Annotated in this window: 103 protein-coding genes, 2 pseudogenes and 1 other annotated feature (1 of these 106 running past the window's edge); of the genes and pseudogenes, 78 read left to right on the top strand and 27 right to left on the bottom strand. The window is 36.2% G+C overall.

Annotation, left to right across the window (positions count from 1 at the left end; all coding sequences use genetic code 11):
* From LG296_RS19420 to LG296_RS19365, 12 genes are all read left to right on the top strand, one after another.
* Positions 1–811: the end of a ThiF family adenylyltransferase gene (locus LG296_RS19420; protein WP_107932080.1), read on the top strand. The gene continues 884 nt to the left of window position 1, outside the view; the window shows 811 of its 1,695 coding nt (coding positions 885–1,695); its start codon lies beyond the left edge, outside the window; the stop codon is at positions 809–811.
* A gap of 1 nt (position 812) precedes the next feature.
* Complete coding sequence (locus LG296_RS19415; protein ID WP_107932082.1) at positions 813–1,310, top strand: Mov34/MPN/PAD-1 family protein; 498 nt, start codon at positions 813–815, stop codon at positions 1,308–1,310.
* Positions 1,288–2,235, top strand: a complete 948-nt coding sequence (locus LG296_RS19410; RefSeq protein ID WP_181417952.1) for an SAVED domain-containing protein — start codon at positions 1,288–1,290, stop codon at positions 2,233–2,235. The genes LG296_RS19415 and LG296_RS19410 overlap by 23 nt, the downstream gene beginning before the upstream one ends.
* Before the next feature lie 340 nt (positions 2,236–2,575).
* Positions 2,576–3,775, top strand: coding sequence for a phospholipase D family protein (locus LG296_RS19405; protein ID WP_107932086.1), 1,200 nt, complete (start codon positions 2,576–2,578; stop codon positions 3,773–3,775).
* 170 nt (positions 3,776–3,945) lie between these two features.
* A complete protein-coding gene (locus LG296_RS19400) occupies positions 3,946–5,496 on the top strand; it encodes a class I SAM-dependent DNA methyltransferase (RefSeq protein ID WP_107932088.1) in 1,551 nt (516 codons plus the stop codon).
* Positions 5,493–6,755, top strand: a complete 1,263-nt coding sequence (locus tag LG296_RS19395) for a restriction endonuclease subunit S (RefSeq protein ID WP_107932090.1) — start codon at positions 5,493–5,495, stop codon at positions 6,753–6,755. The genes LG296_RS19400 and LG296_RS19395 overlap by 4 nt, the downstream gene beginning before the upstream one ends.
* Before the next feature lie 34 nt (positions 6,756–6,789).
* A complete protein-coding gene (locus tag LG296_RS19390) occupies positions 6,790–9,849 on the top strand; it encodes a type I restriction endonuclease subunit R (RefSeq protein ID WP_107932091.1) in 3,060 nt (1,019 codons plus the stop codon).
* A 103-nt stretch (positions 9,850–9,952) separates the two neighbouring features.
* Positions 9,953–10,558 (top strand): hypothetical protein, encoded by a 606-nt coding sequence (locus LG296_RS19385; protein WP_202973769.1) that lies wholly within the window; start codon positions 9,953–9,955, stop codon positions 10,556–10,558.
* Positions 10,559–10,702: 144 nt separating this feature from the next.
* A complete protein-coding gene (locus LG296_RS19380) occupies positions 10,703–11,644 on the top strand; it encodes a DUF1835 domain-containing protein (RefSeq protein ID WP_404427260.1) in 942 nt (313 codons plus the stop codon).
* A 112-nt stretch (positions 11,645–11,756) separates the two neighbouring features.
* Positions 11,757–12,131 carry a DUF2750 domain-containing protein gene (locus LG296_RS19375; protein WP_107932093.1) on the top strand — a complete coding sequence of 125 codons (375 nt, stop codon included), beginning with the start codon at positions 11,757–11,759 and terminating at the stop codon, positions 12,129–12,131.
* Positions 12,132–12,257: 126 nt separating this feature from the next.
* Complete coding sequence (locus LG296_RS19370; protein WP_107932095.1) at positions 12,258–12,959, top strand: hypothetical protein; 702 nt, start codon at positions 12,258–12,260, stop codon at positions 12,957–12,959.
* 167 nt (positions 12,960–13,126) lie between these two features.
* Complete coding sequence (locus tag LG296_RS19365) at positions 13,127–13,582, top strand: hypothetical protein (protein ID WP_107932097.1); 456 nt, start codon at positions 13,127–13,129, stop codon at positions 13,580–13,582.
* Between the two features lie 102 nt (positions 13,583–13,684).
* On the opposite strand, the gene LG296_RS19360 is transcribed toward LG296_RS19365, so the two are convergent.
* Complete coding sequence (locus LG296_RS19360) at positions 13,685–14,119, bottom strand: hypothetical protein (RefSeq protein WP_107932099.1); 435 nt, start codon at positions 14,117–14,119, stop codon at positions 13,685–13,687.
* Positions 14,120–14,997: 878 nt separating this feature from the next.
* On the opposite strand from LG296_RS19360, the gene LG296_RS19355 reads away from it, so the two are divergent.
* Both LG296_RS19355 and LG296_RS19350 read left to right on the top strand, forming a co-directional pair.
* Entirely contained in the window at positions 14,998–15,135 is a 138-nt protein-coding gene (locus LG296_RS19355) for a hypothetical protein (RefSeq protein WP_404427259.1), read from the top strand.
* A 434-nt stretch (positions 15,136–15,569) separates the two neighbouring features.
* Positions 15,570–16,373, top strand: a complete 804-nt coding sequence (locus tag LG296_RS19350) for a hypothetical protein (protein WP_107932101.1) — start codon at positions 15,570–15,572, stop codon at positions 16,371–16,373.
* 529 nt (positions 16,374–16,902) lie between these two features.
* On the opposite strand, the gene LG296_RS19345 is transcribed toward LG296_RS19350, so the two are convergent.
* Positions 16,903–18,645 (bottom strand): phage/plasmid primase, P4 family, encoded by a 1,743-nt coding sequence (locus LG296_RS19345; RefSeq protein WP_107932103.1) that lies wholly within the window; start codon positions 18,643–18,645, stop codon positions 16,903–16,905.
* 879 nt (positions 18,646–19,524) lie between these two features.
* Between LG296_RS19345 and LG296_RS19340 the strand changes: the two genes are divergently transcribed.
* From LG296_RS19340 to LG296_RS19320, 5 genes are all read left to right on the top strand, one after another.
* Positions 19,525–19,728, top strand: a complete 204-nt coding sequence (locus LG296_RS19340) for a hypothetical protein (RefSeq protein WP_107932105.1) — start codon at positions 19,525–19,527, stop codon at positions 19,726–19,728.
* 288 nt (positions 19,729–20,016) lie between these two features.
* Positions 20,017–20,307, top strand: coding sequence for a hypothetical protein (locus LG296_RS19335; RefSeq protein ID WP_107932106.1), 291 nt, complete (start codon positions 20,017–20,019; stop codon positions 20,305–20,307).
* Positions 20,308–21,490: 1,183 nt separating this feature from the next.
* Positions 21,491–21,844, top strand: a complete 354-nt coding sequence (locus LG296_RS19330) for a hypothetical protein (RefSeq protein ID WP_107932108.1) — start codon at positions 21,491–21,493, stop codon at positions 21,842–21,844.
* Between the two features lie 88 nt (positions 21,845–21,932).
* On the top strand, positions 21,933–22,271 hold the full coding sequence (locus tag LG296_RS19325; protein WP_107932110.1) for a hypothetical protein: 339 nt from the start codon (positions 21,933–21,935) through the stop codon (positions 22,269–22,271).
* A gap of 47 nt (positions 22,272–22,318) precedes the next feature.
* Positions 22,319–23,143 (top strand): tyrosine-type recombinase/integrase, encoded by an 825-nt coding sequence (locus LG296_RS19320; RefSeq protein WP_107932112.1) that lies wholly within the window; start codon positions 22,319–22,321, stop codon positions 23,141–23,143.
* 48 nt (positions 23,144–23,191) lie between these two features.
* Here LG296_RS19320 and LG296_RS19315 read toward each other — a convergent pair whose 3' ends face one another.
* Positions 23,192–23,899: a helix-turn-helix domain-containing protein gene (locus LG296_RS19315; RefSeq protein ID WP_107932113.1), complete on the bottom strand. Its 708-nt coding sequence runs from the start codon at positions 23,897–23,899 to the stop codon at positions 23,192–23,194.
* 198 nt (positions 23,900–24,097) lie between these two features.
* Here LG296_RS19315 and LG296_RS19310 point away from each other — a divergent pair, with 198 nt between their 5' ends.
* The 4 genes from LG296_RS19310 to LG296_RS19295 all read left to right on the top strand — a co-directional run bounded on the left by LG296_RS19310 (position 24,098) and on the right by LG296_RS19295 (position 26,908).
* Positions 24,098–24,421, top strand: a complete 324-nt coding sequence (locus tag LG296_RS19310) for a hypothetical protein (RefSeq protein ID WP_107932115.1) — start codon at positions 24,098–24,100, stop codon at positions 24,419–24,421.
* A 302-nt stretch (positions 24,422–24,723) separates the two neighbouring features.
* The gene (locus LG296_RS19305; protein WP_181417954.1) at positions 24,724–24,873 is read left to right on the top strand and encodes a hypothetical protein; all 150 of its coding nucleotides are present in this window, start codon (positions 24,724–24,726) and stop codon (positions 24,871–24,873) included.
* Positions 24,873–25,340, top strand: a complete 468-nt coding sequence (locus LG296_RS19300; protein WP_107932117.1) for a recombinase family protein — start codon at positions 24,873–24,875, stop codon at positions 25,338–25,340. The genes LG296_RS19305 and LG296_RS19300 overlap by 1 nt, the downstream gene beginning before the upstream one ends.
* The gene (locus LG296_RS19295) at positions 25,340–26,908 is read left to right on the top strand and encodes a recombinase family protein (RefSeq protein WP_107932119.1); all 1,569 of its coding nucleotides are present in this window, start codon (positions 25,340–25,342) and stop codon (positions 26,906–26,908) included. Before LG296_RS19300 ends, LG296_RS19295 begins: the two co-directional genes overlap by 1 nt.
* Positions 26,909–27,247: 339 nt before the next feature.
* Here LG296_RS19295 and LG296_RS19290 read toward each other — a convergent pair whose 3' ends face one another.
* Positions 27,248–27,721, bottom strand: a complete 474-nt coding sequence (locus LG296_RS19290; protein ID WP_107932121.1) for a helix-turn-helix domain-containing protein — start codon at positions 27,719–27,721, stop codon at positions 27,248–27,250.
* Between the two features lie 148 nt (positions 27,722–27,869).
* On the opposite strand from LG296_RS19290, the gene LG296_RS19285 reads away from it, so the two are divergent.
* From LG296_RS19285 to LG296_RS19245, 9 genes and pseudogenes are all read left to right on the top strand, one after another.
* Positions 27,870–28,388 carry a DJ-1/PfpI family protein gene (locus LG296_RS19285; RefSeq protein WP_025731574.1) on the top strand — a complete coding sequence of 173 codons (519 nt, stop codon included), beginning with the start codon at positions 27,870–27,872 and terminating at the stop codon, positions 28,386–28,388.
* 394 nt (positions 28,389–28,782) lie between these two features.
* Entirely contained in the window at positions 28,783–28,935 is a 153-nt protein-coding gene (locus LG296_RS19280) for a putative quinol monooxygenase (RefSeq protein WP_235867562.1), read from the top strand.
* Between the two features lie 447 nt (positions 28,936–29,382).
* Positions 29,383–29,634: an ArsR/SmtB family transcription factor gene (locus tag LG296_RS19275; RefSeq protein WP_404427999.1), complete on the top strand. Its 252-nt coding sequence runs from the start codon at positions 29,383–29,385 to the stop codon at positions 29,632–29,634.
* Between the two features lie 11 nt (positions 29,635–29,645).
* A complete protein-coding gene (locus LG296_RS19270) occupies positions 29,646–30,605 on the top strand; it encodes a TIGR03571 family LLM class oxidoreductase (protein ID WP_107932123.1) in 960 nt (319 codons plus the stop codon).
* 43 nt (positions 30,606–30,648) lie between these two features.
* Complete coding sequence (locus LG296_RS19265) at positions 30,649–31,671, top strand: LLM class flavin-dependent oxidoreductase (protein WP_025727350.1); 1,023 nt, start codon at positions 30,649–30,651, stop codon at positions 31,669–31,671.
* 337 nt (positions 31,672–32,008) lie between these two features.
* Positions 32,009–32,521: a type 1 glutamine amidotransferase domain-containing protein gene (locus LG296_RS19260; RefSeq protein WP_025727351.1), complete on the top strand. Its 513-nt coding sequence runs from the start codon at positions 32,009–32,011 to the stop codon at positions 32,519–32,521.
* 85 nt (positions 32,522–32,606) lie between these two features.
* Positions 32,607–33,323, top strand: coding sequence for an SDR family oxidoreductase (locus tag LG296_RS19255; protein WP_025727352.1), 717 nt, complete (start codon positions 32,607–32,609; stop codon positions 33,321–33,323).
* Positions 33,324–33,498: 175 nt separating this feature from the next.
* Positions 33,499–34,398, top strand: a complete 900-nt coding sequence (locus LG296_RS19250) for an aldo/keto reductase (RefSeq protein WP_107932124.1) — start codon at positions 33,499–33,501, stop codon at positions 34,396–34,398.
* A 51-nt stretch (positions 34,399–34,449) separates the two neighbouring features.
* Positions 34,450–34,617, top strand: a pseudogene (locus LG296_RS19245) (spore coat protein); the annotation flags it as partial.
* 398 nt (positions 34,618–35,015) lie between these two features.
* On the opposite strand, the gene LG296_RS19240 reads toward LG296_RS19245, so the two are convergent.
* Genes LG296_RS19240 through LG296_RS19230 form a run of 3 tightly spaced genes read right to left on the bottom strand, consistent with a single transcriptional unit; the run spans position 35,016 to position 38,716 of the window.
* Entirely contained in the window at positions 35,016–36,074 is a 1,059-nt protein-coding gene (locus LG296_RS19240; protein ID WP_235867563.1) for a Ger(x)C family spore germination protein, read from the bottom strand.
* Positions 36,075–36,105: 31 nt separating this feature from the next.
* A complete protein-coding gene (locus LG296_RS19235) occupies positions 36,106–37,236 on the bottom strand; it encodes a GerAB/ArcD/ProY family transporter (RefSeq protein ID WP_404427258.1) in 1,131 nt (376 codons plus the stop codon).
* Between the two features lie 4 nt (positions 37,237–37,240).
* Entirely contained in the window at positions 37,241–38,716 is a 1,476-nt protein-coding gene (locus LG296_RS19230; protein WP_107932394.1) for a spore germination protein, read from the bottom strand.
* A 270-nt stretch (positions 38,717–38,986) separates the two neighbouring features.
* On the opposite strand from LG296_RS19230, the pseudogene LG296_RS19225 reads away from it, so the two are divergent.
* Positions 38,987–39,301, top strand: a pseudogene (locus LG296_RS19225) (DUF4317 family protein).
* Between the two features lie 202 nt (positions 39,302–39,503).
* On the opposite strand, the gene LG296_RS19220 reads toward LG296_RS19225, so the two are convergent.
* Both LG296_RS19220 and LG296_RS19215 read right to left on the bottom strand, forming a co-directional pair.
* Positions 39,504–40,331 carry a hypothetical protein gene (locus LG296_RS19220; protein WP_107932130.1) on the bottom strand — a complete coding sequence of 276 codons (828 nt, stop codon included), beginning with the start codon at positions 40,329–40,331 and terminating at the stop codon, positions 39,504–39,506.
* On the bottom strand, positions 40,321–40,845 hold the full coding sequence (locus LG296_RS19215; protein ID WP_107932132.1) for an RNA polymerase sigma factor: 525 nt from the start codon (positions 40,843–40,845) through the stop codon (positions 40,321–40,323). Before LG296_RS19215 ends, LG296_RS19220 begins: the two co-directional genes overlap by 11 nt.
* An 867-nt stretch (positions 40,846–41,712) precedes the next feature.
* Between LG296_RS19215 and LG296_RS19210 the strand changes: the two genes are divergently transcribed.
* The 8 genes from LG296_RS19210 to LG296_RS19175 all read left to right on the top strand — a co-directional run bounded on the left by LG296_RS19210 (position 41,713) and on the right by LG296_RS19175 (position 51,982).
* On the top strand, positions 41,713–42,495 hold the full coding sequence (locus LG296_RS19210; RefSeq protein ID WP_107932135.1) for a transporter substrate-binding domain-containing protein: 783 nt from the start codon (positions 41,713–41,715) through the stop codon (positions 42,493–42,495).
* A gap of 32 nt (positions 42,496–42,527) precedes the next feature.
* A complete protein-coding gene (locus LG296_RS19205; RefSeq protein WP_107932137.1) occupies positions 42,528–43,193 on the top strand; it encodes an amino acid ABC transporter permease in 666 nt (221 codons plus the stop codon).
* An 18-nt stretch (positions 43,194–43,211) separates the two neighbouring features.
* Entirely contained in the window at positions 43,212–43,949 is a 738-nt protein-coding gene (locus LG296_RS19200) for an amino acid ABC transporter ATP-binding protein (RefSeq protein ID WP_404427998.1), read from the top strand.
* Positions 43,950–44,316: 367 nt separating this feature from the next.
* Positions 44,317–45,114 carry an endonuclease I family protein gene (locus LG296_RS19195; RefSeq protein WP_235867572.1) on the top strand — a complete coding sequence of 266 codons (798 nt, stop codon included), beginning with the start codon at positions 44,317–44,319 and terminating at the stop codon, positions 45,112–45,114.
* Positions 45,115–45,457: 343 nt separating this feature from the next.
* The gene (locus tag LG296_RS19190) at positions 45,458–46,033 is read left to right on the top strand and encodes a sterol desaturase family protein (protein ID WP_107932398.1); all 576 of its coding nucleotides are present in this window, start codon (positions 45,458–45,460) and stop codon (positions 46,031–46,033) included.
* A gap of 316 nt (positions 46,034–46,349) precedes the next feature.
* On the top strand, positions 46,350–47,357 hold the full coding sequence (locus LG296_RS19185; RefSeq protein ID WP_235867565.1) for a GGDEF domain-containing protein: 1,008 nt from the start codon (positions 46,350–46,352) through the stop codon (positions 47,355–47,357).
* A 173-nt stretch (positions 47,358–47,530) separates the two neighbouring features.
* Positions 47,531–50,308, top strand: coding sequence for an EAL domain-containing protein (locus tag LG296_RS19180; protein WP_107932141.1), 2,778 nt, complete (start codon positions 47,531–47,533; stop codon positions 50,306–50,308).
* A 30-nt stretch (positions 50,309–50,338) separates the two neighbouring features.
* The gene (locus LG296_RS19175; RefSeq protein ID WP_181417955.1) at positions 50,339–51,982 is read left to right on the top strand and encodes a thiamine pyrophosphate-binding protein; all 1,644 of its coding nucleotides are present in this window, start codon (positions 50,339–50,341) and stop codon (positions 51,980–51,982) included.
* A gap of 43 nt (positions 51,983–52,025) precedes the next feature.
* Here LG296_RS19175 and LG296_RS19170 read toward each other — a convergent pair whose 3' ends face one another.
* Entirely contained in the window at positions 52,026–52,652 is a 627-nt protein-coding gene (locus LG296_RS19170) for a hypothetical protein (RefSeq protein WP_107932145.1), read from the bottom strand.
* A 382-nt stretch (positions 52,653–53,034) separates the two neighbouring features.
* Here LG296_RS19170 and LG296_RS19165 point away from each other — a divergent pair, with 382 nt between their 5' ends.
* Both LG296_RS19165 and LG296_RS19160 read left to right on the top strand, forming a co-directional pair.
* Complete coding sequence (locus LG296_RS19165; protein WP_107932401.1) at positions 53,035–54,207, top strand: ParM/StbA family protein; 1,173 nt, start codon at positions 53,035–53,037, stop codon at positions 54,205–54,207.
* Between the two features lie 9 nt (positions 54,208–54,216).
* Positions 54,217–54,834 (top strand): hypothetical protein, encoded by a 618-nt coding sequence (locus LG296_RS19160; protein ID WP_107932147.1) that lies wholly within the window; start codon positions 54,217–54,219, stop codon positions 54,832–54,834.
* A 59-nt stretch (positions 54,835–54,893) separates the two neighbouring features.
* Here the strand turns inward: LG296_RS19160 and tcuA are convergent, their stop codons facing one another.
* Complete coding sequence (gene tcuA, locus LG296_RS19155) at positions 54,894–56,402, bottom strand: FAD-dependent tricarballylate dehydrogenase TcuA (protein ID WP_181417956.1); 1,509 nt, start codon at positions 56,400–56,402, stop codon at positions 54,894–54,896.
* A gap of 136 nt (positions 56,403–56,538) precedes the next feature.
* On the opposite strand from tcuA, the gene LG296_RS19150 reads away from it, so the two are divergent.
* The 8 genes from LG296_RS19150 to LG296_RS19115 all read left to right on the top strand — a co-directional run bounded on the left by LG296_RS19150 (position 56,539) and on the right by LG296_RS19115 (position 64,991).
* Positions 56,539–57,396, top strand: coding sequence for a LysR family transcriptional regulator (locus LG296_RS19150; RefSeq protein WP_107932149.1), 858 nt, complete (start codon positions 56,539–56,541; stop codon positions 57,394–57,396).
* 78 nt (positions 57,397–57,474) lie between these two features.
* Positions 57,475–59,067, top strand: a complete 1,593-nt coding sequence (locus LG296_RS19145; RefSeq protein WP_107932151.1) for a sensor histidine kinase — start codon at positions 57,475–57,477, stop codon at positions 59,065–59,067.
* 15 nt (positions 59,068–59,082) lie between these two features.
* Complete coding sequence (locus tag LG296_RS19140; protein ID WP_107932153.1) at positions 59,083–59,790, top strand: response regulator; 708 nt, start codon at positions 59,083–59,085, stop codon at positions 59,788–59,790.
* A gap of 157 nt (positions 59,791–59,947) precedes the next feature.
* Positions 59,948–60,928: a tripartite tricarboxylate transporter substrate binding protein gene (locus tag LG296_RS19135; protein WP_107932406.1), complete on the top strand. Its 981-nt coding sequence runs from the start codon at positions 59,948–59,950 to the stop codon at positions 60,926–60,928.
* Positions 60,929–60,941: 13 nt separating this feature from the next.
* The gene (locus tag LG296_RS19130) at positions 60,942–61,391 is read left to right on the top strand and encodes a tripartite tricarboxylate transporter TctB family protein (protein WP_107932155.1); all 450 of its coding nucleotides are present in this window, start codon (positions 60,942–60,944) and stop codon (positions 61,389–61,391) included.
* A gap of 16 nt (positions 61,392–61,407) precedes the next feature.
* The gene (locus tag LG296_RS19125) at positions 61,408–62,916 is read left to right on the top strand and encodes a tripartite tricarboxylate transporter permease (RefSeq protein ID WP_107932157.1); all 1,509 of its coding nucleotides are present in this window, start codon (positions 61,408–61,410) and stop codon (positions 62,914–62,916) included.
* A gap of 69 nt (positions 62,917–62,985) precedes the next feature.
* Entirely contained in the window at positions 62,986–64,347 is a 1,362-nt protein-coding gene (locus tag LG296_RS19120; RefSeq protein WP_107932159.1) for an SLC13 family permease, read from the top strand.
* 146 nt (positions 64,348–64,493) lie between these two features.
* The gene (locus LG296_RS19115; protein ID WP_107932161.1) at positions 64,494–64,991 is read left to right on the top strand and encodes an LURP-one-related/scramblase family protein; all 498 of its coding nucleotides are present in this window, start codon (positions 64,494–64,496) and stop codon (positions 64,989–64,991) included.
* Positions 64,992–65,043: 52 nt separating this feature from the next.
* Here the strand turns inward: LG296_RS19115 and argS are convergent, their stop codons facing one another.
* Together argS and LG296_RS19105 are read right to left on the bottom strand one after the other, a co-directional pair.
* On the bottom strand, positions 65,044–66,723 hold the full coding sequence (gene argS / locus LG296_RS19110; protein ID WP_404427257.1) for an arginine--tRNA ligase: 1,680 nt from the start codon (positions 66,721–66,723) through the stop codon (positions 65,044–65,046).
* Between the two features lie 36 nt (positions 66,724–66,759).
* Positions 66,760–66,982: a binding site (T-box leader), on the bottom strand.
* 55 nt (positions 66,983–67,037) lie between these two features.
* Positions 67,038–67,715, bottom strand: coding sequence for an NAD(P)H-dependent oxidoreductase (locus LG296_RS19105; protein ID WP_107932165.1), 678 nt, complete (start codon positions 67,713–67,715; stop codon positions 67,038–67,040).
* A gap of 181 nt (positions 67,716–67,896) precedes the next feature.
* Between LG296_RS19105 and LG296_RS19100 the strand changes: the two genes are divergently transcribed.
* The 3 genes from LG296_RS19100 (at position 67,897) to LG296_RS19090 (ending at position 71,713) form a co-directional block, all read left to right on the top strand.
* The gene (locus LG296_RS19100) at positions 67,897–68,883 is read left to right on the top strand and encodes a LacI family DNA-binding transcriptional regulator (protein WP_107932167.1); all 987 of its coding nucleotides are present in this window, start codon (positions 67,897–67,899) and stop codon (positions 68,881–68,883) included.
* Between the two features lie 202 nt (positions 68,884–69,085).
* Entirely contained in the window at positions 69,086–70,366 is a 1,281-nt protein-coding gene (gene hisD / locus LG296_RS19095) for a histidinol dehydrogenase (protein ID WP_107932169.1), read from the top strand.
* A 30-nt stretch (positions 70,367–70,396) separates the two neighbouring features.
* Entirely contained in the window at positions 70,397–71,713 is a 1,317-nt protein-coding gene (locus LG296_RS19090) for a GntP family permease (protein ID WP_107932170.1), read from the top strand.
* 111 nt (positions 71,714–71,824) lie between these two features.
* Here the strand turns inward: LG296_RS19090 and LG296_RS19085 are convergent, their stop codons facing one another.
* Both LG296_RS19085 and LG296_RS19080 read right to left on the bottom strand, forming a co-directional pair.
* Positions 71,825–72,868 (bottom strand): DUF2804 domain-containing protein, encoded by a 1,044-nt coding sequence (locus LG296_RS19085; RefSeq protein WP_107932172.1) that lies wholly within the window; start codon positions 72,866–72,868, stop codon positions 71,825–71,827.
* A gap of 204 nt (positions 72,869–73,072) precedes the next feature.
* The gene (locus LG296_RS19080) at positions 73,073–74,509 is read right to left on the bottom strand and encodes an anion permease (RefSeq protein ID WP_107932408.1); all 1,437 of its coding nucleotides are present in this window, start codon (positions 74,507–74,509) and stop codon (positions 73,073–73,075) included.
* A gap of 516 nt (positions 74,510–75,025) precedes the next feature.
* Here LG296_RS19080 and LG296_RS19075 point away from each other — a divergent pair.
* The 4 genes from LG296_RS19075 (at position 75,026) to LG296_RS19060 (ending at position 78,602) form a co-directional block, all read left to right on the top strand.
* Positions 75,026–75,640: a CoA pyrophosphatase gene (locus tag LG296_RS19075; RefSeq protein ID WP_107932174.1), complete on the top strand. Its 615-nt coding sequence runs from the start codon at positions 75,026–75,028 to the stop codon at positions 75,638–75,640.
* 229 nt (positions 75,641–75,869) lie between these two features.
* Complete coding sequence (locus LG296_RS19070) at positions 75,870–76,139, top strand: hypothetical protein (protein WP_107932176.1); 270 nt, start codon at positions 75,870–75,872, stop codon at positions 76,137–76,139.
* Positions 76,140–76,255: 116 nt separating this feature from the next.
* Positions 76,256–76,945: a DNA/RNA nuclease SfsA gene (gene sfsA / locus LG296_RS19065; protein ID WP_107932178.1), complete on the top strand. Its 690-nt coding sequence runs from the start codon at positions 76,256–76,258 to the stop codon at positions 76,943–76,945.
* A gap of 55 nt (positions 76,946–77,000) precedes the next feature.
* Positions 77,001–78,602 (top strand): gamma-glutamyltransferase family protein, encoded by a 1,602-nt coding sequence (locus LG296_RS19060; protein ID WP_404427256.1) that lies wholly within the window; start codon positions 77,001–77,003, stop codon positions 78,600–78,602.
* A gap of 68 nt (positions 78,603–78,670) precedes the next feature.
* On the opposite strand, the gene LG296_RS19055 is transcribed toward LG296_RS19060, so the two are convergent.
* Positions 78,671–79,210, bottom strand: coding sequence for an ECF transporter S component (locus LG296_RS19055; protein WP_107932182.1), 540 nt, complete (start codon positions 79,208–79,210; stop codon positions 78,671–78,673).
* A gap of 615 nt (positions 79,211–79,825) precedes the next feature.
* On the opposite strand from LG296_RS19055, the gene LG296_RS19050 reads away from it, so the two are divergent.
* The 3 genes from LG296_RS19050 to LG296_RS19040 all read left to right on the top strand — a co-directional run bounded on the left by LG296_RS19050 (position 79,826) and on the right by LG296_RS19040 (position 86,910).
* Positions 79,826–84,223, top strand: coding sequence for a S8 family serine peptidase (locus LG296_RS19050; protein WP_107932410.1), 4,398 nt, complete (start codon positions 79,826–79,828; stop codon positions 84,221–84,223).
* A gap of 183 nt (positions 84,224–84,406) precedes the next feature.
* Positions 84,407–84,631: a DUF1540 domain-containing protein gene (locus tag LG296_RS19045; protein ID WP_107932183.1), complete on the top strand. Its 225-nt coding sequence runs from the start codon at positions 84,407–84,409 to the stop codon at positions 84,629–84,631.
* 242 nt (positions 84,632–84,873) lie between these two features.
* Positions 84,874–86,910 (top strand): EAL domain-containing protein, encoded by a 2,037-nt coding sequence (locus LG296_RS19040; protein ID WP_107932185.1) that lies wholly within the window; start codon positions 84,874–84,876, stop codon positions 86,908–86,910.
* A gap of 92 nt (positions 86,911–87,002) precedes the next feature.
* On the opposite strand, the gene LG296_RS19035 is transcribed toward LG296_RS19040, so the two are convergent.
* The 4 genes from LG296_RS19035 to LG296_RS19020 all read right to left on the bottom strand — a co-directional run bounded on the left by LG296_RS19035 (position 87,003) and on the right by LG296_RS19020 (position 88,605).
* Positions 87,003–87,362 carry a DUF5658 family protein gene (locus LG296_RS19035; protein WP_107932187.1) on the bottom strand — a complete coding sequence of 120 codons (360 nt, stop codon included), beginning with the start codon at positions 87,360–87,362 and terminating at the stop codon, positions 87,003–87,005.
* Positions 87,363–87,506: 144 nt separating this feature from the next.
* Entirely contained in the window at positions 87,507–87,698 is a 192-nt protein-coding gene (locus LG296_RS19030; RefSeq protein WP_107932189.1) for an H-type small acid-soluble spore protein, read from the bottom strand.
* 14 nt (positions 87,699–87,712) lie between these two features.
* Positions 87,713–87,874, bottom strand: coding sequence for a hypothetical protein (locus LG296_RS19025; protein WP_181417957.1), 162 nt, complete (start codon positions 87,872–87,874; stop codon positions 87,713–87,715).
* Positions 87,875–88,017: 143 nt separating this feature from the next.
* Positions 88,018–88,605, bottom strand: a complete 588-nt coding sequence (locus tag LG296_RS19020; protein WP_107932191.1) for a hypothetical protein — start codon at positions 88,603–88,605, stop codon at positions 88,018–88,020.
* 270 nt (positions 88,606–88,875) lie between these two features.
* Between LG296_RS19020 and LG296_RS19015 the strand changes: the two genes are divergently transcribed.
* Positions 88,876–89,829, top strand: a complete 954-nt coding sequence (locus LG296_RS19015; protein ID WP_107932193.1) for a sensor domain-containing diguanylate cyclase — start codon at positions 88,876–88,878, stop codon at positions 89,827–89,829.
* Between the two features lie 57 nt (positions 89,830–89,886).
* On the opposite strand, the gene pgeF is transcribed toward LG296_RS19015, so the two are convergent.
* Both pgeF and LG296_RS19005 read right to left on the bottom strand, forming a co-directional pair.
* Positions 89,887–90,651 (bottom strand): peptidoglycan editing factor PgeF, encoded by a 765-nt coding sequence (pgeF, locus tag LG296_RS19010; protein ID WP_107932195.1) that lies wholly within the window; start codon positions 90,649–90,651, stop codon positions 89,887–89,889.
* Positions 90,652–90,777: 126 nt separating this feature from the next.
* Entirely contained in the window at positions 90,778–93,870 is a 3,093-nt protein-coding gene (locus tag LG296_RS19005; protein WP_107932197.1) for an efflux RND transporter permease subunit, read from the bottom strand.
* Positions 93,871–93,969: 99 nt separating this feature from the next.
* Here LG296_RS19005 and LG296_RS19000 point away from each other — a divergent pair, with 99 nt between their 5' ends.
* Positions 93,970–94,806: a TetR/AcrR family transcriptional regulator gene (locus LG296_RS19000; RefSeq protein ID WP_107932198.1), complete on the top strand. Its 837-nt coding sequence runs from the start codon at positions 93,970–93,972 to the stop codon at positions 94,804–94,806.
* Positions 94,807–94,847: 41 nt separating this feature from the next.
* Here LG296_RS19000 and LG296_RS18995 read toward each other — a convergent pair whose 3' ends face one another.
* Entirely contained in the window at positions 94,848–96,233 is a 1,386-nt protein-coding gene (locus tag LG296_RS18995; protein WP_404427255.1) for an amino acid permease, read from the bottom strand.
* A 198-nt stretch (positions 96,234–96,431) separates the two neighbouring features.
* Between LG296_RS18995 and tatC the strand changes: the two genes are divergently transcribed.
* The 3 genes from tatC to LG296_RS18980 all read left to right on the top strand — a co-directional run bounded on the left by tatC (position 96,432) and on the right by LG296_RS18980 (position 98,803).
* Complete coding sequence (gene tatC, locus LG296_RS18990; protein WP_107932202.1) at positions 96,432–97,190, top strand: twin-arginine translocase subunit TatC; 759 nt, start codon at positions 96,432–96,434, stop codon at positions 97,188–97,190.
* A 30-nt stretch (positions 97,191–97,220) separates the two neighbouring features.
* Complete coding sequence (gene tatA, locus LG296_RS18985) at positions 97,221–97,427, top strand: twin-arginine translocase TatA/TatE family subunit (RefSeq protein WP_107932204.1); 207 nt, start codon at positions 97,221–97,223, stop codon at positions 97,425–97,427.
* Between the two features lie 182 nt (positions 97,428–97,609).
* Positions 97,610–98,803 (top strand): chromate transporter, encoded by a 1,194-nt coding sequence (locus LG296_RS18980; protein WP_404427254.1) that lies wholly within the window; start codon positions 97,610–97,612, stop codon positions 98,801–98,803.
* Positions 98,804–98,942: 139 nt separating this feature from the next.
* Here the strand turns inward: LG296_RS18980 and LG296_RS18975 are convergent, their stop codons facing one another.
* Entirely contained in the window at positions 98,943–100,235 is a 1,293-nt protein-coding gene (locus tag LG296_RS18975) for a sialidase (RefSeq protein ID WP_404427253.1), read from the bottom strand.
* Between the two features lie 122 nt (positions 100,236–100,357).
* On the bottom strand, positions 100,358–100,807 hold the full coding sequence (gene psiE / locus LG296_RS18970; protein ID WP_107932208.1) for a phosphate-starvation-inducible protein PsiE: 450 nt from the start codon (positions 100,805–100,807) through the stop codon (positions 100,358–100,360).
* A gap of 172 nt (positions 100,808–100,979) precedes the next feature.
* On the opposite strand from psiE, the gene LG296_RS18965 reads away from it, so the two are divergent.
* The 6 genes from LG296_RS18965 (at position 100,980) to LG296_RS18940 (ending at position 107,311) form a co-directional block, all read left to right on the top strand.
* Positions 100,980–102,209 (top strand): ATP-binding protein, encoded by a 1,230-nt coding sequence (locus LG296_RS18965; protein WP_404427252.1) that lies wholly within the window; start codon positions 100,980–100,982, stop codon positions 102,207–102,209.
* A 471-nt stretch (positions 102,210–102,680) separates the two neighbouring features.
* Positions 102,681–103,889: an ABC transporter substrate-binding protein gene (locus LG296_RS18960; protein WP_404427251.1), complete on the top strand. Its 1,209-nt coding sequence runs from the start codon at positions 102,681–102,683 to the stop codon at positions 103,887–103,889.
* Positions 103,890–104,001: 112 nt separating this feature from the next.
* Complete coding sequence (locus LG296_RS18955) at positions 104,002–104,877, top strand: branched-chain amino acid ABC transporter permease (RefSeq protein ID WP_107932214.1); 876 nt, start codon at positions 104,002–104,004, stop codon at positions 104,875–104,877.
* A 12-nt stretch (positions 104,878–104,889) separates the two neighbouring features.
* Positions 104,890–105,828 carry a branched-chain amino acid ABC transporter permease gene (locus tag LG296_RS18950; RefSeq protein WP_107932216.1) on the top strand — a complete coding sequence of 313 codons (939 nt, stop codon included), beginning with the start codon at positions 104,890–104,892 and terminating at the stop codon, positions 105,826–105,828.
* Positions 105,825–106,604, top strand: a complete 780-nt coding sequence (locus LG296_RS18945; protein WP_107932218.1) for an ABC transporter ATP-binding protein — start codon at positions 105,825–105,827, stop codon at positions 106,602–106,604. The genes LG296_RS18950 and LG296_RS18945 overlap by 4 nt, the downstream gene beginning before the upstream one ends.
* Positions 106,604–107,311 carry an ABC transporter ATP-binding protein gene (locus LG296_RS18940; protein WP_107932220.1) on the top strand — a complete coding sequence of 236 codons (708 nt, stop codon included), beginning with the start codon at positions 106,604–106,606 and terminating at the stop codon, positions 107,309–107,311. The genes LG296_RS18945 and LG296_RS18940 overlap by 1 nt, the downstream gene beginning before the upstream one ends.
* Positions 107,312–107,343: 32 nt before the next feature.
* On the opposite strand, the gene rluF is transcribed toward LG296_RS18940, so the two are convergent.
* Entirely contained in the window at positions 107,344–108,048 is a 705-nt protein-coding gene (gene rluF, locus LG296_RS18935) for a 23S rRNA pseudouridine(2604) synthase RluF (RefSeq protein ID WP_251398819.1), read from the bottom strand.
* A 303-nt stretch (positions 108,049–108,351) separates the two neighbouring features.
* On the opposite strand from rluF, the gene adh reads away from it, so the two are divergent.
* The 5 genes from adh to LG296_RS18910 all read left to right on the top strand — a co-directional run bounded on the left by adh (position 108,352) and on the right by LG296_RS18910 (position 113,473).
* On the top strand, positions 108,352–109,872 hold the full coding sequence (gene adh, locus LG296_RS18930; protein ID WP_107932414.1) for an aldehyde dehydrogenase: 1,521 nt from the start codon (positions 108,352–108,354) through the stop codon (positions 109,870–109,872).
* Positions 109,873–109,895: 23 nt separating this feature from the next.
* A complete protein-coding gene (locus LG296_RS18925; protein ID WP_251398822.1) occupies positions 109,896–110,249 on the top strand; it encodes a DUF779 domain-containing protein in 354 nt (117 codons plus the stop codon).
* Positions 110,250–110,368: 119 nt separating this feature from the next.
* The gene (locus tag LG296_RS18920) at positions 110,369–111,343 is read left to right on the top strand and encodes a DUF4003 family protein (protein WP_404427250.1); all 975 of its coding nucleotides are present in this window, start codon (positions 110,369–110,371) and stop codon (positions 111,341–111,343) included.
* Positions 111,344–111,420: 77 nt separating this feature from the next.
* Complete coding sequence (locus LG296_RS18915; RefSeq protein WP_251398828.1) at positions 111,421–112,848, top strand: aldehyde dehydrogenase family protein; 1,428 nt, start codon at positions 111,421–111,423, stop codon at positions 112,846–112,848.
* Positions 112,849–112,966: 118 nt separating this feature from the next.
* A complete protein-coding gene (locus tag LG296_RS18910; protein ID WP_107932229.1) occupies positions 112,967–113,473 on the top strand; it encodes an acyl-CoA thioesterase in 507 nt (168 codons plus the stop codon).
* Between the two features lie 53 nt (positions 113,474–113,526).
* Here LG296_RS18910 and LG296_RS18905 read toward each other — a convergent pair whose 3' ends face one another.
* The gene (locus LG296_RS18905; RefSeq protein ID WP_107932231.1) at positions 113,527–114,837 is read right to left on the bottom strand and encodes a globin-coupled sensor protein; all 1,311 of its coding nucleotides are present in this window, start codon (positions 114,835–114,837) and stop codon (positions 113,527–113,529) included.
* Between the two features lie 194 nt (positions 114,838–115,031).
* Here LG296_RS18905 and LG296_RS18900 point away from each other — a divergent pair, with 194 nt between their 5' ends.
* The gene (locus tag LG296_RS18900; protein ID WP_146223195.1) at positions 115,032–115,301 is read left to right on the top strand and encodes a hypothetical protein; all 270 of its coding nucleotides are present in this window, start codon (positions 115,032–115,034) and stop codon (positions 115,299–115,301) included.
* Positions 115,302–115,343 lie beyond the last annotated feature (42 nt).

Genomic DNA, 115,343 nt, shown 5'->3' with positions numbered 1-115,343 from the left:
AGGCGGTGGGATAAAGAAGCCTCTTAACGTCTTATTAGTAGGCTGTGGATCTGTGGGTAGTGATTTATTATTTATGTTAGCACGCTCTGGAATAAAGCATTTTACCTTGATAGACGATGATAAGATGGAAATCGAAAACTCATATCGACATTTTCTCGGTATGAATAAATCCATTGAGCGTAAACCAAAAGTTAAACTGTTAAAAGAAGAATTTGAAAATAGATACCCTAATGTACAAATTCAAGCAATTGAAAATGAAGTACTAGATACAATTGAAAATGGAGAAATAGAACTAAATGATTTTGATTTGATATTAGTAGCAATAGGCGATCCAAATATAGAAAGAAGTCTAAATAAACTTATTTTAGAGTCATCAACTCCAGCAATTTTCACTTGGGTCGAAGCGTATGGAATAGGTGGACATGCACTTGTAGTTAATAACGGAGAAAAAGGCTGTTATGAATGCTTAATAGATAGTGAATTAAGGTTGTATTCATCTTTTGCTGGTAAGAGTGACGTACCATTTATCAAAAATATGAATGGGTGTGCTGGTTCTTTTACACCATATGGAAGTATTGATTCTATGGAAACAGCATTGCTTGCTTCGAGGTTAGTTTTAAGATTATTAGATAATGATATTAAAGGAAATCCTCTCGTTTCATGGAAGGGATCGTCAAAAGTATTTGAAGAGAGTGGGTTTCTAACTTCTGACCGGTATAATCAGCCAAAGGATATTTTAAATCAGGATGACTATGAATATATTAATAGAAGTTGTAAGGTCTGTTCTAACTTAAAGGACGTGGCTTATTAACATGATCAGTATTGAATGGGGAAATATTGTAATCGAGATTGAAGAGCAAGTCATTAAAGTAATTCAAAATATGCGTCAAGATAGTCCTACTGATAAAGAATCAGGAGGGATGTTAATAGGCTCAATACTAACTGACAGTAATGATTTTGTCATTAGGGACTACACTTTTCCTCAAAAGGAGGACTACCAATCAAGGTATAGGTTTATTCGAAGGGAAAAGAGTCATAACGCTTTATTACAAAAGAAGTGGAAGGAAAGCAACAATACTGTAATGTATCTGGGTGAATGGCATACTCATCCTGAAATGGACCCTCACTATTCACTGCAGGATATTAGAAATTGGAGAAGATTATTAAGAAAATCGAAAACATTTTCTGATTATTTGGTGTTTATTATTGGTGGTATAAGCATTTATAGGGTTTGGATCGGTAGCCGTGAAAATGGAGATATAGAATTAGTATATGAAGGAGCATACAATGAAAGTAATAAATTCAATTAAAGAGTTATTTACACTTATACAAAATGACCCTATCACTTCGATAATAATGCTACTTATATTAATTTTTTCTAGTATTATTCTGTACAAAAAATGGGGCTGGCTACAAATCGCATATAACTGGGTTATTAATCATGTTTTGTGCTTTATGAAAAGAGAATTCATTATGTTAGCCACGTTTACAAAGAAAGAGGCAAATTTTACTAGTGTAAAGAGAGAGTATCAGGAAAAGGGATGTTTATATATAACACATAATTTTCTAAAAAAATTTAAAGTAGATGGAAGCATTAATGATACAGAACTTCAGAAAATACTAAAAAAGAAAAAGTCCAAAATGAAAACAGCAATAAAGCGTAGTAAAAACTCTAACTCGCTAATATATCTAGGGTTTCCCCATGTACCACTTGCTTTTTTAGACGGATATCACTTTAAGAGCACGGACGACGCAATTCTCTACGAATATCAAGGAGAGGACTCTGAGTGCCTTGGAAAAGGATTTTATGAACTGAAAAGAAAGTATAACACTGACATGAAATTAGTTAGTAATTATAATTCACAAATTAGGTATGACAATGAGGTTGCATTAAAAATAGAACAATCGTTTTCAATAATGGATGAGGGGATAAAAAATGTATCTGGAACCTCGCAAGTGATTTCATTGGGTTTAGAAAATCCTAACCGCTGGACTATTACTAATTATGCTCAAATTGAATTATATCAAAATAGGTTTTTAGAATTACTATCAAAATTAAAAGAGAACGGTGTTAATAAGGTTCATTTATTTGCTACTACACCTGTTTCATTAAGTTTTAGTTTAGGTAGAATAGTGGAGCATTATCACCCTGAAATAATAGTATATAACTACAATAACAATGCGTATGACTGGGCAATTAATTTAAGAACAGAAGAGATTATAACATTTGATTAGCAAATATTGACTAAAGGGAGAATAGATAGTAGTGCTATCATTCTTCTTTTTTGTTTAATTAATATAAATGGTAAATAGGGTATAAAATTACAGATTTAAAATGGATACAGTTATAATAGTTTTTTCGAAGGTTTATCGTCCTATAAGGGGGAAATAACCCTTAAATTCACCTAGAATGTGTTTGGATCATATCTCAGTGTTTTTATATATCCAATGTATCTATGACGGTTTAAACCCTTTCCAAATGGTATACCAACCTTTTATCTAATTAGGAAAATTACACCAAATTGAATATAATAGAAGTAGCAAGTTCTAGTGAAACCATTCGGGGGTGACTACCGTGTCAATCAATCTTATTAGCAAAGACTTTGGGGAAAAGTTTTATAGTTTACTCGATTCAACTGAGAAACAAATCAATATTATTTCACCATTCATAGGGCTTAAAACCGCCTTTGGCTTGGCTGAGTGGATAGAAAGTCAAGACAATATTAAGTGCTGCATAATTACCCGCTTCAACAGGGAGGAATTTATAAGAGGTGCAAGTAGTATTGAAGGATTAGAACATCTTGTAAGAGCAGGTGCTGAACTTTATGCATTACAGAATTTACATACAAAATTATATATTTTTGATGATCAGTCAGTGATTATGGGGTCAGCAAATTTTACTTTTAGTGGGTTCTATAAAAATCATGAGTTTGGTCTATATATGGAAAACGAAAGCGACTTCACCAAGCAATGCCAAGATTATTTTGACGGCCTACTTGGTAAACTGAAATCAGATGGAGATTGGAAAATTTCACTTGAAAGAATTTTAAGAGAAAGACACTATGTTAATGAAAGTATTAAAAATCTTAAAGGTAAGAAGGGTTTGAATGAATTCAATATTGCTAAGTGGGGAGCGGTATTAAATGATGTTCCGCAGCCAACACCGCCAAATGGGGATGAAACTGATATCTTAGAAGATGCTATCAGTGATATTACAGTTAATAGTGGAAAAACAGGGATATGGCTTAAGTTTGAGGGAACAAGTCAAGCGAGAATCCGTAATGATGAAGTTTATCTTAAAAGAAAAAGAAGAATTAATGAATATGTTAACCGAACATTTTTCCCAAGGAAACCTACTGGCATCAAGGCTGGTGACACTATTTTCTTAACCGTTGTAAGTAAAGATAAGGATGGAATTGAAGTCCCTATTATTATTGGCTATGCAGAAGCCAAAGGTTTTATCGAAAGCAACAAAATTAATGATACTGATAGTAAGTATCTTAAATGGAATAATAGATTTCCGTATTATATAGAATATACTAACGGAAAGTTTTTAAATGACAGTATTATGTACGGAATTTCTTTGAATGAGTTATATAGGGAATTAAACCATAAGGTCTACCCCGCTACAGTTAATCAACCAAATATAAAAATTGAAAATATAAAGAAAAGACATCATCAAAAATCACATATCCAAATAACTGAATTTGCAAAAGAGTATTTAATTAAAAAACTTAATCTTTTATTTGATAAACACGGGTATGAAGAACTATAAAATATATTTTTTAGCCTCTGAAAGGACAGAAAAGTTATTCTGTTCTTTTTGTTTGTCATTAAAATACTACGAAATATTGGAATTTCTATTTTGCAGAGAGTTGGATTAAAGGTATGATAAAATAGTAGGTATATGGAAATATAAAGAAGTTTAGGTCGGAGGTTTCAAAATTGACTGTAAAAGCAGATATAGAGTTCCAGAAAGACTTATTTGAAGCAGCAAATAAAATGCGGGGTAGTGTTGCACCTGCTGATTATAAACATTATGTATTACCTTTGATATTTCTCAGGTATTTATCGAATAAATATGAACAACGCCGTATGCAATTAGAAATAATGGTAAAAGATCCAAAGAGCGATTGGTTTACAGAGGATACAGAAACACAAATGGTAATAATTGATGACCATGACCAGTATAAGGCTGAGAATGTGTTTGTAGTGCCAGAAGAGGCACAATGGTCTTTTATAATGTCAAATGCTAAACAACCAAATATAAAAGAAATACTAGATAATGCAATGAAACGAATTGAAGAAGAGAACCCTGAACTAGAAGGAATGTTACCAAGAATTTTTCAAGGTTCAAATCTTCCTGCTGAAAATATCGCAGGACTAATTGAAGTTTTCTCCCGTGATGTATTTAGTGCTAGAGCCAATGAGAGTGTGGATGTATTAGGGAGAACTTATGAATATTTTATCGGCTCATTTGCCTCTTCAGAGGGAAATAGAGGAGGAGAATTCTTCACGCCATCAAGTATAGTAAATCTGTTAGTTGCAATGCTTGAACCTATTAGTGGTAAAGTATTTGACCCTGCATGTGGTAGTGGTGGTATGTTCATTCAAAGTGAGGAATATTCACCACGTAAGAAAGCACTTTCCTTTTATGGGCAAGAAAATGTAACAACAACAGTACGTCTTGGAAAAATGAATGTTTTACTTCATGGGATAAATGCTGATATCCAATTGGGGGATTCTTTATTAAACGACCAGTTTCCAGAATTAAAGGCGGATTATGTAATTGCAAATCCCCCATTTAACCAGAAAGATTGGGGTGCAGATAGAATTGCAAAGAATGACCCTAGATTAATTGGTCCAGTAACTAATAGTAATGCCAACTATATGTGGATGCAGCACTTTCTATTTCATTTAAACGATAATGGTACGGCAGGATTTGTTATGGCAAATGGGGCAATGACCACTAATCAGAAAGAAGAAAAGGATGTAAAACAAAAGTTAATTGATGAAGGTATTGTCGATTGTATAGTTCAACTTCCTGATAAGTTATTCTTTACAACAGGAATACCCTGCTGCCTTTTTTTCTTAAGCAAAAATAGGATAGGTGGAAAAGGTTTTAGATCTCGCAAAGATGAAATACTCTTTATCGATGCTCGAAAAATGGGTGCTCTAGTTAGCCGTAAGCAAAAAGCGCTATCTCAAGTAGAAATTAATAGTATTTCCAAAATTTATCATAACTTTAAAAATGAAGGGGAAAGTCCTTATGAAGATATACCGGGATTATGTAAAGTAGTAAAAATTGATGACGTAAAACAAGCAGATTATAAACTAAATCCGGGAATATATGTTGGTACGGAAATTATTGAACAAGAAGAAGTACCATTTGAAGAAAAAATGTTTGAATTAACACAAAAATTGTTAGAGCAATTTCATGAATCTAATAAACTGCAAGAGAAAATCAAGAAGGACTTAGAGGAGATAATCCAATGAGTAAATGGTCAATGGAAAGGTTAGAAGATATTTGTTTAAAGATAACCGATGGGGCACACAATAGCCCTCCAACTGTACAGGATTCAGGATACTTAATGGCATCTGTAAAGGACATGACACAATTTGGATTCAATCTATCAACTTGTAGAAATATTGGAGCAACCGATTATGAAAACTTAATTAAACAAGGGTGTCAGCCAGAAATAAACGATGTTCTAATCGCAAAAGATGGTAATAGTTGTTTGGAAACAGTATTAGTTCAGCGTGAATTTCAACCAATTGTGTTACTATCCTCGGTTGCAATACTTAGACCAGATAAATCAAAAGTTCTTCCTGACTACCTTGCATTATTCTTATCTGAAAAAGAAAATATTAGAAATATGAAGGAGTCATTAGTCTCAGGTTCAGCAATTCCAAGGGTTATTTTAAAAGCGTTTAGAGAGTACAAAATACCCCTTCCTCCAATTGATATACAGGAAAAGATTGTATCTATCATTGGAGCCGTCAATAGAAAAATTGAATTGGCTCTATTAATGAATCAAACTTTAGAAGAAATGGGATATGAACTATATAAACATTATTTTATTAAGTTTGAACCTTTTACTAATCAAAAATTTATTAATACAGAGTTAGGATTGATTCCTGAAAGTTGGAAAGAAGTAGAGATTGGTAAGGCTGTTAAAGTTTTAGGAGGTGGAACACCCAAAACAAGCGTTGAGGAATATTGGGAAAATGGGACAATTAATTGGTTCTCACCCACAGACTTAACATCTCAAAAATCACTCTTTATTACTAAATCTGCGAAAAAGATTACGCAACTTGGTCTTGAGAAAAGTTCAACTAAATTATTTCCCCCCTATAGTGTGATGATGACAAGCCGTGCAACTATTGGTGAAATTTCTATTAATAGGGAAGAATCTTGTACAAACCAAGGATTTATTACTTTAATTCCAAATGATAAGTATTCTATATATCAATTATATTATTGGTTAAAGACAAACATGGACTTAATCTTGTCTATTTCTAATGGGAGTACATTTAAAGAGGTAAGCAAAACAAATTTTAAAAAGTTATTAATATTAGAGGCAGTTGGAATTGAGGAATTTACTGAGAAATGCAAAAATATTTTCGATCAAATTGAGGGTAATCTAATTGAAATTCAATATTTAACTGAGATAAAGGAATATCTCCTTCCTCGTTTACTATCAGGAGAATTAGATTTATTAGAGGTTGAAAAACAATTAGAAGAACTTAAATAATAAATGCCATTATATATGTTGGAGGTGCTTAATAATGTCCAGACCTCTAGGTGAATCAGCATTCGAAGAAACTACGATAGAGAGATTAAAAAGAATTGGTTATGAATATCTTCATGCACAAGAATTGTTTCAGCGTGGCGAACGAGAACAATTGCAAGAGGTAGTATTATTTAATAGGCTTGAAGCCTTCTTAAAGAAGACTTACCCTACTATACCAGAGCAAGAAATAAGGCGACTGATAAGTATATTTACATCGCCTGATGGAGTTAATTTAATACAGAGAAATCAAGCATTTCATCAAATGTTAGTTAAGGGAGTAGAATTCAATTTTGAATTGAACGGTGAGACTTTTACTCCTCACGTTTTTCCAATCGATTGGAATACTCCAGAAAACAATGATTTTCTTGTTGTTAATCAACTTTCAATTGAAGGAAGAATGTCTAGAAGACCGGATATAGTTTTATATGTTAATGGGCTTCCACTCATTGTATTTGAATTAAAGAATCCAAATAGTGAACAAGCAACTGTGAAAGATGCTTATACACAAATTCAAAATTACACCTATGATATTTCACAACTTTTTAATTATAATGCTTTCACAGTAGTATCTGACAATGTTGAGACAAAACATGGGATGCCATTTGCTGATTATGACTTCTTTGCTTCTTGGAAATCCATTGATGGAAGAAATGTAGATAACAATCGGGCCAATACAATGCGAACATTAGTTGAGGGATTGTTTCCTAAAGACCGCCTCCTCAATTATATTCAGAACTTTATAGTCTTCCTTAAAGCAGGAGATAAAACGAAGAAAATAGGGGCAAAATACCACCAATTTTTCGGGGTTAATTTTGCAGTTAGGGAAACTGTTCGTGCAACAAAGCCAGATGGAGATCGTAAAATTGGCGTTATGTATCATACGACTGGTTCGGGGAAATCATTGAGTATGCTTTTCTTTGCAGGTATTTTAAGTAGGCATTCTGAATTGAATAATCCTTCTATAGTGATTCAAGTGGACAGAAATGATTTAGACGAACAATTATATGATACTTTCGTTGAGGGTGAGTCATTAATTGGAAAGGTTGAACGAGCAAGTAGCACAGAAAAATTAAGAACGATTCTTAGAGGTGAAGCAACCCCGGTAGTATTTTCTACAATTGAAAAATTTCGCTTAAAAGGCGAAGAAACAAAACACCCCGTACTTTCAGAACGGAGGAACATTGTAGTAATTGCTGATGAGGCACATCGTACGCAGTCAGGATTTGAAGGTGGTTATGCTGCTCAATTGCGTTTTGCACTTCCAAACGCCTCTCATATCGGTTTTACAGGAACACCAGTAGATTTTGTAGGAAACAATACAGAAGAGATATTTGGACACACCATACATCGTTATGACATGGCACAGGCTGTTGCTGATAAAGCAACATTACCAATCTATTATGAAAGCCGACTTATACCGCTTGATCTAACAGCAGAAGATATTGATGAACAATTTGAGGATATCTTTGTAGATAATGGTGAAGGTGACGAAACAGAAGGTTATAAAAGAAAATGGGCCGCTTTAGAAAAAGTTGTGGGAACTCCAAAACGGCTCAAACGCCTTGCAAACGACATCGTATCACATTTTAACTCAATGGCCAATCCTTTTCAAAAAGCAATGATCGTTTGTATGAGCCGCCAAATTGCTGCCGATTTATATGATTGTCTGAAAGAGGTAGAAGGCTGTCCCAAAATGGAAGTTATTATGACCGGGGATGTTTCAAAAGATCCGCGCGAGTGGAGAGAAATTCAAGAAGGAAGCCAGTATTCACATATTAAGTCTAAGAAAGAACAAGAAGATGTTAAGGCTAAATTAAAGGACCCTGAAGACCCACTTAAATTTGTAATAGTTGTGGATATGTGGCTAACAGGTATGGACGCACAGCCGCTCTCATACCTGTATGTTGATAAGCCTATGAAAGGGCATAATCTAATGCAAGCGATTGCTAGGGTTAACAGAGTTTTCCCCGGTAAAGAAGGTGGAATGGTTGTCGATTATATAGGGATTGCTACTTCTCTAAAAGAGGCAACTCACAAATATACAAAGGGCGGGGGAACGGGTAATCCTGCATATGATGTTGCTGAGGCCATTAGAATTTTTAATGAAAACTTAGAGTCTGTTAGAAACTATATCCCTTCAAATTTAGAGATAGACGGTTGGAGACATAAACCTCAAATAGATAGAGAAGATTTTATCGCTGATTTAGTAAATGTGCTATTAAGCAGCGATACAGAGGATTATATACAATATGCAACGAAATTAGAGAAATCCTATCAACTTGTTAAAAATCAGCCAGAAGTAATGGTTATTGCTGACGAGGTAACTCTATATTTGATGTTAAAGGCTCAATTACGCAAGCATTTACGACCTCCCGGCGGTACTGCAGGTGGGAATAAGACATTAGAAGAGCAATTGTCAGCGTTATTAGATCAAAATTTATTAGCAAAAGAAACAGTAGATATTTTTAAAGTGGCAGGAATAGAACGGCAGGATATTAGTATTCTTGATGAGCAATTTTTAGCCGATTTAACAAAGACAGAACATGAAGATCTACGGTTAAAATTACTTAAAAAACTTCTTGAGGACAAAATCAAAGTAACCTTTAAACAAGGAAGTCCACAAACAAAAACAATGCAAGAGTTACTAGAAAAAACATTAACTGAATACCACAATCGTGTTATTCAAGCAGCAGATGTCGTTCGCATGATGATAAAGATGCGTAAAGAAATGGAAGAAGAAATGCGCAAAAGACAGGACTTAGGCTTGTCTGAAGAAGAGATTGAATTTTACAAGGCAATTACCTCTTTGGAAGAAGGTGCATTTTCAAATGAGTTCCTAGCGAACTTAATACACAAAGTTGTTAATGAGTTAAAAAAGAGACTAGATGTTGATTGGACTAGCCCACACCGACAAGACGTATATGCCAAAGTGAAACTTGCTGTTAAAATGGTATTAATGAAAGAGAAAGTAACTGGGCAACAACTTCAATTTTTGACTAATAAGTTTATGGAACAGGCTGAAGAACAGTTTAAGGGTTGGCCAATGGATGCATAAAGAAAGACAACAAGAAAACAGATACCCACTATTTTACATGGTATCTGTTTTCTTTTTTAAAAGAAGTATACTTACTGACAATACGAAACTATAGGTGATCACAATGAATAAATCAGAAGCCATGAAGATAACTGCTTTAGAACTGGATTATAGAGAAGTTTATGATACTGAAAACTACCTGTTTAATACTGTACATAATAGGTTTAAAGAACAAGGATACTTAAGTGCCCCTGATTTCTTCTTGATTGTCATATGGAAATCAAATCGTTCTAAATCGAAAGTTGCGAAACGGCTATTAGAAATGGGATATCCTAGTTTACAGGAGGCTGTTAAATCGATTACGGCTGAAGTTAATTTATTGACCGATTCTAAGCAAAGATTAAAATATTTAATGGCAAATTGCGGATTTAGGTTACCGATGGCCAGTGCTATTTTAACTGTATTATTTCCTGATTCTTTTACTGTTTATGATGTTAGAGTGTGTAATGTCCTTCAAGAACAAGGATTTCGTTATCATAGTTTAACGGATAGAAAGTTTTCTGATGGATTATGGGAAGAATACACGGAATATATAAAGGCTGTTTCAACTGCCGCGCCTGAAGAGTTTTCATTAAGGGACAAGGATAGATACCTATGGGGTCAATCTTTTTATGAACAGTTAATAATGGATATTAGCGACAATTTTAATGTGTACAATGAGGATGAGTAAGATAAGGAAGTTCTAATTTCCAAGCGAGAAATTTAAAGAAACTAAATGGAATAAATAACGAGGTGAATTTTGGTGATAGAAGAGATACATAAATCAATAAAAGATTTAAGCGAGAGCGACGCAAAGAACCTTTTATTAAGCATGATGTTTCGAATAAAAATGATGCAGGAATCAAAGAATTCACCAGAGGAAATTTTAGAACAATTAAATTCTATATACGATAGAATTATCGACGTTGCACAAAACGAAAATCATGTTGAAAGAGATTATTCAACAGTTCATATTGTGTGTGGAGAATCTCCTGCGGGTTCATTAAGAGTGGGATTAGGGCATGAAAATAAAATAATCGGATTTCCTGATTTCTTTGCTGTTGGTCCCATTTGGGAACTTCATCAAGAGGTTGGTCGTAAAAACAGACATGAATGGTTGAAGGACCATCTCAATTATTCCGATGACTATTTTGAAGAAGTGTACGAAAATAGATTTTCAAAAACACTTGCAGAAATAGAGCGTTTAAACGGAGAGGTCCCCATTGTTATATGGACTGCTGAAAATTCAAATGAACAAACTGGATTACGCTATCTTGTATACTTGCTAAAAGAAAAAAAGAATGACGTTTTCGTGATCAATACTACACTTGCTTTTCAGGAATTATTTAACACACCTGAATTTGGGTGTTTAGATATCCATACGGGCGAAGTAAATGGTGAACAATTAAAAAAAATATATCAAGCAAATCTATCAGCACCATTAACTGATGAGGATAGAACACGATTTGAAAGAGAATGGATCGAATTATCAGAATCAAAAGGTTTGGTGAGGATTTGGGAAAATCACAAAATCAACAATGTCACTGAAGGTCACTTTGATGATTATATTGTGAATACTGCGCGAAAATTACATGCTATGCAAGGTGAAAAAGATTTTATGAAATCAGCAAGGTTAATTGGGGAAATATATGGACAGTACAATCAATTAGGTGATGCTTTTATAGAATATAGGGTAAGAAGCCTAATCTATAAAGGTGTTTTTGAAATAAAGGGAATTCCAAAAGCAATAAGGTATTATAGTGTGAAATTAAGGTGACTCTTTCCTTCTGTGAAGATATTTATATTCATATTCTCTTGAACAGGAGCGAATGCAAAAGAAGGCAGTTTAGATTAAACAGCAATGAAAAATATTCGAGGATGTAGAATAAATGAATCCAAAAGAATTTGAATCAGTTATTAAACAATCACCTAAAATTAGATATGAATATTTCATTAAGAAGGTTGTGGACTTTGAAGAAGTTTGGGGTTTATATAACGAGGGATGGGCAACTTCAAAAGATGATGATGGAAACATGTTGATTCCCTTTTTCCCTAAAAAAGAATTTGCAGATTACTGTGCGATTAATGAGTGGGATGTTTATAAAGCGACTTCAATTGATTTGGATGAATTTATTGAGGAGTGGCTTGAAGATATGAATAATGATGGAATTAAACCTTCTATTTTTCCTACTCATCAAGATTCGGCATTAGTTGAGATATCAATTCTCTCAAAAGACTTAAAGAATGAATTGGAAAATTATTGAACTAATGAGGCGCGTTGATGATCCAAGAAGAGTTACTGTCCTTTTTGTTGAAGATATTAAACTATGGGGGCAGTTTAATTGAATAAACAGTTAACTATTGAGAACACTTAAATGAGGTGTTTTCTTATGAAAAAAGTTCTTATTTTAATTATTACTATTTCTCTTTTTGCTGTTTTAACCAAAGTAAACGCAACGATAAATGAATATGAAGAAATTGCTAAGTCTGATAAAGTGGGCGTTACCATTTATGCAAAAATGATGAATGGATTATATATAGATTTTAAAATTGATTTTCAAGGTAATATCCTTTCAAAACCTTATTGGATGAACACTACAAACCCTACTTGGTTTCCTGAGATTATCTATGAGGATATCAATAGAGATGGAAAAAAAGAACTAATCATAATTTTGACTAAAAGTACAGGTACTGGAGTTTTAGAAAGGGAAGTTCATGTTTTTCAAATACAACAGCAAAGATTCGATAAGATGCAGATTGACGTACCTGTTGAGGTGCTTGTTGAAAATCCAATAGCGATATTATTAAAAAGTGTAAAGACCGAGTTAACACCAAACCAAGCAAGTGTTAGTATTGGTGACAAGAAATATACAATTGATATTAAGCCTTTGGGTATTAAACCAAAACATCTATTTGGTGATATATACTTTGGAAATATTATCAACTTTGAAATAAAAGACAATAAACTTATTGCAATAATCGGAGGACAAATCTCTCCAGCAGGAGGCTATATAGGTGATATTCAAATTATCTATAAATACAAAGATAGAATGTATCAAGCAGAATCAATTGAATTTAAACCCTCTGAATAAAATGTTGTTAAACTTACGGAGGCATTAATCCAAGAAGGATTAATGTCCTTTTTTGTTGAACCTATTATACTAACAGGACAGGATAGTATAACAAGGAACGATTGAAATACAATAAATATGGAGTTTTGGGGGATAATGACACTTAACAAATTTAAGGAGAATCAAAAATGAAAAAAATGCTTTTTAGCCTTATCTTCGTTTTAGTAATTCTTCCTTCACAAACATACTCTGAAAATAAAATTGAAGAGTTGCCGCCTTGTTCAGCAATACTTGAACCAACAAAAAACGCACCTAAAAATGCCAGAGGAGTAGCACTGATTTATAATATTGAAAGAAAGTTTAATGATGAGCGGACGAGTCTTAGTGTTCATGCACTTCATTTACCAAAACCATCTAGTTTTGGGGATTATGATGGTTATGAAGTATTAGCATATATTCCGAAGGAAATAAGTTGGATTTTCTCGTTGTCCCCTTTAACTAAATACGGAGAAACTACTTGGGCTGGGAATTTGGATGAAGTTTCTCCTATAATGCGACCTACTCGTATCGAAGTTCGCACAATCAATACAACGACAAAGAAAACTGGTCCTATTGTACTTGAAAAAATACTAAAACCTTGTTGAACTAACGAGGGCATTTCTGAAATAAGCAGGAACGCTTTTTCACTATAGGTGTAGGGTAATTCATTAGTAAAACCACCAATATATTATTGATGGTTTTAAGAATTATTTATAAGGATTATCATAAAGGTGATATGAGTTTCCGCCTTCAAGTTGTCGTTTGGTTTCTGCATCAATAATTGTATGTTTCCAATACTCTTCATTTTTGGTCTGAACAAAAGAAGCGAGGAAATATACTTGTCGTTCTGGATGTATAGCAAGAGAAAGTTCTTGTTTTGGTTGACACATATCCCTTCCTGTCTTCTTTTCAAAGGTCATAACTGCATCAGGTACTTCTTTATAAGATATTTTTCGCCTTATACTATAAGAAGCATTATCAAATTCTTTATATTCATCTTTTTTCAATTGTTGATAAAACTCGTCTTCGTTTATAAATGTTTTTTCTTTGTTACTTGGATAATCAAATTTTTGTGCTGAAACCGGAATTGCTAGGATAACTAATAAACCAAATGAAATAATTATTGTTAGAAACCGTTTCATTTATCTTACCTCCGTTCTTTTTCGTATTTTACCCTTTATTTAATTAACAATTCATAGGGTGGTTTTTTAAAATCAAATAGGAAGGGATTCTTAGGATAAAGTGCTTAATTCAAAAAGGTAAAATTGTGAAGAAATGTACTTAAAGTAACTGAGGCGATTGTTCAATAAGAGCAGTTGCTTTTTAACTAAAGATGCAGTTTTGTTGAATATGTAACTTTTAGTAGATAATTAGTGTCTACATAAATTGAACTAACGAAGGCTTTAGTTGAATATTGGAATACAGAAATACAAAAAAGGACTTAGTTCACTTAATGATCTAAGTCCTTTTTTGTGTCAATTTGAGTGATAACTTTACTTGTAAATACTTTGCAGATTTGAATGCTAATTTGTCTGTTTGTACCGCTGAACTGATAGGGTTAGACCATTTTCGTACTTTTTCTCCTTTTTTGCAGGAACAAACAATTTAATGTTTAAATGATAAATTGTGTTCAGTTCTTTCTGAACTACCTTTCTATAGTGTATATTTGTACAATCCTATAAAAGCAGTGAATTACGCTGCTTTTATAGGGATGGAAATATTAAGAAGTTTGTAAGGTACAGATAAATATTAGGCAAGGATATTCACTAAAAAATCCTTGCTTATTATTAAAAATATAAGAATGGAAGTACAGTATACTTAGAATATTATGGGGATGAGTGTACGGTATCACAAAAGATGGTAAAACAAAAAACTGAATTGGCGATAGAAAGAGATTTTTTGAAGCGAATACTATAAGTTAACCGTTAATGGTGTTCCTGAAGATATTTATATATACGCAGTGGCTTTTGCAACTGAAAGATTATTATCTTGAGGTAGAAAAATAACTGATAGTTTTAGGGTGCATGTAACGTCTTGGGTTGAAAGAAGTTTAGATTTTGAAGAACTAGATGAAGATACTCAAAAGTTCATTAAAGGCTGTTTAGATAAAGCATGGGAAGGTCCAACTATATATGAACACTCAATAAAAAGACAATAAAGATTAAAAATGTCTGGTTTACCTAGATTAGGTCGAAATAATTCAAGTGATCAAATATTATCAAGGATGATGGAGTGATTACCAAGGTCATTTAATAAGCCATTCGAGGACTAAAATTATTTTAATTAAACCAAACCAAACCATGTAATTGCATTTGGTTAGTTGTAACTATTTGATAGTTGCCCATCTATTCTAATAATGGTATTTTTCCTACCCTTTTTTAAAACTAAGAAAAAATTTCTTCTTCAACTAATGGTGCAGTTTAGTATAACAGGAATAATGGTAAATGAAATTTCCAAAACTAAAATTAGAGTTTACTAAAAGAGGGAGGTTACCCATTTGGTTGTTTTGGGAATAAGCAATTTATACGATTATACAATTTGTTATGTAAGAGATGAATTTTCAGAATTCTTAGTTGTAGGAAAGGCACTATTATGAGGAAATATAACTTTGTAATTCTACTCCTCATTGGATTTTTAATTATGTCTTCCAGCCAAATGACCGAAGCAAAGACTAATACGAATCAACAGATTCCCTTTTTGGAACAATTATTGGCGCACTCATTAAAGCATGAAGAGATTGGAAGCATTAAAATAGAAAATGATTCAGGACAACAACAGATATTCAGTATCAACGATGGATTTCAAGAACGTGTACTCAGAAAAGTAACATATTGGTTGAATAACTCTAGCCTAGTAGATGAAACAATGGAGGTATCTTTAAAAAAACCATCCAATAAAATGACATTGAAGATGGCAAGTGATGATGTGATTACCATTGAACCAGCCTATACATGTAATATTGATAATATGCACAGAACCTGCACGGCTAAAGATGGGGAATTGATCGTTTCGGATAAAAGCAAAAAAATACAAATAAAGTCACAATCTCTTTATGATTGGCTCTTAGTAGGGTGGAGAAAAGAAGTGGACGGACTTACGAAAGAAGAGTTACTTGAAGAAGCATTATATACACGTTATTTAAATGAATTAGATCCATCTTATGCTGAATATTTTATGTGTCCAAAGATCAAAATTGAACCCATTGATGGGGACCCTCGAAGACATATCGTTTTTGCTAGTGCATTAAACTATTCAGGACACCACGGTGGCGATTTTAATAGACTTACTTTTTCTGTAAGTGATTCCAACCTAACAGGGTTACATGTGACGAATGTAAAAATTGAGGAACATATTTCGGAAGAAGAAAGTGAAAAACAATGCCGAACGTTCGATTAAATATAGTATAAAAGCAAGGGGCGTTTCTAGAAAAAGCAGGAACATTTTTATTTCTGTTTGGTATTTAAATAAACTTCTCGATTGATAAAAGCGAATAACAAGATAAGGCTTAATACAATTATCAAATAACTTATAAAAAATATCCATTTTAGGAGAAAATAGCGTACATTAATTATTTCACGTGATAATATATAAATATCTTCAGTATATGAAGATAGGCAGCCTACACAGACTGAAAGGTTCGCCTTATAGTTGGCTCAACTAAATCGCTCTATTGACGAATAGGGGATTTAAGGGGCTTAATAGTTGGAATACAGTGCAATACTGGCTCTATATAGTTTAGGACTGTTTGGTTAGTAGTTTTGGTTTCTATTGTCAGCGAACTCTTCTTTCTGAGTGATGTAATAATACATGAAGGCTTTAGGTGGCGGAAAACATCTAAGGCTTTTTCTATTTTATTAAAGAAGAACGGGAGGAAACAAAAAAAGAGCAGGAGGTAGGACCTCGAACTCTTCTTTTGTTAGTTATTTTACAAGTTATTTCTTTGGTTTTGTGTAAGTTGGAATTTGTTTAATTCTTCTATATTGATTTTAATTCCCTTCATATAGCCTCTGATTGATTTATAACGGTAATTAACGTTTACACCAAATTGCATTTGAAGGATTTTCTTAACTTGTTTTTGGATTTTTGGATCTTGTTCAAGTTCAACTTCGCAATATTGTTTATATATTTTCATAAAGTCGCTAACCAGCATAAATGCTGTAGGATCGACTTCACATACAGTGTTTACGAAGTTCAATACAGAGTTATTTTCTTCCTCATATGTATGAATAATGTCTTGTATTTCAGAAGGAATATCAAACTCAAAATTATTATTAATTAAGTAATTTAATGCAAGAATGGCTTGGGTAGCAATGTAGTCTAAATCGTGTTTAATTATATTACTACCGAGAGAACGGTCTTTATAAATAACCTTTTGAGTGAAAGGAATGATAATTACACGTTCATAAAATGCCGAGGTAGTATCTTGATCGCTAATGGTTGGTAAAGTGTTTGCTGCAAATAAGTATTTGGCAGTCGGTACAAATTCAAAAGGCTGTCCATTTTTTCTCTGAGCATTTATGCCATCTTCACCTGTTAAGATTTTTAACACATCAGTATTTTTAATAGTATCAGCGCTTAACTCGCCATTTATGTTAACCGTCTTACCATATAAGTCAGCCGTAGCAAAGCGATCCGTTGTAAAACTATGTAGATCACGATGAGTTCTTGCACTTTTTGGTAACAGGGCATTTAAAGTAACGTTTAAGAATAAAGATTTTCCTCTATCCTTATCACCGTGGAAAATGATAAAACGTTTTTTATTGTTATGGTAAGAACTAAGACTGTAACCTAAAATCTGCCAAACTAATCTTTGAAGACTTTCTTTTGGGAATGTAAAATCAAAGAAATCTTTGAAATAAACAGGTTCAGCATTAGGGTTATAATTTGCATTAATCTGTACTGTTGTTTTTATCTCAGGACTATGTGGCATTAATTCTAAAGTGGCCACATTTAAAATACCGTTTTTAAAGTTTATTAGAACAGGTTGAGCGTTCAAATCATCTGGTGATGTTGCAACTTTACGGTTTAACAACCAAAGTGTCTGCAAATCGTTTATTACCTTTGTATTAACAAAGGTATCTCCTAAAGTTTCAAGTTCCTCACGGATAATTATTCTAATTTCATTATAAAGTTTTTCTTTGTAGACACCATTATCGTAGAAATAATGAATTTTCGAAACGTCTAACAATGGGTATTTTTCTGCTAAGTATTTAGAGAATAGGTTGTTATTAAGAGTTTTATTTACTTCACTAACTTTGCCTTTTCTATTGTAAATATATTCAGTTTCAACAAACTTAGGCGTTCCGTCTTTTTTGAAAAACTTCGCAATATTTAGGGCAATTTGTTCATCTATATTATGTTGCTTTTTTAAAGTTTCAAGCATGAACTGCTCTTTTACCTTTAGATTTTGCTTAATCTTTTCATCAAGATTAGCCTGATTTACCTCCAACGTAGCGGGCTTTTTACGCTCTGGGAAATATAAGTAACTAATGTATTCTAAATCAGTTTCTTCAATTTCCTTACCTACGCTATTAATGAAAACCTCGTCAGTAATTGCTCCAGTAGCATAAGAAAGTAATATTTCAAATGTGTTCTTTCCTACGTCGTAATAACCTCTTTCTTCTAAAACTAATCTTAAATTTTTTTCAATAATATCTTTCTTGTCCATCTAATTCAGCCTCCTTATGTGATACAGGAGAGACTAATATTATGTAGTAATGCTATGATACTCCTCTGTGTACGAACTAGTCTGACAGACGTTGGTCAACCTTGCCGAACTATACATACCTACTTTAACCAAACTATCTATCAGGTTATATTAGTTGTTCAGTCAGACATACCATTTCTCTTCTGTAAGGAAATATATGATTACTGAACTAATTGTTAGTGTAGTTCACTTTTTCTATCTATGGAAGAGACAATTAAGATATTTGTTGAGATTTGTTTAGATATTTAAAAAAAATGTGGGGGTACTAATAAAAGATGTGGTTTGTTTTTTGTAAACATAGGCTAACAGGCAATGGAAAATGGCACTTACAACTCAAAATTGGTTCTCCTTTTTGCTAAAAACGTTGATATATCAAGGTTTATAGAGTTTTAATGCCAATTTTTTTGGTTGAAATGGAATTTAAAGAATAAGAAAACATTTTGAAGTAAAGAAGATGTTTGAAGAAAAAAGTGGCCTCTTTTTTAAAGGAAGAGTTAGAAACCCCATTGTATCAAGGTTCTGAGTCGCTTGTGGGTTTTAAAAGTGTCATTTTTAACTTAGAAGGTACTGAAAACTTCCGATTTCTATGAGAAAGTACCACCTTGCCTTTAAAATTAACCACCTTATTCTAATCCATGTTCATAAAATAGAAATTCCTTCTTTCATAAAGTGGAAGAGTAGAATGTTTGGATAATTTATGCGAAGTGTTCGCAGCATAAAAAATTTTCAGTAAAAGTACTTTATGGTTCAATGAAAAATAGAATTATTTTAAATGATCTTATTTATTTTTAAAGGAAAGTTACTTTAGTTACTTAATTGTATCTCTAGGAGGTGATTCTGGTGTGCAAAGAACAGTTTGAAGAAATTCTTACAGAAATCCGAGCAGAACTTCTCCTTCCTTTAGTAGACCAACTATTCGATGGTAGAGAGAATCGATTCGTACTCTCTGATTTAGACGAAATGTTATATGAGTTTCAAATTCGTATAGAGCAGCGATTTGGTGCAGAGGGAAATGAGACAAACGCATTGATTAAATGTAAGTAACCTTCTTTATATTAGGCTTTTAGACAACCTTCCCACTTTTTTTCTCCTTTTTTGCAGGAACAAACAATTTAATGTTTAAATGATAAATTGTGTTCAGTTCGTTCTGAACTACCTTTCTATAGTGTATATGTACAATCCTATAAAAGCAGTGAATTCCGCTGCTTTTATAGGGACAAAAAAATTAAGAAGTTTGTAAGAGACAGAACAATATAAATGTTTCACAAGGATATTTACTAAAAATAATCCTTGCTTATTAAGCAAAAATATAGGAATGGAGGTGCAGAGGACTTGAAATATTATGGAAACGAGGTGAACGGAAAATTAGTTCATGTGAAACAACTCTATGGTTCTAAATACAACATAATACATCATGGTTATGTAGATTTCTTAGGGGCAGAGCAATACAATATTCAGCAATATTACGTACTCAGGAAATTTGAACATGGAAAGTTTCTATTCAAAAAGACCGTCTCAGAAGGTAAAGCAAATGCCTTAGAGTTAATGGGGTGGGAATTAATAAAAACTAAAGGTACTAATCATGTAGACGAATCTTATAAGGAAGTAATTGAACACAGATAAACCGGATCAAACCAATACATAACAACAAAACATTGTTCCAAATATTTGATTAAATGGAGTAAGAGCAATGAAAGGCATTCGGTTAAAAAGAAGAAAAGGAGAAGGTTACAAACCAATTGCAATTTAATCTTCTCTTCTTCTTTTTTAAATACAGTTTTGCTGATAAAAAAAGAAACTTTATAAGAAAGTTATAGTGTTAGAAGTTCATAATTAAACGGTAAAGTAGTAAGTTCAACTATGGATGATGGAGATTCTTCGCAATAAGAAACACATTTTTGGTGATGTCATCAAAACAAGTCTTATTTGGGGTTGAAAGGATTAAGTAAGATTCGTTAATAACGGTTATGACCAGATATGGTTAAATATGAATGATTATGAACGGTTAATACTTATTCATAATGTGCGTGATTGGTTATTAAATACGATGAAATGTTATGAATCGGTTTACCATTAACAAGTGAGGAAATCTTTTTTTTCAGGAATTCTTTTAAAGTCCTGAAAAAAGTCCTGAAAAAAATCCCTATAGAGAGCAGAAGAAAATGAAAGTATATGAAAAAAATGAATAAAAGAGAAAGGATAAGAATAACTTCTTCTTTTTTTAATTTTGCAATTAAAATCGACTCAAACGACTGAAAATCGGTTAAAATAGCGAATCGAAGAAAAAGACCATTTAAAGGTTTTCTAACTGATTTCCATAATTATAAAAAGGGGGACAAAAGAAAAAAAGCCGGCTCAAAAGTTAATAATGCTCCCTTGGTGCTGCTTGTGCCATTAAGCATGCTAGTGGCATTAGTCGTAGCCACGTTACATCAATCAATAATTACTTTTTACTTTTAAATTTATAAAGTAACAACAAACGGGTGATCTAATGTTCGTGCAAACATTAAATTGCCCGTTTGTTTTTTATTCTCATATAAACTTCTTAATTTTATAAGTTGCGTAGAAAGACTTCGTAGAATTTGTATACTATGCCATTTCAAAATCCATATTGGCGGAAAAAACACCGATATTTTGTAAATAACGATAGAAAAAAATTGCGTAGAATTATTTAAGTTCAAATTCTTAAGAATTGTGTAAGTGTATTACTGACTTTTCATAATGACAGTAGATTGCAATATTTGTTAAATCGATTCGGTCCGCGTTAAACTTTTATTAAAAGACTGAGAAATATGGAGGAATGCTTATGGAGAAATCTGAAATGCAAAACTCAAAGATCTATCTGGGGCTTGTGTGGGGCGATAATAACACATTGAAAAAGTATCAGTTAACTAAATATGCTGCGAAGAAGGATTACGATATGGAAATTGCTCATATTGTTCATATGGATTTATTGGATTTAGTGCTGACTGATTTTGGAATTGAGCAAATTGAACGAGTGATAGTTCATTGTATTAGTGATTTTAGGGATATGACAGAGTTCTATATGTTATACCAGTCTTGTAAAGACTTAGGGATTTCGTGGGTTGTAGCAAATCAGTGTATACGGAGCGAGGATTTTAAAAGGGATTCTGAGTTTAGGTCTTTTATAAGTTTCTAATATACAAAAAATTAGTCAAGTTAACTTGAAGATGATTCAGATGCGCGTTAAGTTTTCAGTAGAAATAAACTTACTAGGAGTTGATTGTATGCTGAAACTTGATGAAGAAGGTTTATATCGTGGTGAAGTGAAACAACTTGAAGACGGAAGTTTAGAACTGGATATTACATTAGAAAGCGAAGGAAGCGGTATCTATGATATTGATAGCACAATTATTGTTTTTCTAACACAAGAGTGTAATCCAATAAATATACGTGTTTTTAGATTAAATAGATTGTCGTTAATGAGAATGGATAATACCAATGATTATCTTGGAAATGACGGCATATATCGTATATCTATCATTGATTACTTTACGATTGAAAAAACAAAACAAACCGTAATGTTTATTAATATTAAGCCCGTAGTGAAGAAGTCAAGTGTTTAGTAGTTTTGCTTAATATTTTAAGTAATGAATGAGGAGGTAATTTTATTATGCTGAATCAATTTTTAGAAGAAGGGCTTTTAGGCAAATCCAAAACAACAATCCAAACTTACGCCAATTCACTAAAATTATTTTCGGAATGGTTAGACGGTGCTGGGGCAAGTTTAGAAAACTATTCAAGAAGTGATGTGCAGCAGTATATCGATTATCTTGTAAGTCGAAGAAAAAACCCATCCACTATTAATAAGCATTGGAGTGCCATAAAAAAATTCAGTTGTTGGTCAGATAATGAGCGTGCAATTGAAGAAATTGCGGTTATTAAACCAATAGAATATACTAAATTGTCTCCAAAATCTCTTAGCAGGGTAGAAGTTAATCGCCTTATCCGGGAAATTGATAGGGAAAATAATTCACGAGATATGGCAATTACTCAATTATTGCTAAATACAGGCATACGTCTTTCTGAATTGGTTTCTTTAGATAAAAGGGACATTGAGATTAGTGAACGTAAAGGTGAGTTATTTGTTCGAAATGGGAAGGGAAATAAAACAAGACATATTCCGTTAAATAAAGAAGCACGTAGAGCCGTTAACAAATACTTATGTGAACGTAATGATAACATAGAGGCTTTGTTTATTTCTAACAGAGGAAAAAGAATAAGTGTCCGCAGCGTTCAGCATATCTTTGAGAAAAAAGGGGTTAATGTTCATGCGTTACGTCATACGTTTATTACCCATTTAATTCGCAACGGTACTGATTCGAGTATCGTACAGTCTTTAAGTGGGCATTCAAGCGCAGAGATGCTGTTTAGATATTCAGTGCCAACCGAGGAAGATCAACTACAAGCGTTAGAGTCAATTTGGTTAAATCAATAAATAAAGGCAACATAGTGCTGCTTCAAACAGTGCTATATTGCCTTTTTATTATTCATTTTCTAGTTCGTTTAGCAAATTGATTGCTCTTTGTGTTGTAGCAATATTTTGTTGTAGGTAAGACTTTAATAATGCAATTTTTTCCGAATGCTCTAATTCCGTATTCTCCTCTAAGTTGCTTATGATTTGTTCATCTGTGAAGCGGTAATCCCCATCATTATAAAGTTGAATGTTCTCATGCAATAATTCCGCTTCTGCTATGCTAAAATGTGGGCTATTCGGCATGTCTATAATATTCATGCAGGTTTTAACTAATGTATCAACAGTAAAAATAAACTTCTCCTTTTCTTCACCTATAAAATCCTCTAATGTTCGTCCGTTACTTAATGAATTGAACACTATATAAAAAAGCAGTGTATAATGTGTATCGGATGAAGGTAAGGTGTAATTACCGCGTTTGATAAAATAATCATTAATCTTCTCTTTTGAAAATTCGCCAAATTCTTTTAAAAAATCATAATCCCATGTATCTAGAACATAGTCAGTATATCCAACAATGTAATCAACGGAGGTATTGAAAATTCTTGCCAAGTTAACAAGATGCTCGAGTGAAGGTCGTCTTACATTAGTTAAATATTTTTGCATACTAGATTTTGCAAAACCAAATTCTGTTAGTAGGGTATCCTTATCAATATCCATACCATTTTCATTTATTAAATGTTTTAAGCGATCTCCAATCATTATTCTATCTTCATTCACACATAAGCCCCCTTTATTATTATATATTTTATCCCGTTTAGTCCGTTTTGTAAAACAAAAAATACACTTAGTCTTTACAAAAGTATTATATTTGGTTATTATAAAGTTATGAATTAGATTATTCTAATTTATTAAAAATATATGGGTGCCATCAAAATACCACATCAAAACACATCCCAAAATAACGGGAGTGATTTTATGTACAAAAAATTAGTATTTAAATCAAAGCAAGAGGTTAATGAATTCATTGCTGAGATGTTTGAAAATTACGGGTATGAGACAAGTTTTAGTTCACCAATGTCTAACGGGATAAGTGTTTATGGGGAGTGGGTAACAATAAAACTTTATAATGGGTTTTACCACTTTCTTGAATATGATGGTGAGGAATATATTCACTATTGGACAAATGGCAACACCCGTGATAGAGAGATTAGTTATATTTCCAAAGACACAATTATTGATTGGTTATGGGAAGACAGAAAATATGCCTTTGTGCGATTAAATGAAGCATATTACAAGTAAAATCAAAAAGTGAAAAAAGGTTTTCTTTGAACAGGTATTGTTTAAAGAAAACCTTTTTTCATTATATAGGGAGAATAGATTAAGAAATATTAGTTATTACTCAAAAAGGTATATATTACTTAAGTATTTCCTGTTTAGTCTCTTTTATTAAAAATAAAATGCGTTTGGTCTTTACAAATTTTCCAAATCACCTTATTATGTAGACAAGGAATTAAGGAATTCCAATTTAATTTAAATACATAAGGGTGCCATCAAAACACTACATCAAAACATATCCCTTCCAAATTAGGGAGGATATAGTTATGACATCATTAAAAAAACCATTAAAGAAAAGCAACATTTTTGAAGTAAAAACAAAGGAAGATCTAAAAAGGGAAGAATTTTTAGATGTGTTAGCAGAAATGATTTATTTCCATATCCAAAAGAATAATGACAAGGAGGCTGTAATGTAATGACAAAAGAAAATCCTAAAGTAGCAATTTACACTCGTGTAAGTACAGAAGAACAAAAAAAGGTTGAATCCTTGTTAGAAGCACAAAAGGAGGCGCTAACAGCCTTCGCTGCACAAAAAGGATATGAAGTATACGATTATTATTCAGATATAGATTCTGGTAAAGATTTTAGTGGACCGGGCATTCAACGCCTCTTTATTGACATGCGAAATGAAAGGTTTGATGCCATTATTGTTTGGAAAGTAGACCGTATTTCGCATAATAATAGTGATGTAATTCGTTTGGTTGACGAGGAATTAAGACCTAGAGGTGTGAAATTATTAGTTTCAACATGTGATATTGATAGTAGTACGGCAAATGGCTACATGTTCATTTCCCTTTTAGGGGCTTTTGCTGAATATCAAGTATCTTGTAGAAAAGACTTATTTCAATTCAAAAAAATAATGAAAAAGGAGGTTGTAATGTAATGACAAAAGGAAATCTAAAAGCAGCAATCTACACCCGTGTGAGTACAGAAGAACAAAAAAGAGTTGGATTCTCGTTAGAAGGACAAAAGGAGGATCTAACAGCCTACGCTGCACAAAAAGGATATGAAGTATACGATTATTACACAGATTCAGATTCTGGTAAAGATTTTAATAGATCAGACATTCAACGCCTCTTTATTGATATGCGAAATGAGAAGTTTGATGCGATTATTGTTTGGAAAGTGGACCGTATTTCACGCAAAAATAGTGATGTACTTCGTCTGATTGATGAAGAATTAAAGCATAGAGGTATGAAATTATTAGTCTCAACATGTGACATTGATAGTAGTACATCAAATGGCTATATGTTCATTTCTCTTTTAGGGACTTTTGCAGAATATGAGAGATCATTAATCATTGAACGGGTATCAGCAGGTATGGAGAAAAAATCAAAGTTGGGTCAATGGAACGGAGGAGCCTTATTAGGTTATAACGTTATTGATAAAAAATTAGTGGTAAACGAAGAAGAAAGTTTAATAGTTAAAAGAATATTTGAGTTAAGGGCGCAAGGGAAAGGTTATAAAGCAATTGCTCGTGATTTAAATAGTCGAGGCTACAGAACTAAGAAGAATAGTTCCTTTGGTATTAATGCTGTTAAAACAATATTGGAAAATGAAACCTATATTGGTAATGTCCGTTGGGGTAGATATAGAAACTGGGCTGCACTTCGAAGAAAGGGGAAAGATGCAGATTATCATGTAGAAAAAGGTATTCATGAGCCAATCATAGATATGGATACATGGGAGTTGGTTCAGCAAATTGCTACTGTGAATCGAGAAGCAGCCGTCAATGAAAAGAATATAAAAACTGATTTCTTGCTTTCAGGCATTTTAAAATGTCCTGAATGCGGAAGTGGAACAGTTATGAGCAAAGTTAAAAAGAGAAAAGACGGCTATTATTATTATTATATATGCCAAAGTTACCATACTAAGGGGATAGAGGTTTGCCGCCCAAATGTAATTAATAAGGATTGGATTGAAAAATCAATTCTAGAAATTATTAAAGAATTAGTGGCGAAAAGAACTATTGTAGATGAACTTGTAGAAGAAGTGAATCAAAACTATATTGAAGAAAATGAAGAGATAGTCCTTCAATATGAGGAGAATAAAAAGCGAATAGTAGAATTAGAAAAGGAGTTAAACAAACTGGACCTTGATTATCGAAAGGGGGATATTACTCCTAAATCATATGGTAGACAAACAAAGAATATTGAACTTGATATTGAAACTTTAGAAGAGCAAGTTGTTGAGTTTGAAAGAAAGAATGCTGTGCAGAAAGAGACTATTTCTGCTGAAAAAGTGAGTGAATTATTAAAAGCCTTTGATCAAGTATTTGATCAAGCAGATATGCCTTCAAAGAAATTACTCATTCGTTCACTAATAAAAAGTATCGAAGTAAATTTGGACAGAAAATCACTAAAACGTATTGTCTTCTGGAATTCAGAAGACAGTACAATTTTTTCAGAAATTGTTTTACCACAAGAACCGAGACGGAGAACCGTACCATAAGTAAATGAGGTTTTTGAGGGAATATAAGAATCTAAATATTGAAAAACAGTTAATTTATCTAATCAAGTTTTTAAATTGACTAGCACTTTGAAAGGATGTTGACAGGCTAGTAAAGCAAAAAGGCTGACTAAAAAAAGAAATTTCTTTTAGCCAGCCTTTTGGATTATACAGTTTTGGAAATGATTTAGTTATTTTTTAATAAGACCCTTGATTCATCATTAGTGGAATAGAAACTTTTTCCTATAGTTCTTTTATGTATAATTTATTTTAAATAAAAGAAAACACAATCCCCGTTCAGTTGAACCAATCCACAGCATAAATGATCTGAATACTGCGCAATTAAGCATAAGAAGCACCTTCCTTACAGTTAAGTGAAGGTGCTTCTTTTCTAATAGGTTTTGTAAAGCAACATTGTAAATGTAAGCTTATGCTTAATTCCGAAATATCCATTTCTTTTATGATTTCTGCTATCCGATTTTTTCCCCATTCATACATCATTTCAACGATAGGAAGTAAAGTCATCCCCAATTCAGTCATGGAATATTCCACTTTCGGTGGAACTTCTGGATAAACCTCACGATGAACTATTCCATCTTCCATCAGTTCTCTTAATTGATTCGTTAATATTTTATGAGATATTTTTGGAAAAAGCCTTTGGAGATCACTGAATCGATGTGGTCCTTCTACCCCTAAATGCCATAAAATAACAATTTTCCATTTACCACTTATAATTGATAAGGTAAGTTCTTTTTCACAATTATAATCACCATTTATGATCTTTTCTTTAACTTCATCTCTAAATGTACCTGGCATAAATTCTTACCTCCTTATTTATATCAATTGTAACCTGTCGGTAACCTCCTTACAAAAAAGTGCATTCTTCACAGTGAAGAAAACAAGCAGTAGAATGAAATGGTCGTCTTACCGGCAAATCTTTTACATTAATGAGGAGGAACTACTAATGAGTAAAAAAGCACTTTTAATTATACCACCAGAACGATTCAATGAAGACGAATTATTTCAACCAAAAGCGGAATTGGAAAGCAACGGAATTGAAGTGACAATTGCAAGTACAAAAACAGGTGAAATCATAGGGGATTATGAAGGTAAAGCAACCGCTGAGGTCATTTTCTCAGACGTTTCTGCTTCTGACTATGATGTTGTATCTGTTATTGGTGGATCTGGTACTAACGATCATTTATGGGAAAATCAAGAATTACAAGACTACTTGAAACAAGCGTATACTAATAAAGTTCTTGTAACAGGAATTTGTGCAGGTGCGGTTACTGTAGCTAAAACGGGTTTACTTACTGGAAGAGAAGCAACTTGCTATCCAGTAGATATACAAAAAGACCAATTAAAAGCGAATAAAGTAACATATGTTGAAAAACATGTTGTTGCTCATGATGATATTATCACTGGTGATGGTCCAGATGGCGCTAAAGAATTTGGAGAAGCTTTAGTAAAAGCATTAAGCTAATTCTACAGTCTCTTCGCTGAATTTTCATATAAACGAAAGCCTACGGAATTAATTCCGTAGTCTTTTGGCTATCCAAATGTAAGAAAAATACACCAAAAATTAACTCAGATTCAACATGAACCGTGTTACGATATTTATATAGTTTTACTAGTTCGTCTTTTAGTTGAATATCAATCAAATTCAATTGAAAACAAGCCTCAACTTTTTGGTCATACTAAAAAAGTTAAGAGTAAACAGTTAAAAGTTTACATAATTGAAGCGGATAAGAGATTTAAAAGGGTATATTTTTTACACGATGCTGGGAAGAACATAAACTCCACTGCCACCTTAAAAACTTTATAAAAGAAAGGCAAACCACTCATTATTAAGAGGGATAAAAATGGAGCATATTATAATGACTGCTGTATTAAAACCAAAAGAAGGCCTGCAGGGGCAACTATTATCAGAACTCAAAAATGTACAAGCGGCATCAAGGGAAGAGGCAGGTTGTATAAAGTATGACTTGCACCAATCTGAAGACCAAACTTTCGTTTTATATGAAGTTTGAAAGGATGAGGAAGCGCTGGAATACCATATTCAGTCTGCTCATTATCAGGAATACAGGAACAATATTGCAGACCTTGTATCAAATAGAGTAGTGTATAAGCTAAAAAAAATGGAATAAGTTCAAAGATGGAGTGGCGGAACCGTCGAACAAACCTGTTATTTGTAGATTTTTTAGTGGTCTTTTTTAAGATGGGAGCTTTTCGCCGTATCTCCTTCGAAACAAATCATTTGATTTGGAAGGATCAGATGGCTAATATGGTAATATCGTAAATTATCGATTTGGCATGATGCTTTCAAATCATCTATGCAGCTTCCATTGGGATATAGTGATAATCGATATAGAAAGAGGCAAATGACATTGAAGCAGGAATTGGAAAGCTTAAATGATGAACAAGCCGTTGAAATTTTTAAGGCATTGTCGAACCAGACGAGGGTGAGCATTCTTCAAATGTTAAAAAATCCCCACAGTCATTTTTCACCGCAAGCCCATATTATTGCTGATGAAGGATTTGAAGGCGGGGTTTGCGTAGGGGATATCCGAAGCAAGGCGGGGATTTCGCAATCCACTACTTCACAGTATTTATCGATTCTGCTGCAAAGCGGACTTGTTGAAATAAAGCGAATCGGACAATGGACGTATTATCGCCGTAATGAGGAGACGATTAAAAAGTTCGAAAAATACATTGGTACAAAAATTTAAGGAGAATTGAAGTGAGTTTATTACAGCATCGAGCATATAACAGGTTGTATCAAAAGGATAAAATGACGCTTGGTTTCGCGATTCCGACGGCAAGGATGTCCAAATATCCGATTATGGAAAATCAGCTGTCGCTTGCCCGCAAAATTGAAGACCATGGTTTCGCGGCATTGTGGCTTCGGGACGTTACGATTCAGAATTTGAATATTGATGATAATGGTCAAATGTTTGATGTATGGATTTATTTGACCTATCTTGCGGCCCATACAAAGGATATTGCACTTGGGACGGCTAGTGTGGCCCTCCCTCTGCGCCATCCTGTCAGAGTTGCAAAGGAAGCATCATCTATTGACCGGTTGTTTCCCGAACGGCTGATCATGGGAGTGGCTTCAGGAGACCGGGATAAAGATTTCACAGCTTTGGGAATATCCAAGCTCGAAAGCGGAGGGCTGTTTAAAAAGAATTATGCATTCCTTGAACGGCTATTAAAGGAGGACAGTCCGACAATCAACAGCGATTTAGGCGTCATCGATGGAACGGATATGAGAATGATCCCCAAGCCTTTTTCTTCGATTCCGACCATGGTGACAGGATTCAGCAATCAATCGATTGAATGGATCGCCCAGAATGGGGACGGTTGGATCCAATACCCGAGGATTATCCCACAACAAACTCAATTGATTAACGAGTATCGCGAGTTGTCGGAAATTCACGCCCCAGGAGTGTTTAAACCTTTCACTCAGACTTTATTTATCGATTTATCGGAAAATCCCGATGCGTTTCCTATTCCGATTCCTTTAGGATTTCGTGTAGGGCGCAAACAGTTATTAGAAATTTTATATCAATTTCAATCCATTGGTGTCAATCACCTGGCATTTGTATTGTATTTTTCAAAGCGCCCTCCCGAGGAAGTCATACAGGAGCTTGGAGAGTTTGTGCGGCCTTACTTTCCGACTCATGAAATTCCAGTATGAGATTAGCTTTTAATAAAATTAGATAAGGGAAGAAGATGAACTTATGTCTAAACATGCAATTAAACTAAACGAAATTCCATTCTCGGTGCTGGATCTTTCACCGATAACAGCCGGAAGTACTCCTGCTGATTCTTTCCGCCATACATTAGAACTCGCACAGCATGCTGAAAAACTTGACTACAACCGTTTTTGGCTCGCTGAACACCACAATATGCCGTTTATCGCCAGTTCCGCCACTTCTGTGGTGATGTCCCATGTGGCAGCCGGTACATTAAAAATCCGGGTTGGTTCAGGAGGAATCATGCTGCCGAATCACGCTCCACTCGTCATCGCTGAGCAGTTTGGCACTCTTGAATCCTTATATCCTGGGCGAATTGACCTTGGTCTGGGGCGGGCACCCGGTACAGATCAGGGGACCGCTCGTGCATTGAGACGCGACTTGGGAAGTACCGGAGATGACTTTCCTGAGCAATTAGCGGAACTCCGCGGTTACTTTGATCCATCCTTGGCCCAAGGAAACCCTATAAAAGCGATTCCGGGTGAAGGTTTGAATATTCCAATCTGGCTGCTGGGTTCAAGCGGCTTCAGTGCGCAGCTGGCCGGAGAACTGGGTTTGCCATTCGCGTTTGCCTCCCATTTCTCGCCACTTAACACTCTGGGTGCTCTACAGATCTATCGTAAGGCGTTTAAGCCTTCGAATGTTCTCGATAAGCCGTATGCGATGGTGGCATTGAATATCATTGCAGCAGAAACGGATAAAGAGGCAAAACTCCTTTTCACAACCCTGCAGCAGCAATTTTTGAATCTGATGAGCGGCAACCTTACACAGCTTCAACCACCGGTAGATGACATATCCGAAGTGGCCAGCAGCTACCAATTAAAGGCTCTCGAGCAGCAATTAGGCACATCGATTGTTGGCAGCCAGCAGACGATAAAGGACAAGCTTCATACATTTTTGAAGGAGAGCCAGGCTGATGAAATCATGGCCATTGCCCAAGTTTACGACCACAAAGCTCGCCTGCATTCATACGAGCTTCTGGCAGAAATTATAAAAAGCGAAAGGTAAAAAGAGGACATCAGCAAGGAAACCTTCTTGATGATTTTTCTAAGGCATTGAATATGGGTGAAACCGTGAGATCAGGTTATGAGGTTGTTTACAGGATTCCTTAATTAAAAGGAGATCTGATCAAGTATTTCTATGTGCCGCAAGCAGGATTTGACATCACGAAATCTTCCAAAATACATCATCATCATTAAACAAGTGACAGAGCGATACTAATTGTTTTTATACTCCCATAGATCTAGCAGTAACATATACTAAACACGGTAGATTACTTATATTTATTGTGTTAAATGAGAATAATACCAACGATGCTTTTCCAAATTTAAGGGGGCTTATCATTATGAGCAAAAAAATCGCTACACTAATAACAGACTTATTTGAAGATGTAGAATTCACAGAACCAGCACAAGCATTTAAAGATGCTGGTCATCAAGTGATCACAATCGACATACAGGCTGGAAAAGATATTACTGGTAAAAAAGGTGAAACAGTAAAAATAGATAAAGGAATTGGGGAAGTTAATCCTCAAGACTTTGATGCTTTACTAATCCCTGGCGGCTTCTCTCCTGATTTATTACGTGAAGATGACCGTTTTGGTGAATTCGCAAAAGTATTTATACAAGAAGGTAAACCTGTTTTTGCGATTTGTCATGGCCCACAAGTATTAATTGATACAGACCTATTAAAAGGCGTCGACATAACAGGTTTCAAATCAATAAGGAACGATCTCAAAAATGCAGGTGCTAACTACAAAGATGAAGAAGTTGTGGTAAGCAATAATATTGTAACAAGCCGTTTTCCGGATGACATTCCTGCCTTTAATCGTGAATCCTTAAAATTATTAGCTGAATAATAGGTACTGAATAGTATCGTTTTAGAAATAAATTTCACAATGAATGATCAATACAAAAAGGGTTTTAAGAAGGAAGGGTTTTATTATGTCACTAAATGGTAAACGAGTAGTTGTTTTAGGGGGTACTTCTGGTATTGGTTTAGCAACTGCTAAAGCGTTTCTAGATCAATCTGCTCAAGTGATCATTGCCAGCCGTTCTGTTTCCAAATTAAATGAAGCAAAACAAGTTCTTCGTGGCAGTGTAGAAGCAATTGAAATCGATTTTCGAAGCGAAGAAAAAGTAGCAGAATTTTTCAGTAAGGTTGGAAAATTTGACCACCTTGTGGTAACAGCAGGTGAAGGCGCAATGGGGCACTTTAGCGAACTGCCTGTGGCAAGTGCTAAAGAGGCGTTTGATAGTAAGTTCTGGGGGCAATATATTACTGTCCGTTCAGCACTTCCATATTTAAGCAATGAGAGCTCAATCACCTTAACCTCTGGTGTATATGGCGTTCGTCCTCCTCAAGGCGCTACTACGTTAGCGGCAATCAATTCAGCCATTGAAGGATTGGTTCGAGGACTTTCCGTAGACCTAGCCCCTATTAGGGTAAACGTGGTTTCACCTGGAATTGTAGATACTCCAATCTATGCTGGAATGTCAGATGATCAGAGGCAAGCACTGTTCAACGGCATTGCACAACAGCTCCCTGTTGGACGGATTGCAAAGCCGGAAGACATAGCTGAAACCTATGTATACCTTGCTAAAAATGGTTTTACTACTGGGACGGCTGTTCTTATTGATGGTGGAGCTCACTTAGTATAATGCCTAAATGGATGTTGAACCGAAGCTTACCACCCTACCAAGCAGCAGCTCTAACTAAAATAGAAATAAGGTAAGAATTGAGTGATTTACTGGTGGCAACACTGCAAAAGAGTATTGCCGCCTTTTTTTGTTCATTAGGCACATAAAAAGATACAAAAGGAAGTGTTGATTTTTAATGAGTGTACAGGACGAAAATAAATTAACAAAAATAAAAAATTCCCTTGAAAGTCGTGTAGTTACATTGCCTGATGGAACTTCTCTACCAAGAATAGGACAAGGAACTTGGTACATGGGAGAAAATCCTCAAATGAGAGAAAGGGAAATCAAAGCTTTACAACTCGGAATAGATTTAGGAATGAAACTTATAGATACGGCGGAAATGTATGGTGATGGCGATTCTGAACGCTTAGTCGGTGAAGCAATTAAAGGACGTAGAGATGACGTCTTTTTAGTATCAAAGGTGTATCCTCATCATGCAGGATTAGATATGATTGCCAAAGCGTGTGAAAACAGTCTAAAAAGGCTGGGAACCGATCATCTTGATTTGTACCTTTTACACTGGCGAGGACGTGTGCCATTAGCAGAAACCATTGAAGGAATGGAAAAGCTACGCAAGGAAGGAAAAATAGTAAGGTGGGGAGTCTCCAATTTTGATACCGATGATATGAAAGAGTTATGGAACACCACTAACGGAAAAAATTGTATGACTAATCAAGTGTTATATCATCTTGGTTCAAGGGGTATAGATTATGATCTCTTACCATGGCAGCGAGAACATCACATGCCTATTATGGCATATAGCCCGCTAGCTCAAGGAGGTTCATTAAGAAGACAATTGTTAACGGATCCAACCATTAAAGAGATTGCAGAAAAATACGCTGTACAACCCTTACAAATCGCTCTCGCTTGGACAATCCGTTCTAACGATTGTCTAGCTATTCCAAAAGCTGTTCAAGAAGAACATGTACTAGCAAATGCGAAAGCTACTATAATTGAATTAACAAAAGAGGATTTAAATAGACTTGATGAGGTATTTCCGCAACCGACTAGAAAAATGCCTTTGGACATTATATAGAAATTTTAGAGGATAGACAAAGAGATAGGGGATTGAATGTGTATGTCAACAGAGGTATTGGAAGATTTACTCCAGATGCAGCTAAAACCTCTTGATATGCATGAACAAATTTCTAGTTATATGGTAGAAAAGGGATGGTACCACGCTTGGGATATGAACGAACAAATCAATTTGGATCTCGATAATATTAATACAGCATTAAACTTACCTAATCTATAGAAAATTTTTAGGAACAGTTTAACATTGACCAATAAAATTAAGCTGTATAATATGAAAAACACCTATTTATATAATTGATTTTTCAACCAGATTCAATTGAGAGTATCTTACTCATCTAAAAAGGCAGATTTACTTAGATGCTCTCCAGCAACAATTAGGCTCATCGATTATTGGTAGCAAACAAATGGTAAAAGAATAGCCGCAGACATTTTTGGAGGAAAGCCAGGCGGATGTGATGAAATCATGGTTATTTCCAAAGTTTTCGACCACAACGCTAGCTTGTGTTATTGTATAATATGACAGAAATTACGCAAAGCAATAGATTGTAAACAAAATGCCCTAGAATCTTTAGATTCTAGGGCATTTTGTTTGCGTTATGGGTTATTCGATAGGGAAAATTAAAGGTTTTGCCTTTTTGAATTTGCATCCGTCAAAGGATCAATATTAATATTGTATTTTATTTTAATGTCCATCTTCTCAAACATTTCAATCCATTTTTTTTCTTCCATTGGTTTTGAGAATGGTCTTTTTGTTTGTATGCCAAGCTGTAATGGATCCACTTTCAATTCTTGCATCTTTTTAACTAGTTCATGTGTTTGTTTTTCAAGATGGGTTTCGATATCTTTTTTCATATTTTCTAACTGCTTTGGGTCAAATAATTGCTTCTCTCCCCGGTATTCCTCAATCCTAGTGTCTATATTCACGGTATAGGTCATTGTAGAATAACTGCTATCGATATCTACTATTACTTTAGATCTAACATGACCCAGTACAATTTCAAATTTTTGAATCGGTAAAACAACTAAGTAGTGATCGTTGTTTATCAGCTGGAAGATACGATCATCTAAAGATGAAATAGTTTCAACTAGCTTGTCATCTTTAAACAAGGCTGTACCTTCATAGTTGACCCCATCCTCTTCTAATTTGAATACAGGCAAGAAAGGATCTGAATAAGGAGTATAGAGCAAATTTTTAAATTCATGAAGATTAACGACAGTTAATTCTCCTTGGTTTTTTTCCTCATAATGCTTCAGCATTCGGTAAAACGAGTAATCAAAGTTTTCATCTTTGTCCAATTGACTTTCCAAGTATTCATCAAAATTTCCTTTTACGATTACTAAATAGATTCTCGGAGAAATATCCGGATCAGTCAATAATACATTTATAATGGACATAATCCCGTCTCTTCCAAGTTCATCACTAATTACCAGCATCCGCATTTGTCCGGATTTCATTTCCTGGTAGAAGTTTAAATTGTACTTCTGTACTCCCTCCTTTAATAAGCTGACTTCTTGCGACATAACAAACTTCTTTTCTTTACTTAGAGGAGGCATAATTGTACTGACTGTTAATTTCCCTTTATCCCCCTTACTAATTGACAAAAAGGTAACGGGAGAAATTTCTTCAATAAGCTTGTTTTCAGTAAAAGGGGCACAGCCAGATAACCAAAAAGTCATAAAAAGGAGTATCAATCTTTTACATATCTTTTTATGTAGACGCATGTTTTTTAACCCCCTCTTTTTTCATTACTAAAACAATAACAAGAGGAACAAGAAAATAGCTTATGCTTCCAGCTATAATTTGGAGATTAAGTAAAAAGGTCTGCTTCTCCTCAGACTTCCAAAATAATTCATTCATAAGAACCATTCCGATAAAAATAAGGAAAACATTGGATAACAAACCTTTTCCACTGGTTGGCTTGCTCATTTTACCAAAAGCTATTTTAGATGCTCCATAAAACAATAGTAAAAATAGAGAAACTGCAAAAACTAGGTTAAATAATTCAAAGGAAAGCAAGATCATATCAATTCGTTCTAACACTGGGTTTTGAAAATAACGGGACATATTAATAATTGGATATTGAGTTTTACTTAAATAATTGGAACCGAAAAAAAATAGGGATGCTATAAATAGGAATACATACTCTACAACGGTGAGAGCGTTGCCGTAACACAAATAGCGAAAGGTTTTATTGTTTGTTTTAAGCCATGGTCCCAAAAATACCAGAAATTCCGGACCAGAATAGGAAGACAAAATTAAAAAAAAGGCTTTCCAATTTTCTACTTTCCACTCCATTGGAATAAGCGGATACAAATCACTGAGTTGAGCTATTGGGGGAAAGAAGAAAAAAACGAAAAATGTGATCATCGAAAATGTACAGAAAAAAGAAATCAACACAAAACGAATGGTATGTTCAACGCCCTTACCTGCGACATAAAAACAGAACAACAAAATAAAAAAGACAAGAAAATTTGTATCTGTTGCTGGAAGCATAAATGTTTGAACAATTTGGCTGAATCCTAAGGTTATGACGGAAAGTTTAAGCAGAATAAAGAACAACCCGATGAAAGAGAGAAATCGTACCAATTTTTTTCCAAACATTTGGACAAATCCATTATATCCATTGCTAGATAAACGGGTTAAAAGCCACTTCGATAAAAGAAAAAGGTTTAGTTGGGATAATATCCCGACAGCTATAAGCACCCAAATCATATATGGATGGATCAAGATATTTGGCATAATCAGAAAAAAGTAAAGCATTTGGAGGCGATTTACCAACAACATGGCATAGAGCCCATTATAGGTTTCATTCTTTTTAAATAATTGGTAAGTTCCCATCAAGTCATCTCCTAGTTTTATATCTCTTCAGTTTTAGAGGTTTAAGATGCTCTGGACGCTCCAACATCTTGGTTAATGGCCCTCGAATGAATAAGTCTATCCAATCCTTTCTAAAGAAAGGGGAAACTGGTGAAAAATAGGGTTGCTTGATTGAAGACAAGCTATTAAGATGGGCTAAAATAGCAATGCTTCCTAGTGCAATCCCAATTATCCCAAGTAAAGAAGAAAAAACAAGAAGCATCAATTGCATTAATGAATTTGCTTTTGTCATAAGGTAGTTGGGGATAAGAAAGGAAGCTATCGTCGAGATCCCAACCATGACAATTAATACGTTGCTAGCGAATCCAGCCTCAACAGCCGCTTGGCCAATCACAATACCACCAATAACCCCAAGTGTTTGACTTGTTTTTGTAGGCATCCTTAAACTTGCTTCTTTTATGATTTCAATAAAAATTAACATGATAAATGCTTCCCAAAAAGGAGTGAAAGGAAGCTTGCTCCTTGAGTCGACCAAGACTAGAAGTGTTTGTATAGGAATCATTTGATAGTGATGAGTTGTCAATGCCACATAGATAGGAATCAATGAGACTGACAGAAGAAAACAGACATATCGGATGATGCGCAAAAAACTGGCAACTACCCATCGATTAATATAGTCCTCGGGTGATTGGAACAAATGGAAAAAAGTAATGGGTGCAACAAGAGCAAATGGTGTATTGTCTACCAGAAGGGTGATCTTTCCTAATCCCAGAGAATAAGCAACTACATCAGGCCGGTCAGTTTGCTGAAACTGAGGAAAAATACTGTTTTGATGATCCTCCAGGAATGCCGCAACTTGAGAGGAGTCAAAGAAGAGATCAAAATTAATTTCAGAAATCTTCTCTTTGACTGTTGAAACAAAATCTGGATTAGTCAGCCCCTCTATGTACATTAAAACAACACTTGTCTCACTCATAGAACCGACAGTAAACTTCTCTGCTTTCAGTTCATGTATGGGGAGTCGTCTTCGAATAAGCGTAATATTTTGTTCTACTTGTTCACTAAAGCTGTCTTTTGCTCCGAACATGATGGTTTCTGTTTCAGATGTTTCAATGGCACGTCCAATAGGATTTTTTAATGGCACAGCTAACCAAAGGTTTTGCGAAGAATCAAATAACAAAATGGAACCTGAAAACAACTGTTTTTTTGCCTCTATAAAATTAGGAATGTGAATAATGGAGGAATTCGTAATACAATCTTGAATAGACGGTTTGGAACATTTAGTTAAAGGTTTTATAATGCTTTCATTTAATTTTTCTTGGTCAATGAGAGTTCGTATGTAAACAAGATGAATTTTTCGAATAACGGAAATGTCAATTTCCACAAATTCTGCATCATCCATTTGAACGAGGCTTTTTTTCAGAGCTTCTATCGATAATTCTGATTCAGTTATTGATTGAGCAACAAGCTTATTTTCAATTTGTTTTTTTTTCCAAAACATGTACATCGCACCCCTCTTATTGAGAAAAAACATTTCTAGTCGTACTTAAAAATTCCTTATTCATACATATTATTAGCAATTTAATTTAAAGTATACAAAACACGTAGAGGTACATAACGATCCAAGAAGAACAAAGGTAATCCATAATAGATAGGCCTTCTTCATCTTAAAGATTGTTATAATAAAGAAGTGTCAGAAGCTAACTGTAGCTTTGGATGCTCTTTTTTGTCCAAAACACGAATCTTACTAACCAGGGAGTTAATTTTAGAGATGAATAACAAAGATATAGCGAAGATTCTAAAACAATTTAAGTTGGATAACGATTTACTGAAAATAGTGGAAAGGGCATTTCAGCAGGTGGTTGAAGACAAAACGTATGAAATGAAAGCAAGCCATATCGTTCCGAGTTACGCGTCCAAGTCCATTAAGATCAGCACAAAAATAGCGAATATTGCGATCAGCCCTTAAGACTTGAGATATGTCAAACAGGTCAATTACAATGGCAAACGCTGTTTATTGATCGAGGTGGAAGAAGACACGATGATTAAAGGATTTAAGCTGCTTACGGAAGAAATATTGGAGTAAGAGAGATTGGGTGATCCTTCAGCCAGCTAACTAAAATGGACAAGGGAAAAAACCTCATTTAGCCCTGCTACGGTGAACCGTATCATAAATAAGAATAAATACAAAATAAGCCATCGAACTAGTACTGTCCCTAGTCTGATGGCTTGTTTCTTGTTTTACTTTTGTTGTTAAAAAACACTAAAGCAGATATCTAATTTGCAGGTTAAGGAGTAAAGAGATTGTTGACTATTGCCACTAGACGCCACGCACCTTCTTCATCTTGTTCGAAAACCAGGTTGAGACTTCTCCAATCCATTCCACTATATTGTTCGGTACCAGCATGATAAAATTCAACGATCTTTGAATCAGGAAAAACCGTTTTTAAATAATTGGTAGGGTCCACTTCTTGATTTTGTGTATCGACAAAGACTTCATCCGATTTAAAGAATCGCTTTACTTGAAGATGCTTGTCGAAATAGTCCGCTGGCGTCAATTGTATTTCCGTGTTCGCTTCTCCATAGCCCCACAAATACGTTGCCTCATTTTCTAATAGTGATGGTACCTCATTTTTTTCAAATCTTACTTTATCGTCCATCACAGAAAAATAGGGGGAAAGCAGTAAACCTTTCTCTGGGTGTACATGACTGGATAGTACATCCATATCATGGTCATCGATCGCCTGAAGAATCTCTGAAGCTTGTTGCTCGAGCAGGACGGGATCATACAAATTGTTGTCCTCTTCTTCTCCAGGACTCTGTTCGATTTCTTGGTCAACGTCCTGATTAATGGGTATAGGATTCTCTCCACTGGATGAGTTTGGATAATCATTTAATAGACTTACGGATAGAATACTAACAATTATGACTGCCGCTGCCGTAACAATTCCTACTTTGGCTTTAATGAGAAATACTCCTTTTCGTTTTTGTCGGATTTCATTATCTTCAAGGGTGTCCATCACTTGTTGATGGAGGAGAGCTTGAGTAGACTGGCTCATGTGATATGGCGGAAATTCGTTTAATTTCTTCTCGACATTTTTTAGATTATCCTTCATGAGATTCCCTCCAATTCAATTCATTTTGTAATGCCTTGACTGCACGATGATAGTTGGTTCGAACGGCGGTTTCTTTGCATCCAAGTATTTGTGCTGTTTCACTCACGGACAATCCTTGAATGCCCCTTAAAATTAGCACATCCCGATATTTCTTTTTTTGCTGATTGATCCTACTGTACAATTCTTGTTTCTCCTCATGGTCTATCAGAATTTGCTCAGGAGAAAATCCGATGTGCTGATCCAAAGTCTCCTCATGGAAAGCCACATTCGTCCGACTGATCTTTGTTTTGTTCTTTCTTGCTTTGTCGATGGCTAGATTACGGGCAATGCTAAAGAGCCAAGTTTTGGGCGTCGCATGTTTTCGGTAGGTGCTCATACCTTTAGCTGCCTTAATAAACACTTCTTGAACGAGATCTTCTACATCAAGAGTTCCTGAATAGTAAACTAAAAAATTGAAAACATCTTGGCTATAGAGAAAAAACCAATTGGAAATAATCTCTCTTTCGTTTTGCATTTATTTTGATCCTCCTATATAGGTCTCTGCTTATTAGACGATTTTTATTTCATGATGTGTCAAAAAATGGAACAATAAGTTTTTTGTTCTAAACACTGGATGGATTTACTCCAACAAGGAGGTAATAGATACATATATTGGAGAATTTGATGGAGGGGTTATTATGAACCAAAGTTTAAACGTGTGACAGCGTATATAGATTGTCTGTTTTATTGTGTATTCTCATCTCACGAAAAAAAGGGAACTTCCTGGTTAGTAGGTGTTCCCTTTAACGATAGGGGATTACATGAATGTGAACAGAAAGAATTCGGCCAACTGCTAGAAAAAATAGCTGAGGTGCGGGAGAAAAATAATAATTATATATGAGTGTGGCTTTATTTCACGCCTCCTGTTGGTGTCGAGAGGTCATGATAAGAAAGAACCCAATCTACTAAATAAGCGAAGAAATTCCGCTTAATTTGAATTTAACGTGAAAAATAACTTAAATAGAAGGAGAAATTCCTGCTATTGGCTCAGAATACATGAGAATGAGGGGTTTTTCTGTGAATAACCGGAAAAACTTCCCCTATTTCCCCCTAACTGTCGCTCTATCTTGCAAATAACCGAAAAAACTTCGCTTATTCCTCTAGCTACTTACTTGAAGGAATGGAGTCGTAAGCATACGCATCACCGTCTTTTTAAATCAAAAAGCTTAGATGGATAATGGACTAATTCTATAATTTATATGTTTGCAAATCGTTAGGTACCAGGAAAGGTACCTGACGATTTTTGTTTTACCGAGAGTAAATGGGGTATTAAATTTCATAAGCAGCAAGAGATTTAGCTTGTAGCATTATTGAAATATATACGGAAGAGGACGGATGGCACATGTTATTAAAGAAAAAGTTATTTCTGGTTACTAGTATTATCGTAGTCTTCTTTTTATCTGCCTGTGCTGAAAAGGAGAAGCTCGATGATGGATCTGAGCTGATAAATAAAAATCAATTTGTATTTGCTGCTTCGGGAGAATTTAAGCCATTTAGTTACATAAATGATGATCTCACTATGTCTGGCTTTGATATTGAGGTTGGCGAAGCGATTGCGAAGCAAATGGGCCTTGAACCAGTTCAGAAGCGAATTAAATTCAAAGGGATTGTAGAAGGGGTAAAAACAGGTCGTGCAGATGCAGCTGTTGCTAGCCACACAATTAACCCTCAGAGGAGCAAGCATGTCTCCTTTTCTACCCCGTACTATTATTCGGGACCGAAAATTTTCACCAGACCTGATAGCAACATTAAGACTGTGGAAGATTTGAAGGGTAAGGAGGTTGCTGTAGCAAAAGGATCAACCTATGCCGATACAGCTTCCAAGTATACAGATAAAATCAAAACTTATGACAGCGATATTACAGCCTTAAAAGCATTAAGTAGCGGACGCCATGATGCGGTAATCACTGATTTTGTTACAGGTAAAACAGCTGAAAAGGAAGGATTCAAGATAAAGGGGCAGCAGTTAATTAATCGTAGTGAACAAGCGATTGTACTGCCTCAGGATAATCCAAATCTATTAAAGCGAGTAAACGAAACGTTAGAGCAACTCCGGGAAAATGGGACACTAACTCGGATTAGCATCAAATATTTTGATGAGGACATTACCAAGAAACCAGAGTAATTCAAGGCTATGGTAAGAAAGGGAGTAGTATTTTGCCAAGTTTTTCGCATTTTTTTCAAATATTAAATGAAACAAAAGGTGTTTTCTTAAAAGCTATGCTTTTAACGTTAGAGCTAACGGTTGTCTCTATTATACTAGGGATCGTCATCGGGCTAGTATTTGCTTTACTTAAGATATCCAAAATAAAGATTTTAGAGCTCATTTCAGATATCTATGTGTATTTGGTGCGTGGAACACCACTGATTGTTCAAATTTTCATTCTCTATTTCGGGATTAGCGGAATTTTTCTTCTCCCAGATTTTTGGGCTGCTTCAATTGCACTTGCGTTACATAATGGAGCCTATATTTCTGAAATTCTTAGAGGGGCAATTCAGTCAGTCGACAAGGGACAGTTTGAAGCTGGACGTTCTTTAGGGATGACAAAGACACTTACATTGAGAAGAATTATTCTTCCTCAGGCATTCCGCCGTGCATTACCACCTTTAGGCAATCAATTTATTATAAGCTTAAAGGATTCTTCATTAGCCGCATTTATCTCCATGAATGAGCTGTTCAATGTGGCAACAACCCTAGGGTCAAATAATTTTGATGAGATGACCTATTTACTAATTGTGGCAGTATACTACTTATTACTAGTAGCGCTGATGACATTGATAGTAAACCGAGTTGAACTGAGATTAGCGGTAAGCGACAGATAGGAGGCGTAGACAGTGGCCATGAAGGAAATGATTAAGATAAATCAATTGAATAAATCATTTGGAGATTTACATGTATTGAAAAATATCGATATGACTGTTTTTGAGAGTGATGTTGTGTGTTTAATAGGATCGAGTGGCTCAGGGAAAAGTACTCTACTTCGCTGTTTAAACTTCTTGGAAAAAAAGGATAACGGCGATATTATAATTGAAGGAAATACAGTTAATCCACGTACCGATGATCTCAATAAGATTAGGGAAAAGGTTGGGATGGTGTTTCAAAATTTCAACCTATTTCCACATAAAACGGTTTTAGAAAATATTATTGAAGCTCCTATCAGGGTAAAGGGTGTAGACAAAGAAGAGGCTATAACAAAAGCAAAACAGCTATTAAGTAAAGTTACTCTAGAGGACAAGGCGGATGTCTATCCTAGTAAACTATCAGGAGGGCAAAAGCAACGGGTGGCGATTGCTAGAGCACTTGCTATGGAGCCTGATATTATGCTTTTTGATGAGCCAACCTCTGCACTTGACCCCGAGCTAGTGGGGGAAGTTTTAACAACCATGAAAACATTAGCTGATGAAGGAATGACAATGGTTGTAGTAACACATGAAATGGGCTTCGCCAAAGAAGTAGCCGACTGGATTGTGTACATGCATGATGGGAAAATTATCGAACGCGGCACTCCTGATCAATTTTTCAACCATCCGAAAGAAGAAAGAACGCGGGAATTTTTAAATTCAACAATGCTTAAATAAAATAAGAGGTCTTGTCTATATGTTTTAGGCAGGACCTCTTTTTTTAGTACTTTTTAAGTCAATAACTTATAGTCTATCAGGGTAAGTCTTTACTCAATCTACCTCTATTTATGCTTTGCAGGAAATCTACACTTTCCCTATTTTTTACTAGACTAAAATACGTCAAAAGTTACTAGGAAATAATATTTTGAATTGTTAAACTATTGATAACATCATGAGTTAGCTTCAATTTAATCCTATAGGAGGGAAGAAAATGGAGCGTAAAGTGAGTTTGATTCCATACGAAGTAGTAGAACAGATGGAGCGGGTTAATGAAAATCCAAAAGTAGTAGAATTGACTCAGGAGCAGAAAATTGAAATTCAGGAAATGCTGCTACAGGAACTGGAAACGGCAAAGGCTACCTATTTTGAGTACAGTGAAAACCGAGTCTATTATGAAGAAGCTAGGGACGAAGAAATTAAACAAACATACTATAAAGATATTTTACTTGATAGAAAAAGCATTCATGATTTACTAGAAAAAACACATGAAAATAAGCTAGGCTACTCACCTCACCGTTACGTCTATCCATGGGTGGATTTGAATGAGAATGGCAAACTGAAAAGCATCTATTCGGGCAAGGAAATGGATCCACTTGCTGTCATTGAAGAGGATATCCGAATTCTTGAAAATGCAGGAGTAAATACCTTATCTGATGAAGTGAAGTTAAATTGTGAGCATGTAGTACCTCAGTCTTGGTTTGATAAGCGTCAGCCAATGAGGGGGGATTTACATCATTTATTTGCCTGTAATCCAGGCTGCAACAGCCGTCGTGGAAATTATCCGTATCATGACTTTTCCGACTATGTACCTGAAGCTCATATTTTAGGGATTGAGGAAGGCTGCGGCAAGGCGGATGAAGGGAAGTTTGAACCTGAATATGGAAAAGGAATTGTTGCAAGAGCAACCCTTTATTTTATGACACGTTACTCAGGAATAATTGATAGTCGTCTAGAGAATTTAGAGCTTTTACTAGAGTGGCATCAGAAATTTCCGGTCTCTTTATATGAGAAGCACCGAAATCTTGCCATCTATGATTTGCAAGGAAACCGCAATCCATTTATTGATTTTCCAGAGTTTGCAGAAAAATGGATATATGAAAGAGAGGATTTTAAGGAAAGCTAGTGTTTTTTGAATCCATAGAATTAAATACGGTTAAATAAGAACAGCATATGGTTCATGCTGTTCTTATTTTTATACAAAAGGATATCCTAGTTATTTAGCATAAAAACGGTAGGATTATTTAGTAAAATGGAGCATAAAATGGAATGATCGAATGAAAGCGCTATCTTACTGGTGGTCGTAGTATTCAGTTTCTCATTGCTAATCAAACAGACTTATGTAATCAGCTTTGTTCTCGTATAGAAGAATATGACGTTATTTATACCTTGAAAATTTAAAATGAAAGTGAGTGAAATGATTGAAAAGTAAGGGACTGTATCGGGATTTCTTTTTTCACTTTGATATTATGATTTTGATGATTCTTTTGCTGGGCATTGCAAGTGTATTAATGGTAATGGCTAATTCGGCAATGGTCCTTGTATGGATTGCCTTTGGTCTTGTAATCTATATGTTTGCTGAATACCTGACGCACCGCTTTTTCTTCCATTTAAAGCCGCCGAAGAATAAGATGTTTTTAAAATTTTTAAAGCGCATTCACTATGACCATCATAAATTTCCAAATGATTTAAAGTTATTATTTCTTCCGATTTGGTACAGCCTCCCGAATTTCATAATCCTATCATTAATTTTTTATTTCATTACCAAAAATTTAGACTGGACCTTAGCGTTTAGTCTGGGACTAATTCTCATGTTACTTGTTTATGAGTGGAAGCACTATGTGGCACACCGACCATTAAAGCCTAAATCAAAATTTGGTGTCTGGTTAAAGAAAACCCATATCCTTCACCATTACAAAAATGAAAACTTCTGGTTTGGCGTATCCAACCCGTTTTTCGATATTATTTTCGGTACATTAAAGGACGAAAAAACCGTTGAAAATAGCAAGACAGTAAAGGATTTAGAAAATAGGGGAATCGATTGAGAATGCTTGATATTGTGAGGTGAGTATAAATAAGAACGTAAAAGTACTCATCCTTTCTTGTAGTTGAGATTGTTCTTGATTACTCAGATTAAAACAAATGATGTATTTAAATTACATTTTCTAAAGGGTATTACTATATACCTGCAAATTCTTCTCTTGAGGGTTTTGGAAGTACCATATAAATATAAAATGTTTTTTTTTTACATGACTTTAGTAATATTTTATAGGATATAATATAGTGATTAGGTAAAATTAGATTGTAACTTTTATACCTTTCAAACTCTTACCTATACTATAGAACAGGAAGATTTAGTTAATGAATGGTAAAGAATTAATGCATCGTCAGAATTCAATCTTATTCATATTAGTAAGTGTCTTTTATTTTATTCAAATAATGGTAAGTATTGTTATTGGAGGATTTGAAAGCATATATTCTTTAGCAATGCTTTTCCTTGTATTTGCTATAATCCCTATAGTGCTGATTTACATAAAAGTAAATCCAAAGATTACAATGTATGTAATAGTTAGCAGTATGTATCTCTTCTTTTATTGTTTATTAAAAGATCGGCCTTATTTAGTAAACTATTTATTTATGTGGTTAGTTCTTCCTTTATGTGCCCTTTATCAAAATGCACGATTGGTAGTAATAGCAGGCATTGCTTCAACCATTCTTACTTTTTATGCTTTCTTTTATCTTCGTGAGGAAATTTTCCCGAATGTCGTTATAGAAGACTTTATCTATTTAGTTATGTTTGGTGTATTTACTACAATCTTTCTTTTAATCTTCATTCGTAAGATTAGTGAGGTTAACGATAAGCTGCAGCAATTAGCGTATCAAGACCCTTTAACTGGGGCGGCCAATCGGTTATTACTGAAGGAAAAGTTTAATTTTCTAAAAGAGAAAAGAACTCATTCTGTCGCTTTATTATTTATCGATATGAACGGGTTTAAAAAAATCAATGATACTTATGGACATGAAGTAGGAGATCAATTATTGAAAAGGGTTGTCTCTAGATTGGGTGACGAACTGACTGATACAGATTTGCTTTGTCGATTAGGTGGAGATGAATTTGTGATTTTATCTTCCAATATTGAAAATTCATTTCTAGAAAGTCTTGTAGAGCGAGTACAAATGGCTCTTGATGAGGCAATTTCCTTAAATCATCAAACAATAAAGGTCTCTGGAAGTATTGGATGGTCATACACAACAGATATTTCTCAGGCAGATTTAGAAACGATGATTCGAGATGCAGATAGCGCTATGTATAGAGCAAAAGGGAGCGAATTGCAAGACAGTCACTCCACGGATATCGTAAAGGATTAATCAGTATTTTATGAGTTAGGAGGATGCCCTCCTAACTCTTTCTTTATTTTCCAATAATTATTCCAAATTGTCGGAAAATATTGTAAAATGATAGAAGGATTTTGTCGAATTCATTTGTTTGGTATAGTGAAAAGATAGATATTAAAAAATGTCAGAGAATGGAGTTCATTTGAATGTTTAAGGAACAAACGAGATATTCTCGACTTGCAAATATAACAAAAATGATTAATACAAAGCTTGATCTGAGAGAGGTTTTGGAGCAGGTAACAATTGCGATCTCAGAGGAAATCGTACAATGTGACTCAGTGGGTATTTACTTACCACAGGAAGATGGGACATACAGAGGATATGTAGGAAAACCAGAAGTTATCAATGGATGGACACTTGATATGCATGTCATTGATACAGAATATGATCTATTAGCAAAAGAAGTTATTGAAACAAAAAAGGCAATATATATTCCTGATACGTCAAAGGATAATAGACCAGATCCACGCGCAGTTGAAGGATTCCAAATCAAATCCTTATTTGTCCTTCCAATCTCTTTTGAAGAAGAGTTGTTCGGACTAGTATTTTTATTTGATTATGGAATTCCGATGAATTTAACAGAGTCAGAAATTCAGACAATTGAAGCATATGTCAATATGGCTGCTGTTGCTATCCAGAATGCCAATAATTTAACCTATAAGGAAAACCTTATATCGGAAAAGCAGCTTTTACTTGATGTAACACGTGATTTGTCGATGTGTTCTACAATGCAGCAAAGCTTAGATACGTGTTTCTCCTATTTAGGGAAGGTCTTAGATAACTATAATGTTGGTGTACACTTATTAGACCCTATTGCTGAACGAGCGATAAGACCAGCCAAGCTAAGCAAGGATTCCGATTGGACAGAAGAGGACTGGATTAACACCCATAACAAAATTCAAATCGACCAAAGCAAAGACCGAGTAATGCAAGAAGTAATGGAGACGAAAAAAGCAGTTCTCATTCCTGATGTATATGCAGATCCGAGGCCAAATCATGATCTTTGCCGAAATTTTGGAATGAAGGGCCTCTTTATGCTGCCTTTAGTATCATTAGGTGAGGTGTTGGGGCAAATCTCCGTTGTTAACTTAGATGATAATAACCTTCACTATACTGAGACTCAGACACAGTTAGCCCAGTCTATCGTTGATGCTACAGCCTCGACTCTATCAAACCTTCTTTATATGGAAAAGCAGGAGGTTATTATCGAGGAAAGAACCTCTGAAATTACAGTGAAGAATCAGGAGCTGGAACGAGTAATCATTGAATTACAGCAGCTTAGCCGTGAAAAAGAGTTGATACTTAATTCGGCGGGAGAAGGAATTTTCGGGTTGGACCTTAATAAGAAGATTACTTTTTGTAATCCCGCTGGAGCCGCAATGCTGGGATATGATGCTAAGGATGAACTAATAGGGAAGCATTCCAGTTTAATTTTGAAAAACCATGAAAATGATTCTAGTAATACTGTTCAAGAAAATGGAAATCCAAATCATTTCAATAAATACGATAAGTTTTTTAGAAAAGATAATTCCAGCTTCCCAGTAGAATATGTAATTTCCTCTATAAAGGAAGGAAATGAGATTGTAGGGGAAGTTGTTACCTTTAAAGATATAACTGAAAGAAAACAGATGGAAGAAGAAATTAAATATCATGCTTATTTTGATAGTTTGACAGACTTACCAAATCGAGTTCTCTTAAAAGATCGATTAAATCAAGGTCTTTCCTTCGCCCAGATGAATAATCAAAAACTAGCAGTTCTGTATTTAGATTTAGATCGATTTAAGCTAGTAAATGATACTTTAGGACACAGTATTGGAGATTTGCTGTTACGAGATGTAGCCAATCGTTTAAGTGCATGTGTACCCAATAATGCAACCGTTTCTAGGCAGGGCGGGGATGAATTTACTATTTACCTACCTAATATTAAAAATGAAAACGAAGTATTAAAGGTAGTAAACAGTGTCATTAATTCCTTCTCTAAGTCCTTTAAGTTAGTCGATAATGAAATTTATATGAAAACAAGTATCGGGATTAGCCTATATCCGGAGAACGGTGATACGTCAGAAATCCTGATTAAAAATGCAGATACAGCAATGTACAGATCAAAAGAGATATCAGGAAATAGTTATCATTTCTTTAGTGAAGAGATGGATAACAGAACATTTGAAAGCATTAAGCTTGAAAATGACTTGTATAAGGCTTTAGAGCAAAATGAGCTCGTCATCTTTTACCAGCCGCAAATAAACAGCAAAACAAACAGTATTGAAGGTGTAGAGGCTTTACTGAGATGGAATCATCCTGAAAAAGGGATGATCTCGCCGGATAAATTTATACCTATCGCTGAAGAAACGGGGTTGATTGTCTCTATAGGTGAATGGATTTTAAAAGAGGCATGCAAACAGGTAAAGGCTTGGCATGATCAGGGCTATCCGTTGATTAGTGTGTCAGTGAATCTATCAGTCCGTCAGTTTGAACAGAGTAATTTATTTTCTATTGTAAAAAATGTTTTAAATGAAGTGGGATTATCTCCAAAGTATATACATCTAGAGCTCACTGAAAATTTAATTGTTAAAAATACAGAATTAATCGTAGAAACAATGAAGCAACTAAAAGGATTAGGAATAAGTATTGCCATTGATGACTTTGGGACAGGCTATTCATCCTTAGGATATTTGAAAAATTTACCTATATCTACTTTGAAAATTGATAAATCCTTTATTCAGGATATGACAAAAGATGATGCAGCCATTACGAATACAATTATTACTTTGGCTAAAAACTTGAACCTAAATGTGATTGCAGAAGGTGTAGAGAAAAAGGAACAGGTAGACTTTTTATATGCAAGAGATTGTTATATGATGCAGGGCTATTTCTTCAGTCGTCCGATGATAGCAGAAGATATTGCGCAGAAGTATTTTTATTAGTGAAAAAGATGATTACAAAGGAGAATGAACATGAAAGCAGCTCGTGTTGTATTAGAATATTTAAAGGCAAGAGAAATTAAACATATATTTGGTATTCCGGCAGGCTCTGTAAATGCCATTTTTAATGAGCTTTATGATATGCCTGAAATAACACCAATCATAGCAAAGCATGAGGGTGCGGCTTCTTATATGGCTGCTGCCTATGCAAAATATACAAATCGTTTGAGTGTAAGTATCGGTTGTAGCGGTCCTGGATCTACTAATCTAGTGACAGGTGCAGCCAATGCTATGAGGGAGCATTTACCTGTTCTATTTATAACAGGTGCTGTACCTGTAAATACGGTAGGCTTGAATGCATCACAAGAATTAGATGTAGAACCACTTTTTAAATCTGTTACGAAATATAGTGTAACTATTAATAATTCAAAGGATGTACTTAAAGAAATCGTAAAAGCTACTGAAATTGCTATTTCTGGTGTTCCGGGTCCTGTACACATTGCTATTCCAATTGATGTACAACACGAGAATGTAGAGAATGTTGAATTACCTGCTCCAGCAAAAAGAGAGCCGCTTATTCCTGAGCTTGATACAATTAAAAACGTAGCGAAAGAGCTTATGAAAAGAGAGTTAGGCTATATTTTTGTAGGGCAGGGAGTAAGAAACTCTGTTGAGCAATTAGTTGAGTTAGCGGAATTACTGAACTGGCCGATTGTTACAACGCCACAAGCAAAAGGGTATATTCCTGAGGATCATCCACTTTTAGTCGGTGTCTATGGTTTTGCTGGGCATGAGACTGCTTCAAACCTATTAAATGAAGGTGACGGTGAAGCATTATTGATTGTTGGCTCTAGCTTAGGAGAGACAGCAACAAACAATTATAATACCAATCTTGTAGGAAATCGTTTCTCTGTGCAAATGGACTTTGACCAATCTGTATTTAATAGAAAATACAAAATTGATATGCCTGTACTAGGTGATATCAATCTAAGCTTAGTATTTCTAATAGAAGAATTAAGAACTTTAGGTTTAACTAAAGAAAGCTCTAAGTATGTGATTGAAAAAACCGAAGCAAAAGAAGAGCCTACTGAGGAATATAATACGAAAAATGTTCTTCTAAATATCCAAAAATATGTACCAGCTTCTACTAGATATACAATCGATATCGGTGAATTTATGTCTTATATAATTCATCATATGAAGGTATTAGAATCTGATACATTTGATATCAATGTTCACTTTGGTGCAATGGGAAGTGGAATTGGAACTGCAGTTGGTTCTATACTTGCTGAACCAGAACGACCTGTTGTATGTGTAACAGGGGATGGCTGTTTCTTTATGCATGGTATGGAGATTGCAACGGCTAAAGAATATAATCTACCAATCTTATTTGTCGTAATGAATAATGCCCGACTAGGAATGGTATATCACGGTCATGCACTACAATTCAAAAGAACGCATCCAACATTTGAACAAGAACCAATCAACATTAGTGCAATGGCTGCTGCCATGAATATTCCAAGCTTCAGAGTTAATAAGTTAGAGGATGTTAACCAAGATATCATCAACGAATTAATGGGAGCTAATGGACCAGCAGTTCTAGAGGTAGCCTTAGTTGATAACAATACACCGCCTATGGGAGATCGAGTTAAGTTCCTTTCATCCTTTGGTAAATAATAAATCCTAAAATAAAAAGTATAGGGCAGCTGCCCTATACTTTTTATATATTTTGATAAGAATTTTGAATAACCTTTAAAACGGAGCCTATTGTTTGTCCCTTAAAGGAATCTTGAATAGCTTCACCAGTAGGGTTTGAGTAATAGAAGCTTCCAATATTTTCGTCATAAGAGAATCCAAGCTTTGTTAATTCCTGCTGCAGTTCATCTGGAAGGGTAGTTAAGCCTGTTTGTTCGATGAAGTAGTCTGTAGGGAAAATTTTCACATCTACGTCTGCAAATCCCGTATGAACAACAAATAAATCATTTTTTTGTTGCATTATCCACTGTTCCTTAGAAAATAGGGAGATTCTTGAGCCATCTAAGGAGGAGATAGCATCTAAGTTAATGCCGAAAATGCCATTGATAAGCTGACGAATCTCTGCTCCTGATATGTTTCCTCCGTGCTTTGCAATTCCTAAATCAATAGCATATTTTGCAGGGCTATTTGATAGAGGAAGCTCCCCAGATTCTAAGAATTCTTTAGATAGAATAGGCTTCGTTTCTAAATCAAAGCCGAAAACAGAATTGACAATGCTACAAATCTCAGAACTCGTAGTTACATCTTGCGTATCAATATAGTCATCCATAATTTCAATCTTTTTCAATCCTACAGAAATTTTCTCTACCATATATCTCAAACTCCTCTATAGTAAGATGCCTTCAAAGGAAGGGGAACTAATATATAAATTTTACCATATTTATCTAATATAAATCACTGTAAACAAATAGTTTGCAAGTATACAAAGTGTAAACAAAATGTGTACAAATATGTATACATGTAAACAAAGCTGTATACATATTGATTTATAAGGATGTAAACGTATTTGTTACCAAAGTTTACATAATTGTATACAAAGCGCCAATGTTTACAAAAAGTTTACGTTTATATTACTTTTGGTTAATTCTAATTGAATATTCTTGTAATTTCCTATACTCTTTAAGTAGGCATAATAGTTTACAAAATTATCCTTTAAGAAACCATACAAATTAAAGAGAAAAGGAATGATTAATATGATTAACTCTAGAACAGCAGCTGTAGATGTTGGTAATGACTCGATTAAGGCAATCTTTGGTGAAGTAGAGTACGAATTAAATATTCCTAATATCGTGGCTAGGGATACAGAGGATCGCCCTGTTATTGGAATTGAAGAATTAGATAATAAAAATCCACTAGATGGAATTCATATCAAGGTGCACTCTCCTGCATTAAAGGATAATAATGCAATTTACCGAGTAGGTAATTTAGCAACAAAAAGTAGCAATGCAACTGAACTTGATCCAGGCAGTTCAAAATCAGAAGAAGATCAAACACTGATTATGCTATTTGCTACATTAGCGTTAGACGCTGTAAATGAAAACAATTCAAATGCATTTCCACGAGTGAAAAATGTAATAGATGCAAATTATACGCTTGGTACAGGCCTTCCCCTACGTGAAGTTAAGGAAGGAAAGGATGCAGGCTACCGTTCAAAACTAGTTGGTTCTGTCCACCAAGTCGAGTTCCTTGTTACGCCAAAATACCAGGGCTTAAAAGTAAATATTAAATTTAATGAAGTAAAGATTTACCCGGAAGGCTTTGCTGCTTATATTAATCTTGTAATGGATAATCAGCTTAAAATTATTAATAAGGATTTAATCGATAAACGCATTATCATTCAGGATATCGGTGGGCTATCGACAGATATCGCTGTTATTAAGAACCGGAATGTTGATGATGATAAGGCACAAGGCTTCAATCTAGGAGTATCCGAATCTCTAGAGGCTATCAGAGAGGAAATCCGTTCAAGACATGGCATTGAATTAGACAGCCGTCGTGATGTGGTTGAGATTATCACAAGAAAAAATGATCGCAATCATATCATGGTTAAAGGAAGTCGCACAAGTGTTCATGATATTACGGACCGTATCCTACTTGAATTAGCTAAAAAACAATATCGCTTACTACGTAATATATGGCAAAAGAATTCACAAACAGAGATCTGCTACTTTGTTGGTGGTGGAGCAAATGTCTTAAAGGATTATATTAAGACATTAAATAATAATTTAGATGGCTATAATATCGATTTCTTTGAAGATGAAAAAGAAAGTATTTGGATGATGGCCAATGCTTATTATAAACTAATCAATGACTTTATCAGAAAGTCAGAAAAACCAAAGCAAGCTCAAGAACCTGTGAAAAATTAGGGTGATGATATGAGTGCGCGGGCGAATGAGATTAAGAGAGGACAAGCCATTTCATTTCGTATTCCTTCAGATACGCCTGATCATCTTTTAAAGCATTTACAGAAGCTAAAGGAATCAGAAAGAAGGAATTTTTCGAGCAAGATGGCTGAGTTTGTCTTGCAAGGAGTAGGTCAATCTTTTACAAAGGAAAGGGAAACAATCAACATTCCTCTACCTCATAAGCTGAGTAAATCACAGCGAGATTGGCTAAAGCATGAGCATTCGGAGGCTCTGTTGGGAACGATTGTATACCAGCTATTAATGGACCCAGTTCGTGCAACATCCTTGCTTGCATCTCTAAATAGCAATGCATTGGATATAAATGAAGCATTGTATTTGCAAGAGGAATTAACAAATACACAGTTGCCGGGAATGGAGTCTGAGGTTTCCCAAGTGGATAACTATGTCCAAGCCATTGAAGAAACAGCTGCTGGTAGTGATTCAGAAATAACAGATGATTTAGATGCCTTTGAATGGGAAAGTGCAACACATCACCAAGTTGTAGATACTGAGGAGAACCAGGACGACGAGGAAGAGTTAGATTTAGACAGTCTTCTAGGCGATTTCCTTAATAAAATGAATAAGTAAACAAGAAATCCGCATTGTGAAAGCTACAATGCGGATTTTTTCAACTTCAAAACTAACTATTAATTTATTGTTGCATTTTCATGGGCATCGGCATATTTTGCTGCCTGGGAGCCAGAAACTTTTCCAAACACTGCTCCTGACATGAGACCAGAACCCCCTGGATAGTTTTTATAGAAAATACCGCCAACCATTTCACCTGCAGCAAATAGCCCTTTAATTGGTTCTTCAGCTGCATTTAAGACTTCACCATTTGGATTGACATGAAGGCCGCCGAATGCGAATGTAATACCGCAAGTTACCGGGAAAGCGTAATATGGACCTTTTTCAATTTTCATAGCCCAGTTCGTTTTTGGTGGCGTGATTCCCTCCGTCCCTTTTGCATCCTTGACAGAAGGGTTATAGTCTCCGTCTTGTACTGCATTGTTATAGTCTTGAATGGTTTGAAGGAACTGCTCCTTGTTCACAGGTAATTGTTCAACTAACCCTTCAAGTGTATCTGCTTGATAGAAAGTTGCCTCTTCTAAATTATATTCTTTTCGAAGAAGTGGACGAACCTGCGCATCAAAGATTTGGAAGGCTACATGATCAGGCTGCTTTAAAATTTCACGTCCGTATTTTGCATACGTATAATTTCTAAAATCTGCACCTTCATCTACAAAACGGCTTCCGTCCTTGTTTAGCATAATGCCTAAAGGATAGGAATGCTTTTTAAAGATGTCGCCAGGCTTCTTAAAGTCGCCAACCTTAGGAGCATTATAATCTGTGCCGATTGAATGGCAGCCATCCCACTCCCCGAACTTTTGGGCGCCAATTTCAAGAGCCATTTTAATACCGTCTCCAGTGTTATACTCTGTACCTCTTACAATAGCCGCTTCCCATTCAGAGCCCATATATTTTGAACGCAATTCCTTGTTTGCTTCAAAGCTTCCACATGCTAATACGATACTTTTTGTATTCACAAGTGTCTCAGCGTCTTGTTGCGAAACGATTACTCCAGTTATTTGGTTATTCTTCGTTTCAAGCTTTGTTGCTTGTGATTCATACCATACATCTATACCAAGCTCCTTCGCGCGTGCGAATAATTGCTTCATTAAACCAATGCCTTTTTCCTTTGTTTTTACTGGAAGACCACCCCAAAAGTGAATTTTTCCGTCTTGTTTAAAGGATTGGTTATCGTAGTTAAGTTCAAATTCAACGCCATGCTCGCGCATCCAAACGATTGTTTCATAGGATTTCAAAACTAATTGATTGGCTAAATCTGGCTGGCTTTGTCCATCCGTTACACGCATCAGATCATTATAATAATCAGAAGTGCTGTATTCCGGCATTACGAGTAAATCAGCTTCTTCATCTGCAAGGGCAGGCATAATTCGTCTAATATCCTTTAATTCATTGTAAGCAAAGCGGATTGCCCCATCTGTGAAATAAGAGTTGCCCCCACTTTTTTGCTCGGGTCCCTTTTCAAGTACCAGCACACTAGCCCCATTTTCCTTTGCAGAAATAGCAGCACATAAAGCCGCATTACCTGCACCTACAACGACAACATCATATGAATATATCTTTGACATGTCCAATTCCCCCACTCCATAATGTTTACAATATTCTTACAACCAGTATAATGAAAAATAATAAATAGATAAAATATGGAAAATTGATAATCATCGATAAAAAATTTCTATAACTAAAAAGGTGAGGGATGACTACATGGATGAAAAGGACTGGCTTATTCTGCAAACGATTTATAAGGAGAGAAATATTACAAAAGCGGCCGAGCAACTATATATATCTCAGCCATCTCTAACCTATCGAATACAGCAGCTGGAGGAGCAATTAGGAGTAAAGATTTTATCAAGAAGAAAGAGAGGTGTCGATTTTACAATAGAAGGAGAATATTTGGTCCAATATGCCACGAGTATGCTATATCAGATGAATGAGATGAAGGACCATCTTGCGAACCTCCATGGCAAAATTAAAGGGACATTAAGGTTAGGTGTATCACAAACCTTCGCTAGATACAAATTACCAGCTATTTTAGCTGAGTTTATAAAACAATATCCGGAAGTGGATATCAATTTGAAGTCCGGCTTTAGCTACGAGGTTATACAAATGATTAATAAAGAGGAAGCGAATATTGGTATTGTTCGTGACGTCTATGATTGGAAGGGCTCGAAAATCTTGCTTGGCGAGGAGAAGATTTATCTTGTGTCCAAAAGTAAGATTGATATAGATCAATTACCGTATATGACGAGAATAAATTACAATACAGATTTATCCTTAAAAAATGTAATTGACGGCTGGTGGAAGGAATCCTTTGACCATCCCCCTAGAATTACGATGGAGGTAGACCTGATTGATACATGCCGGGAAATGGTGCTAAATGGATTGGGCTATGCATTTTTACCGGAAATTTGTCTTAATGGCTATGACAGTTTGCATACCTATGAATTGTCCTTAAACGAGGAAACGCTAATTAGAAATACATGGCTAATTTTTAACGAACGCTCTATGGATCTTTCAGTTGTGAGGGCATTTAAAGAGTATATGGAAAAAGGAAATGCTTAAAAACTACTGTAGTATTCTGAATATTCATTGTTATAATAGAGTAAACATTTCAGCATTGTTTCGTAAACGGAGAATGATATGAAAAGAAAAATGAGGGTTTCGTTAAAAGTTAAAATATTAGGCTTAGTTATTCTACTAATTGCCTTTATTATTGGGTCATTGTCCTTGATGTTTATCTATATGAAATATAGAGATGATATTGTGAAGGTAGAAGAGCTATCCTTACAAACTGCCAAAACGCTATCGTATACACCTTCACTGCATGACTACTATAATACCAATAGCAATCATGAAGAGCTCGGCGTTTTGATCAATCAGATTACCACTCAAATTGAACCTATAACGGTTTTTATTCAAAATCGAGATGGTTCGATTTTTGCTTCAACAGATGGCAATAAATTATATGGGAAGCTTAAGAGTGAGGATGCAAATAAAGCGCTTACTTTTGGCAGTTATTATGTTATTAGAACCACTGAAAGCAATAAAGAGGTTTTAAAGGCAATTGCACCTATATCGATAGATTATGGAAATTACAATAAGGTAGAAGGTGCAGTGGTTGTACTTTATGATTTGAGTACACTAGATAAAGAGATTTGGAACGATGTAAAGAAAATCCTCAAGGTGTCTATTTTAATCTTAATCATGGGGGTGATTGGGAGCTACATGCTTGCTAGCAGTATCCGAAAAGACACATTAAACCTTGAGCCTTATGAAATTGCAGCAATGTTCCGAGAGAGAAATGCTATTCTTCAATCTGTAAAAGAGGGAATCCTTGCTATAGATGAACAAGGAGCAATAACGATGATGAATGCATCTGCACGATATTTACTTGATGTAGAGGAGCATTCAGAAGGAAAGCTTGTATCGAATGTCTTTAAATCCGAGGAATTATTAAGCATCCTTAAAAATAGTGAAAAACAAATGAACGTTGAAATTCAATCTAATGAAAAAACGATGATTATTAATACACAGCCGATTATTGAGGGCGATAGAAACATAGGAATTGTTGCTAGCTTTCGAGATCGTACAGAGGTAAAGCATATGGTTGACGCACTTTCTGAGGTAAAGCAATATTCGGACGACTTGAGGGCTCAATCACATGAGTTTACTAATAAACTGTATGCCATACTTGGTCTTCTACAGCTCGATAAAAAAGAGCAGGCAATTGAATATATTAAAAGTGAAACACATATTTATACAATTGAAGAAGATTTGATTTTTACAAAAATAAATGATGAAAGAGTACAGGCTATATTACTTGGGAAAATTGCACAAGCGTCTGAAAAGAAAATTGACTTTGCTATCGAAAGTGAAAGCTCATTAGCCCATATCCCACAAGAGATTACTTTATCTTCTCTTATTATTATCTTAGGAAATCTCATTAATAATGCCTTCGAGGCTGTTAAAGATACCCAGGAGAAAAAAGTAAGCTTTTTTGTAACGGATATTGGAAATGAGATTATTTTTGAAGTATCTGATAGTGGACCAGGGATCAATAAAGATATTGAACATCAACTATTTCAAAGGGGTTTATCCTCAAAAGGAAAAAATCGAGGATATGGATTGTTTAATGTGAAAATAGAAGTAGAATCACTGAATGGAATAATTGAATATAGCAGTGAAGCTAGTAAAGGGACTGTTTTTACAGTATATTTGCCAAAGGTTTCCTAAGGGGAGGGAAAGCAAGTGGATCTAATCAATGTTGTAATAGCAGAGGATGATTTTCGTATTGCTCAAATACATGAGGAGTTTTTGTCTCATATTAAGGGTTTCAATGTAATAGGAAAATCACTGAATGCAAAGGAAACAATGGAACTACTTAATAATCATACTGTCGATTTATTGTTAATGGATATTTATATGCCCGATCAATTGGGGATTGATCTTTTAAGTGAGATAAGGGAAAATTACCCTACCTTGGATGTTATTCTAATCACCGCTGCCAGGGAAAAGGAGTTCTTAAATAAAGCATTAAAATTTGGTGTTGAGCATTATTTGATTAAACCAGTTACATTAGAAGTCTTCATAAAAACTATAGAAAAATATAAAGAGAATCGCCATCTACTAAATTCAATTACAGAGATAAACCAAGATATTATTGATCATTTTTTTGCGATGGATGATAAGAAAAAGGCGCAACAAAAAATTGATTTTCCTGCTGGAATTGATTACTTAACGTTAGAGAAGGTAAGCAATATCCTTAAAACCGAAAAAACTGGCTTAACGGCTGATAAAGTCGGGGATAAGATGGGGGCGTCAAGAACAACTGCCAGACGATATCTTGAATATTTGGTTAGTATCAAACAAGCCTATGTAGAACAAGTATATGGGGTAGTAGGGCGACCAGAAAGAAATTATTTTTATAACGAGCTATTAAAGGAAGGGCGCGCATAGCGCCTTTTCTTTTTTAATTTGTGAATGCTTTAACATGTGAACAATATGAACTTAATTTTCTTAAAATTTTAAATAAACATATTTTAGAAAACGTTTACATTCAATTTCAGAAAAATTATGATTAACTCAATTAAACACCATAAGGGGAGTGGAAATGTTGAAAAAATGGGGGATTTTGTTATTGGCTGTTGTATTTTTAACAGCTTGTTCAGCATCAAATGGGTCTTCAGGGGATGGAGAGTACCCGAGTAAAAATATTGAAATTGTGGCTCCAGCATCACCAGGGGGAGGCTGGGATTTAACAGCTCGCTCTGTGCAAAAAATTCTAAAGGACAATGAGTTAGTAGCAAATAATATCAACGTTATCAATAAGCCTGGTGGAGGCGGAGAAGTAGGATGGAGCTATTTAAGCACAAAGGATAGCCATTACCTAGCTGTTAATTCAAGTTTAGTCTTAACAAATAACTTACTTGGTCAAAGTAAACTGACACATAAGGATTTTACACCTTTAGCGACTTTAGCTACTGAGTGGCAGGCAATTGCTGTTTCTGTTGATTCACCTTATGAAAGTGTAAATGACTTATTTGAACAAATTAAAAAGGATCCAAAGTCAATTAAAATTGGTGTCGGACCAGGATTAGGGAACGATGATCACTTAGCCTTTGTTCAAGCAACTGGCATGAAGGGCGTTAATGCAAAAGATTTGAACTTCCTTGTATATGATGGCGGAGGTGGAGATGTTGTTACAGCACTTTTAGGTAACCATGTAGATGTTGTTACAACCTCTTTATCAGAAGTAAAGGAACAACACCTTGCAGGAAAGCTGAAAATTTTATCGGTTTCATCTGAAGAGAGATTAGAAGAGTTGGAGGATGTACCAACTCTACAAGAGGAAGGGTTAGACATGGTATTCCCTCACTGGCGCGGTATTATGGGGCCACCTAATATGACAGAAGCTGAAATTCAGTATTGGGATGAGAAATTAGGCGAAATGGTAGAGTCAGAGGAATGGGCAACCCTGCTTGAAAACAATGATTGGGACACATTCTATCAAAATAGTAGTGAAACAAAACAGTTTATGGATGAACAAGAAAAGCTGTATAAGGATTTAATAGATAAGTCTGGATTAATTCAATAAAGGAGCGATTAAGATGAAAATAGTCAAAGTCGGAATGCCAGTTTTAATGATTTTGATAAGTGTAACCTTTTTAATTAGCTCTTTTGCGATTCCCAAAGCCAATCTTGGGAATCCAAATGGTCCATTATATTTTCCAATCGGGCTAAGTGTTCTCATGCTTATATTAAGTTTAATTTACCTGTTCAATGAATTAAAAACGATGGATGGAAGCTATGAGAAAATTAAAGATTTGTTTGACAAAAAAACGCTCGCTCGTATCGGAGTGACAATTATTTTAGGTATAATTTATTCTTTGATTTTTGAGACAGTAGGCTTCTTAATATCTACTATACTCTTCCTGGGATTACTTCTGTTTTATTTGAATGGAAGAAAAAAGTGGCTTGTTAATATCGCTGTTACAGCTGGTTTCTCATTCATCACATGGTATGGATTTAGTCAACTGCTAGGCGTAAGTTTACCGTAGAACAGGGGGAAATAACATGGAAGGTTTTTTAGAGGGATTTTTGACCGCTATCCAGCCTATTAATATCTTATGGATTGTTCTAGGTGGCTTTTTAGGAACGGTGGTCGGAATGCTTCCAGGATTAGGACCAGCGACGGCAGTTGCAGTCCTTATCCCGGTGACATTCGGAATGGATCCAACCAGTGCGATTATTTTAATGGCTGCGATATATTATGGTGCGATGTATGGGGGTTCAAGAAGCTCAATTTTGTTAAATACACCAGGAGATGGTTCGGCGATTGCCGCAACATTTGATGGGTATCCAATGGCCAAGAAGGGGCAAGCCGGACAAGCAATGGCCATTTCGGCAGTCGCTTCCTTTATCGGAGGGGTATTGGCAACTATTGGTTTTGTATTCTTGGCAAAACCATTAGCAAGCTTTGCACTAAAATTTGGTCCAGCAGAGTATTTTTTATTGATGCTATTAACACTTTCAGCTATCGTTTCATTGTCAATTGGCAAAATGATAAAAGGCTTTATTGCTATGAGTATAGGGCTCCTACTAAGTACGATTGGCATTGATCCACAAACAGGTATCCATCGCTTTACGATGGGTGTTCCCCATTTAAGCGAAGGGATTGACTTTCTAATTGTAATTATTGGGGTTTATGCAGTGGGTGAAGTATTTTATAACTTCTTAACCATTAATAAGGAAAAGAAGGGTCCAAAAGATGGTGGCGACAGTATGGGAAAAATATGGTTCACAAAGGAGCAATGGAAAAGATCGAAATGGCCAATGCTTCGTAGTGCCCCATTAGGCTTTATCATTGGCGTACTTCCTGGTGCTGGCGGCTCCATTGCTTCAATGATTAGTTATTCTACCGAAAAGCAGATCTCCAAAAAGCCAGAGGAATTCGGTAAAGGAGCTGTAGAAGGGCTAGCTGCTCCTGAATCAGCCAATAACGCAGCCTCAGTAGGGGCAATGATTCCTCTTTTAACAATGGGTATTCCAGGATCGGGGACGACAGCAGTTATGCTTGGTGCACTAATCATGTTAGGTGTAAGACCAGGACCAATGCTGTTTGAAAATGACCCAGTAATGGTATGGGGACTTATTAATAGTATGTTTATAGGCAATATTGCTTTAGTTATTATTAATGTACTTCTAGTTGGTCTACTTGTGAAGGTTTTAAAAACACCTGCTAAGGTACTTTATCCTTTAATCATTATGTTAGCCTTTATCGGTACGTATACATTAAGTTACAGTACGGTCGATTTCTATCTATTATTACTATTTGGTGTTATTGGGCTGTTGATGAAGGTAATGGATTTCCCAATTGCTCCACTTGTATTAGCTTTAATTGTAGGGACAGATATGGAGCAGAATTTCCGTATGGCGCTTACGTCATCTAATGGAAGCTTTAGCATCTTCTTCTCATCATGGATTACAGTAGTATTAATAATTTTAACAGTATTGTCATTATTCTATCCTTTGTTAATAAAGCTGTTTAAGAAAAAGAAAAATGATCATACCATTGCTAGCTAAAATAATATAGGAACAAAGTCTACCAATGAAAAAAGGTAGACTTTCCTGCTTTAAAGGGAGTCTTTTCACATGCAAAAGAGAGCTTTATTGTTCATAGTGATAGTACTATATCTGATTTTTTTCATTATTCCATGGGAAATGAATATCAAGATTCAAGCTATTGCAGCACTTATGATTATTCAAATTCTATGGGTAGGTAAGGTGTTTCCTTTAGCTTATAGTTCGCTCCTGGTAATACTATTATTTTCATTTCACTTTTTTTCCTACGAGGAGACATTAACATATTTAGGCTCCGATGTGGTTTGGCTGCTCTTTTCAACCTTCATTCTATCAAATGCCTTAATTGATACGGGGCTCGCAAATAGAATGTCCTTGTCGATTTTAAAACTATCTCGTGGTGCTAGCAGAACACTTTTGCCGATCTCTTTTGCATCAGTTTTTGTCATCTCCATTTTGGTCCCCTCCAATGTGGGAAAGGCAAGCTTAATATCTTCTGTTCTAGATAGTTTAATCAAAAGCTTAGGGGCGATTCAAAATGCTAAAAATCTAGCAAAATCACTTTTTATAGGCATTACATATCTCGTACCAATTGCAGGAGCTTTCATAGCAACTGGCGCAAGTTCAACGATTTACGCTTATAGTCTTTTTGCGCAGCATGGGACGACAATCCATTTTTTAAATTGGATTTACATTTTTGGGGTACCTATTATCATTTTTGCTATTTTCCTATGGATCCTCTTTTTGTTCATGTATCCTCCTGAAGCAATTAATAGAGAATATTTACTAACACTTATAGAAGAAGAGATTCATAAACTCGGTAAAATGAGTCGTAATGAAAAGAAAATGCTCTGGATAATCGGTTTTACGCTTCTTTTATGGATGACTCAAGATATTCATGGCTATTCGATTCCATTGATCGGCTTGTTGGGTGCCTGTTTAACAATGCTTCCGGGTATAGGAATTTGGGAATGGAATCAAGCAAAGAAATCAGTGAATTGGGATATTATCCTCTTTTTTGCCTCGACTTTGATGGTATCAGGAATGCTTATTGACACGGGGACCATTAATTGGCTGTCAAAATATTTAAACGTCTTGATAGATTCACAATCTCCATTTGTGATTGTGCTAATCTTGGTTTTAATAACCTCGTTACTTAGAATTATGTTTGTTAATGTACTTGGGTTTTTGGCCATTATGCTACCTCTTGCTTTTACCTTGGGTGATACTTTGAGTGGAGTTTCAGCATTACTGCTGGCAAAAGCGGTCTTTCTTGCAGGAATACCTGGCTTCTTTTTTATCACTCAATCACCTGTACATTTAATTAGCTATTCCTATGGGTACTTTACTGAGAGGGAGTTATTTCGAGTAGGGGTAATTGCTTCTTTAGTATGGGTGGGGATTATCTGCTTAGCTTTTTGGGTGTTTTGGTAGGAAATACAGTATTATGGGCGTGTTAGGTTTTTCATCCTAGCATGCTTATTTAATGTGAGTATGTATATACATAAATTGGTTAATTTTGTTATATTGAAATTGGTTAAAAAGAACGTAGCATATTATAAATCTAAGGAGGTGCTTGAATGAAACACTTGTATATAAAGCAAAAGGTTTTTAGTTTAAGTGGAAAATTCACCGTAAAGGATCAGCAGGAGAAGGATGTTTATTATGTGGAAGGGAGCTTTATGAAGCTTCCGAAAACGTTCTCTATTATGAATACAGCAAGAGATGAAGTAGCACTTATTACAAAAAAGATGTTCAGCTTTTTGCCTAAGTTTTTTGTTGAGGTGAATGGCAAAGAGGCCGTAACGATTAAGAAGGAATTTTCTTTTTTTAAGCCACGCTATACCATTGAAGCAGCTGGAATTGAGGTAAAGGGCAACTGGTGGGATATGAATTTTCAGGTATTGCAGCATGGAGAAGTAGTCGGAAGTGTTAGCAAGGAGTGGTTTACATGGGGCGATAGCTATAAGGTTCAAATCATTAACGAAGAGATGGAGACAATCATTATTGCTCTAGTTGTGGCAATAGACTGTGTAAAGGCAGACCAATCCGCAGCAGCCAACTCAGCAACAATGTAATATTGACTAAAAGCCGGTTCAATTAAACGCATATTGAATCGGCTATTTACTTTTACATTTCCTTAGGTGCTTTGATGCCTAATAATCGTAAGCTTTCTTCTAAAACAATTGAGACAGCATAGGCGACCTTTAATCTGTCCTTTTCTAAGCTTTCGCCTGTTAAGAATTTCGTATTGGCATAATATTTATTGAAGCTTCTTGCTAATGACAAACTATATTTTGCAATGATTGCCGGGCTAGCCTGAGAAAACGCATTTTCCACGACATTAGGGAAGGATTCGAGTAGCTTTATAATTTCCCACGCTTCTGTATCTAGGTAATGCAGGTAACTATCAGATAAAGTAAATTCTCCCTTAGCTAAAAGTGTATGAATACGGGCATTTGTATATTGAATATAAGGACCTGTTTCACCTTCAAAGGTAACCATTTTTTCTATTGAAAACTCAATGTCATTCATACGGTCATTTTTAAGATCATTGAAGATTACGGCACCAATACCAACTTCATTTGCAACTGCGGCTTTATTTAAAAGGCCAGGATTCTTCACTTCAATATTATTCTTGGCAGCTTCAATCGTTTCCTTCAAAACGTCGGCAAGCAAGACCACTTTTCGTTTACGAGTAGACATTTTCTTGCCGTCCTTTAGCATCATGCCAAAGGGGATGTGTTCGCAGTTCTCCGCAAAGGCATAGCCCATTTTTTTAAGAATAGCAAATAGCTGTTTAAAATGAAGGGACTGTTCATTGCCGACTATATAAAATAGTTTTGCGGGCTGATACATTTTATGACGATAAAGAGCAGCAGCCAAGTCTCTTGTTGCATATAAAGTAGCCCCATCCTTCTTTGTTATCAAACAAGGAGGCATGTTTTCTAGTTGGACAACCATTGCACCATCAGACTCTTCAAGTAATTCTTTTTCAGTTAGCTCTTCAACAACGAATTCCATTTTATCGTTATAAAAGGCTTCACCACTGAAGGAGTCAAATGATACCCCAAGCATGTTATAGATTTGCTCGAATTCCTTTAACGATGCCAAACGGAACCACTTCCATAAGGAAAGCATTTCATCATTACCTTCTTCTAGAGCTTTAAAGGTCAGGCGTGCTTGATTATTTAATGCTTCATTGTGCACAGCCTCATCATGGAATTTTACATAAATTTTAAATAGCTCTTCAATGGGATTTTGCTCGATAGCCTCTTTGTTTCCCCATAATTGATAGGCTACAATCAGCTTTCCAAATTGTGTTCCCCAGTCACCTAAATGATTGATGCGGGTTGCTTCATATCCTTGTTTTTCAGAAATATTGGCAAGGGCGTTTCCAATAACAGTGGAGCGAAGATGCCCCATTGAAAACGGCTTTGCAATATTAGGAGAGGAAAAATCTAAAACAACCATTTGCCCATTTTTTGGTTTTCCCCCATATTGATTTTTGTGTACTAAGACGTTATGAATAACTTCTTTTGCAAATTGTAATTGATTGAAAAAGACATTGATATAAGCATTTTCAACTCTTACTTCTTTGATAAATTTCCCGTGAATTTTCGTAGCTAATTCTTCAGCAATTAATGTAGGTGACTTTTTATATGCTTTCGCTAAGGTAAAGCAAGGGAATGCCAAATCGCCTAAACCCGTATGCTTTGGTGTCTCTAGTAGGCCTTCAATTTCCTGGGTAGAATAACTTTCTTCTAAAGCTAATGAAATAATCCCTGCAAGCTTTGTTTTCACCACCATAACCTCCTTAAAATATAAAAAGCCCTCGTCTCTATATAAAGAGACGAGAGCTTAGATTCCCGTGGTACCACTCTAGTTGCTACAATATAATGTAGCCGCTTTTTTCGTTGTTAACGAGGTGTCTTCCCCGGTATTCTCTACGAACTGTGTTCAAGAAACTTCTCCAAAGTGCGTTTCGCCAATACTTCCAGATTAGGCTCCCACCATCCCTAACTCGCTTTGCTTTTCATATGGCTACTCTCTTTTTCACGGAATTTTCGAAAATTAAATTAAATTGATTTTATCCAATCATTTCCTAAAAAGCAAGGAAATTATTATTCCACCCATTTCACAACATCATCAAAGGGTCTGCGAGTTTTTGGACGAGGATCATTTGTACGATAACCAAAGGCTACCATGACAGAAATGCCAAAATGTCCATCCTCCAACAAGGCTTCGTCAGCAAGAAGCTGATTCATTTTTTCAATATTAAAGCCTTCAATCGGGCAGGAATCGATGCCGATTTGAGCAGCAGCGGTCATCATATTGCCAAGTGCGACATAGGTTTGCTTACATGCCCAGTCAAAAATATGGCGAGCTCCATCTAATAATTTGAAATCATCTCTTTGGAACTCTTCCACGCGTTCTAAAAAGGTCGCTAAATGCTCCTCAGGGAAATGGGTAACATTTCTTAAGTGATCCTGTAAATAATCCGAATTGTACATTGTGTCAAGCTTTGTTCTAGCTAGGATAATGACAAAGTGACTTGCATCTGGAAGCTTGCTGAACGCTCCCCATGATGAGTTTTTAATTTTTTCACGAAGCTCGGAGCTTTGCACTACAACAAAGCGCCATGGCTCAAAACCAAAGGAACTAGGTGATAATCGACCTGTTTCTAAAATAAAGCGAAAATCGTCATCGGATATTACCTTGTTAGCATCAAATTCCTTAGTAGCATGTCTAAAATGATAGGCTTTTAAAATTTCTTGTTTTAAGTCTTCTTTATTACTCAACTTGACTCACTCCTTTGTTTCACTAGAAATTAGTTGTTAGTATAGTCTTTATAAAATAATCTATCATTTATTTTGATTCCCTGATATTCGCTTGCTTTAACATTCTACTATTAGTAAAATGCTGCGTTGGTGTATAATTTACTATAATTATTGATTTGATGAGGGTAGGAATGGATGGATTATGAGTAATGGAATTAATGCTAGGGATGTAGCTAAGCTTGCAGGAGTATCACAATCTTCAGTTTCCAGAGTCTTTTTTGGGGGAGCTTCAGTTTCAGAGAAAACACGTAAGAAGGTGTTGGCTGCGGCTGAGGAATTAGGGTATGTTCCGAATGAGTTTGCTCGTAGTTTAATTACAAACAAAACGAGGCTAATTGGTCTTGTGATGAAGGGCGTTCATAACCCGTTCTATCCACAGGTTTTACAGGAGTTTACTACGCATTTTAATGAGCTTGGCTATACGATTTTGTTTGTTCACACAAACCATGATGAGATTCAAAAAGAAGATATAGAAATGCTTTTACATTATCATGTGGCAGGAGTGATAATTACGGACGCTACGCTTTCGCTAAAGGTAATAGAGGAATTCAAAAACAATAAAATCCCGGTAGTTTTATTTAATCGAAAAGTGGAAGAGCCAAACTTCTTTTCGGTAGGTACAAACAATTTAGAGGCAAGCCGTCAGATTGCCAAATTTTTAATAGAAAAAGGCTGCAAAGATATGGCCTATATTTCAGGTGCACGAAATACATCCACAAGTATCGAACGTGAAAAAGGCTTTTCGGAAATGTTAGCAGAAAATAAGGTGCCATATAAGATTTATCATTCGGATTATTCCTATGATGGAGGCTTTAAAACAGCGAAAGAGATTATACAGGCTGGGGATATACCATCTGCATTTTTTGTAGCAAATGATATTATGGCATTAGGTGTGTTAGATGCGCTTCGTGAGCAATCAATCGATGTACCAGCAAAAACTAAGGTAATTGGCTTTGATAATATCGAAATGGCGGCTTGGCCAATCTATAATTTAACCACGTGGGAGCAGCCAATCGCACAAATGGCCAAAGAAACCGTTTCTTACATCATTTCTGAAATAGAGGAGTACACAGATAGAATCGGCAATATAGAGATAAATGGAGAGCTAATCGAGAGAAAAACAACATAAGGGTATTGACAATTTGTTATTATCAGAATATTCTAGTGTTATAGATTAATTGCATACGTATTCATAAACTTGTGGATACGTTTATTTTTTAGAAGCTTTTGCATACGTATTCATTTTTTAGGCACTAGTTCTTTTAATATTTTTGAACACGCTTTCAATACGTTGTGTAAGCGTATTCACCACTCATGAGGAGGAATTGTTAATGGTAAAGGTAATCAAAGCTGGTAAATCAAAAGAGGAAGTTTCAAAGAATGATTTAGAAGTAACAAAAATCGTAGCAAATGCAATTCAAGATATCGAAAATCGAGGAGACGTAGCTGTACGTGAATATTCCGAGAAATTCGATAAATGGTCTCCAGAATCATTCCGATTATCTGAAGAACAAATTCGTGAAATCGTTGCAAAGGTTCCTGAAGAAACAATTGAAGACATTAAATTTGCTCAAAAAAATATCCAAGCATTTGCTGAAGCTCAATTAGCTTCTTTAAGTGATGTAGAAGTAGAAAATATTCCTGGTGTTATTTTGGGTCATAAAAATATTCCTGTAAGCAGTGTAGGCTGCTATATTCCAGGAGGACGTTACCCAATGGTTGCGTCTGCACATATGAGTGTTCTTACAGCTAAGGTTGCCGGTGTAAAACGTGTTATAGCATGTACACCACCAATTAACGGTGAAGTACCAAACGCAACAATTGCTGCTATGTATCTAGCAGGAGCAGATGAAATCTATCTTTTAGGTGGAATTCAAGCAATGGCAGCAATGGCAATCGGTACAGAAACAATCGAATCTGTTGATATGATTGTTGGACCCGGTAATGCATTTGTTGCTGAGGCCAAACGTCAATTATTCGGACGCGTTGGAATCGATTTATTTGCAGGTCCAACTGAAACATTAGTAGTAGCAGATGAGACATCAGATGCTGAAATCATTGCTACAGATTTACTTGGTCAGGGTGAACACGGACCAACTTCACCTGGTGCATTAATTACAACTTCTGAAAAGTTAGCACAGGAAACGATTGAAGAAATCGAAAGACAGCTTCAAGTATTACCGACTGCTGATGTGGCACGTATTTCTTGGGAAGACTATGGTCAAATTTTGTTAGTTGATAGTTTAGAAGAAGCGGTGGTAGAGGCAGATAAATTAGCTTTCGAACACGTGGAGATTTTAACAGAAAATCCTGATTACTTCTTAGAAAATATGAAAAATTATGGCTGTCTATTCTTAGGACCAGAAACTAACGTTGCCTATGGTGACAAGGTGATCGGTACAAACCATACGCTTCCAACAAAAGGCGCTGCACGTTATACAGGTGGTCTTTGGGTAGGGAAATTCATCAAAACAGTAACTTATCAAAAGGTAACAGAAGAGGCTTCTGCTTATATCGGTGAATATGCCGCTCGTTTATGTCAGCTAGAGAACTTTGCAGGACACGCAGAGCAAGCTCTATTACGTGTGCGTCGCTATGGCAAAAAAGCATAAGCATTTCTATAACTATTAAGGGGTGAACACATGGTTTTGGGATTTATTGGGTTATTTGGTGGATTAGCATTACTAATCTACTTAACCATGAAGGGGATGAACTTACTAATTGTAGCCCCATTATCAGCACTATTCGTTACTTTGTTAAATGGACTGCCGCTATTTCCACAGCTCGCTGAGGAAGGTGCAGCAAACTTTTTAACGAACTATATGACCGGGTTTTCGGGCTTTATAGCCTCCTGGTATTTAATGTTCTTAACTGGAGCTATATTTGGTAAGGTCATGGAAGACAGCGGTGCAGCCGAGAGTATTTCAAAGTGGATTGTCTCGAAAATTGGAATGAAGCGCGCAGCTCTAGCAATTATCATTGCCTGTGCCGTATTAACTTACGGTGGGGTTAGCTTGTTTGTAGTTGCCTTCTCGGTTTACCCAATGGCATTAAGTTTATTTAAAGAGGCAAATCTACCAAGGAGATTTATTCCAGCGGCGCTTGCATTTGGTTCGACAACCTTTACAATGACTTCTGCAGGTTCACCTGAAATCCAGAACTGGATTCCTATCGAATATCTAGGAACGAATGCTTATGCAGGCTGGCAAGTCAGCTTAATTGTAGCTGTATTTATGATGATTTTTGGTTACTGGTGGTTAACAAAGGTTATTCAAAAAGCTGTTAATAACGGTGAAACATTTATTGAAAGAGAAACAGACCATCATGAGGTTAGAGAGGAACTACCAAATCCATTCCTTAGTCTAATTCCTTTAGTCGTCGTATTAGTAATATCATTTATATTCCACGATTCCTTAAAGCAGTCGGCACTAATTATTGCTTTAACCAGTGGATCTATTGCTACATATTTGATTAATCGCAAATACTTCACGAATGTCGGAAAAGCGATTACAGATGGTACAATGGGGGCGATAATTGCGATTGCAAATACTTCTGCTGTCGTAGGCTTTGGTGGAGTAGTAAAGGCAACCGAAGCCTTTAAGCAAGCGGTAGGGTTTATGACGGATATACCTGGAAGCCCATTGATCGGTGGAGCGTTAGCTGTTGCGGTTATTGCCGGGTTAACCGGTTCATCTTCAGGCGGTCAGGCTATCGCATTACCATTATTGGCACCACACTATTTAGATATGGGTGTAAACGCAGATGCCTTACACCGTACTGTAGCAATATCCTCAGGTTCCTTGGATTCACTTCCATCTGGAGGCTATGTTGTAACAACGATTCGCTCGATAGCTGGAGAAACCCACAAGGATGCCTATCCAATGTTTGGGGCATTAACGGTGGTTGTTCCATTAATCGGTGCAATTCTAGCGGTTATTTTGTTCTCAATCGGTTTATAATAGTGAACACCCAACAGACGAATTTGTTTGTTGGGTATTTTCTTTTTATAGGTAAAAGAAAAACTGGAGGCTAGAAGGAATAGCTCCAGTTTTTAAATTAACCGCTTTCATTTAAAGGCGAGCTTTCATGGACTCACATACACCACGCATATTGTTTACTTCAATGCCGGCCACTGTACCGGAATAAGTTCCAACCATTTGCCAGTAGTCGATAGATGCGAGGACAAGCTGGTGCTTAACGTCCTTGCGATCTTCTGGCGTAAAAGTTACATCCAGTCTGCCATCAGCTGAAGTCATGCGCCATTTTGCTAGTGGATCGCTGGATTCCTGAACGAAAGTAATATCCGAAAGTGCTTCACATTCACCCGGTGTCCATAGGCAAGACTCTTCATCCGTTCCGGGCACAATTGGTCGTTGGGCAAAGTTTGCACCAGCAATACCATCTGGTGTAATGCCGGCAAAGGTTCCCCATAGCCAAGTAGTTCGGTATGGAAGAGCAGTGCGATGTTCATCGAGTACAGCCAAATCACGAGTTGGATCAAAAATGTATGTACGATCTCCAACAGTTACCGTGCCAGATGCCGGGTAAGCTACCTTATGAGTGTACATCGATCCTCCTGGTAATGGTGAACTCACAGATAATGGCCCCGAAGCTGTGGAACCATCAAGCTCAAGGTCCATTTTAATCGCTTCCTGATTTGGTGAAGCGTCAACTGATACGCGAATTCGGTGAATACCTTCCGGTTTTTCCGCCCAGTCATAAGCAATTCGGTAGCCTTTAGCGTCAATGAATGGTTTACTTGGGAACAATACATGAGGGAGATTTAGTGATCCACCACGGACATTACGGCTGTGCTCAACCATTCCTTGTTTGTCGCGTACATAGATTTCTGAGCTTGCCAGGTAATGCGCCTCCTGTAGAATCATGGATGACGAAATTTCCGGATGGAACAGTGTGAAACCAACCCATTCCTTTAGACGAAAACGGCGTAGAGCTCTTGGGATTTTAGATGACTCGTCCAAAGGATCAGCATCATGAGGTCTCACTTTAAATCGACCATATTGGCGTACACCATCAATAACAAGTAACACATTTTCTTGGTGATTGGACTGGATTTGCAAATCATTATGTGCATTAAGATCTTGTTGTTTCATGTAAATCAACTCCCTACATTATTTACTCGCTATTATAACGAATGTTCTACTATTTGTAACGAAAATTCTGAAAAATGAAAGAGATTGAAATATTGATAGTGCACGAGTGAAGACAAAATGATAGGCTTGCCACTTAAAACACAAAAAAACCGTAAATAAACTAGAAATTACTCCAGCTCATCTACGGTTTATAAAGAATTTAATTTACCAAAGTCCAAGTATTTTCCACCATAATCCGCCGATAACTAGCCAAATCACAATGTGGATGATGGAGATGACAAGACCGATTCCCCACCATTTTTCCTGTGTTACATAGCCTGTCCCAAAGAAAACGGGAGCAGGTCCGCTGCCGTAATTAGTTAAACAGCCGAAAAGGTTACTGAAAAATGCAAGGAGTAATGCTGCTACTAATGGTGGCGCACCAGCAACTACCATAACAGATAAAAATGCTGCATACATGGCACTCACATGCGCGGTATTACTAGCAAAAAAGTAATGAGAATAGAAATAGACAATCGCAAGTACTATTAGTGCTAGCATCCAAGAGGTTTCACCAATCATACCTTGAACCATTTCACTGAACCAAGGAATCATCCCTGTACTATTTAAGAACATAGCCATCATGACCAAGACTGAGAACCAAATTAATGTATCCCATGCCCCCTGCTCTTGCTTAATATCTGACCATGTTAACACCTGAGTTAGTAGTAAGAGTACTAAACCGATAAATGCCGTAACAGTCGTATCGAGATTGATGCGTGAGCCGAATATCCATAGAACGATTAAGAGAACAAAAATGCCAATCATATACCATTCTGCTTTTTTTAAAGGACCCATTTCCTCAAGTTTTTTTGTAGCTTCTACTGCTGCAGAAGGGGTCTCTTTCACTTCAGGCGGGTAAATTTTATAAATCACAAAGGGTACTACGATTAAGCTAAGGAGCCCTGGAACGATTGCCGCAACCATCCAGCCGACCCACGTAATTTGTACGCCTGCAATTTCCTCCGCCATTTTGGCAGCAAGAGGGTTGGCCGCCATTGCAGTTAAGAACATGGCAGATGTAATCATATTAGCCTGGAAGGAAGTTGTTGTTAAAAAGGCACCAATTTTTCTTTCTGTGCCATCACCAGTTCGTGAACCATATGTTTCTGATAATGAACGAATGATCGGTAGTAAAATTCCGCCTGCACGCGCTGTATTTGACGGCATTGCTGGGGAAAGAATTAAATCACTCGCAATCAGGGAATAGGATAATCCTAAAGTCTTTTTACCAAACAATCGAACAAAGAGGTAAGCAACACGTGTACCAAGTCCCGTTTTAATAAAACCTCTGGAAATGAAGAATGCAATAACAATTAACCAGATTGTTGAGTTTTGGAATCCACTTAATGCCTCCTGTAGAGTTAAGGTGTTTGTAACGGTAATAACCGTTAAAGCTAAAATAGCCATACTTCCCATCGGAATTGGCTTTATAATCAGCCCAATAATAGTGGCAACAAAGATAGCAAATAAATGCCAGGCTTGTATTGGTAAATCTCCAGGCGCGGGAATAAACCAAATAATTGCTCCTATTATGGCAATAACTAATAATGGAATAATTTTTACTTCACTTTTTTGATTCAATTTCTTGAACCTCCTCATCGAAACAAACAAAATAGCTGCATAGTAGCTTGCAATCCTAAAATGCAAACTTTATTCAACAAAAAAGGACAAATGAATCTACTTTAAAGTGTCCGATAATCTATAGGGTTATTCATTTGTACGAACTCATTATTTCAAGTTTTTTCGAAAAAAGCGATATTTTTGCCCGGTCAAATCATTGATTTATAACAAAAAACAGCTATCTAATAGTTTGATTGAGCAAGATTTATCAAAAATAAGCTAATTTTGCATTTGAGGTTGTAAGCTCGAAAAGGAATATTAATTTGTTCGAAGCTTTGTAAGGGAATCTAAAAGTTTTGAATAAAATTGCTCCAAAGACAAAGTCTAATTTTGTGGTTCGTTTGAAAATGAACCGAGAACCAATTGAATATAAATCGTATATCCTCATTCATCTTAAAATCGATTTTAAAGTTATAATTATCACCTGAGAAATCTTCTAACCGTTCTGTTGTCATGATACGATAGAAGAGAGAAAGTAAAGTTGGGGGAAATATTATGGGTGAAGATAAACTGAGGGAGCAATTAAATCGCAATCAGCCCCTATTTATAGGAGAGGATACAGCATTTCGTTCGGCGGTCTTGATTCCATTAGTACAAATTGAGGAAGAATGGCATGTTGTTTTCGAGGTTCGCTCATTGAGGATGAGAAAACAGCCTGGAGATATTAGCTTTCCTGGAGGTAAAATTGACCCGACTGATGCCTCACCTGAAGCAGCTGCTATAAGGGAAACCTATGAAGAGCTAGGAGTTAACCCAGATTCGATTGAGATACTTGCTAGCTTGAGCCCTTTTATCACGTCTTCTTCTTTTGTTGTTTATCCATTTGTGGCTATTCTTCATACTTATCCATTGGATTCTTATAATCAGGATGAAGTAGAAGAGGTGTTCACCGTTCCGCTCAAATGGTTATTGAATTGCAAGCCCTATTGCCATTTAGTTTCAATTGAACCACGTCCATCCTCTGATTTTCCGTTCCATAAAATTATGAATGGTGCCGAATATCAATGGAGAGCCCGTGCGATTGAAGAATGGTTTTTTGATTATGAAGGCTATACGATTTGGGGACTGACAGCACGTATTTTAAAATATTTTGTAGAACGCTTGAAATAGGAACCTTTTAAAAATCCCTACTCAAAATTTGAGATAAGGTTTTTTGCAAAATCTTCAATTTCTGAATAGGACTCCAAAGGTTCTAATAGTTTTAAAAACATCAATATTAGTGCATCAATTTCTCAATATTTTCTTCCCTTTAAGTTGTGCATATTTTCTTGTCTTATTACAATACTAAGTCTAGATAAACGTCGTGTTATCTAATTCTGTATGAAGGGAAGATGCAAAATTGGCTAAACATTCAGATACAAGCTGGAAACAAGACCATCCAAGTACGTTATTTAGTAACTCTGTTCAAAGAGTAGATCGTGCGGTAAAACAAGCGATGTCCCATCCACAAGAAATAGCGATTGAGCATGCCTTCAATTCAATAGAACATGCAGAAAATGCATTGCAAAATGCAGTTCAACAAAACGAGCATTTGGATACTGTTGAACAAAATAAAGAGCTTTTAGAGCAAGCAAAGCAGCAATTAAATGAGGTTTCAAAGAAATTGTAAACAGTATTGCATTTTACTCCCGTATGTTCTACGGGAGTTTTTTTGATGAAAGGTTTAAGCGTTTTTCGATTAAATCCGTCATAATAGAGGAAAAAGTATTTAGGAAGTGGAAATATATGAAGTATGGTGAAATTATACGTGGTCAGTTTTGTAAGCGTATGAACCGATTTATAGCCGAGGTTATCATCGAAGATCAAATAGAGCGAGTACATATTAAGAATACAGGACGCTTAAAGGAGCTTTTTCTTCCCGATGCAGACGTTCTTTTAGAGAGAAGTAAAAACCCAGAACGAAAGACTAAGTTTTCACTTATAGCCGTAAATAAGCAGGGTCAATGGGTTAATATTGATTCACAAGCGCCCAATAAGGTGGCTTTTGAAGCGCTGCTTGAAGGGAAGATTTCTGAACTTGGCAATGTAAGTACCCTTAAAAGAGAAGTTACTTATGGGGCATCTCGCTTCGATCTATATTTTGAACAGGGTGAACAAAAGGGCTTCATTGAAGTAAAGGGTGTTACTCTTGAAAGAGATGGAATTGCTATGTTTCCAGATGCACCGACTACTAGAGGAACGAAGCATGTCCTTGAATTAGCAAAAGCAGTCCAAGAAGGATACAGCTGCACGATTCTTTTAGTCGTGCAATTGAAGGGCTGCGAGTATTTCGTACCTAACCGAGAAACTGACCCTAAATTTGCGGATGCATTACTATTTGCTGCTCAAGCAGGTGTACAGATTTTAGCTTATGACACTATTGTCAAAGAAGATGAAATGATTCTCAATCGGGCGATTCCAGTACATCTGTCTTAATTGTACTCTCTCTTAAATTGATGGCTAACTTCAATTATTAAGAAGGAGTGAAACAATGGATTATTTAAATCATCCATTCCCATCCCAAAGGCATACTGTTTTTGCAAAAAGGGGAATGGTCGCAACATCACAACCATTAGCAGCTCAAGCCGGGCTTGATATACTTAAAAAAGGTGGCAATGCAATTGATGCAGCCATTGCTACTGCAGCAGCACTTACTGTTTTAGAACCTACTTCAAATGGTATTGGCGGAGATGCATTTGCTCTCGTTTGGGTAAAAGGAGAGCTTCATGGACTAAATGCATCAGGCCCTTCTCCAGAATTACTGACTGCAGAGGCAGTTAAGGCTCTTGGACATGAAAAGATGCCTAAAATGGGGCTTACCCCGATTACAGTACCTGGTACACCTGCTGCATGGGCAGAGCTTTCTAAAAAGTTTGGTCGACTTTCACTGGAAGAGACCCTACAGCCCGCTATTTCCTATGCAGAGGAAGGATATCCTTTAACACCGATTCTCGGAAAATATTGGGGCAGAGCCTATAATGCTTATAAAAGATTGGAAGGTCCAGAATTTGCTCATTGGTTCGACACCTTTGCACCGAATGGCCGTCCTCCTGAAATTGGCGATATATGGCGCTCACAAGGTCATGCAGATACATTAAGAGCCATTGCTAAAACAGATGCCAGAGACTTTTATGAAGGTGAACTAGCTCAAAAAATGGAGGACTTCATGATTGAGTATGGAGGATTCCTGAGAAAAAGTGATCTAGCCTCTTATCAGGTAGAGTGGGTTAAACCGATATCTACCAGCTATCGAGGGTATGAGGTTTGGGAAATCCCTCCGAACGGTCAAGGAATGGTGGCTTTAATGGCCTTAAATATTTTCGAACAGCTAGAGGAGCCTAAATGGCAAAGCGCAGAGACCTACCATCAGCAAATCGAGGCTATGAAACTAGCGTTTACAGATGGGCAAGCGTATATCACGGAGCAAAAAGAGATGCCGGTTAGTGTGGAGCATTTACTATCAAAGGATTATGCTGCAATCCGTGCAAAGGAAGTTAACGATAAAGCAATTGATCCAAAGCCCTATGAGCTGCCATCAGGTGGAACTGTCTATTTAGCTACTGCAGATGATGAAGGGAATATGGTGTCATTCATCCAAAGTAACTACATGGGATTTGGCTCGGGTATCGTAATTCCTGGTACCGGTATCAGCCTGCAAAATCGAGGGGCAGATTTTACATTAGAAGAAAATCATCCAAACTTTTTAAAGCCTGGGAAACGTACATATCACACGATTATTCCAGGATTTATGACGAAGGACAAAGAAGCAGTAGGTCCATTTGGGGTAATGGGAGGTTATATGCAACCTCAAGGCCATTTTCAGGTAGTATCAAATACAATCGATTTTCTATTGAATCCACAAGCAGCACTCGATATGCCAAGATGGCAATGGATTGGCGGAAAGAAGGTACAAGTGGAACCTGAATTTCCAAATTATCTAGTGCAGGCATTACAAAGAAAAGGGCATGAAATTGAAGTGTTGCCTGATGGTGGCAGCTTTGGACGTGGGCAAATCATTTGGAGAAATCCACAAACTGGCGTCCTTGCCGGAGGAACGGAATCAAGAACAGATGGAATGATAGCAGCCTGGTAGAGTGAATAATCGTATAAAGAAAGGAGAGAGCAGACTATTAAGCTCTCTCCTTTTTCTAGTTTAGAAGATTATTTAAATAATGGCGTTTTCTTTAATACAAGACATACTGGGATGGCAATTACCATTCCTACTGCGTTTTGTACAAGGTTACCAGGGATTGAACCTAAAGGAATAATCCAGTTGCCAAAGATAATTGATTCGTAAAGATAGTAGACTACTACCATTACAGGGATTGATACCATCATCCCAAATAGGTTAAAGCCTATGCTATTCCCATTTCTACCTTTTGACCAAGCAATTTTCCCAACGATATACCCCTGCAAGCCGCGAGCGATAATTGTACCTGGTGCCCAAATTGTCCAGCCTGACATTAAATCAAATAACCCCATACCCAAGCTACCTGCAAGTGCACCCTTTTTAGGACCGAACATAATAGAAGCTATGAAGAGCATGCCCGTACCAAGATGGACTAAACCACCCTGTCCTCCAATTGGAAGCTTGATATTTAAGAAGACTGTTGAAACAAATACAAGAGAAATTAGTAGTGCTGAAATAATCAAATCAAAGGTTTTATTACGTGAGCTTGAATAATCTAGTGTTTTTTGCATCTCAACGATCCGTCCTTACTATTAGGAATTTACAGATAACAATAACAGAGGTCTGGTATTTAAAAAAGTATCACTTTCTTAAAAAGTTTTAAGGTCAGATTGAAGATTAATAATTCATACATAACAAAATCAATTAGTTAAAAGGGCTTAACGTAAACCAAGAGAGCTACTAATAAAAAACTGCCTTGTTAAAATTTCGAAATAATAATTAGTGCTTTTTTCTTTCAAACAGCCAAAATACGGATTTGCGAAATTTGTAATTTAGTAGAACGGTAGGTTTAAGGATTCATTTTTTAATTTCATATACAAATTTAAATTTTAAATCTATGTTTTAAATCGATTTAAAGTAATTTTGGACTATCTCTTTTCCCTCTTATTACTTAAAAATACTATTTCCAAATAGATACAATTATTTAAATTTCAAAATGATGGAAGAGAATTTACAAATTTAGACAAACAATATACTTTCAATTCTATATAGTAGTTTTTACAACTAGAACGGTTAAGAACATCTGTGGTTGCTGTGAACCTTAGATTCTCGTAATGGAGGGAGAGTTAGATTTGTTTATACGAAAAGGGGAGCAGGTTGTTGTTAATTTGGAAGGGGGAGAGATTATGAAAACGAAACGTTCAACCAAGATTTTAAGTATTACTGCTTCTTTACTTATGACAGTATCATTAATTGCACCAAATGTAGCAAGTGCGAAGGAAGTAAATAAGTTACACGAGTCTTTAAAACAATCAAGCGTATCGAATGTTTTGGCGAAGGATAAAATTAGCGACCGATTACTAACGGATTTTAAGGACGAAGAAAAGGTTACATTCCTGGTTAAATTCAAGGAAAAAGCAGATCCTCAAAAGGTTGCAGCACAGGCACGCAAAACAGCAGCGGACAAAAATCTATCTGCTCAAAATACGAAGCTTGTCCAACGCTCTGCAGTTGTTTCTGAGCTGAAGGCTACCTCCATCGATTCGCAAGCATCTGTTATAAAGTTTCTTGAGCAAGAAAAGAAAAAAGGAGCGGTTTCAGAGTTTGATTCCTATTATGTGGTGAATGGGATGGCAGTAACAGCAACAAAAGAAATTGCCGAAAAAATTGCAGGCTATTCAGAGGTAGAAAAAGTTCTTCCCAATGAAACTAGAAAATTAGTTACAACAAAAACAAAGGAAGCTAAGGCTCCTGCTGCAGATGTGGCGAATGTTGAATGGAACGTTTCTCGAGTAAAAGCTCCAGAAGTTTGGGAGATGGGGATCGATGGTTCGGGAACTGTTGTAGCAGTTATCGATACGGGTGTTGATTGGGATCACCCAGCACTAAAGGAAAAATACCGAGGCTACAATGAAGCAACAGGTGAAGTAGACCATGATTTTAACTGGTTTGATGCTACAGCAGGACAGTCAGAGCCGTATGATGACGATGGGCATGGTACCCACGTTACTGGAACAGTGGTTGGTAGTGAACCGAATGGCTCAAACCAAATTGGTGTAGCACCCGGGGCGGAATATATTTCAGTTAAAGCATTTACACCTGCAGGAGGTACAGATGCAGATTTACTAGAAGCAGCCGAATGGATTTTAGCTCCAACAGATTCTGAAGGAAATATTCGAGTGGATTTAGCTCCGGATGTTGTAAATAACTCTTGGGGTGGAGGACCTGGACTTGATGAGTGGTATCGAGATGTTGTAATTAGCTGGCGTGCAGCAGAAATTTTCCCTGAATTCTCAGCTGGAAACACAACGCTTTTCAACCCAGGAGGACCTGGATCTGTAGCTGCTCCTGCCAACTACCCAGAATCCTTTGCTACAGGGGCAATTGATATTAACAACAAAGTAGCAAGCTTCTCCCTACGTGGTCCATCACCTTATGAGGAAATCAAACCAGATATTTCGGCTCCAGGGGTTAACATTCGTTCTTCTGTACCTGGTGGCGGTTATGAAGGTGGATGGAACGGTACATCCATGGCTGGGCCGGCTGTAGCTGGTGTTGCAGCACTTCTGCGTCAAGTAAATTCAAACATTACAGTTGATGAAATGGAAGAAATTCTTCTAGAAACAGCAACACCTTTAACAGATTCGGAATACCCAGCTTCTCCTAACCACGGATATGGATATGGCTTAGTTGATGCATATTCTGCAGTATCCTCTATTATTTCTGGTCTTGGAACAATTGAAGGACAAGTAACAAAGCAGGGTGAGGATACAGAAGCGCCAACATTTGAGTACGAAGCGCCTAGTGAAACCTATGCAGGAATGGATTTAACATTAACTATTTCCGTTTCAGATAATATTAGTGTTTCATCAGTAAATCTAAATTATGTTGATGGAAATGGCGATGTACAAGCAATTCAAGCTGGACGTTCATCGGGTGACTACAAATCCGGTGAGTTTACAGTAGTTGTTCCTGGAAATTTAATAACAGGAAGCGAGTTTACTTACTTCTGGACAATCAATGATTTTGGTAATAATGAAGTAACAAGTGATGAATACTCGATTCAAGTAAATCCCGGTATCTCAACAGGCTACTCTGAAGATTTTGAGGGACAACCAGTTGGCTGGAGCTCATTCGGCAATGCAAATAGCTGGGAATGGGGAGCACCAAGCTCAGGGCCAGGAAGTGCTGCATCTGGTGAGAAAGTATATGCAACAAATCTAGCAGGCACTTACGCGAATAATATGAATGCAACACTAATTATGCCTCCTGTGGACTTACCGGAGGGGAATAGCTATCTACAGTTTAAGAATTGGTATAATTTTGAGCTTTCTTGGGATTTTGGCCATGTAGTGATTTCTACTGATTTAGAAAACTGGACACAATTACAAGAAGTATCTGGAGAATCCAATGGTTGGATAAGCTCAGAAATCAATTTATCAGACTATGCAGGGCAACGAGTATACATTGGCTTTAATGCATATTCAGACGGTAGTGTTTTACGTGATGGCTGGTATATTGATGATGTCGCATTATCGAATACAGCCCTTACGAAGAACCAATTAGGGGTTATTAAAAAGATTAAAACGGAAAAGCCAGCAAAATTAACAAAAGAAGATAAAGCTGCTGAGAAAAATAAGGCAAAAACGCAAACGCCTATTAATCCAGCAAAAATTAAACCTGAAAACCCTGTCAAAGCAAAAACGCCAGAGGTTGAAGCAATCGTGAATCCAACACTTCTTCCACTAGGTGCACAAGTAAGTGTACTTGAATCAGGACGCTCGGTTTATACAAATCCTGTTGATGGTACTTACACTATGACTCATAGTGCAGGTACATTTACTGTAAAAGCAGGCGCTTACGGTTATGAATCAGAAGAACAGACTGTGTCATTAGAGGCAGATCAAGCAGTTTCGGCTGATTTTACATTAGACGAGCTTCCACAAAGTTCTGTTACGGGATCTATTACTGATGCAAAAACTGGGGAGCCAATTGAGGGAGCAATTTTACTTCTAGTAGAGGATGCTAACATTACTCCTGTTTCAACAGATGCAAGCGGAAACTACACAATTACAGGTTATGAAGGATCATATACTTTAAAGGTTTTGGCTAATGGATACCGTGGCCAAGAAATTTCTGTAGTAATTGATGCAGATGGTGCAGTGCAAGATATAGCTTTAGAACCTTTCTACACATATCCAGGTGGGGAAATTGGTTATGATGATGGCACAGGAGAAAATGCACGTGCCTACTATGATGCAGGAAATGGTTGGGCAGTAAAAATGACTCTTCCTGAAGGGGAGGAGAACGGTATTGTAACGGATGGCGTCTTCCGCTTCTGGGACACGACTTGGCCAACTCCTGGAGGAACAAACTTTAAAGTAGAGGTTTGGGATGCAACTGGAGCAAATGGTACGCCTGGTAAAAAATTAGCTGGACCTATTGATGCAACAGCACTTCGAAATGGTGAGTGGACAGTTGTTGATTTACGTGAACATAATATTGCTGTAAATGGTGATTTCTACATGGTTTACATTCAATCAGCTATTAATACATCCTCACCTGGACTTGCTACAGATGAAGATGGAACAAACGCTGGGCGAAGCTATCAATATGTCTCAGGTGCTTGGTCTCCAGTACCAGCTGAGGAAGGCAATTATATGATTCGTGCACGTGTAAGCTATGAGGTAGCAACACCTGTTATCACAGGTCCTACTGAAAACTTCATTACAAATGAATCAGAATTAATTGTAACAGGTACTGCCTCTCCTACGACAACAATTGAGCTAACATTGAATGGAGAAGCTGCTGGTACTACTGAAGTAAGTGAAAATGGTCAATTTGAAATTCCAGTAACTCTTGCAGAAGGAAATAACGAGTTAAAAGTTACTTCTACACTAGATGGCAAAACAACTGGAGAGTCTGCCCCGGTTACGGTTGTATTAGATACAGCTAGTCCGACAGTTACAATTACAGCTCCTGCAAATGGTGAAAAGATTAGTCGTGAATCAGTCACTGTAACGGGTACAGTTGAGGATGCTAATCTTGATTTTGTAAAGGTGAATGGTCAAAAAGCTACGGTTACAAACGGTAAATTCTCACACCGTATGTTAATTGATAGTGGAACCAATACTATTAAGGTAATCGCACAGGATTTAGCAGGGAATCGTAAAGCAGAAACAATTACTGTAACGGCAGACTTTGATGCGCCTGTTATAGAAAATGTAAAACCAGACGCTAATTTAAATCTAATTACTGGTAAAAGCGTTAAAATTGAATTTGATAGTGAGCCAGGATTACGTGCCACATATATGATTCATATGCCATTAACAAATTTAAATGGCAATAGCCTGCAAAATGCTACTGAGTTACCTATGATGGAAGAAAGCCCAGGACATTATGTGGGGTATTATACAGTGCCATATGGAACAGTTGCAGATGGGGCACAAATTGAAGTGAAGGCTGTTGATAGCTTTAATAATGAAACACGAGCTAAAGCAGCAGGCAAACTTTACATCAATGTGGATTCGTCAAATAGCAAAGCTACAGATGTAAGAAATAATGGAAATAAGAGCGTTAAATAACGATATCGTTTAGATAGAAAAACTCGGAAGATTCTCCCTCCGAGTTTTTTGTTTGTGAACTTTCTATCACCTTCAAATAAAAATCATTAATTTGGACAGAATAAAGGCGAAAAGAGTGTAAATAAGAATTACTGCAAAATTCTTCTTTCTACTCTTTATGACAATCTTTTGAGGAGGATAGCAATGCCAAATGTAGAAGTAAGCTGTGCGGTTTCGAACTGTATTTTCCATGAAAAAGGAAATGTTTGTGGAGCGGATAAAATTCAGATTGATATGGATTACCATTCTAAAAACAAAAATACAGAGTTTGCTTCGGATTTTGATTTTGAGAAGCTTTCAGAAGAAGCAAATAATTCTCGAGATACATGCTGTAAAACGTTCGAACCAAAAGATGAACGTGAAGAATAAATAAGAAATCGTTTATTCAAAATGACACATGCAGGCAAAGCTGTTTGAACCATATTGATTGTTATAGACGGGGATTAAAGATTACTCTTTAATCCCTTGTTCTATTGTTTGGAAAAAAATCAATAGAAATATATGGGTATACAGAAAATTATTACTTTTATTCGTTAGTAACTTAATATATAAAATTCAATGTGATTCATATATAATTTAAGAACATATTAACAAAGAACAGAGGTTCAATCATGTTTTCAATACCTGATTCCCAAGGGATTACCATCTTGTATGGAGAGTATTCTGTCCCATTAATTGTCTTATCTGTTTTTATCGCTTGTTTTGCGTCATATGCTGCATTATTTATGAATCAAAGAATACAGGATAATGGTTTTTTTCCAAAATCATTTTGGTTAATACTATCTTCTGTAGCAATGGGGCTTGGCATATGGTCTATGCACTTCATTGGAATGAGTGCTTTTATGCTTCCTTTACCAATGGATAATGACCTGTTTTTAACGATACTATCTATGCTCCCTGCGATTATTGCATCCTATATTGCATTTAATTTTGCCAATAAGTCGACGCATCAATCCCTGCTTTCTTACTCTATTGTAGGAATGATTATGGGTCTTGGAATTGCTTCAATGCATTATTTAGGAATGGCAGCTATGAAAATGGAAGCAATGTATTATTATAAGCCTACTTTATTTGTTTTATCGATTATCATTGCCATTGTTGTATCGATGATTGCTATGTTTGTGTTTGCTACTTTACAAAAGCATATGAATAATCATTTAATCAAAATTATTACAGCAATTTTGTTAGGAATAGCAATTTCTAGCATGCACTATACTGGTATGGCTTCTGTTGTTTTTTACATAGAAGGACCATTTTTAACAACACACCATATGCATGATTTCCAAATGGATTTATCTGTTATTGTGATAGTAGCCTTAGGTCTTTTATTTATTATTGTTGGACTTACACGTATCTTAGAGCGTTTTGTAGATTACCGTTTAAATTACTACGATGCGTTAACTTTATTTCCAAACCAACGCCAGTTTGAGAAGGACACGAATGATTTAAAAACAACGGGTAGCCTTGCGATTCTTCAAATACAGGACCTAGAAAAATGGATTAATCAATACGGATATGTTTTTGGCGATAAAGTGATAAAAGCAGTTGGGGAAGTCATTGAGAATAATAGTAAATCGCAATCATTTAAGCTATATCGAATAGAAGGAAATCGATTTGCAGTGTACGCTTTTAATGACCAGCGTTTCGAGAAATTAAAGGGCTTTATGGAAAGTATTACTGATAATCTGAAAAATCCAATACAAATCGAAGACTATCCAATCGTGGTCGATATAGTTTGTGCGATTTCAACTTCGAAGGATAAGGAAAATGTCTTAGAGCTTTTAGCGAATAATTTAGCTGTTCTCCACTATCCATCAAGTAATTATATTGAAAATGTCATTGAATTTGATCCAAAGATTCATACCTACAATATGGATAGACAAATTGTCGAGGATCTTGAAAAAGCAATGGTTAACAATGAACTATTCTTAGTTTATCAACCGAAAGTGCAATCTCATTCTCGTAAAATCTCCGGATTAGAAGCCTTAGTGCGTTGGAAGCATCCGCAAAATGGAATGATTCCTCCTGGTGTTTTTATACCAATCGTTGAAGCAGCAGGCAATAAAGTATTTGACTTAACGGATTGGATTATAGAGCATGTATGTATCCAGATTTCCCAGTGGCTAGAAGAGGGAATAGAGTTTGAGCAAGTATCTATTAATATCCCAGGCTCTTATATAACTTCTACTAGACTTTATGAGGTTATTAACACAAACCTTGATAAATATAATGTTGATAGTAGCTATATAGAATTGGAAATTACAGAAACAAGTGTTGTCTATGATATTAAGCATGCCATAACAGCCATCAACAGGTTTAGAGAAATTGGATTGTCTGTTGCATTAGATGACTTTGGTACAGGACTATCTTCGCTTTCTTATTTAAAGAGAATGCCTATATCGACTATTAAAATTGATAAGTCCTTTGTAGATGGGATTTCTAATTCAGAAAAGGATTCGGCGGTTTTAAAATCGATTATTACATTGTCAGACTCTTTAAACTTAAAAATTGTTATTGAAGGTGTCGAGACAGAGGAGCAATATAATTTTATTTATTCAATGGAAGAAGCCCCACTAATTCAGGGCTATTACTTCTCAAGACCCTTAACATCTGATGAATTTATTAATTGGGCAAAAGAAAGAAAATAAACAGCTTCGGGAATTATTACGTAAAATAATTCCCGAAGCTGTTTTTAAATAATTTAAAACTCTAAAAACATCTAATAGGAATCAATCCTGTGTTAAATGAAGGATAACCAATATAGATGTACACCACAAATACCGAAATAAAGGCAAAAAACACCGACTAGAGTTAGCAGATAGAGTTTTTGAAAGTGCGCTTTACTATTTGTATAAACCCAATAAGAAACAAAAAGAATAAGAAGAGATAAGCCTACTTTTAAACCTAAAAATAATGCAGGATTAATGGAGATAAGGAAATTCATAATGGGATTCATTTCTTCGATTAGTTTTTTCATTAATCCATAGTTTGTTACTATGCCATCAAACAGGTTTAAAAAGGCAATGGAAATCCCAAATAACATAATGTTCTTTTTACCCATAGTACCTTCCTTTACAATTGGTAAAACTTTCTTATGCATTATTAACGGATTTTTCCATTATTAATCTGTTTAGTTTTGTATTGGTGCGTATTTTAGTGATGTATTTATCAAATGGTATGTCTTTCAAAAGGAATGTATGTAAATGAAAATCCCACTGAATACTAAGTCAGTGGGATTGTATCTTTATTGGATGAGGTATTCTTCTTTAAGCTCTGAAACATCGACTTCTGATCGCTCTTCGTGAGCATGTCTTAAGTGAACTGTAGCTGTTTTACCATCTTCATGTAGTTTATCAATCCATATAGAAACACCGTTATAGCTAACTTCAAACTCTTTAGATGAGGCAACAATATCTTGTGCTCGTTGATAATCCAAGGAAAGCCGCCTCCTTATTTCTGGTTCTTCTTAGCTTTTTGAGCCAATTGGTGAAGATGGTTTAGTTCTTGAGCAATTTCTTCTCGCATTTCACCCGGTGCTATTTTTGCGTTTCCAGGTGTTTGAGGTAGTGACTGCTTGTTAGTGCCTTTACTTTTGCTATCGTCTCTTCCCATAAGGAAAAACCCCTTTCAATTTGAATTCCTATTTAATATGGCTTCTGGTGGAATTTTTATCATTAGAAATTTAGTTTTTCGCTAAATGCCATAAAAAAATGCTCAAAAGTTTAAACTGCAAACTTTTGAGACAATATGCGGCGCTATTGTATGCTAACACCTGTTTCAATTGAAATGGCATCGACTTCATATAACCAATCACGAAGCAATGCTCGTGCTTGGTCTAAACCTTGGTTAGCCTGTGTCATTGTATCCATATCTTGTTTTTCTATGGCTGAAACCATTAATGTAAAGGCATTATATTGTGTATTTGCTCCTTCAATATATAATTCGTGAAGTTCCTGAATTCGCGAATTTTTGGGCATAATGGACTCTAAATCTACAACGAATTGGCGATAGCTTGGAAGTACATCGTCTAAAAGAGTATAGTAAAGAATTTCGTCATTTACATAGTTAACTCCAGTCACACTATCATACAGACTAATAATTCGATCCTCTTCAGGAGCTAGTAAAATGATTTGGTCTATATAATTTGTAAACTCCATTGCTAAATCTAAATCGGGATTAGAAGGCTCAGTTTCAGTTTCCGTCTCTGTCTCTTCTTCAGTTGTAGTAGGTTCGTCCGTTACAACTGGCTCCTCTGTTGTTGTCTCTTTTTTAGAATCTTTTTCACTGCAACCAACTAAAAAAACGAAAGCGAAAAGTGAAAGAAAAAGTGATAGTCTTTTCATGCTTCTCCCATCCTCCAACGAATCATTTCAAAACACGTCGGATTTTGTTTTTAAAAATCACATTCTTTGTAGGATATTCAAAAACATAAAAAGGGTGCATCCTTATATGATCTAATTAATGATGTAAGAAAATGGATTGGAGAAAATTTCAATTTTTAGAGTTTTTACTATTAAAACAGTGTTAATATAGTACTATAATAGAAGGAAGATAAAGGAAACTAAACCTTCCGATGAGCATTTTATGATTATAGTAGAAACGTGGTGTTTTTTATGTGGTTGGTTGTACTAGGAGTAGGAATCATACTTTTAATAGCCTTTATTGCAGTACAACACTTTAAACTGGCTCGATTAAAAGGGAAAATGGACTACTTAAAACCGCTAATTGAGACAGTTGAAAATGCAAAAGATATCATTTACTATTGCGAAACACCGCAATTAAAATATCGTTATTTAAGCCCTGGAGTTAATCAATTAGGTGCAAATTCTTATCAGGAGCATATGAAAAATCCTAATAGGGTTTTCGAAATTGTTCACCCAGATGATTATGAAAAGTTGGAAAGTAAAATATCAGGAGAATGGGATTTTAGTAAACCAATAATCTTTCGTCTTATGAATGATAAGGGGAATTATATTTGGTTTGAAGAACATGCTACACCGGTTTATAAGGAAGGTAGGATGATAGCCGTTCAAGGGATCTACCGAAATATTGATGATAAAATGAAATTACAGCAGCAGTTAGAGTATGAGGTTTCCCATGATGGGTTAACAAATGTCTTTAATCGTACGTATTTCCAAACAAAAATGGGCATCTACAATAGGCTGAAGGACGTTCCAATGGGTGTCATTATCTGTGATTTAGACCAATTAAAATATATAAACGATAATAACGGGCACCAAGCAGGAGATCGATTAATCATTGAAGCGGCGAATATTTTAACAAATTGTGCCAGTGAGGAAATGGTTATTGCTCGAATTGGTGGAGATGAATTCTCGATACTTTTACCAAATGTAGTCGAGGAGGATGTAGTTGCATTTATCAATAAAGTCATTCAAAACTTAAATTATCACAATACCTTTAATGAATCACTCCCAATTCATATGTCCGTAGGGTATGCCTACATTAATTCATCAATTCGAAATATGGAATGCTTATATAGTGAAGCAGATCAACAAATGTATACAGCGAAGAATGCAAAAAAGGTATTGGCAAGGTTAAGAAAATAAACGTGCATATAAAAAACATGAACTCGAAATAGATTTCGAACTCATGTTTTTTTAGTTTTAGCTTTCTTTTCTCATGATAAAGCTTAAATGCCTACCGCTTTTTTTATCCTGTCGATAAGAGAAGCCATCTTCACTTTTAAAGGTACATGTTTGATCAATCTTTATATTTTCGGAAGGAATACCCGCAAGCTCACATTGTTTTTTTACGGTTAACTGGTTGTCGATATGGTATTTGTTTGTTTCTTTGTTAAAGTACATAAAATCCTCTGCATAGCCAAGTGCTGCAAACTTTTCATAGACATCGACGTCCACCTCAAATTTCTCCTGGCTAAGGGCTGGTCCAAGTATGACCTGAATGTTCTTAGGATCACTTTGGTTTTTTTCTAGTATTTGTTGAAATGTCTTGAGAGTAATTTCCTTTACAGTGCCCTGCCAGCCTGAGTGGATAACCCCTGAAAGACCATTAGCTTCATTGTAGAAGATAACAGGAACACAATCTGCTGTGAACGAACAGAGAAGGGTATTCGACTCAAATGTATAAAGGGCATCTGTATCTGCTACAGCATCCTCGGTAGTTTGAGAACCTCGCCCTTTATCGGATAAGTTTACCTGATGCACGTTAGCGCTATGAGTTTGATTGGCACAAACAAAATCATTAATGCCACATTTCAAAGTTGAAGCGAGTTTTTGGCGATTCTCAAGTATATTCAGTGGGTCTTCACATATATGAAGCGCCATATTATTCTGTTCTGGACTATCAGAATTCTTTAAGGTTGTCCCTGCCACAAATTGATCGTTATCTAAATAGATTTTTAAGCTCATTCCATCACCCCACTATTATCATATTACACCCTTGCCAGTTAAATCAAAAAATCGCAAAAATATTCTGGCAAGGTTTAGCTCCAATAAAAAAAGGTGCCTCATAATGAGACACCTTTCGATTTCTTATTAGTCTTCTTCGATATCTTTACGATTTTTCTTTAACATTTTAGAAAGAAGCTCGTAAACGATTGGAACGATTACTAATGTTAGCAATGTAGAGCTTAATAGACCACCGATTACTGTGATAGCAAGGTCAGCTGACATTAGTCCGCCACCGCCGCCAACACCTAGTGCCATAGGAACCATCGCACCGATTGTTGCAATTGCAGTCATTAAGATTGGACGTAAACGTGTAGCTCCTGCTTCAAGAATCGCTTCACGCATCACCATTCCATCACGTTCCATATGGATTATACGGTCTACTAATACAATGGCATTTGTTACAACAATACCGATTAACATCAATAGCCCCATCATTACTTGAACAGAAATGGTATGGTTTGTTACGAATAAACCGATAAACGCACCTATTACTGTGAACGGTAATGAGAATAGAATCGCAAATGGCGCTAATCCTTCACCAAATGTAACAACAAGGATGAAGTAGACAATTAGAATTGCGGCAATCATTGCAACACCTAATTGTGTAAATGTTTCAGTCATATCTGCTGCAACACCTGCAACACCACTTGTAACACCTTTTGGTAATTCAAGATCGTTAATTTTTTTGTCTGCTTCACCAGTTGCTACAGAAATATCATCACCAATAATAGTGCCTGAAACTGTTGCATAGTACTCACCAGCAGAACGACTTAAAGTATTTAATGTAGTTCCTTTTTCAAGCTCTACTAATTCTGATAACGGCATTGTTGTACCAAGAGCCGTTGGAATTTCAGTAGCAAGTAAATCATCAATAGATTCTGGAGCAGCTTTTGCTTCTCGTTGAATAATAACGTCAATTTCATTTCCGTCATTTTCAACCTTAGTTAATACTTCGTCAGAGCCTGTATTTGATAATGCCATTACAATTTGGCCAGTTGTTAGACCATATTGAAGGACATGCTCCTGAGAAACCTTAAAGACATTTTCTACATATGGATCCTCTGCATCAGAAGAGATATCCTTAAGACCTTCAATTTCTCCTAAAGCAGTTTCTACTTGAGAAACAGCTGTCATTAAATCATCTAAATCTTCACTGTAAAGTGTGTAGCTTACTTCATTAGTTGACATAGACATTGAAGTGAAGTTTTGTGATTTCCATTCGCCAGATTGACCAAGGTTAAACACATACTCTTCAACTTCTTCTCTTGCCTCAGGGAAGTTCTTCATATCTGGGTCGAAGATTAGGTACATTAATGCACCGCCTCCACCGCCACCCATCATCATAGCAGTTGGATCTGCGCTAGATGAATCTGTAATCGATAATTGTAGAACATCAATATCGTCGCGTTTCATCAACTCTTGCTCAACTGCTTCGATATTTTCTTCTGTTTGTTCAGCAAGCTCTCCAGCTTTAGGAGTATAAGTTAAGTACATAACTTTTTCCTCAGCAGAACCCATGAAGCTAAATCCGATTAAAGGTGTAAGTGCAAGTGAACCAGCTAAGATAACAATTGCAATGATTGAAGTGATCCATTTATGGTTTAAAGCTTTTTCTAGAATACCACGGTACCATAAAGCAAGCTTTCCAACTTCTTTATGAGCTTTTTCTGTCTTCTCACCATAAAGCTTTTTACGGAATAAGAAATGAGACAGTGCTGGTACGATTGTAATCGCAACAAGTAGGGAAGCCCCTAATGCAAATGCCATTGTTAAAGCAAATGGCATGAATAACTCTCCAACCATACCACCTACAAATAGTAATGGTGCAAATACTGCTATAGTTACTAATGTAGAAGAAAGAATTGGTTTAAACATTTCAATCGTTGCTTCGCGAATTAACGCACGGCCACGAAGTTTTTCTTCTTTTAAGTGCATACGACGATAGATATTTTCTACTACTACGATAGAGTCATCGATAACACGACCAATCGCAACTGTAATAGCACCTAACGTCATAATATTTAATGTGATATCTAACCAGTTTAATAATAGTAGGGCCATAAAGATCGAAACTGGAATAGAGATTATCGAAATAATAGTAGATTTAAAGTCTCGTAAGAATAAAAGGATGATTAATACAGCGATTAAACCACCGAATACAGCCTTTTCAACCATTGAGAAAACTGAATCCTCGATTGGTTTACCTTGGTCAAGGGATAAATCAACAACTAAGCCATCGATATTAGCCTCTTCTTCTTCCATTAAATCCTTTACAGCATTTACTACAGTTACAGTGTTAGCCTCTTGCCCTTTAACAATTTGGATGGCAATGGCATCTTCACCATTTGTACGTGAAACAGATTGAACCTTACCTACTGTTTCGATTTTCGCAATCTCACCAAGCTTAACAAATGGTGATGGGTTTTCAGCAGTTGGTGTTACAGGGATTAGCATATCGTTTAACTGATCGACTGTTTGGATATCCCCATCAACTGAAACGGCCTCTTCGCCTTCGACAAACTTATATAGCCCTAATGATAAAGCCATATCACTTGCTTGAACCATTTGCTTTATAGTGTCTTCTGTTAGGCCAAGTGATGCCATTTTTGCATCATCAAATGTAAATTCTACTTCTTCAATATGTTGACCAGTGATAGTAGCCGAAGCAACACCATCAATTTTCTCGATTTTTGGAAGTAGGATATCTTCAACTGTTGATGTTAACTCAACAATATCTTCTTCAGTACTACTAATTGAAAGCGCAACAACTGGCATCATATTCATGCTAATAGCCATAATAGATGGTGATTCTACTTTTTCTGGTAGAGTAACACCGTCAAGCGCTGATTCTAGTTGACGTTTTTTCTCATCCATATCAACGCCATATTCATATTCAACCTGAATCTGAGATACGTTTGATGAAGAACTTGAGTAAACTGCTTTTACGTCTTCTAGTCCTTCAACCGCTTTTTCCATCGGAATTGACAATTCGTTCATTACTTGCTCAGGAGTAGCGCCTGGATAGACACCCATAACAATTAAGTAAGGAATTGAAATATCAGGAATTGACTCCATTTTCATTCTTGAAGCAGAATAAATACCAGATACAGTAATAATAATTGTAAGTAACCATACAGCTAGTTTATTTTTCAGTACAAAATTTACTAAACCTTTCACTTTTACACCTGCCCTTAAAAATTTGACTACTTTACTACAGTTATTTATACTAATGACTAATTGGTCAGTTGTCAAATGAAAGAGTAGGAGTGTTTTAAATTGGTTAAAAAACAACTCATAATGGAGAAATCGCTAGAATTGTTTGCTGAAAACGGTTTCGAAGCAACATCGGTACAGCAGATTACAGAGCGATGTGGGATATCAAAGGGAGCTTTTTATCTATATTTTAAGTCGAAAGATGAGCTTATTAATAGTTTAATTGACCATTTTATGACTAGTATTATTACTGAACTTGAACAGTCGGTCAGTGCGACGCAATCGCGTGAGGAGCTACTATATAACTTCTTATATATATCATTAGGCGAGTTTCAACAACAATCTAATTTTGCTAAATTCTTTATGACGGAGCAGGTCTTATCGTATAATAAGGACCTTTTTGAGAGAATGCAGACTTACATGGCTATGTTCAATCGAATAATTTATTCGATTGTTGAAAGACAATTTGCCCAGACTCCTCCCAATATGTATTTAGATTTAGTATTTACGATTAATGGCTTCGTAAAAAGCTATTCAGAATTATTCTTGCTTGATAATTACAAGTTAGATTTAAGCTTGTTATGTAAATCAATTGTTGAAAAAGTGACACTTGTTGCCCAAAACGCAACAATCCAAGTCGTGACAGCTGATTATTTAGCTTATATCAATCAAATTCCAAAATATACGAAGGACCAATTGATTGAACTCATAAATACTATACAAGAAGAGATTCGCGATGATTCACTTGTAGAGGAATCTTTACAATTATTAAAAGCAGATTTACAAGAGCCAACATTAAGCAGAGTCGTACTAGTAGGATTATTAAAAAATATAAAAGAGAACGAAAATTGTAAGTGGTGTGCATATCTTTATGAAAAATTTTTACAAAATGAAGACTGAAAAAGGTGAGTCCTGTGTTTCATGAGGACTCACCTTTTTACTTAATGAATTAATTTACTGTTTTTTCGTCCATAGATAAAGTAGAAAATTAGCCCAATTACGAACCAGATACCACAAGCAATCCATGTATCAACAGATAATTGAGTGATTAAAAATAGACAAGCAAAGAACGATAAAATCGGAAGCACAGGGAACAGTGGTACCTTAAAGCCGCCAGCTGGAATATCTTTATTTTTTCTTAAGAAGAGAATTCCAATCGAAACAATCATAAAGGCAATTAAAGTTCCCATATTTACTAGCTCAGCTAGCTTACTTAAAGGAATAAATCCTGCACAAAAGGCTACAGCTACTCCGAAAATCCATGTGTTAAAGACAGGACTTTGGCTCTTAGGATTTACTTTATATAATACTTTTGGAAGCAGACCATCTCGAGCGATGGCAAAAAGAAGTCTAGATCCTCCATATAACATTACAAGAATTACTGTCATCATTCCTGTAACTGCACCTAAGGAAATTACCCCAGCGATCCAGTCTTGACCAACTAGTTGAATAACAAAGCTCACAGGGTTACTAACATTTAAGTCTGTATAAGGAGCGATCCCAGTCATCACTAAGGAAATAGTAATGTAAAGCAAAGAACAAACTAATAATGAACCAATGATCCCAATTGGTAAGTTTCTCTGTGGATTCTTTACCTCTTCTGCAGCAGCAGAGACAGCATCGAACCCTAAGAAAGCAAAGAATACTAATGCTGCACCTGCTAAGACACCATCAAATCCAAAGGGCATGAATGGTTGCCAATTATCTGGCTTCACATAGAAGACTCCAACTACGATAAAGAGCAAAATGACTCCTACTTTAACAAAAACCATAATTTTATTGATTTTCGCCGATTCCTGCATTCCTCGTGAAAGTAAATAAGAAATGGCTAAAACGATAAGTACTGCCGGTAGGTTAATATATGTGCCACCTGCAGGATCAAATGGTCCAGACAGGCTGTGTGGAATCGTAATATTTAGCCCTTCCAATAAAGAGATTAAATAAGATGACCAGCCTGTTGCAACGGATGCAGAGGCTAAACCGTATTCTAGTACGAGTGCCCAGCCTACAAGCCACGCGATAATCTCACCAAATACAATGTATCCATATGTATAAGCACTACCGGTTACGGGGATAGCAGATGAGAACTCAGAGTAACACATTCCAGCTAAAGCACAAACAAAAGCTGCAATGATAAAAGAGAAGACAATAGCGGGACCGGAATGTGTGGCAGCAACGGTTCCAGGAAGAATGAAAATCCCTGTTCCTACGATAGCTCCAACGCCTAGCATGATTAAATCAAATGCGCCTAAAGATTGCTTTAGCCCGGATCCTTCTCTCTTGTTTAATAAATCACCAATCTGTTTTTTTCTAAATAAATTCGACAAATTTAAACACCTATTCTTTTTGAATTATGAGAGAAATATTACTATGATTCCCTATGTTGGTCAAATCCTTATTAAATATTTTGACGAATTAGCTCGAAAATATATATATTTTTTAACAATTTTATTTAGAATAACTTTTACTTTTCTGCAGACAATATAAAAAACAATTGGGCTTAATTAGAAAATAAGGTGATAAAAATGAAGGAAGAACATGAATTAACGCTCGTTGAACACTTAGAGGAATTAAGGAAAAGGGTAATAATCGTAGCTGTTACTTTAGTTTTATCGCTGCTGGTTGGTTTTTGGTTTGCGCCAAAAACATTAAATTTCATTAAGGATCAGCCTACAGCACAGGGTGTAGATTGGAATCTATTCGGCTACACAGATGGCTTAATGATTTATGTGAAGTGTGCCCTGATTTTAGGGATATTGATCACGCTTCCTATAGCATTATGGCAGATTTGGTTATTTGTGAAGCCAGGACTAAGCGAGAGGGAAGCAAAGGGAACAATTTTTTATATTCCTATTTCCTTTTTCTTATTTTTGTTAGGAATTAGTTTTAGCTATTTTATATTGTTTCCTTTAATGCTTAATTTTTTATCCAATGTGAATGTATCGATTGGCGCGATTGAAACCTATGGAATTCAGCAATACTTTTCATTGCTTTTTAATCTGACCATTCCAGTTGGGCTCGTATTTGAGCTGCCAGTAGTGATTTTGTTTTTAACAAACATAGGGGTCGTTACGCCGGATAAGCTTCGTAAAATGCGAAAGGTTGCTTACTTTATCTTAATCATTGTGGGCGTCTCGATTTCTCCACCAGATTTCATTTCAGATTTTGTTATCATTGTTCCGCTTTTACTTCTATTTGAAATTAGTATTAGTGTTTCTAGCTGGGCTGAAAAGAAGCGAAAGGAAAGAGAGCTATCTTATTCCGAAAATGGAGAGTTAACTTAAAATTTTTAAAAAGAAATGGAGGGCATTAAAATGGCGAGTATTGGTGTACCAGGTTTAATAATTATTCTGGTCCTGGCTTTAATTATTTTTGGACCATCAAAATTACCACAGTTAGGAAGAGCGGTTGGTGATACACTAAGGGAATTTAAAACTTCAACTAAGGATGTTATGGAGGACGTGACGGAGGATTTAAAAATCGAAGAAGTGGCGGAAGTAGAGAAAATTAAAAAAGTTTAATAAGTAATGGAGGAAGAGAATTCGTAAGCATTGGATTTCTCTTCCTTTTCCTATTAAATAAGAAGAAAGAGAATTGTTATACCGCTATAATTTAAAGTTTTGTAAAGATACCAATAGATTGCTGTTTACAAATTTCTTCTTTGATAAGATTTATGAAAAAAGAGGAGCTATAAACTATCACTATGAATTCAAATGAAAGATCAAATTCTTTAAAAACTTTGTTTGAAATATTGAAAGTATCAACTAAATTAGGCTTCACTTCCTTTGGAGGGCCGACTGCACATTTAGGCTATTTTCATGAGGAGTACATTCGAAGAAAAAAATGGCTCGATGAAAAAACCTATGCCGAGCTAGTGGCATTATGTCAGTTCCTGCCGGGTCCAGCAAGTAGTCAGGTAGGTATTGGAATTGGTGTGATGAGAGGTGGTATTTTAGGTGGTATTATCTCGTTTTTAGGCTTCACAATGCCATCCGTCATCGCATTAATTATTTTTGCATTGCTCGTACAGGGCCTAGATGTAAGTAATGCAGGATGGATACATGGACTGAAGATTGTGGCCGTTGCGGTAGTAGCTCATGCGATTTTAGGGATGGCCAAAAATTTAACGCCTGATTTATCGCGAAAAGCCATTGCGATTTTTGCAATCGCCGTCGTTCTGTTATGGCAGACTGCCTTTGCTCAAGTCGGAATTATATTGCTCGCAGGGGTATTGGGGTACTTCCTTTTTAGACAGGTAAACGAAGGAAATGTATCTAACCTTATCTTCCCGATAACAAAGAAATTAGGAGTTATTTGTCTTACGTTATTTTTTGGTCTATTGATTATTCTTCCGATTCTAAGGGAGGTTACGTCCTCGCGTTTAGTGGCGATGTTCGATAGCTTTTATCGTGCAGGAGCGCTAGTCTTTGGCGGGGGACACGTTGTTTTACCGTTATTAGAGCGGGAGTTTGTTCCGACAGGCTTAATTAATGAAGAAGCCTTTTTAGCTGGTTATGGGGCAACTCAAGCAGTACCAGGACCAATGTTTACCTTTGCGGCTTATATCGGCGCTACTATGGATGGATGGCTAGGCGGTCTTCTTGCAACAGTAGCAATCTTTTTACCGGCATTTTTATTAGTTTTCGGTGCTCTACCCTTCTGGAATGCCTTACGCCGAAACGGCAAAATGAAAGGTGCCTTCATGGGAATGAATGCGGCGGTAGTAGGGATCTTGATTTCAGCTCTTTATGACCCAATTTTCACTTCAGCAATCATTGACCCAATTGATTTTGTTTTTGCAGTTGTATTATTCAGTATGCTGACTTATTGGAAGCTTGCCCCATGGATAATTGTGATTACGGGCGTTGTAGGTGGAATGCTTATAGCACTTATTTAGAAAATCCGTTTCAAAAGGATGAGTCCTTTTGAAACGGATTTTTGATATGGCTGGTTTATAAAAAAAAGCCAGATGAGGAAGTGGTCCTTCTCCATCTAGCTCTGGTGATATCTCATTTACAAATTAGAAGAGCTACTGATTATTGCCCTTGCCATGTGTGAATTAAATCGTTATTTTGTCCTTTTGCAAATACATCTGTTCGGTTAGCTCCCCAAGAAACTGCAGCGGGTGAACTTGTAAGAGTGCCGCCGATGGATTCCCAGCTATCCCAACGAGAACCATTCCATGTGCGTTTATATAGACGATTCCCTGTTCCTCTTGAAAAGACGTCCAGGTGATTTGCGCGGCGTGAAGAAACAGTTGGTGCACTTGTTAATGTACCCCCAAGGCTCTCCCAATCACTCCAAGTAGTGCCGCTCCACCATTTGTGAATTAAATCATTGTTTTGTCCTCTCGCAAAGACATCAATACGGTTTGGTCCCCACGAAACGGCTGCTGGTTCAGAGTTTAAGTTTCCGCCAAGATCCTCCCATTCTTCCCAGGTAGATCCGTTCCACGTTCTTTTATACAGTCGATTGCCAGTTCCTCTAACAAATACATCTAATTGGTTGGAACGACGTGAGGAAACAGCAGGACCGCTTGTTAATGTACCCCCAAGATTCTCCCAATCGCTCCATTGGCTACCGTCCCACCATTTGTGGTAAAGGGCGTTATCGGTACCTCTAACAAAGACATCAATACGATTTGCACCCCAAGAAACAGCGGCTGGTGCTGAAGTTAAGCCACCCCCAAGGTTTTCCCAGCTACTCCATTGGCTACCGTCCCACCAAATATGGTAAAGGGCATTATCAGTTCCTCTAGCAAAAACATCTAGGCGGTTTGGTCCCCAAGATGAAGCAGCAGGTGCATCAACGATTGTACCCCCAAGGCTTTCCCAATTAGCCCAGCCCTGACCAGGAGTGGGTGTAGGAGTTGGTGTAGGTGTCGGAGCCGGGGCTGGACCAGGGCTCGGCTGACCTCCTCTAAGGATGTTTAGAGCAATCTCAATCACTCTTGTTAGAATTCTATCGAGGGTGCTTAAAGGTAGATTCATTTGACGTACTAAGGTATTAAACCAAGGTGTTTCCCTTTGGAACTGTGTGTAAACTTGACTAGCAGGTCGATTAATATTAGCTTGGTTTCTTGTAAAGTTCACTACATAAAAAAAGAACGTTTCAATTAACTGTCTGTTTACACCAGCCTGCTGTAGCTGTGTGTACAGATTTCCATGCTGACTGCGAATAGTTTGCATAAGTTGCTGAACACTTGGTTTTTGCTGTGGATTTCTTTGAACAAACTGAGGTGTTGCTGGATTATTAGGTGTGTTCATATTGATTTGGTTTGTATTCGTAGGGAAGTATTGCGCGTAATAATAGGGATAGCCATTATACATAAGACGTAAAATCCTCCGTTTTTTCATTAGTGTATGCACTTATGAAAAATATGGGAATCTATATTGATAGGAAATAGGATTTCAAAAGGCGAAGAAGCTAGGTGGAAGGGGCTTTTTTGAATTTAATTTTCTTCATTTTTATTAAAAAGCTGAGAACGCTTTGGTCTTTCAAGAGGTGTAAGGTTAATGATGAAATAACAAATAATTAAAATTAAAATAACTAGCGAAAAAATCAAAGTATCTAGAGGATGCTCATGATCAACGATAATCAAGCGAACCATCGCAGTAATACCGATGTAGAGAAAATAACGAAGAGGAAAATGATAATCATCTTTAAAATATTTAACAATCATCGTTATAAATTCGAAGTATAAGAAGAAGAGAAGAATATTAGCAAGGAAAAGCGTGTAATCACTACTATCCCTTAATAATAATATCTTAAAAAATTCTACTATTTCTTTTAGTAGAAGGAATGATAGAATGAAGGCTAAAATAACAAGGCAAAAATTCAGAAACCATTGTAAGACAGTCGGGAAAAGCTTAATGGATATTTTCCACTCTATTTTCTTCATCGTACCCCTCCTCCTTAAAAATTAAATTCTAATAAATTTAATCCTATGAGGGGAATTGCAAAAAAATGATAGACAAAAGTTAATTGTAGTAAATAATTTATAAAGGTACAATTGTCATAGGAAGAAAGAACTTGAGTGAGTGAGTAACAAGGAAGGGTTAATTTGAAAATATATGAAAGAAATTATAACGAAATTTAGTATGAAAAAGTATTATATAATTATATATCTTTTGATAGGGATTATGACTACGGGATTAGTTGTAAAAAATCCACTCTATGGGGAGGATAATATCGGATATTATTTCCACCTCCTATTTGCATTCCTGTTTGCAAGTTGCTTATTAATTTACCCGAAGTATAAAAAAGGAATTATACGATGGTTAATCGTAATAATGGCTACTCTATTATTTTATACATTATTTTTAATTTACCCAGAAACAGGGTCTACCATATTATTGATTTACTTTATACCAACTATTTCTATTATATTTTTTGATAAGAAGCTCTTTTATGCTTCTCTTTTTATCAATCAAATTCTTATAGTAGCTACGGTTATTTTTCTCGTTAATAATGGGAAAACAAGTCTCTATCCGAATGTGACAAGTGACCCGATCGGAAATATTGTCACTTTTGTAGGCAGTCAGGTATTTATATATTTCATTTTTCATTTCACCTCAGATCGTATCACTAAAATGCAATTATATTATGAACAGGTAAAGCATTCAGAACGATTAAAAACAACAGGTGAGTTAGCAGCTGCTGTGGCACACGAGATTAGAAACCCATTAACAGTGGTTAAAGGGTATTTACAGCTTTACGAACAAGATAAAACTTTAGATGATTCTATGAAAAAAAGCTTACCTCTTTTAATAGATGAACTAGATAGTGCTGAACAGGTAATCTCCCAATTATTATCATTATCCAGGCCGACAATGGACCAAAATACTGAGAGTGTAGACATAGAGAGAGCTATTAACAGTGTGGCTGAGCTACTACAATCCTATGGGATTTTAAATGAAAATAAAATTGAAGTAGTAGTCGAAGCTGGTAGTTACATTGAAATAAATAAAATGGAGCTGCATCAATTGCTGGTGAATGTTGTAAAAAATGCAATAGAAGCATCAAAGGCCGGTGGAACTATATTGATAACAGCAAAAAAGTTAAAGAATGAAAAGATTGAAATAAAAGTAATTGATGATGGCGTTGGTATGTCAGAAGAACAAATGACCTTATTAGGGACACCTTTTTATTCATTGAAGACAAAAGGAACTGGCCTCGGTGTAATGATTTGTAATAATATAGTAAAAAAATACAATGGTTCTATAAAATATGAAAGCTTAAAGGATTGTGGGACAACCGTTGCCATTTGCTTCCCGTCAAAAAGCATCCTTCATAGAGGATGAGCGCAAAGCTGACTTAAGAATGTGATATTCTGGTCAGTTTTTTTTGATTTAGGTTCTTTTGCTGCTGTTTGTTTAATAAAGAATATTAGTGATGAAATTACATACATTTGAATTTCTCTATCTTATATTGTTAGATAGAGGTGAAAGGAAAATGCTCTCCAATAATAATGTTTAATTTAAACTTTTATATTTGTAAGATAGCTTTTTATAGTGTTGAGGGAGTTAGAAACTATCTACTAAAATGTTATATAATCACAGCATTAATATTTAGTTATCTAAATTTACTAAAAAATCACACTAGACTAAATATAAAGAATGTTTTACAATCATAAAGTCAATTGATTGAAGATATATATTTTTATAGCTATTAATTTCAGAATATTTAGATTACCTATTGATGTTAAGTAGTCTGAATATTATAATTATTAAAACTTAAGAATCTATGTAACTTATTTTCGGGGGGAAAACAAAATGGCAGAGAAGAAAACATTAAAGAGATTTGCATCAGTATTTTTAGCATCATCATTAATCATGGGGGCGTTAGCAGGCTGTAATTCTGAGGGGACGTCAACATCTGGTGGAGGTTCTTCTAGTGATACTACTAGCGATGTAATTAAAATCGGTGCAAACTTAGAGCTTTCCGGTGCGGTAGCCTCTTATGGGTCATCTATTGCAAACGGAGCGGAGCTAGCAGTTGAAGAAATCAACGCCGCTGGTGGTATCGATGGAAAACAAATTCAATTAGTTAAAGTAGATAACAAATCAGAAAACTCTGAAGCGACAAATGCAGCGATTAAGCTTGCAACACAAGATAAGGTTACGGCAATGATTGCTCCAGCAACTTCAGGTAACGTTATTGCAACAGCTCAAATTGCTAATCAATATAAAATCCCGACAGTTACTGCTTCTGGAACAGCTCCAACTGTAACTGAAAATGAAGACGGAACATTGAACGATTTCGTATTCCGTACTTGCTTCATTGACCCATTCCAAGGGATTGTTGCAGCAAACTTTGCCTCTAACGAATTAGGAGCAAAAAATGTAGCAATCTATGCGGATAATGCATCTGATTATGCTAAGGGGTTAGCGAAGTCATTTAAAGAACAAATTGAAGCGAATGGCGGAACGGTAGTAGCGGAAGAAGCTTACGTAGCAGATGATACTGACTTTAAATCAACATTAACTCGTATCAAATCAGCAAATCCAGATTTCATCTTTATCCCTGGATACTATGAAGAAGTAGGGTTAATTGTTAAACAAGCCCGTGAATTAGGCATTGAAGCGCCTTTAATGGGGGCTGATGGTTGGGACTCTCCAACTCTAGTAGATCTTGCTGGTGCAGAAGCACTAAATAACACATTCATTACAAATCACTATTCTTCACAGGATCCGGAAGAAACAATTCAAGGATTTGTTGAAGCATTTAAAGGAAAATACAGTGAATCGCCAAACGCATTCCATGCACTTGGTTATGACACAGTTTACTACATTAAGGATGCTATCGAACGTGCAGGCTCTACAGATGGGGAAGCAATTCAAAAAGCTTTAGCTGAAACAAAGGATCTAAGTTTAATTACAGGTACATTCTCAGTTGACGAAAAACACAACCCAGTTAAATCCGCAACAGTTCTAGAATACGTAGACGGTAATCAAGTGTTCAACTCTAAAGTTAATCCGTAAATTTACGTTTAAACGAATGGAACGAATGAGGGGGGCGAGATTAGCCTCCCTTTTTACAATTTTGAAATCTATTACTATCTAAAAGAATTGAAAGAAAAAGGAGTGAGAGCTCATGGAATGGATACAACAGCTAGTAAATGGTATATCGCTTGGAAGTATTTATGCTTTGATTGCGTTGGGCTATACAATGGTATACGGAATCATTAAGCTGATTAACTTTGCGCATGGTGACGTATTTATGCTAGGGGCATTTATTGGTTTTTACGCAATTGCAAGATGGGACATCGGGTTCTTCCCAGCCCTTATTATTTCCATGGTACTCTGTGCAATTATTGGGGTAATCATAGAGCGAGTTGCTTATAAAAGGCTGCGGAATGCAACGCGAATTGCCGCTCTTATTACGGCAATCGGTGTTTCATTATTGATTGAATATACGGTGATATTCTTCAGAGGGGCCTCTCCAGAAGCGTATCCAGAGGTGCTGCCAAAAACATATATTGATATTTTTGGTGTGAGTATTAGTTCGATTTCCATTCTAATTTTAGCAGTAACAGTTGTACTAATGATTTTATTGCAATTTATCGTTCATAAAACAAAAATCGGAAAAGCGATGCGTGCAGTATCACTAGATCCAGACGCAGCCCGTTTAATGGGTATCAATGTAGATAATACAATTTCTGCAACATTTGCTATTGGTTCGGCCTTAGCTGGAGCAGCTGGTGTTATTTTCGGTGTTTACTATACAAGAATTGAACCGTTAATGGGGGTATTACCGGGTCTAAAAGCATTTATTGCTGCGGTATTTGGTGGTATTGGCAGTATTCCAGGAGCTATGGTTGGGGGTCTTTCTTTAGGTGTAGTAGAAACTGTTGTAAGTGCATTAGGTTTTTCTTTATGGCGCGATGCAGCTGCCTTCGTTATTTTAATTTTAATCTTAATCTTGAAACCATCGGGTATATTCGGAAAAAATACTCGAGAGAAAGTGTAGGTGAAGCGGTATATGAAAAAGTCAAAGGCGTTTTGGGTATTTTCTGCTTTAGCGCTAGTAATCTATGCAGTCGTTCAAGGATTAATCTCTAGTGGAATAATAGATTTATATTATCAAAATATTTTAGTACAAATGTGTATTAACATTATGCTTGCTGTAAGTTTACATATTGTCATCGGGATTACGGGACAATTTTCAATAGGACATGCTGGTTTTATGGCAGTAGGGGCATATTTTAGTGCAATAGCCACTATGAAATTAGGTTTACCACTCCCTGTAGGTCTAGCATTGGGAGCGGGAGTTGCAGCTTTAGCTGGTTTACTAGTAGGGCTACCAACATTACGTCTTAAAGGGGACTATCTAGCAATTGCTACTCTTGGATTTGCTGAAATCATTCGTATTATCTTCTTGAACGTGGATTATGTTGGTGGAGCAGCTGGTATGGTGGTTACGAATATGACGACATGGACGTATGCTTTTGCTGGTGTTGTAATTACAATTATCGTAATTTCTAACTTTACAAACTCAAGACATGGTCGTGGTGCAATTTCCATTCGTGAGGATGAAATAGCGGCTGACGCTATGGGAATCAATACAACTTATTATAAAGTTGTTGCTTTCACAATTGGTTCGTTGTTTGCAGGACTTGCAGGGGCAATTTATGCACATAACTTTTTCATTATCCAGCCGACAACGTTTAACTTCTTAAAATCCTTTGATATTTTGATTTATGTTGTGTTAGGTGGATTAGGAAGTCTTTCTGGATCAGTGATTGCAGCTATTTTTTTAACAATGGTAACTGCGTTTTTAGCAAACTTCCCAGAGACTCGCATGATTATCTATTCGCTTGTATTAATTCTAGTGATGCTTTACCGTCCAACAGGTTTAATGGGGACAAAAGAGATCACGTCTTTATTTAAATTTGGAAAAAAAGGAGGTACTAAGCCATGACAAGTAACCTTCTTCTTAAAGCAGAAAATGTCGGCATTCAATTTGGAGGCTTAAAGGCTGTTCAAAATGTAAACATGTATTTAAATCAAGGAGAATTGGTTGGTTTAATCGGTCCAAACGGCGCTGGAAAAACAACGACTTTTAATATGATAACAGGTGTATACCAGCCTACAGTTGGCGCAATTACCTTTGCCGGTAGAAATTTGAAAGGGCTAAAGCCATATCAGGTAACAAAGCAAGGCATGAGTCGTACATTCCAAAATATCCGTTTATTTAAGGATTTGTCAGTATTAGATAATGTTAAGGTTGCCAACCACAATATTGCCAAGCATTCCATTGTCTCTTCCATTCTTCGTTTACCAAGTCACTTTAGTGGAGAAGCGAAAATGGAACAAGAATCCATTGAGTTTTTAAAGATTTTTGGTTTAGATGTCTACAAGGATGAAATGGCCAAAAACCTTCCGTACGGGATGCAGCGTCGTCTAGAAATTGCCCGTGCCCTAGCAGCAAAACCAAAGCTCTTATTATTGGATGAGCCAGCAGCAGGGATGAATCCTCAAGAGACGCATGATTTGATGGAGTTAATCGCCTTTATCCGAAAAGAGTTTAACTTAACGATTTTATTGATTGAGCATGATATGCATCTAGTTATGGGGATTTGTGAACGTATTTATGTACTTGACCATGGTCAGCTGATTGCGGATGGGACAGCAGAAGAGATTCGAAATAATCCAAAGGTAATCGAAGCATATCTTGGTGAGGAGGTGACTGATTAATGCTAAAAGTAAATAACATCGATGTATTTTATGGAAACATTCATGCATTAAAAGATGTCTCCTTGGAAGTAAATGAAGGTGAGATCGTTACATTAATCGGTGCAAATGGAGCAGGAAAATCAACGCTTTTAAAAACGTTATCCGGACTTTTGAAGCCTAAAAAGGGTGAGGTTTTGTATCAATCCCAGCAAATTGGTGGTAAAGCCGCACAAACCATTGTGAAAAATGGTATTTCACATGTTCCAGAAGGTAGACGTGTATTTTCAACGATGTCTGTAGAGGAAAACCTGGAGCTAGGTGCGTATTTACGCCATGATCGAGATGGGGTTAAAAAGGACATGGCAAATGTCTATGATTTGTTTCCGATATTGGGTGAACGTCGTAAACAGCCATCCGGTACATTATCTGGTGGGGAACAGCAAATGCTTGCAATGGGACGTGCATTAATGGCAAAACCGAAGCTGTTATTATTAGATGAGCCATCCATGGGGCTAGCACCGTTAATCGTAAAGCGAATTTTTGAGATTATTAAAATGGTGAATGAGCAAGGTACAACGGTTTTGCTAGTAGAACAAAATGCCAACATGGCACTATCTATTGCGAACCGGGCTTATGTTATCGAAACAGGGAAAATCGTACTTTCTGGCACAGCGAAGGAGCTTCAAGAAAGTGAACAAGTAAAAGCAGCCTACCTTGGAGGCTTATAAGAAAAGGGAAGCTTTGAGGGCTTCCCTTTTTATTAATTTTTCGGCTGATACTTTAATAGTGTGAATAGCTCGGCCTTTTCCTTCGGTGTTAAGTCTCTCCACTGGCCGACCTTTAGATTGCCTAAGTGAATGTTCATAATACGAATGCGTTGCAGTCTTTTTACTGAGTAGCCAAGAGCTGAACACATGCGGCGAATTTGACGATTTAGTCCTTGCTCCAGAACAATTTTAAAGACATGAGATGAAACCTTTTCAACCTTGCACGGTAAGGTTTTAGTATCTAAAATCTCTACACCTGAAGCCATTTTCTTTAAAAATTGCTCAGAAATAGGTTGGTCCACCTGAACCACATATTCTTTTTCGTGGTGATTTTCTGCGCGCAAAATTTCATTGACGATATCCCCGTCATTCGTCAAAAGAAGTAACCCTTCAGATTCTTTATCTAGCCTGCCGATGTGGAAAATCCGTTTAGAATGCCCAACAAAATCAACTACATTGCCATTAATATGTCTTTCAGTTGTACTTGTAATGCCGATAGGTTTATTTAATACGATATAGACAAGCTCTTCCTCTTTTTTTACGGGCTTACCATCTACACAAACGACATCACCTTCGTTTACCTGACTACCGACCGTAGCAAGCTCTCCATTGATGGTGATACGACCGTCCTCAATCCATTTATCTGCACCACGGCGTGAAGTAACGCCTGTTTCACTTAAAAATTTATTAATTCTCATAAATTCTCCTATTAACCTTTAGTTAAATCCAGTATACAATAACCAATTTCAATGCCTCCACTATTGTTGACTACAAATAGCAGAAACATTCCTACTGACGCTATATCATGTTTTCCTTCGATGCTACTACATTTATATTATTTGTCGAAAACTTTTTCTTAAAAAATGGAATAAATTAGATATATTTTTGTAATTTAAACAATATATATTACTAAATACCTTTTAGAATGGGGTACTGCGGTGCAAAGGTATTGGAAGACTAATAGTTGAAAAGGGGAGACTATAATTATGTCAGTATTAACAATGGCTTACGCATTTCCAAACACAGAAGGGGCAGTAGTGAATTTTAAGGATAAGTATGACAATTATATCGGTGGAAAATGGACACCACCTGTTGGGGGTCAATATTTTGAGAATGTGACTCCAGTTACAGGGAAGGTGTTTACAGAAGTTGCGCGTTCAACTGAGGAAGATGTTGAATTAGCACTGGATGCAGCACATGCAGCTAAAGAAGCTTGGGGGCAAACATCAGTTGCTGAGCGTGCAAATATCTTAAATAAAATTGCTGATCGAATTGAAGAAAATTTAGAAAAGCTAGCTGTCGCAGAAACTTGGGAAAATGGGAAGGCGGTTCGTGAAACTTTAAATGCTGACTTACCACTTGCTATTGATCACTTCCGATATTTTGCAGGGGCAATTCGTGCACAAGAAGGCGGACTAAGTCAAATTGATAATGATACGGTTGCTTACCACTTCCACGAGCCAATTGGTGTAGTAGGACAAATCATTCCTTGGAATTTCCCACTCCTTATGGCTGTTTGGAAATTAGCACCTGCACTTGCTGCAGGAAACTGTGTGGTATTAAAGCCAGCAGAGCAAACTCCAACTTCCATTATGGTATTAATGGAGCTGATTGAAGATTTATTACCACCGGGTGTTGTGAACATTGTGAATGGTTTTGGTTTGGAGGCTGGGAAACCACTTGCTTCTAATCCACGTATCGGCAAAATTGCCTTTACTGGAGAAACAACTACTGGTCGTTTAATTATGCAATATGCATCACAAAATATTATTCCTGTAACTTTAGAGTTAGGTGGAAAATCACCAAATATCTTCTTTGAGGATATCATGGATGCAGATGATGAGTTTTTAGATAAAGCAATTGAAGGCTTCGTATTATTTGCCCTAAATCAAGGGGAAGTATGTACTTGTCCTTCGCGTGCACTAATTCAAGAGTCTATTTACGAGAAATTTATTGAGCGTGCATTAAAACGAGTAGAAGCGATTAAGACAGGAAATCCATTAGACCCAAGTACAATGATGGGTGCACAGGCTTCATCAGAGCAATTGGAAAAAATTCTATCTTATTTAGATATCGGTAAACAAGAGGGTGCACAGGTACTGGCTGGTGGAGATCGCAATGCTTTAGAGGGCGACCTTGCAGATGGTTACTATGTTCAACCAACTGTATTTAAAGGAGATAACAGCATGCGTATCTTCCAAGAAGAAATTTTTGGACCAGTTGTAGCTGTTACTACGTTCAAAACAAAAGAAGAAGCGTTAGAGATTGCAAATGACACGCTTTATGGCTTAGGTGCAGGTGTATGGACACGTGATATGAACACAGCTTACCGCTTTGGTCGTGGAATTGAAGCTGGCCGTGTATGGACAAACTGCTATCACGCATACCCAGCACATGCTGCCTTTGGTGGTTATAAAATGTCTGGTGTAGGTCGTGAAAACCATAAAATGATGCTAGAACACTATCAACAAACGAAAAACCTATTAGTAAGCTATAGTCCAAATAAGCTTGGATTCTTCTAATTCTTTTATAAAGGGGGGCTCATGTGGTTGAACGAGTAAGTGCTACTGATGCAGCACTTGAATTGATTGATAGTTTAAAGAAAAAACACGGTCCAATTATGTTCCATCAATCAGGTGGCTGCTGTGATGGTTCTTCTCCGATGTGTTATCCAGAAGGAGACTTAATCATCGGGAATGCCGATATTCTACTTGGTGAAATTGGTGGAGCCAAGTTTTATATGCACAAAAGCCAGTTCGATTATTGGAAGCATACCCAGCTGATCATTGATGTAGTGGATGGTCGTGGAGGAATGTTTTCTTTAGAGGGTGTCGAGGGAAAACGTTTCCTTACTAGATCGAGAGCTTTTACATCGGAAGAGTTAGCGGGGCTTATATAAAGATGAAAGGTTTTTTGCTAGAATATTCTAGCAGGAAACCTTTTTTCCATTCCATAAATGTATCAGAAAGTTATAATTATTTCCCAAGAAAAGAAGTTGATAGGTTAGGAAGTGTAGGCATGAATAATGAGCAATTTATAAAAGCATTTCAAGATAATTATAATCGTCTCTTCAATTATACCGGGGGACACGATATCAAGCTGATGATTTCCATTTCTGGAAAATATACGCTTGCTCAAAAGCAATTTAGTGGAGTCGTTTTACAAAAAATAATAGAAGAAACTCAAGATGGTGGAGAGAAGGCATTACCGGTAAGACTGGAGTTCAGTACAAGCTACAAGCTAGCCTTTCACCTTATGCAACAGGTAGATAGGGATAAGGAACTTAATAGGATTATTGCTAATGACCAGGCATTGGGCCAAGTTCATTTTAAAAAGACCACAAAAAGAATAATAGGTGCATTATTTTTAGACCCAAGCAATTGTTTGGAGCATGCAAAAAGAGCAAAGCAATTGTTTGATGAAATGAACCGAAATCAACGGTTTTTAACCTCCAAGGAAGATATTCCATATGCGGTGTTTTTAACGGCTAATCAAGATGTGCGGCCAAAGGTACAGGCAGATACAATTATAAAATACTATAGAAATTTAAGAAGTAACAAATTTACAATGGGCAATCATTTACAAGCGTTAGCCCAAATCATGACAGTCTATAGTGAAGATTATAATAAAATATTATTGGAATATGTTGTAAAGCTTAGAGAAGGATTAATAGAACAAGGGGTGAATGTGAAAAAGCTTCATTATCCATACTTGGGAGTACTAGCTTTAGCTGCAACGGATGGAGAGAAAATGAACGAAATTGTTTTATTACATAATCAATTAATTGAACAGAAGGTTTTCAAAAATGCGAAGGATTATGCGTTAGTTATAGCTATTCAAAAGATTGTTCAAGAATTAGTGGAAGTAAATAATTTAATTGATATTACGGCGCTCACAAGCATCCTTAATATATTTGATATTGCTGACTTTATATTAGATCTAGGTCCAAATATTCCAACAGGAATAGCAGATGTAATTGATTTTTTTAACTAGTCAGTTAAACCTACATAAGAGTGAGATTTGGCTATCAGTGATACAATAATATAGAAGGCTAGAGGAGGTCGATTTCAATGAAAGAAACAAAATTATGGATTAATGGAAATTGGGAAGATGCCAAAAAAAGTTATTCATTAACGGCACCTTATTCTGGAGAAGTTATTGCACGAGTAGCGAAGGCTTCAATTGAAGATGTGGAACGTGCAATTGAAGGAGCACATCAAGCATTTCAATCATTTAAAACAACAACTGCTTATGAAAGAGCAGAAATTTTATATAAAGTAGTAGAGATTATGCGTAATCGTAAAGAGGAATTTGCGCGTATTTTAGCGATGGAAGCTGGTAAGCCACTGTCTGCCAGCTTAACTGAGATTGACCGAACAATTGCGACGTATCAGTTCTCGGCAGAAGCGGCCAAACAATCAACGGGGGAAACGGTTCCTTTAGATGCAGCTCCAGGAACTAAAGATCGGATTGGCTATACGAAAAGAGTGCCAATCGGTGTTGTATCTGCCATTACACCATTTAACTTTCCTTTTAACCTAGTAGCTCATAAATTAGGACCAGCAATTGCAGTTGGGAATACGGTAGTGCTAAAGCCTGCTACCCAAACACCATTAACTTCTATTGTTATGGCAGAAGTATTTAAGGAAGCAGGTTTACCAGATGGAGTGCTACAAATCGTAACAGGTTCTGGTGGAGAGTTAAGCGATACACTTGTAACCCATCCACTTGTTAAAAAAGTAACCTTTACAGGTAGTGGAGCCGTTGGATTGAAGATTAAAGAAAAAGTGGGATTGCGTAAAATTACATTAGAATTAGGTTCAAATGCTGCAGTTATTGTAGAGCCAAGTACACCAATCGATAAAATTGTTTCACGCTGCGTTGCTGGTGCATTTGGATATGCTGGACAGGTTTGTATTTCACTACAAAGAATTTATGTGCACGAATCGATTTATGAAGATTTCGCGAAAGCCTTTGTAGAAGAAACAAGAAAGCTTAAATTAGGTGATCCGCTTGACCCCACAACAGATGTAAGTGCAATGATTCACCCAAAAGAAGTCGAACGTATCAAGCAATGGGTGGAAGAGGCGAAAGAACAGGGAGCAGAAGTAGCAATTGGTGCGGAATATACTGATAGAACTTTACAACCAACAGTTATGGTAAATGTAAAACCAAATATGAAGGTAGTCTGCCAGGAAACCTTTGCACCGATTGTGTCGCTTGTACCCTATCCAACATTAGATGAAGCCATTTCCTTAGTTAATGCGTCAGAGCTTGGCTTAAACGCAGGGATATATACCAATGTTTTAACAGATGCTATGAAGGCGGCTGATAATATTGAGGCTGGTACTGTTGTGATTAATGATATTCCAACGTTCCGTGTTGATAACATGCCATATGGTGGTGTAAAAAATAGTGGCTACGGAAGAGAAGGCATTAAATATGCAATAGAAGAGATGACTGATTTGAAGTTCATTACGATTAAAACGACAATCTAAAGGAATCTAGAAGTTGTGAACTGTCAGCTAAAATGGCACCAATTTAAATTTAACTCTTGCATATTTCAACCAGTTTAAATAATGTTATTACCGAAGTGAAGTAGTAGTGGAGGTCTATATGACAAATGAAGTGCCGATAAGTTATTCTCGTTCCTTTCAGACACACCTTATATTACCGCCAGATACAAATCATCATAATTCCATTTTTGGCGGAAAAGTTTTAGCTTATATTGATGAGATTGCAGCCATCACCTCTATGAAGCATGCCAAGTCTGAGGTCGTTACAGCATCCTTTGATTCAGTAGATTTTATCTCACCGGCATACGTAGGGAATATTTTAGAATTAGAAGCGATGGTTACTTCTACAGGAAGATCGTCTATGGAAGTGTATGTCCGTGTAATGGCGAGGAACTTGAAAACTGGTGAACTGAGACTTACTACAGAATCATTTGTCACGATGGTTGCAGTCGATGAGTCTGGAAGACCTGTACAGGTTCCAAAGGTATACCCGGAGACTGAGCGAGAACGTCAGCTTTTTGAAACGGGATCCACACGGAGAGAATTGCGACAAGCTAAAAGGCTAAATACAAAGGAACGTAGAAGGCTATTAGAAAACCTTGAATAAAAATAGAACCTTCTCAAAAGTCGAGGCTTTTGGGAAGGTTCCTTTTATATTTTCTACTCTGTTAACTCGTGAACAACATTTAATAGGGAGTCTGAAGAAGAAGACACCTGTGTGGCACTATCTGTTAACTCACTAATTAATTTTGAGATTTTTGTGATGTCTGTTGTTGTGTTTGTGTACTGTGCTTTGATGCCAGAAACGGCTTTTGCAATAGAATTGAAGGACTCCTCTAAACTTTGCTGAGTTTGTACACTTCTTTGTACCTGATCATCTACATTGCTGACAGAGGTAGTCATATGCCCAATATTTGTCTCGGTTTCATGGATTAAACGAGAAACGTTTTGAACAGCACTTTTCGTTTCTTCTGCTAGTTTTCTTACTTCCTCTGCTACAACAGCAAAGCCCTTTCCATGCTCCCCAGCACGAGCAGCCTCAATCGATGCATTTAATGCCAATAAATTTGTTTGATCGGCAATGCCTGTTACAAGGGCAACAATCTCTGAAATTTTTTGAGATGAAGTACGCAAATTATTCATAGACTTCTCGAGCATAGAAACACTTTCTAAAATAACATGCATTAATTGCGTTTGCGTTTCTAATTGATTTTTCCCTAATCTAGACTTATCCTCAGTATCAGCTACAAAATCTAATCCTTGATTTGTGGCAGTAGCGATACTGCCTGACTGAGAAGAGATGCCATATAAAGAGGCAGCCGTTTCTTGGCTAATAGCATTTAACTCTTCAGCTGTATTTTGAACAGTAGTAATTAATGAGTTTTTAATCGCCTCGTCCTGCATACGGATACGTTGCTGCTCAGCCTCATAGGCTTGAATAACAAGCTGCTGTTCAAGGTTAATAATCTTTGAAAATGCGTTGATAGCTTTTAGCGAATCATTTTTTGAAATATCTAGGTCGCTGATAAAATTAATAAAAGTAGTCGTCAATGATTGGAATGAGCTTAAATACCACTCAGATTCTAAGCCTATACGTACGTGAGTTTCAGCAATTGTCTTTCTCTGCTTTACATAATCGTCATTGATTTTACTTTCGAAAATTTCAGATAAATGTCTTGTTAAAGTTACCTTCAGCCGTTCAATCTTTGAGTGCTGATCGATGATGCCCATTAAATGCTTGCTTTTCATCAGTGCGTCATAAAATTGGTTAACCATTTCAGGGATAAACTGTTCTGTTAAAGGCTTTAATTGCTTTAATATAGCTAAGTCTTCCTTTGTTAAATTAATCAATTGAATTTGATTCTGAAGAACTGGGTAATTTGATAGATTTAATTGGACATCGTTTATGTACTTTTCTACTTCGAAATAATGGGAATTTCGTTTTTGTAGATTTTTTTTGAAAATAGACATTACATTTCTCCGTTCTACTATTTTATAAGAATGATACTTTATATCTATGATACATTAAATAGGATTGTAAATACTATATAGATGTGAGGTTATTGTAGAAAATATTATTATTATGATAATTCTATATACCTCCGTTTGTATTTTAGATAGTTCCCATGTAAAATACGAGATGTTTAGAGAATAAGATATTATTCATGCAAGAGATAGACATTATAAGTAAAGGACGTAATAAGATGGACAAACGCCGTTTTAAATTTGTCATTCCATCAATGGTGGTTGTAGCTGTTGGGGCAACTTTAATGCTAAGGAATTATTTTCAAGAGGTTTCAACAAGAGATGGTGTGATGCTTGTAGTAATCGCTACATTATTCTCGGGGATGATTGCTTATATCCTATTCCCGCATGATGAGGAAGAAAAGCCTGATCCAAAGCCGGTGAATACAAAGAAGAAAACTTCCAAATAATCAGGTCCGTAAGTATCCAATATACTTGCGGATTTTTTCTTT

Source organism: Ureibacillus chungkukjangi (assembly GCF_044795995.1).
Taxonomy (GTDB): domain Bacteria; phylum Bacillota; class Bacilli; order Bacillales_A; family Planococcaceae; genus Ureibacillus; species Ureibacillus chungkukjangi.
This window is presented reverse-complemented; position numbering and strand designations above follow the sequence as displayed.

What these genes read in the sequence shown, in the direction of transcription:
- LG296_RS19415 (WP_107932082.1), top strand. Translation starts at nt 813, where the DNA reads ATGATCAGTATTGAATGGGGAAATATTGTAATCGAGATTGAAGAGCAA.
- LG296_RS19410 (WP_181417952.1), top strand. Translation starts at nt 1,288, where the DNA reads ATGAAAGTAATAAATTCAATTAAAGAGTTATTTACACTTATACAAAAT.
- LG296_RS19395 (WP_107932090.1), top strand. Translation starts at nt 5,493, where the DNA reads ATGAGTAAATGGTCAATGGAAAGGTTAGAAGATATTTGTTTAAAGATA.
- LG296_RS19390 (WP_107932091.1), top strand. Translation starts at nt 6,790, where the DNA reads ATGTCCAGACCTCTAGGTGAATCAGCATTCGAAGAAACTACGATAGAG.
- LG296_RS19385 (WP_202973769.1), top strand. Translation starts at nt 9,953, where the DNA reads ATGAATAAATCAGAAGCCATGAAGATAACTGCTTTAGAACTGGATTAT.
- LG296_RS19380 (WP_404427260.1), top strand. Translation starts at nt 10,703, where the DNA reads ATGTTTCGAATAAAAATGATGCAGGAATCAAAGAATTCACCAGAGGAA.
- LG296_RS19375 (WP_107932093.1), top strand. Translation starts at nt 11,757, where the DNA reads ATGAATCCAAAAGAATTTGAATCAGTTATTAAACAATCACCTAAAATT.
- LG296_RS19370 (WP_107932095.1), top strand. Translation starts at nt 12,258, where the DNA reads ATGAAAAAAGTTCTTATTTTAATTATTACTATTTCTCTTTTTGCTGTT.
- LG296_RS19365 (WP_107932097.1), top strand. Translation starts at nt 13,127, where the DNA reads ATGAAAAAAATGCTTTTTAGCCTTATCTTCGTTTTAGTAATTCTTCCT.
- LG296_RS19360 (WP_107932099.1), bottom strand. Translation starts at nt 14,119, where the DNA reads ATGAAACGGTTTCTAACAATAATTATTTCATTTGGTTTATTAGTTATC.
- LG296_RS19350 (WP_107932101.1), top strand. Translation starts at nt 15,570, where the DNA reads ATGAGGAAATATAACTTTGTAATTCTACTCCTCATTGGATTTTTAATT.
- LG296_RS19345 (WP_107932103.1), bottom strand. Translation starts at nt 18,645, where the DNA reads ATGGACAAGAAAGATATTATTGAAAAAAATTTAAGATTAGTTTTAGAA.
- LG296_RS19330 (WP_107932108.1), top strand. Translation starts at nt 21,491, where the DNA reads ATGGAGAAATCTGAAATGCAAAACTCAAAGATCTATCTGGGGCTTGTG.
- LG296_RS19325 (WP_107932110.1), top strand. Translation starts at nt 21,933, where the DNA reads ATGCTGAAACTTGATGAAGAAGGTTTATATCGTGGTGAAGTGAAACAA.
- LG296_RS19320 (WP_107932112.1), top strand. Translation starts at nt 22,319, where the DNA reads ATGCTGAATCAATTTTTAGAAGAAGGGCTTTTAGGCAAATCCAAAACA.
- LG296_RS19310 (WP_107932115.1), top strand. Translation starts at nt 24,098, where the DNA reads ATGTACAAAAAATTAGTATTTAAATCAAAGCAAGAGGTTAATGAATTC.
- LG296_RS19305 (WP_181417954.1), top strand. Translation starts at nt 24,724, where the DNA reads ATGACATCATTAAAAAAACCATTAAAGAAAAGCAACATTTTTGAAGTA.
- LG296_RS19300 (WP_107932117.1), top strand. Translation starts at nt 24,873, where the DNA reads ATGACAAAAGAAAATCCTAAAGTAGCAATTTACACTCGTGTAAGTACA.
- LG296_RS19295 (WP_107932119.1), top strand. Translation starts at nt 25,340, where the DNA reads ATGACAAAAGGAAATCTAAAAGCAGCAATCTACACCCGTGTGAGTACA.
- LG296_RS19290 (WP_107932121.1), bottom strand. Translation starts at nt 27,721, where the DNA reads ATGCCAGGTACATTTAGAGATGAAGTTAAAGAAAAGATCATAAATGGT.
- LG296_RS19285 (WP_025731574.1), top strand. Translation starts at nt 27,870, where the DNA reads ATGAGTAAAAAAGCACTTTTAATTATACCACCAGAACGATTCAATGAA.
- LG296_RS19280 (WP_235867562.1), top strand. Translation starts at nt 28,783, where the DNA reads ATGACTGCTGTATTAAAACCAAAAGAAGGCCTGCAGGGGCAACTATTA.
- LG296_RS19275 (WP_404427999.1), top strand. Translation starts at nt 29,383, where the DNA reads ATGTTAAAAAATCCCCACAGTCATTTTTCACCGCAAGCCCATATTATT.
- LG296_RS19265 (WP_025727350.1), top strand. Translation starts at nt 30,649, where the DNA reads ATGTCTAAACATGCAATTAAACTAAACGAAATTCCATTCTCGGTGCTG.
- LG296_RS19260 (WP_025727351.1), top strand. Translation starts at nt 32,009, where the DNA reads ATGAGCAAAAAAATCGCTACACTAATAACAGACTTATTTGAAGATGTA.
- LG296_RS19255 (WP_025727352.1), top strand. Translation starts at nt 32,607, where the DNA reads ATGTCACTAAATGGTAAACGAGTAGTTGTTTTAGGGGGTACTTCTGGT.
- LG296_RS19250 (WP_107932124.1), top strand. Translation starts at nt 33,499, where the DNA reads ATGAGTGTACAGGACGAAAATAAATTAACAAAAATAAAAAATTCCCTT.
- LG296_RS19240 (WP_235867563.1), bottom strand. Translation starts at nt 36,074, where the DNA reads ATGACTTTTTGGTTATCTGGCTGTGCCCCTTTTACTGAAAACAAGCTT.
- LG296_RS19235 (WP_404427258.1), bottom strand. Translation starts at nt 37,236, where the DNA reads ATGGGAACTTACCAATTATTTAAAAAGAATGAAACCTATAATGGGCTC.
- LG296_RS19230 (WP_107932394.1), bottom strand. Translation starts at nt 38,716, where the DNA reads ATGTTTTGGAAAAAAAAACAAATTGAAAATAAGCTTGTTGCTCAATCA.
- LG296_RS19220 (WP_107932130.1), bottom strand. Translation starts at nt 40,331, where the DNA reads ATGAAGGATAATCTAAAAAATGTCGAGAAGAAATTAAACGAATTTCCG.
- LG296_RS19215 (WP_107932132.1), bottom strand. Translation starts at nt 40,845, where the DNA reads ATGCAAAACGAAAGAGAGATTATTTCCAATTGGTTTTTTCTCTATAGC.
- LG296_RS19210 (WP_107932135.1), top strand. Translation starts at nt 41,713, where the DNA reads ATGTTATTAAAGAAAAAGTTATTTCTGGTTACTAGTATTATCGTAGTC.
- LG296_RS19200 (WP_404427998.1), top strand. Translation starts at nt 43,212, where the DNA reads ATGAAGGAAATGATTAAGATAAATCAATTGAATAAATCATTTGGAGAT.
- LG296_RS19195 (WP_235867572.1), top strand. Translation starts at nt 44,317, where the DNA reads ATGCTGCTACAGGAACTGGAAACGGCAAAGGCTACCTATTTTGAGTAC.
- LG296_RS19190 (WP_107932398.1), top strand. Translation starts at nt 45,458, where the DNA reads ATGATTTTGATGATTCTTTTGCTGGGCATTGCAAGTGTATTAATGGTA.
- LG296_RS19185 (WP_235867565.1), top strand. Translation starts at nt 46,350, where the DNA reads ATGAATGGTAAAGAATTAATGCATCGTCAGAATTCAATCTTATTCATA.
- LG296_RS19180 (WP_107932141.1), top strand. Translation starts at nt 47,531, where the DNA reads ATGTTTAAGGAACAAACGAGATATTCTCGACTTGCAAATATAACAAAA.
- LG296_RS19175 (WP_181417955.1), top strand. Translation starts at nt 50,339, where the DNA reads ATGAAAGCAGCTCGTGTTGTATTAGAATATTTAAAGGCAAGAGAAATT.
- LG296_RS19170 (WP_107932145.1), bottom strand. Translation starts at nt 52,652, where the DNA reads ATGGTAGAGAAAATTTCTGTAGGATTGAAAAAGATTGAAATTATGGAT.
- LG296_RS19165 (WP_107932401.1), top strand. Translation starts at nt 53,035, where the DNA reads ATGATTAACTCTAGAACAGCAGCTGTAGATGTTGGTAATGACTCGATT.
- LG296_RS19160 (WP_107932147.1), top strand. Translation starts at nt 54,217, where the DNA reads ATGAGTGCGCGGGCGAATGAGATTAAGAGAGGACAAGCCATTTCATTT.
- tcuA (WP_181417956.1), bottom strand. Translation starts at nt 56,402, where the DNA reads ATGTCAAAGATATATTCATATGATGTTGTCGTTGTAGGTGCAGGTAAT.
- LG296_RS19150 (WP_107932149.1), top strand. Translation starts at nt 56,539, where the DNA reads ATGGATGAAAAGGACTGGCTTATTCTGCAAACGATTTATAAGGAGAGA.
- LG296_RS19145 (WP_107932151.1), top strand. Translation starts at nt 57,475, where the DNA reads ATGAAAAGAAAAATGAGGGTTTCGTTAAAAGTTAAAATATTAGGCTTA.
- LG296_RS19130 (WP_107932155.1), top strand. Translation starts at nt 60,942, where the DNA reads ATGAAAATAGTCAAAGTCGGAATGCCAGTTTTAATGATTTTGATAAGT.
- LG296_RS19125 (WP_107932157.1), top strand. Translation starts at nt 61,408, where the DNA reads ATGGAAGGTTTTTTAGAGGGATTTTTGACCGCTATCCAGCCTATTAAT.
- LG296_RS19120 (WP_107932159.1), top strand. Translation starts at nt 62,986, where the DNA reads ATGCAAAAGAGAGCTTTATTGTTCATAGTGATAGTACTATATCTGATT.
- LG296_RS19115 (WP_107932161.1), top strand. Translation starts at nt 64,494, where the DNA reads ATGAAACACTTGTATATAAAGCAAAAGGTTTTTAGTTTAAGTGGAAAA.
- argS (WP_404427257.1), bottom strand. Translation starts at nt 66,723, where the DNA reads ATGGTGGTGAAAACAAAGCTTGCAGGGATTATTTCATTAGCTTTAGAA.
- LG296_RS19100 (WP_107932167.1), top strand. Translation starts at nt 67,897, where the DNA reads ATGAGTAATGGAATTAATGCTAGGGATGTAGCTAAGCTTGCAGGAGTA.
- hisD (WP_107932169.1), top strand. Translation starts at nt 69,086, where the DNA reads ATGGTAAAGGTAATCAAAGCTGGTAAATCAAAAGAGGAAGTTTCAAAG.
- LG296_RS19090 (WP_107932170.1), top strand. Translation starts at nt 70,397, where the DNA reads ATGGTTTTGGGATTTATTGGGTTATTTGGTGGATTAGCATTACTAATC.
- LG296_RS19085 (WP_107932172.1), bottom strand. Translation starts at nt 72,868, where the DNA reads ATGAAACAACAAGATCTTAATGCACATAATGATTTGCAAATCCAGTCC.
- LG296_RS19080 (WP_107932408.1), bottom strand. Translation starts at nt 74,509, where the DNA reads ATGAGGAGGTTCAAGAAATTGAATCAAAAAAGTGAAGTAAAAATTATT.
- LG296_RS19075 (WP_107932174.1), top strand. Translation starts at nt 75,026, where the DNA reads ATGGGTGAAGATAAACTGAGGGAGCAATTAAATCGCAATCAGCCCCTA.
- sfsA (WP_107932178.1), top strand. Translation starts at nt 76,256, where the DNA reads ATGAAGTATGGTGAAATTATACGTGGTCAGTTTTGTAAGCGTATGAAC.
- LG296_RS19060 (WP_404427256.1), top strand. Translation starts at nt 77,001, where the DNA reads ATGGATTATTTAAATCATCCATTCCCATCCCAAAGGCATACTGTTTTT.
- LG296_RS19055 (WP_107932182.1), bottom strand. Translation starts at nt 79,210, where the DNA reads ATGCAAAAAACACTAGATTATTCAAGCTCACGTAATAAAACCTTTGAT.
- LG296_RS19050 (WP_107932410.1), top strand. Translation starts at nt 79,826, where the DNA reads ATGAAAACGAAACGTTCAACCAAGATTTTAAGTATTACTGCTTCTTTA.
- LG296_RS19045 (WP_107932183.1), top strand. Translation starts at nt 84,407, where the DNA reads ATGCCAAATGTAGAAGTAAGCTGTGCGGTTTCGAACTGTATTTTCCAT.
- LG296_RS19040 (WP_107932185.1), top strand. Translation starts at nt 84,874, where the DNA reads ATGTTTTCAATACCTGATTCCCAAGGGATTACCATCTTGTATGGAGAG.
- LG296_RS19035 (WP_107932187.1), bottom strand. Translation starts at nt 87,362, where the DNA reads ATGCATAAGAAAGTTTTACCAATTGTAAAGGAAGGTACTATGGGTAAA.
- LG296_RS19025 (WP_181417957.1), bottom strand. Translation starts at nt 87,874, where the DNA reads ATGGGAAGAGACGATAGCAAAAGTAAAGGCACTAACAAGCAGTCACTA.
- LG296_RS19020 (WP_107932191.1), bottom strand. Translation starts at nt 88,605, where the DNA reads ATGAAAAGACTATCACTTTTTCTTTCACTTTTCGCTTTCGTTTTTTTA.
- LG296_RS19015 (WP_107932193.1), top strand. Translation starts at nt 88,876, where the DNA reads ATGTGGTTGGTTGTACTAGGAGTAGGAATCATACTTTTAATAGCCTTT.
- pgeF (WP_107932195.1), bottom strand. Translation starts at nt 90,651, where the DNA reads ATGAGCTTAAAAATCTATTTAGATAACGATCAATTTGTGGCAGGGACA.
- tatC (WP_107932202.1), top strand. Translation starts at nt 96,432, where the DNA reads ATGAAGGAAGAACATGAATTAACGCTCGTTGAACACTTAGAGGAATTA.
- tatA (WP_107932204.1), top strand. Translation starts at nt 97,221, where the DNA reads ATGGCGAGTATTGGTGTACCAGGTTTAATAATTATTCTGGTCCTGGCT.
- LG296_RS18980 (WP_404427254.1), top strand. Translation starts at nt 97,610, where the DNA reads ATGAATTCAAATGAAAGATCAAATTCTTTAAAAACTTTGTTTGAAATA.
- LG296_RS18975 (WP_404427253.1), bottom strand. Translation starts at nt 100,235, where the DNA reads ATGTATAATGGCTATCCCTATTATTACGCGCAATACTTCCCTACGAAT.
- psiE (WP_107932208.1), bottom strand. Translation starts at nt 100,807, where the DNA reads ATGAAGAAAATAGAGTGGAAAATATCCATTAAGCTTTTCCCGACTGTC.
- LG296_RS18965 (WP_404427252.1), top strand. Translation starts at nt 100,980, where the DNA reads ATGAAAGAAATTATAACGAAATTTAGTATGAAAAAGTATTATATAATT.
- LG296_RS18960 (WP_404427251.1), top strand. Translation starts at nt 102,681, where the DNA reads ATGGCAGAGAAGAAAACATTAAAGAGATTTGCATCAGTATTTTTAGCA.
- LG296_RS18955 (WP_107932214.1), top strand. Translation starts at nt 104,002, where the DNA reads ATGGAATGGATACAACAGCTAGTAAATGGTATATCGCTTGGAAGTATT.
- LG296_RS18950 (WP_107932216.1), top strand. Translation starts at nt 104,890, where the DNA reads ATGAAAAAGTCAAAGGCGTTTTGGGTATTTTCTGCTTTAGCGCTAGTA.
- LG296_RS18945 (WP_107932218.1), top strand. Translation starts at nt 105,825, where the DNA reads ATGACAAGTAACCTTCTTCTTAAAGCAGAAAATGTCGGCATTCAATTT.
- LG296_RS18940 (WP_107932220.1), top strand. Translation starts at nt 106,604, where the DNA reads ATGCTAAAAGTAAATAACATCGATGTATTTTATGGAAACATTCATGCA.
- rluF (WP_251398819.1), bottom strand. Translation starts at nt 108,048, where the DNA reads ATGAGAATTAATAAATTTTTAAGTGAAACAGGCGTTACTTCACGCCGT.
- adh (WP_107932414.1), top strand. Translation starts at nt 108,352, where the DNA reads ATGGCTTACGCATTTCCAAACACAGAAGGGGCAGTAGTGAATTTTAAG.
- LG296_RS18920 (WP_404427250.1), top strand. Translation starts at nt 110,369, where the DNA reads ATGAATAATGAGCAATTTATAAAAGCATTTCAAGATAATTATAATCGT.
- LG296_RS18915 (WP_251398828.1), top strand. Translation starts at nt 111,421, where the DNA reads ATGAAAGAAACAAAATTATGGATTAATGGAAATTGGGAAGATGCCAAA.
- LG296_RS18910 (WP_107932229.1), top strand. Translation starts at nt 112,967, where the DNA reads ATGACAAATGAAGTGCCGATAAGTTATTCTCGTTCCTTTCAGACACAC.
- LG296_RS18905 (WP_107932231.1), bottom strand. Translation starts at nt 114,837, where the DNA reads ATGTCTATTTTCAAAAAAAATCTACAAAAACGAAATTCCCATTATTTC.
- LG296_RS18900 (WP_146223195.1), top strand. Translation starts at nt 115,032, where the DNA reads ATGCAAGAGATAGACATTATAAGTAAAGGACGTAATAAGATGGACAAA.